This is a genomic window from Pseudomonas sp. NPDC096925 (assembly GCF_044762545.1).
Taxonomy (GTDB): Bacteria; Pseudomonadota; Gammaproteobacteria; order Pseudomonadales; family Pseudomonadaceae; genus Aquipseudomonas.
In genome coordinates this window covers 54747-166743 of sequence record NZ_JBIWEM010000009.1, presented here as the reverse complement: position 1 = coordinate 166743, position 111997 = coordinate 54747, and the positions used below count along the sequence as shown (strand labels likewise).

109 protein-coding genes (2 of these 109 only partly in view) are annotated in these 111997 nt (G+C 62.2%); 64 read left to right on the top strand and 45 right to left on the bottom strand.

Annotation, left to right across the window (positions count from 1 at the left end; genetic code table 11):
- The 4 genes from ACIQYU_RS22815 to prlC all read right to left on the bottom strand — a co-directional run.
- Positions 1 to 842, bottom strand: the 5' portion of a protein-coding gene (locus ACIQYU_RS22815) for a PA0069 family radical SAM protein (RefSeq protein ID WP_207831474.1). The gene continues 217 nt to the left of window position 1, outside the view; only the first 842 of its 1059 coding nucleotides appear in the window; the start codon lies at positions 840 to 842; the stop codon falls past the left edge of the window.
- Positions 843 to 919: 77 nt separating this feature from the next.
- On the bottom strand, positions 920 to 2914 hold the full coding sequence (locus tag ACIQYU_RS22810; RefSeq protein WP_233693991.1) for a M3 family metallopeptidase: 1995 nt from the start codon (positions 2912 to 2914) through the stop codon (positions 920 to 922).
- A gap of 124 nt (positions 2915 to 3038) precedes the next feature.
- Complete coding sequence (locus ACIQYU_RS22805; protein WP_233693992.1) at positions 3039 to 3320, bottom strand: YheV family putative zinc ribbon protein; 282 nt, start codon at positions 3318 to 3320, stop codon at positions 3039 to 3041.
- On the bottom strand, positions 3317 to 5404 hold the full coding sequence (prlC, locus tag ACIQYU_RS22800; RefSeq protein WP_402802345.1) for an oligopeptidase A: 2088 nt from the start codon (positions 5402 to 5404) through the stop codon (positions 3317 to 3319). Before prlC ends, ACIQYU_RS22805 begins: the two co-directional genes overlap by 4 nt.
- A gap of 66 nt (positions 5405 to 5470) precedes the next feature.
- Between prlC and ACIQYU_RS22795 the strand changes: the two genes are divergently transcribed.
- Positions 5471 to 6019: a gamma carbonic anhydrase family protein gene (locus tag ACIQYU_RS22795; protein WP_233688227.1), complete on the top strand. Its 549-nt coding sequence runs from the start codon at positions 5471 to 5473 to the stop codon at positions 6017 to 6019.
- Between the two features lie 121 nt (positions 6020 to 6140).
- Positions 6141 to 6791: an HAD family hydrolase gene (locus ACIQYU_RS22790; protein WP_063912326.1), complete on the top strand. Its 651-nt coding sequence runs from the start codon at positions 6141 to 6143 to the stop codon at positions 6789 to 6791.
- A gap of 52 nt (positions 6792 to 6843) precedes the next feature.
- On the opposite strand, the gene ACIQYU_RS22785 is transcribed toward ACIQYU_RS22790, so the two are convergent.
- Positions 6844 to 7917, bottom strand: a complete 1074-nt coding sequence (locus tag ACIQYU_RS22785) for an aminopeptidase (protein ID WP_402802341.1) — start codon at positions 7915 to 7917, stop codon at positions 6844 to 6846.
- 85 nt (positions 7918 to 8002) lie between these two features.
- On the opposite strand from ACIQYU_RS22785, the gene ACIQYU_RS22780 reads away from it, so the two are divergent.
- Entirely contained in the window at positions 8003 to 8416 is a 414-nt protein-coding gene (locus tag ACIQYU_RS22780) for a hypothetical protein (protein ID WP_063912324.1), read from the top strand.
- 54 nt (positions 8417 to 8470) lie between these two features.
- Entirely contained in the window at positions 8471 to 8884 is a 414-nt protein-coding gene (locus tag ACIQYU_RS22775) for a hypothetical protein (protein WP_063912323.1), read from the top strand.
- Between the two features lie 34 nt (positions 8885 to 8918).
- On the opposite strand, the gene ACIQYU_RS22770 is transcribed toward ACIQYU_RS22775, so the two are convergent.
- Positions 8919 to 9152, bottom strand: coding sequence for a DUF1161 domain-containing protein (locus ACIQYU_RS22770; protein ID WP_207831459.1), 234 nt, complete (start codon positions 9150 to 9152; stop codon positions 8919 to 8921).
- 194 nt (positions 9153 to 9346) lie between these two features.
- Here ACIQYU_RS22770 and ACIQYU_RS22765 point away from each other — a divergent pair, with 194 nt between their 5' ends.
- Complete coding sequence (locus ACIQYU_RS22765; protein WP_233693996.1) at positions 9347 to 10351, top strand: LLM class flavin-dependent oxidoreductase; 1005 nt, start codon at positions 9347 to 9349, stop codon at positions 10349 to 10351.
- 99 nt (positions 10352 to 10450) lie between these two features.
- Here ACIQYU_RS22765 and ACIQYU_RS22760 read toward each other — a convergent pair whose 3' ends face one another.
- Together ACIQYU_RS22760 and ACIQYU_RS22755 are read right to left on the bottom strand one after the other, a co-directional pair.
- Positions 10451 to 10672, bottom strand: a complete 222-nt coding sequence (locus tag ACIQYU_RS22760; protein WP_003261041.1) for a DUF1161 domain-containing protein — start codon at positions 10670 to 10672, stop codon at positions 10451 to 10453.
- Positions 10673 to 10773: 101 nt separating this feature from the next.
- Complete coding sequence (locus tag ACIQYU_RS22755) at positions 10774 to 10989, bottom strand: dodecin (protein WP_013970282.1); 216 nt, start codon at positions 10987 to 10989, stop codon at positions 10774 to 10776.
- Positions 10990 to 11139: 150 nt separating this feature from the next.
- Between ACIQYU_RS22755 and ACIQYU_RS22750 the strand changes: the two genes are divergently transcribed.
- On the top strand, positions 11140 to 11463 hold the full coding sequence (locus ACIQYU_RS22750) for a YqjD family protein (RefSeq protein WP_063912320.1): 324 nt from the start codon (positions 11140 to 11142) through the stop codon (positions 11461 to 11463).
- Position 11464: 1 nt separating this feature from the next.
- Here the strand turns inward: ACIQYU_RS22750 and ACIQYU_RS22745 are convergent, their stop codons facing one another.
- Entirely contained in the window at positions 11465 to 12361 is an 897-nt protein-coding gene (locus ACIQYU_RS22745; RefSeq protein WP_063912319.1) for a LysR family transcriptional regulator, read from the bottom strand.
- 110 nt (positions 12362 to 12471) lie between these two features.
- On the opposite strand from ACIQYU_RS22745, the gene trpB reads away from it, so the two are divergent.
- Entirely contained in the window at positions 12472 to 13689 is a 1218-nt protein-coding gene (gene trpB / locus ACIQYU_RS22740; RefSeq protein WP_015268451.1) for a tryptophan synthase subunit beta, read from the top strand.
- Positions 13686 to 14495, top strand: coding sequence for a tryptophan synthase subunit alpha (gene trpA, locus ACIQYU_RS22735; protein ID WP_233688225.1), 810 nt, complete (start codon positions 13686 to 13688; stop codon positions 14493 to 14495). The genes trpB and trpA overlap by 4 nt, the downstream gene beginning before the upstream one ends.
- A gap of 120 nt (positions 14496 to 14615) precedes the next feature.
- On the opposite strand, the gene ACIQYU_RS22730 is transcribed toward trpA, so the two are convergent.
- Entirely contained in the window at positions 14616 to 14948 is a 333-nt protein-coding gene (locus ACIQYU_RS22730) for a DOPA 4,5-dioxygenase family protein (RefSeq protein ID WP_207831453.1), read from the bottom strand.
- 52 nt (positions 14949 to 15000) lie between these two features.
- On the opposite strand from ACIQYU_RS22730, the gene ACIQYU_RS22725 reads away from it, so the two are divergent.
- Positions 15001 to 15618 carry an NAD(P)-dependent oxidoreductase gene (locus ACIQYU_RS22725; protein ID WP_402802330.1) on the top strand — a complete coding sequence of 206 codons (618 nt, stop codon included), beginning with the start codon at positions 15001 to 15003 and terminating at the stop codon, positions 15616 to 15618.
- A gap of 37 nt (positions 15619 to 15655) precedes the next feature.
- Here the strand turns inward: ACIQYU_RS22725 and ACIQYU_RS22720 are convergent, their stop codons facing one another.
- Positions 15656 to 16555 (bottom strand): choline sulfate utilization transcriptional regulator, encoded by a 900-nt coding sequence (locus ACIQYU_RS22720; RefSeq protein WP_233688223.1) that lies wholly within the window; start codon positions 16553 to 16555, stop codon positions 15656 to 15658.
- Between the two features lie 108 nt (positions 16556 to 16663).
- Here ACIQYU_RS22720 and betC point away from each other — a divergent pair, with 108 nt between their 5' ends.
- The 3 genes from betC (at position 16664) to ACIQYU_RS22705 (ending at position 20820) form a co-directional block, all read left to right on the top strand.
- Positions 16664 to 18181, top strand: coding sequence for a choline-sulfatase (gene betC, locus ACIQYU_RS22715; protein ID WP_233688222.1), 1518 nt, complete (start codon positions 16664 to 16666; stop codon positions 18179 to 18181).
- Positions 18182 to 18195: 14 nt separating this feature from the next.
- Entirely contained in the window at positions 18196 to 19125 is a 930-nt protein-coding gene (gene choX, locus ACIQYU_RS22710; RefSeq protein WP_207831444.1) for a choline ABC transporter substrate-binding protein, read from the top strand.
- Between the two features lie 129 nt (positions 19126 to 19254).
- Complete coding sequence (locus tag ACIQYU_RS22705; RefSeq protein ID WP_402802326.1) at positions 19255 to 20820, top strand: SulP family inorganic anion transporter; 1566 nt, start codon at positions 19255 to 19257, stop codon at positions 20818 to 20820.
- A 114-nt stretch (positions 20821 to 20934) separates the two neighbouring features.
- Here the strand turns inward: ACIQYU_RS22705 and aroE are convergent, their stop codons facing one another.
- A complete protein-coding gene (aroE, locus tag ACIQYU_RS22700) occupies positions 20935 to 21759 on the bottom strand; it encodes a shikimate dehydrogenase (protein ID WP_015268442.1) in 825 nt (274 codons plus the stop codon).
- 25 nt (positions 21760 to 21784) lie between these two features.
- Positions 21785 to 22696 (bottom strand): oxygen-dependent coproporphyrinogen oxidase, encoded by a 912-nt coding sequence (hemF, locus tag ACIQYU_RS22695; RefSeq protein ID WP_014754944.1) that lies wholly within the window; start codon positions 22694 to 22696, stop codon positions 21785 to 21787.
- Between the two features lie 134 nt (positions 22697 to 22830).
- Here hemF and ACIQYU_RS22690 point away from each other — a divergent pair, with 134 nt between their 5' ends.
- The gene (locus ACIQYU_RS22690) at positions 22831 to 23808 is read left to right on the top strand and encodes an NADPH:quinone reductase (protein WP_233687628.1); all 978 of its coding nucleotides are present in this window, start codon (positions 22831 to 22833) and stop codon (positions 23806 to 23808) included.
- Positions 23809 to 24129: 321 nt separating this feature from the next.
- On the opposite strand, the gene ACIQYU_RS22685 is transcribed toward ACIQYU_RS22690, so the two are convergent.
- From ACIQYU_RS22685 to dprA, 3 genes are all read right to left on the bottom strand, one after another.
- Positions 24130 to 24435 (bottom strand): DUF3077 domain-containing protein, encoded by a 306-nt coding sequence (locus tag ACIQYU_RS22685; protein WP_233687627.1) that lies wholly within the window; start codon positions 24433 to 24435, stop codon positions 24130 to 24132.
- A gap of 443 nt (positions 24436 to 24878) precedes the next feature.
- Positions 24879 to 25436, bottom strand: coding sequence for an L-threonylcarbamoyladenylate synthase (locus ACIQYU_RS22680; protein ID WP_023660948.1), 558 nt, complete (start codon positions 25434 to 25436; stop codon positions 24879 to 24881).
- A gap of 42 nt (positions 25437 to 25478) precedes the next feature.
- Positions 25479 to 26576: a DNA-processing protein DprA gene (dprA, locus tag ACIQYU_RS22675; protein WP_402802318.1), complete on the bottom strand. Its 1098-nt coding sequence runs from the start codon at positions 26574 to 26576 to the stop codon at positions 25479 to 25481.
- 207 nt (positions 26577 to 26783) lie between these two features.
- Here dprA and def point away from each other — a divergent pair, with 207 nt between their 5' ends.
- Genes def through ACIQYU_RS22650 form a run of 5 tightly spaced genes read left to right on the top strand, consistent with a single transcriptional unit; the run spans position 26784 to position 31313 of the window.
- Positions 26784 to 27290, top strand: coding sequence for a peptide deformylase (gene def / locus ACIQYU_RS22670; RefSeq protein WP_051097836.1), 507 nt, complete (start codon positions 26784 to 26786; stop codon positions 27288 to 27290).
- 60 nt (positions 27291 to 27350) lie between these two features.
- On the top strand, positions 27351 to 28283 hold the full coding sequence (fmt, locus tag ACIQYU_RS22665) for a methionyl-tRNA formyltransferase (RefSeq protein WP_063912308.1): 933 nt from the start codon (positions 27351 to 27353) through the stop codon (positions 28281 to 28283).
- Positions 28280 to 29590 carry a 16S rRNA (cytosine(967)-C(5))-methyltransferase RsmB gene (gene rsmB / locus ACIQYU_RS22660; protein ID WP_233694001.1) on the top strand — a complete coding sequence of 437 codons (1311 nt, stop codon included), beginning with the start codon at positions 28280 to 28282 and terminating at the stop codon, positions 29588 to 29590. Before fmt ends, rsmB begins: the two co-directional genes overlap by 4 nt.
- Positions 29591 to 29613: 23 nt before the next feature.
- Entirely contained in the window at positions 29614 to 30987 is a 1374-nt protein-coding gene (trkA, locus tag ACIQYU_RS22655; protein WP_013970264.1) for a Trk system potassium transporter TrkA, read from the top strand.
- An 11-nt stretch (positions 30988 to 30998) separates the two neighbouring features.
- On the top strand, positions 30999 to 31313 hold the full coding sequence (locus ACIQYU_RS22650) for a tetratricopeptide repeat protein (protein WP_061550195.1): 315 nt from the start codon (positions 30999 to 31001) through the stop codon (positions 31311 to 31313).
- A gap of 98 nt (positions 31314 to 31411) precedes the next feature.
- On the opposite strand, the gene ACIQYU_RS22645 is transcribed toward ACIQYU_RS22650, so the two are convergent.
- Both ACIQYU_RS22645 and ACIQYU_RS22640 read right to left on the bottom strand, forming a co-directional pair.
- Complete coding sequence (locus tag ACIQYU_RS22645; RefSeq protein ID WP_063912307.1) at positions 31412 to 32299, bottom strand: lysophospholipid acyltransferase; 888 nt, start codon at positions 32297 to 32299, stop codon at positions 31412 to 31414.
- A gap of 41 nt (positions 32300 to 32340) precedes the next feature.
- On the bottom strand, positions 32341 to 32892 hold the full coding sequence (locus ACIQYU_RS22640) for a DNA-3-methyladenine glycosylase I (protein ID WP_233687625.1): 552 nt from the start codon (positions 32890 to 32892) through the stop codon (positions 32341 to 32343).
- A gap of 83 nt (positions 32893 to 32975) precedes the next feature.
- Here ACIQYU_RS22640 and glyQ point away from each other — a divergent pair, with 83 nt between their 5' ends.
- The 4 genes from glyQ to ACIQYU_RS22620 are packed head-to-tail and all read left to right on the top strand — an operon-like array spanning position 32976 to position 37334.
- Positions 32976 to 33923, top strand: coding sequence for a glycine--tRNA ligase subunit alpha (gene glyQ, locus ACIQYU_RS22635; protein WP_023377955.1), 948 nt, complete (start codon positions 32976 to 32978; stop codon positions 33921 to 33923).
- A complete protein-coding gene (gene glyS, locus ACIQYU_RS22630) occupies positions 33920 to 35971 on the top strand; it encodes a glycine--tRNA ligase subunit beta (RefSeq protein ID WP_063912305.1) in 2052 nt (683 codons plus the stop codon). The genes glyQ and glyS overlap by 4 nt, the downstream gene beginning before the upstream one ends.
- A gap of 3 nt (positions 35972 to 35974) precedes the next feature.
- Positions 35975 to 36502: a D-glycero-beta-D-manno-heptose 1,7-bisphosphate 7-phosphatase gene (gene gmhB / locus ACIQYU_RS22625; RefSeq protein ID WP_085601056.1), complete on the top strand. Its 528-nt coding sequence runs from the start codon at positions 35975 to 35977 to the stop codon at positions 36500 to 36502.
- Positions 36503 to 36548: 46 nt separating this feature from the next.
- Positions 36549 to 37334, top strand: coding sequence for a 1-acyl-sn-glycerol-3-phosphate acyltransferase (locus tag ACIQYU_RS22620; RefSeq protein WP_207831427.1), 786 nt, complete (start codon positions 36549 to 36551; stop codon positions 37332 to 37334).
- Between the two features lie 364 nt (positions 37335 to 37698).
- On the opposite strand, the gene ACIQYU_RS22615 is transcribed toward ACIQYU_RS22620, so the two are convergent.
- Complete coding sequence (locus ACIQYU_RS22615; RefSeq protein WP_233687624.1) at positions 37699 to 39318, bottom strand: MFS transporter; 1620 nt, start codon at positions 39316 to 39318, stop codon at positions 37699 to 37701.
- Between the two features lie 99 nt (positions 39319 to 39417).
- On the bottom strand, positions 39418 to 41064 hold the full coding sequence (locus ACIQYU_RS22610) for a GMC family oxidoreductase (RefSeq protein WP_233687623.1): 1647 nt from the start codon (positions 41062 to 41064) through the stop codon (positions 39418 to 39420).
- Between the two features lie 221 nt (positions 41065 to 41285).
- On the opposite strand from ACIQYU_RS22610, the gene ACIQYU_RS22605 reads away from it, so the two are divergent.
- A complete protein-coding gene (locus ACIQYU_RS22605) occupies positions 41286 to 42173 on the top strand; it encodes a LysR family transcriptional regulator (RefSeq protein WP_063912301.1) in 888 nt (295 codons plus the stop codon).
- On the opposite strand, the gene ACIQYU_RS22600 is transcribed toward ACIQYU_RS22605, so the two are convergent.
- From ACIQYU_RS22600 to ACIQYU_RS22590, 3 genes are read right to left on the bottom strand one after another with little or no spacing between them, the layout of a single operon-like run.
- Entirely contained in the window at positions 42162 to 42980 is an 819-nt protein-coding gene (locus tag ACIQYU_RS22600; protein ID WP_207831422.1) for a sulfite exporter TauE/SafE family protein, read from the bottom strand. The genes ACIQYU_RS22605 and ACIQYU_RS22600 overlap by 12 nt on opposite strands.
- Entirely contained in the window at positions 42977 to 44245 is a 1269-nt protein-coding gene (locus ACIQYU_RS22595) for an FAD/NAD(P)-binding oxidoreductase (protein ID WP_233687622.1), read from the bottom strand. Before ACIQYU_RS22595 ends, ACIQYU_RS22600 begins: the two co-directional genes overlap by 4 nt.
- 39 nt (positions 44246 to 44284) lie before the next feature.
- Positions 44285 to 45169, bottom strand: a complete 885-nt coding sequence (locus ACIQYU_RS22590; protein ID WP_063912298.1) for an MBL fold metallo-hydrolase — start codon at positions 45167 to 45169, stop codon at positions 44285 to 44287.
- A gap of 222 nt (positions 45170 to 45391) precedes the next feature.
- On the opposite strand from ACIQYU_RS22590, the gene ACIQYU_RS22585 reads away from it, so the two are divergent.
- A complete protein-coding gene (locus ACIQYU_RS22585) occupies positions 45392 to 46684 on the top strand; it encodes a sigma-54-dependent Fis family transcriptional regulator (RefSeq protein ID WP_233687621.1) in 1293 nt (430 codons plus the stop codon).
- 229 nt (positions 46685 to 46913) lie between these two features.
- On the top strand, positions 46914 to 47321 hold the full coding sequence (locus ACIQYU_RS22580) for an RcnB family protein (RefSeq protein ID WP_207831414.1): 408 nt from the start codon (positions 46914 to 46916) through the stop codon (positions 47319 to 47321).
- A 62-nt stretch (positions 47322 to 47383) separates the two neighbouring features.
- Here ACIQYU_RS22580 and gyrB read toward each other — a convergent pair whose 3' ends face one another.
- The 4 genes from gyrB to dnaA are packed head-to-tail and all read right to left on the bottom strand — an operon-like array spanning position 47384 to position 53609.
- Entirely contained in the window at positions 47384 to 49804 is a 2421-nt protein-coding gene (gene gyrB, locus ACIQYU_RS22575) for a DNA topoisomerase (ATP-hydrolyzing) subunit B (RefSeq protein WP_063912295.1), read from the bottom strand.
- Between the two features lie 4 nt (positions 49805 to 49808).
- The gene (recF, locus tag ACIQYU_RS22570) at positions 49809 to 50912 is read right to left on the bottom strand and encodes a DNA replication/repair protein RecF (RefSeq protein WP_402802296.1); all 1104 of its coding nucleotides are present in this window, start codon (positions 50910 to 50912) and stop codon (positions 49809 to 49811) included.
- Positions 50913 to 50926: 14 nt separating this feature from the next.
- Entirely contained in the window at positions 50927 to 52030 is a 1104-nt protein-coding gene (gene dnaN, locus ACIQYU_RS22565) for a DNA polymerase III subunit beta (protein WP_003260019.1), read from the bottom strand.
- A 40-nt stretch (positions 52031 to 52070) separates the two neighbouring features.
- Entirely contained in the window at positions 52071 to 53609 is a 1539-nt protein-coding gene (gene dnaA / locus ACIQYU_RS22560) for a chromosomal replication initiator protein DnaA (protein WP_207831412.1), read from the bottom strand.
- A gap of 168 nt (positions 53610 to 53777) precedes the next feature.
- On the opposite strand from dnaA, the gene ACIQYU_RS22555 reads away from it, so the two are divergent.
- From ACIQYU_RS22555 to glmS, 22 genes are all read left to right on the top strand, one after another.
- Positions 53778 to 54119: a hypothetical protein gene (locus ACIQYU_RS22555; protein ID WP_233694006.1), complete on the top strand. Its 342-nt coding sequence runs from the start codon at positions 53778 to 53780 to the stop codon at positions 54117 to 54119.
- An 85-nt stretch (positions 54120 to 54204) separates the two neighbouring features.
- Positions 54205 to 54339 carry a 50S ribosomal protein L34 gene (gene rpmH / locus ACIQYU_RS22550; protein ID WP_003253163.1) on the top strand — a complete coding sequence of 45 codons (135 nt, stop codon included), beginning with the start codon at positions 54205 to 54207 and terminating at the stop codon, positions 54337 to 54339.
- A gap of 13 nt (positions 54340 to 54352) precedes the next feature.
- The gene (rnpA, locus tag ACIQYU_RS22545; RefSeq protein ID WP_082888282.1) at positions 54353 to 54757 is read left to right on the top strand and encodes a ribonuclease P protein component; all 405 of its coding nucleotides are present in this window, start codon (positions 54353 to 54355) and stop codon (positions 54755 to 54757) included.
- The gene (gene yidD, locus ACIQYU_RS22540) at positions 54750 to 54995 is read left to right on the top strand and encodes a membrane protein insertion efficiency factor YidD (RefSeq protein ID WP_015268406.1); all 246 of its coding nucleotides are present in this window, start codon (positions 54750 to 54752) and stop codon (positions 54993 to 54995) included. Before rnpA ends, yidD begins: the two co-directional genes overlap by 8 nt.
- A 2-nt stretch (positions 54996 to 54997) precedes the next feature.
- Positions 54998 to 56680 (top strand): membrane protein insertase YidC, encoded by a 1683-nt coding sequence (gene yidC / locus ACIQYU_RS22535; protein ID WP_207831407.1) that lies wholly within the window; start codon positions 54998 to 55000, stop codon positions 56678 to 56680.
- 87 nt (positions 56681 to 56767) lie between these two features.
- Positions 56768 to 58138, top strand: coding sequence for a tRNA uridine-5-carboxymethylaminomethyl(34) synthesis GTPase MnmE (gene mnmE / locus ACIQYU_RS22530; protein ID WP_207831405.1), 1371 nt, complete (start codon positions 56768 to 56770; stop codon positions 58136 to 58138).
- Between the two features lie 570 nt (positions 58139 to 58708).
- A complete protein-coding gene (gene mnmG, locus ACIQYU_RS22525; RefSeq protein WP_207831403.1) occupies positions 58709 to 60601 on the top strand; it encodes a tRNA uridine-5-carboxymethylaminomethyl(34) synthesis enzyme MnmG in 1893 nt (630 codons plus the stop codon).
- Positions 60598 to 61248 carry a 16S rRNA (guanine(527)-N(7))-methyltransferase RsmG gene (gene rsmG, locus ACIQYU_RS22520; RefSeq protein WP_003260025.1) on the top strand — a complete coding sequence of 217 codons (651 nt, stop codon included), beginning with the start codon at positions 60598 to 60600 and terminating at the stop codon, positions 61246 to 61248. The genes mnmG and rsmG overlap by 4 nt, the downstream gene beginning before the upstream one ends.
- A gap of 18 nt (positions 61249 to 61266) precedes the next feature.
- On the top strand, positions 61267 to 62058 hold the full coding sequence (locus tag ACIQYU_RS22515) for a ParA family protein (RefSeq protein WP_012274913.1): 792 nt from the start codon (positions 61267 to 61269) through the stop codon (positions 62056 to 62058).
- A 9-nt stretch (positions 62059 to 62067) separates the two neighbouring features.
- Positions 62068 to 62940, top strand: a complete 873-nt coding sequence (locus tag ACIQYU_RS22510) for a ParB/RepB/Spo0J family partition protein (protein WP_207831401.1) — start codon at positions 62068 to 62070, stop codon at positions 62938 to 62940.
- A 148-nt stretch (positions 62941 to 63088) separates the two neighbouring features.
- Positions 63089 to 63496, top strand: a complete 408-nt coding sequence (locus ACIQYU_RS22505) for a F0F1 ATP synthase subunit I (RefSeq protein ID WP_008092225.1) — start codon at positions 63089 to 63091, stop codon at positions 63494 to 63496.
- Between the two features lie 16 nt (positions 63497 to 63512).
- On the top strand, positions 63513 to 64382 hold the full coding sequence (atpB, locus tag ACIQYU_RS22500) for a F0F1 ATP synthase subunit A (protein ID WP_023383137.1): 870 nt from the start codon (positions 63513 to 63515) through the stop codon (positions 64380 to 64382).
- A 144-nt stretch (positions 64383 to 64526) separates the two neighbouring features.
- Positions 64527 to 64784 carry a F0F1 ATP synthase subunit C gene (gene atpE, locus ACIQYU_RS22495; protein WP_003097235.1) on the top strand — a complete coding sequence of 86 codons (258 nt, stop codon included), beginning with the start codon at positions 64527 to 64529 and terminating at the stop codon, positions 64782 to 64784.
- Positions 64785 to 64841: 57 nt separating this feature from the next.
- Positions 64842 to 65312, top strand: coding sequence for a F0F1 ATP synthase subunit B (locus tag ACIQYU_RS22490; RefSeq protein WP_023383136.1), 471 nt, complete (start codon positions 64842 to 64844; stop codon positions 65310 to 65312).
- Between the two features lie 12 nt (positions 65313 to 65324).
- Positions 65325 to 65861 carry a F0F1 ATP synthase subunit delta gene (locus tag ACIQYU_RS22485; protein WP_043214190.1) on the top strand — a complete coding sequence of 179 codons (537 nt, stop codon included), beginning with the start codon at positions 65325 to 65327 and terminating at the stop codon, positions 65859 to 65861.
- Between the two features lie 21 nt (positions 65862 to 65882).
- Positions 65883 to 67427 carry a F0F1 ATP synthase subunit alpha gene (atpA, locus tag ACIQYU_RS22480; RefSeq protein WP_402802290.1) on the top strand — a complete coding sequence of 515 codons (1545 nt, stop codon included), beginning with the start codon at positions 65883 to 65885 and terminating at the stop codon, positions 67425 to 67427.
- 48 nt (positions 67428 to 67475) lie between these two features.
- Positions 67476 to 68336, top strand: coding sequence for a F0F1 ATP synthase subunit gamma (gene atpG, locus ACIQYU_RS22475; RefSeq protein ID WP_023383133.1), 861 nt, complete (start codon positions 67476 to 67478; stop codon positions 68334 to 68336).
- A gap of 27 nt (positions 68337 to 68363) precedes the next feature.
- Positions 68364 to 69740 (top strand): F0F1 ATP synthase subunit beta, encoded by a 1377-nt coding sequence (atpD, locus tag ACIQYU_RS22470; RefSeq protein WP_023383132.1) that lies wholly within the window; start codon positions 68364 to 68366, stop codon positions 69738 to 69740.
- A gap of 44 nt (positions 69741 to 69784) precedes the next feature.
- Positions 69785 to 70210, top strand: a complete 426-nt coding sequence (locus ACIQYU_RS22465; RefSeq protein ID WP_023383131.1) for a F0F1 ATP synthase subunit epsilon — start codon at positions 69785 to 69787, stop codon at positions 70208 to 70210.
- A gap of 114 nt (positions 70211 to 70324) precedes the next feature.
- Positions 70325 to 71692 carry a bifunctional UDP-N-acetylglucosamine diphosphorylase/glucosamine-1-phosphate N-acetyltransferase GlmU gene (glmU, locus tag ACIQYU_RS22460; RefSeq protein ID WP_207831400.1) on the top strand — a complete coding sequence of 456 codons (1368 nt, stop codon included), beginning with the start codon at positions 70325 to 70327 and terminating at the stop codon, positions 71690 to 71692.
- 258 nt (positions 71693 to 71950) lie between these two features.
- Positions 71951 to 72727, top strand: coding sequence for a DeoR/GlpR family DNA-binding transcription regulator (locus ACIQYU_RS22455; RefSeq protein ID WP_207831397.1), 777 nt, complete (start codon positions 71951 to 71953; stop codon positions 72725 to 72727).
- A 3-nt stretch (positions 72728 to 72730) separates the two neighbouring features.
- On the top strand, positions 72731 to 74566 hold the full coding sequence (gene glmS, locus ACIQYU_RS22450; RefSeq protein ID WP_402802283.1) for a glutamine--fructose-6-phosphate transaminase (isomerizing): 1836 nt from the start codon (positions 72731 to 72733) through the stop codon (positions 74564 to 74566).
- Positions 74567 to 74690: 124 nt separating this feature from the next.
- On the opposite strand, the gene lpdA is transcribed toward glmS, so the two are convergent.
- On the bottom strand, positions 74691 to 76091 hold the full coding sequence (gene lpdA / locus ACIQYU_RS22445; RefSeq protein WP_402802280.1) for a dihydrolipoyl dehydrogenase: 1401 nt from the start codon (positions 76089 to 76091) through the stop codon (positions 74691 to 74693).
- A gap of 207 nt (positions 76092 to 76298) precedes the next feature.
- On the opposite strand from lpdA, the gene cfaB reads away from it, so the two are divergent.
- On the top strand, positions 76299 to 77483 hold the full coding sequence (gene cfaB / locus ACIQYU_RS22440; RefSeq protein ID WP_207831391.1) for a C17 cyclopropane fatty acid synthase CfaB: 1185 nt from the start codon (positions 76299 to 76301) through the stop codon (positions 77481 to 77483).
- A gap of 141 nt (positions 77484 to 77624) precedes the next feature.
- On the opposite strand, the gene cls is transcribed toward cfaB, so the two are convergent.
- Positions 77625 to 79064, bottom strand: a complete 1440-nt coding sequence (gene cls / locus ACIQYU_RS22435) for a cardiolipin synthase (RefSeq protein WP_233687615.1) — start codon at positions 79062 to 79064, stop codon at positions 77625 to 77627.
- A gap of 132 nt (positions 79065 to 79196) precedes the next feature.
- Between cls and ACIQYU_RS22430 the strand changes: the two genes are divergently transcribed.
- Entirely contained in the window at positions 79197 to 79724 is a 528-nt protein-coding gene (locus tag ACIQYU_RS22430) for a DUF3617 domain-containing protein (RefSeq protein ID WP_015272374.1), read from the top strand.
- Here the strand turns inward: ACIQYU_RS22430 and folE2 are convergent.
- A complete protein-coding gene (gene folE2, locus ACIQYU_RS22425; protein ID WP_233687614.1) occupies positions 79708 to 80613 on the bottom strand; it encodes a GTP cyclohydrolase FolE2 in 906 nt (301 codons plus the stop codon). The two genes, ACIQYU_RS22430 and folE2, sit on opposite strands and share 17 nt — an antisense overlap.
- 123 nt (positions 80614 to 80736) lie before the next feature.
- On the opposite strand from folE2, the gene zigA reads away from it, so the two are divergent.
- Genes zigA through ACIQYU_RS22410 form a run of 3 tightly spaced genes read left to right on the top strand, consistent with a single transcriptional unit; the run spans position 80737 to position 83579 of the window.
- Complete coding sequence (gene zigA, locus ACIQYU_RS22420) at positions 80737 to 81945, top strand: zinc metallochaperone GTPase ZigA (protein ID WP_233687613.1); 1209 nt, start codon at positions 80737 to 80739, stop codon at positions 81943 to 81945.
- Entirely contained in the window at positions 81942 to 82568 is a 627-nt protein-coding gene (locus ACIQYU_RS22415; protein WP_233687612.1) for a DUF1826 domain-containing protein, read from the top strand. Before zigA ends, ACIQYU_RS22415 begins: the two co-directional genes overlap by 4 nt.
- Before the next feature lie 39 nt (positions 82569 to 82607).
- Complete coding sequence (locus ACIQYU_RS22410) at positions 82608 to 83579, top strand: CobW family GTP-binding protein (protein WP_402802273.1); 972 nt, start codon at positions 82608 to 82610, stop codon at positions 83577 to 83579.
- On the opposite strand, the gene ACIQYU_RS22405 is transcribed toward ACIQYU_RS22410, so the two are convergent.
- Complete coding sequence (locus ACIQYU_RS22405) at positions 83580 to 83972, bottom strand: DUF3301 domain-containing protein (RefSeq protein ID WP_013974846.1); 393 nt, start codon at positions 83970 to 83972, stop codon at positions 83580 to 83582.
- A 120-nt stretch (positions 83973 to 84092) separates the two neighbouring features.
- Here ACIQYU_RS22405 and pdxY point away from each other — a divergent pair, with 120 nt between their 5' ends.
- On the top strand, positions 84093 to 84965 hold the full coding sequence (gene pdxY, locus ACIQYU_RS22400; protein ID WP_402802270.1) for a pyridoxal kinase PdxY: 873 nt from the start codon (positions 84093 to 84095) through the stop codon (positions 84963 to 84965).
- On the opposite strand, the gene ACIQYU_RS22395 is transcribed toward pdxY, so the two are convergent.
- Positions 84962 to 85447, bottom strand: coding sequence for an acyl-CoA thioesterase (locus tag ACIQYU_RS22395; protein WP_009683536.1), 486 nt, complete (start codon positions 85445 to 85447; stop codon positions 84962 to 84964). The two genes, pdxY and ACIQYU_RS22395, sit on opposite strands and share 4 nt — an antisense overlap.
- A gap of 344 nt (positions 85448 to 85791) precedes the next feature.
- Here ACIQYU_RS22395 and ACIQYU_RS22390 point away from each other — a divergent pair, with 344 nt between their 5' ends.
- A complete protein-coding gene (locus tag ACIQYU_RS22390; protein WP_063912277.1) occupies positions 85792 to 87552 on the top strand; it encodes a cation:proton antiporter in 1761 nt (586 codons plus the stop codon).
- 249 nt (positions 87553 to 87801) lie between these two features.
- Here the strand turns inward: ACIQYU_RS22390 and ACIQYU_RS22385 are convergent, their stop codons facing one another.
- From ACIQYU_RS22385 to zwf, 5 genes are all read right to left on the bottom strand, one after another.
- Positions 87802 to 88209, bottom strand: a complete 408-nt coding sequence (locus tag ACIQYU_RS22385; protein WP_013974843.1) for an SMI1/KNR4 family protein — start codon at positions 88207 to 88209, stop codon at positions 87802 to 87804.
- Positions 88210 to 88321: 112 nt separating this feature from the next.
- On the bottom strand, positions 88322 to 89176 hold the full coding sequence (locus ACIQYU_RS22380; protein WP_207831376.1) for a Tim44 domain-containing protein: 855 nt from the start codon (positions 89174 to 89176) through the stop codon (positions 88322 to 88324).
- Between the two features lie 287 nt (positions 89177 to 89463).
- Positions 89464 to 91650, bottom strand: a complete 2187-nt coding sequence (gene uvrD / locus ACIQYU_RS22375; RefSeq protein WP_233687611.1) for a DNA helicase II — start codon at positions 91648 to 91650, stop codon at positions 89464 to 89466.
- Between the two features lie 129 nt (positions 91651 to 91779).
- The gene (locus ACIQYU_RS22370) at positions 91780 to 92094 is read right to left on the bottom strand and encodes a hypothetical protein (protein WP_063912274.1); all 315 of its coding nucleotides are present in this window, start codon (positions 92092 to 92094) and stop codon (positions 91780 to 91782) included.
- 88 nt (positions 92095 to 92182) lie between these two features.
- Complete coding sequence (gene zwf, locus ACIQYU_RS22365) at positions 92183 to 93625, bottom strand: glucose-6-phosphate dehydrogenase (RefSeq protein ID WP_233687610.1); 1443 nt, start codon at positions 93623 to 93625, stop codon at positions 92183 to 92185.
- A 103-nt stretch (positions 93626 to 93728) separates the two neighbouring features.
- Between zwf and hexR the strand changes: the two genes are divergently transcribed.
- Positions 93729 to 94595, top strand: a complete 867-nt coding sequence (gene hexR, locus ACIQYU_RS22360; protein ID WP_011536461.1) for a transcriptional regulator HexR — start codon at positions 93729 to 93731, stop codon at positions 94593 to 94595.
- Between the two features lie 214 nt (positions 94596 to 94809).
- Positions 94810 to 95028, top strand: a complete 219-nt coding sequence (locus tag ACIQYU_RS22355; RefSeq protein WP_082888281.1) for a PA3496 family putative envelope integrity protein — start codon at positions 94810 to 94812, stop codon at positions 95026 to 95028.
- Here ACIQYU_RS22355 and ACIQYU_RS22350 read toward each other — a convergent pair.
- A complete protein-coding gene (locus ACIQYU_RS22350; protein WP_272493160.1) occupies positions 94970 to 95932 on the bottom strand; it encodes a LysR family transcriptional regulator in 963 nt (320 codons plus the stop codon). The two genes, ACIQYU_RS22355 and ACIQYU_RS22350, sit on opposite strands and share 59 nt — an antisense overlap.
- Positions 95933 to 96121: 189 nt before the next feature.
- Here ACIQYU_RS22350 and ACIQYU_RS22345 point away from each other — a divergent pair, with 189 nt between their 5' ends.
- The 4 genes from ACIQYU_RS22345 (at position 96122) to ACIQYU_RS22330 (ending at position 101175) form a co-directional block, all read left to right on the top strand.
- Positions 96122 to 97537, top strand: coding sequence for an acetyl-CoA carboxylase biotin carboxylase subunit (locus tag ACIQYU_RS22345; protein WP_016712746.1), 1416 nt, complete (start codon positions 96122 to 96124; stop codon positions 97535 to 97537).
- An 11-nt stretch (positions 97538 to 97548) separates the two neighbouring features.
- Positions 97549 to 99357 (top strand): sodium-extruding oxaloacetate decarboxylase subunit alpha, encoded by a 1809-nt coding sequence (gene oadA / locus ACIQYU_RS22340; RefSeq protein WP_063912271.1) that lies wholly within the window; start codon positions 97549 to 97551, stop codon positions 99355 to 99357.
- Positions 99358 to 99574: 217 nt separating this feature from the next.
- Positions 99575 to 100900, top strand: coding sequence for a type II toxin-antitoxin system HipA family toxin (locus ACIQYU_RS22335; protein ID WP_233687609.1), 1326 nt, complete (start codon positions 99575 to 99577; stop codon positions 100898 to 100900).
- Positions 100897 to 101175 (top strand): helix-turn-helix transcriptional regulator, encoded by a 279-nt coding sequence (locus ACIQYU_RS22330; protein WP_063912269.1) that lies wholly within the window; start codon positions 100897 to 100899, stop codon positions 101173 to 101175. Before ACIQYU_RS22335 ends, ACIQYU_RS22330 begins: the two co-directional genes overlap by 4 nt.
- Positions 101176 to 101216: 41 nt before the next feature.
- On the opposite strand, the gene ACIQYU_RS22325 is transcribed toward ACIQYU_RS22330, so the two are convergent.
- From ACIQYU_RS22325 to ACIQYU_RS22315, 3 genes are read right to left on the bottom strand one after another with little or no spacing between them, the layout of a single operon-like run.
- The gene (locus ACIQYU_RS22325; RefSeq protein WP_233687608.1) at positions 101217 to 101897 is read right to left on the bottom strand and encodes a GNAT family N-acetyltransferase; all 681 of its coding nucleotides are present in this window, start codon (positions 101895 to 101897) and stop codon (positions 101217 to 101219) included.
- A gap of 7 nt (positions 101898 to 101904) precedes the next feature.
- Positions 101905 to 102351, bottom strand: a complete 447-nt coding sequence (locus tag ACIQYU_RS22320) for a GNAT family N-acetyltransferase (protein WP_241106102.1) — start codon at positions 102349 to 102351, stop codon at positions 101905 to 101907.
- An 11-nt stretch (positions 102352 to 102362) separates the two neighbouring features.
- On the bottom strand, positions 102363 to 102992 hold the full coding sequence (locus ACIQYU_RS22315) for an FMN-binding negative transcriptional regulator (protein WP_207831363.1): 630 nt from the start codon (positions 102990 to 102992) through the stop codon (positions 102363 to 102365).
- A 90-nt stretch (positions 102993 to 103082) separates the two neighbouring features.
- On the opposite strand from ACIQYU_RS22315, the gene ACIQYU_RS22310 reads away from it, so the two are divergent.
- Positions 103083 to 104636, top strand: a complete 1554-nt coding sequence (locus ACIQYU_RS22310) for a PLP-dependent aminotransferase family protein (RefSeq protein ID WP_207831361.1) — start codon at positions 103083 to 103085, stop codon at positions 104634 to 104636.
- Positions 104637 to 104716: 80 nt separating this feature from the next.
- Here ACIQYU_RS22310 and ACIQYU_RS22305 read toward each other — a convergent pair whose 3' ends face one another.
- The 4 genes from ACIQYU_RS22305 to aspA all read right to left on the bottom strand — a co-directional run bounded on the left by ACIQYU_RS22305 (position 104717) and on the right by aspA (position 109684).
- On the bottom strand, positions 104717 to 105820 hold the full coding sequence (locus ACIQYU_RS22305) for a polyamine ABC transporter substrate-binding protein (RefSeq protein ID WP_063912264.1): 1104 nt from the start codon (positions 105818 to 105820) through the stop codon (positions 104717 to 104719).
- Positions 105820 to 106863, bottom strand: a complete 1044-nt coding sequence (locus ACIQYU_RS22300; RefSeq protein ID WP_063912263.1) for a histone deacetylase family protein — start codon at positions 106861 to 106863, stop codon at positions 105820 to 105822. Before ACIQYU_RS22300 ends, ACIQYU_RS22305 begins: the two co-directional genes overlap by 1 nt.
- Before the next feature lie 225 nt (positions 106864 to 107088).
- A complete protein-coding gene (locus ACIQYU_RS22295; protein WP_207831356.1) occupies positions 107089 to 108081 on the bottom strand; it encodes an AraC family transcriptional regulator in 993 nt (330 codons plus the stop codon).
- A 178-nt stretch (positions 108082 to 108259) separates the two neighbouring features.
- On the bottom strand, positions 108260 to 109684 hold the full coding sequence (gene aspA, locus ACIQYU_RS22290; protein ID WP_003260072.1) for an aspartate ammonia-lyase: 1425 nt from the start codon (positions 109682 to 109684) through the stop codon (positions 108260 to 108262).
- Positions 109685 to 109866: 182 nt separating this feature from the next.
- Here aspA and ACIQYU_RS22285 point away from each other — a divergent pair, with 182 nt between their 5' ends.
- From ACIQYU_RS22285 to ACIQYU_RS22275, 3 genes are all read left to right on the top strand, one after another.
- Positions 109867 to 110799: a LysR substrate-binding domain-containing protein gene (locus ACIQYU_RS22285; protein WP_161797629.1), complete on the top strand. Its 933-nt coding sequence runs from the start codon at positions 109867 to 109869 to the stop codon at positions 110797 to 110799.
- A gap of 171 nt (positions 110800 to 110970) precedes the next feature.
- Positions 110971 to 111462: a 5-(carboxyamino)imidazole ribonucleotide mutase gene (gene purE / locus ACIQYU_RS22280; RefSeq protein WP_003253304.1), complete on the top strand. Its 492-nt coding sequence runs from the start codon at positions 110971 to 110973 to the stop codon at positions 111460 to 111462.
- A 10-nt stretch (positions 111463 to 111472) separates the two neighbouring features.
- Positions 111473 to 111997: the 5' portion of a 5-(carboxyamino)imidazole ribonucleotide synthase gene (locus ACIQYU_RS22275; RefSeq protein ID WP_063912261.1), read on the top strand. Its footprint extends 558 nt past the window's final position; 525 of the gene's 1083 nt are visible here — the first part of the coding sequence; the start codon lies at positions 111473 to 111475; its stop codon lies off the right edge, out of view.

Below are 111997 nucleotides of genomic sequence, written 5' to 3'. Positions count from 1 at the left end.
CGCTGCGGGTAATGGTCCTGCAGCCATTGCTCGAACAACGGCGCCACCTCCAGCGGCAGGCGCAACATCATGTAGGCCGCGCTCTGCGCGCCAGCCTCCCTGGCCGCCTCCAGCAGGCGCTCCAGTTCACTGTCGTTGATCATTGGAATCATCGGCGAACACAACACGCCCACTGGCACCCCCGCCTCGCGCAACACGCGGATCGCTCGCAAGCGCGCCTTGGGTGACGCCGCGCGCGGTTCCAGCACCCGTTTCAGGTCATCGTCCAGTGTGGTCAGGCTGATCATCACCCGCGCCAGGCGCTGGCGGGCCATCTCGGCCAGCAGGTCAAGGTCGCGCAATACCAGCGAACCCTTGGTGACGATGGTCACCGGGTGGCGAAAACGCAGCAGCACTTCGAGCAGGCGCCGGGTCAGCAGTTGCTCCCGCTCGATCGGCTGGTACGGGTCGGTATTGGAGCCCAGGTTGATCGGTGCGCACACGTAACCCGGTTTGCTCAGTTGTTGCGCGAGCACCTCGGCGGCATTGGTCTTGGCTATCAGCTTGGTCTCGAAATCCAGGCCGGGGGAAAGGTCCCAGTAGGCGTGGGAAGGGCGGGCATAGCAGTAAATGCAACCATGCTCGCAGCCACGGTAAGGGTTGATGGAGCGGTCGAAGGGCAGGTCGGGCGAAGTGTTGCGGCTGATCACCGACTTGGCCGTCTCGACTCGCACCTCGGTGCCCTGGGTTTGCGGCACCTCCTGGCACCAGCCATCATCCTCCGCCACCGAATGGCTGGGGGCAAAGCGATTGTGCGGATTATGTGCCGTGCCACGGCCCTTTTGCGGTGCTGGAGGAATCATGGCCCACCCCGTATACTGTATTCATATACAGTATCGTGCGCGCCATAATCTTTCCAGCACCTCCGGTCAGCGTCCCCTCACTTCAGGCCATGCCAACGCAGGTAGGGCAGCTGGCTCGGCTGCCGGCCAAGGAACAGCTCGATGCCTTCACGCAACGGGCGCGATGCCCCCGGGGCAAGCAATGTCTCCTGCAGCGCCCGGCCTGTGGCCCGATCCAGCAGGCCTTGGGCCTCGAAGCGGGTGAACAGGTCAAAGGCGTGCACATCCGACCACAGATAGGCGTAATAGCCGGCATCATAGCCGTTCACCAGATGGTCGAAGGCGTGCGCCGGGTGCTCGAAATCGGCAAGGGGCCAGTAGCCAGAATGCTCACGGGCATCGCTCAGGCGCTGTTCGAGGGACCGGCCATCGTTCGGCGTACCATGCAGGTCCAGGTCGAACAGCGCCAGGCTCAGATCGCGCGCGGTTTCCTCCACGCCTTGCTGCCGCAAGCGGCGCAGGCACTCATCGACCCGCGCCCGGTCAAGCTGGCTGCCATCGTGCTGGTGCGACGAGATCGCCACCAGGTAATCAGCGTCCCAGACCCAGCGCTCGAACAGCTTGCCGAACAGCTCCACGCCATCGGTCCCGAGTTCGGTGACGTTGGACATCACGTGGTTGGTCGTGCGCACCAGCAAGTGGTGCAAGGCATGGCCAAACTCGTGGAACAGCTTGCGCAGTGACAAATGGCCCAGCAACGGCTGGCTACCCGGCAGCGCTGCTGGCACGTCGCTGTAGACCACCACCGAGGCCGCCTGGTAGATCCCCTCGGCATCGACCCGGCGGTTGCGAATGTAGGTGGTGAACACCGAGTCAGGCTGCTTGCCGGCATGCTGTACGGCGTCCAGGTAGAAGAAGCCGATCAAGGCGTTGTCCTGCCACACCTCGAACGGTTGCACGCTGTCATCCCAGGTTGCCAGCGGCCTGGCCTGCAGCGTCACGTCAAACAGCTTTTCCGCCAGTTGCTGCAATGCGCTGACCACAGCATTCAGCGGGAAGTATTCGCGCAAGGCTTCGGTGGACAGCACCGTGCGCGACGAAGCCTGCAGGTAGGCAATGTCCCAGGGTTGAATATTCCCCAGCCCCTTGGCTGCGGCCTGGCGCTGCATGTCTGCGCGCCACTGCAGCATGGCCGGCCGCACATGCTCGGCCAGGTCATGAAGAAAGCCGCGCACATGGGTAACCGAACCCGCGCTCTTCACATGCAGGCTCTGCTCCAGATGGCTGGCAAAGCCGAGCAGGTGAGCCTTTTCTTCCAGCAGCCTCGCCAGTTGCTCCAGGAGCGAGCGATTGTCCTGCTGCAGGCCAAGGCCGACGCCTCGTGTGTTGTAAGCCCGGTACACGCGCTCACGCAGCTGCCGGTTGTCAGCATGTTTGAGCACGGCATAGGTGGTCACGCTTTCGCACGCAATCAACCAGCCTGGCTCTCCCGCCTCCTGTGCCCTTGTAGCCAGCTCATCACGGATGCGTTGAGGTATACCGCTCAGTTCGGATTCATCCGTGACGCTCAGCCCTGGCCTGTTGATGTTGCTGCGAAACGCCTCCCGCGCAGCGCTAATCTGTTTCAGGAGCTCGGCCAGGCGTACCTTGCCTGCAGGGGCGAGCGATGCACCACTGGCGCTGAACTTGTCCAGATGCCAGCGCAATGTGGCGCGTTTCTGGGCATCCAGCTGCTTGCCGATGTCGCTGTTGGCCAAGCGCTCATACAGGGCCTGCAGTGCAGCGTTGGTGAATTTCTGGTCGAACCGCTCCGTGGTCTTGGCAAAGAAGTCGATAATGGCCGCGGCCCAGGCTTCATCCCGGTCAACCAATGGCGAGGCGGCATACAACACCGCCAACAGCTGGCTATCCAGCCCGTCAACCGCCAGCACCATGTCATCCCAGGTTGGCATGGCCTGCTGATCGAGGAGGATGCGTTCGATGCCTTGCTCGTGCGCCAACAGCACGTGTTCAAAGGCGACTTGCATGTTTTCGATGGTGATCGCCGGATAATCGACGGGGATATGGCTATTTTGCAGAAGTGGGTTGTCCATGGCGCAACACCTTGCTCGTAGAAAAGAGCAGGCGAGCTTGCATGGCCAGCGTACAGCAGGTGGCCTGACTATCTACCACCTGGGCATACCGGCCCGGGCACGGCGCCCGGGCGGCACGAAGGCTTTATTCAGCCGGTTTCTTCAGCTTCGGGTTGGGGAAGAACTGCACCGTCTGTACCTTGGCCGGCGCGGCTTTCGGTTGCAGATGGTTGACCCGGGTGCCGAGTTCCTTCGGCACCGACAAGCCCTGCTCGTTGAGGGTGTCGGTAAAGCCGCAGGCCACGCACTCGCGGTGTGGTACGCCGTCTTCGTTCCACATCATCAACTTGTCGGTCTCGCTGCACGCCGGGCATACCGCCCCGGCAATGAAGCGTTTCTTGGTCTTGTTCACGGCTACCTCGCTCATGCTGCAGCGTCCTCGCTCAGGCCACTGTGGCGCAGCAAGGCATCGATGGAAGGCTCACGGCCACGGAAGTCGACAAACAGCTCCATCGGCTCGCGAGAGCCACCGCGTGCCAGTATCGCCTCGCGGAAGGCGCGACCGGTCTCGGCGTTCAGCACGCCTTCTTCCTCGAAGCGCGAGAAGGCGTCAGCCGACAGCACCTCGGCCCATTTGTAGCTGTAGTAGCCCGCCGCGTAACCACCCGCGAAGATGTGCGCAAAGCTGTTGGGGAAGCGGTTGTACGCCGGTGGGCGCATGACCGACACCTCGTCGCGTACGCCTTCGAGCACCTGCAGCACGCTGCGGCCGTCACCATGGGTGGCATGCAGCTCGAAGTCGAACAGCGAGAACTCCAGCTGACGCACCATCATCATGCCCGACTGGAAGTTCTTCGCCGCCAGCATCTTGTCCAGCAGGTCCTGGGGCAGGGGTGCACCGGTTTCGTAGTGGGCGGAGATCAGTGCCAGGCCTTCCGGCTCCCAGCACCAGTTTTCCATGAACTGGCTCGGCAGTTCGACCGCGTCCCAGGCCACGCCGTTGATGCCGGATACGCCGGCATGCTCGATGCGGGTCAGCATGTGGTGCAGGCCATGGCCGAACTCATGGAACAAGGTGGTGACCTCATCGTGGGTCAACAGCGCCGGCTTGCCAGGGGCGGCCGGGGTGAAGTTGCACACCAGGTTGGCCACCGGGCTCTGCAGCTGGCCAGCGGCGGTGCGGCGACGGTCACGCGCACCATCCATCCAGGCGCCGCCACGCTTGTTGGCGCGGGCATAGAGATCGAAGAAGAAGCGGCCGACGTGCTGGCCGTTTTCCTTGATCTCGAACAGGCGAACGTCCGGGTGCCAACTGTCGAAGCCCTTGAGTTCGGCGATTTCGATGCCGTACAGGCGCTGCACGATGCTGAACAGGCCGCCCAATACCTTGTCGATCGGGAAGTAGGCGCGCAGGGCTTCCTGCGAAACACTGTAACGCTGCTCGCGCAGCTTCTCGCCGAAGTAGCCGGCGTCCCAGCTGGCCAGCTCAGGGCAGCCCTGCTCAGCGGCGTAGGCCTTGAGCTGCTCCAGGTCCTGGGCGGCGAACGGCTTGGAACGCTTGGCCAGGTCACGCAGGAAGCTCAGCACTTGGTCGCTGGACTCGGCCATCTTGGTGGCCAGGCTCAGCTCGGCGTAGTTCTTGTAGCCCAGCAGTTCGGCCAGCTCCTGGCGCAGGCCAAGGATTTCCTGCATCACCGGGCCGTTGTCGAACTGGCCAGAATTCGGGCCCTGATCCGAAGCACGGGTGCAGTAGGCGGCGTACAACTCTTCGCGCAGGGCACGGTCGCTGGCGTAGGTCATTACCGCGTAGTAGCTGGGGAATTCCAGGGTGATCAGCCAGCCGTCGAGGCCCTTGGCCTGGGCGGCGGCGGCCATCTGCGCCTTGGCCGAATCGGTCAGGCCGGCCAGCGCGGCTTCGTCGGTAACGTGCTTGGTCCAGGCCTGGGTGGCGTCGAGCAGCTGGTTGGAGAAACGGCTGCCCAGCTCGCTGAGCTTGCTCTGCACTTCGGCGTAGCGCTGCTGTTTATCAGCAGGCAGGTCGATACCCGACAGGCGGAAGTCACGCAGGGCATGCTCGAGGATAGTCTTTTGCGCCACGTCGAAGCCGGCGGCCTCCGGGCTATCGATCAGCGCCTGGTAGGCTTCGAACAGCGCACGGTTCTGGCCCAGTTCGGTAGAGTAGGCGCTCAGCGCCGGCAGGCACGACTCGTAGGCTTCGCGCAGTTCCGCGCTGTTGCACACCGCATTGAGGTGGCTGACCGGGCTCCAGGCGGCGCCCAGGCGGTCGTTCAGTTCGTCCATGGCCAGCACCAGACCGGCCCAGGTCGGGTTCTTGCCCTGCTTTTCGAGGATCTCGGCAATGGCTTTACGGTTGTCGGCCAGGATCGCTTCGATCGCCGGCAACACGTGTTCGGCACGGATTTGCGAGAAGGGCGGCAGATCGTAGGACTGCAGAAGCGGGTTGTTCGCACTCACGGTTTGGATACCTTGGCAGAAGAAACACTGCCCCATCTTAATTACAATCGACGCCGACCGCAGCAGGCAGCCTGCCTATCGGCACAGATGAGAGACGCTATCATGGCCATCCGAAGCTTCCAGCAACACACTCCGAAAGTTGGGCCCAGGGCCTTCGTCGACCGGTCGGCGGTAGTGCTGGGCGACGTGGAAATCGGTGAAGACAGCTCGGTCTGGCCGTTGACCGTGGTACGCGGCGACATGCACCGCATCCGCATCGGCGCTCGCACCAGCGTGCAGGACGGCAGCGTGCTGCACATCACCCACGCAGGTCCCTTCAACCCGGACGGTTTCCCGCTGATCATCGGCGACGAAGTGACCATCGGCCACAAGGTCATGCTGCATGGCTGCACCCTGGGCAACCGCATCCTGGTCGGCATGGGCAGCACCATCATGGACGGCGCCATCGTCGAGGACGAAGTGATCATTGGCGCCGGTAGCCTGGTGCCGCCAGGCAAACGTCTGGTCAGTGGCTACCTGTACATGGGCAGCCCGGTGAAACAGGCCCGGCTGCTGAACGACCAGGAACACGCATTCTTCGCCTACAGCGCCAGCAACTACGTGAAGCTCAAGGACCAGCACCTGGCCGAAGGCTACGACCAACCTGAATGACCGCATTCGCGGGTAAACCCGCTCCCACAGGTACGGCGCCGGCCTCAGGCCCTGTGATATCCCTGTGGGAGCGGGTTTACCCGCGAAGAAGACCACGCAGCACTCAAGTGGAACTCAGTAAATGCACCAGCAAAACATCCTGTTCGACCTCGACGGCACCCTGACCGACCCTCGCCTGGGCATCACCCGCTCGATCCAGTACGCACTGGCCAAACTGGGCATCGACGAGCCGGACCTCACCCGCCTCGAGCACTTCATCGGCCCACCCCTGCTGCAGGCCTTCATGCAGTTCTACAGCTTCGACGAAGCCAAGGCCTGGGATGCGGTGAACTTCTATAGGGAACGCTTCAGCGTCACCGGCCTGTACGAAAACCTGGTGTTCGACGGTGTACCGGAGCTGCTCGAGGCCCTGAACGGCCAGGGCCGCACGCTGTACATCGCCACCTCCAAGCCGTGGGAGTTCGCCCGTGAAATCGCCCGGCACTTCGCCTTTGACCACCACTTCAAGGTGATCTACGGCAGTGAGCTGGACGGCACGCGCACCAACAAGGTCGAGCTGATTCGCCATCTGCTTGATGAAGAAGGGCTGGACCCGGCGCAGACCCTGATGATCGGCGACCGCAAGCATGACCTGATCGGTGCGCGCAGCAATGGGTTGCAGGCAGTGGCGGTGGGGTATGGGTTTGGTAGCCAGGAGGAGTTGATGGCGGAAGAACCGGCATTCCACTTTGCTACCTTGGCCGAGATGCATCAGGCATTTCTCAAGGCTTGATGGCCATTGGGGCTGCCTTGCCGGCGATGGGCCGCAACGCGGCCCCAAAATCTCACCGGCTAACCATCAACCGCCGCAACGCCGCCTTCCGCTCTTCAATCGGCAACCGCCCCAACTGCTCCACCCTCTGATAAAACCGTGCCCAATCCCCACCCACTTCGCGGAACACCGCCGCAAACGCCGGCACCCACTGGTCATACAGCCCGAACGGCAACAACTTGGCATTGTTCATCGGCCCATCCATCCAGGCGTCATAACGCTTGTCGCCACCCCACTGGCCATCCCGCAGCTGCCGGTATTCACGCCGCAAGCGCTCAAACTCCGCCTGCTTGGCCGCCCGCTTCTGCACATCATCCAGAGGCCCGGCATATATCGCCTGCAGCCGCTCGCGGCTGGCCAGCACCAAGCGGGTGAACTGCTCACGCTGCTGCCCCTGCTTCCCCCCAACCGCAGCAAGCCCACGCGCCATGCGCCATTGCCGCGTGCCTTCCTGCTCGACGAAGGAGGCAAACGACTCGTTGAACTCGGTATCGTCCTGCACATAGAAGCGCTGGTGGGCGAGCTCATGGAAGATCAGCGTGGCCAGGCGCTCTTCGCTCCAGCCCACCATCGACGACAGGATCGGGTCGTCGAACCAGCCCAGGGTCGAATAGGCCTCCACGCCACCCACGTATGCATCCATGCCTTCCTGGCGCATCAACGCCGCCGCCCCACGCGCCGCGCCTTGCTGGTAATAGCCGCGATAGGCCACACACCCCGCGATCGGGAAACAGTGAGTCACCGGCTGCAACGACAGCTCGGGGGTGGCGAACACATTCCACACCACGTAGGGCCGGCCAATGTCGGCATATACCCGGTAGCTGCGGTTGTCCGGCAGCTTCAGCTGCTGGCTGGCAAATACCCGTGCCTGACTGGCATGTTCCAGGCGCGCGCGCAGTTGCGCGGAGGTGGCCGGGTCGGCCACTACCTGCTCCACCGGCTGCCGTGCACGCAGCAACTGCCACTGGCCCTCGGCCAACTGCCCATAGTAGGCGGCGCTGCTGCAACCGTTCAGCAGGAGCACCGCCAGCAGCGGAACCAAACGGGTGAAAAGAAGGTCGAGTGGCCCAGGACCTGAGCGCTGCATAAGAATAAGTCGAAGCATCCGGGACTGTCTGACTCGCTCAAGGCCGATTCACTCCAAGACTATCTCGCCAAGGGGGCGTTTCGCCATGCGTGCACTATTGGTCATCGGCTCACTGCTGCTGATATCCGCCTGTTCGACCTTGCCAGACCCAGACCCGAACCAGGCCTGGATCGACCTCACGCCCTACGACAACACCTCGCTGCACGCCGTGCAGGTAGATGAACGCGACTGGGCCGACAGCCGCTATTTCGAAGTACAGCCCGGCAGCCACGAGCTGACGGTGCGCTACCAGTTTCCGGTTACCCCCAGCAATATCGGCCCGGTCAAGGAGCCGTTGTGGCGTGATTGCCAGGTCAAGCTGACCTTCAAGGATTTCAGTGCCGGCCAGCGCTACCAGATGCAGGCTGGCAGCATCGGTTTCCGCCCCTGGATCAAACTCTACGACCATCAGCAGAAACTGGTTGGCCAGGGCTTGCCTGCAGGCTGCCAGCGCACCTGAACCGTACAAACGGCGCTATGCTTGTAGCGTGTAAACCGCAAGTGGAGACTTGCCATGCGCCAGCCCATGATGCTGATCGCCCTCAGTGCACTGGGGGCCTGCGCTAGCCCCTTGCCCCCCGTCGACCCCAAACAGGCTTGGGTCGACCTGTACACCATGACTCCCGGCAGGACGATCATGGCCGACCGCCTCGATGGCCAGCGCCTGGAGGATGGCCGTTACTTCCAGGTGACACCGGGCAAGCACGAACTGGTAGTGCGCTTCGATTATGAGATCTACGGGGGCGGCCCCATGACCCAACCCAGGGACCGTACCTGCTACCTGACCGTACGCTTTGACAACTTCCGGGCCGGTGAACGCTACCGCCTGGAGGCTCGGGCGCCGGTGATGGAGCCGCAGGTGCTGCTGTATGACGGCAGCCGCAAGGTAGTGGTGAACGAGCCTAGCGAGGTGTTCTGCATTCCGTGACCTGGGGCTGCCTTGCAGCCCCGGGCTCTAGAACTTACTGATCATTCTTCTGATAAATGATCTTCTTGGTTCCACCATCGCAGGTCCCGACGACCATGTTCTGGTCCTTGACCTCGCTGTTGGGCACGATTTCCAGGGTATAGGACGAAACCCCTTGGGCCTGGATCTTGGCCTCGATCTCGGCTTTGAGCTCCTCGCACGGCTTGACCGCCGCCAGCGCAGATGTGGCGACCAGGGAAGCCAACACGGCGAATGCTACGCGAATCATGAAACGGCTCCTGAAAGGGCAGCGTGCTGCCGACGCTGTTTAGACTACAGCAAACCGCTCTCATTGCACCGTTTCCCCAATAAGAGCCCAGCCGCCAACGGCAAGCTCATAATCGCAAGGCAAGCATTGAATCCATCGAATGTGCCCATACAGAGTTGAAAAGGCCTGTGGCCAAACACCTTTGCGGAGGCTCCATGACGCAGCTGCGTGACCTGAAGATTTCCACCCTCGACCTGGTACCGGTACGCGCCGACGCCGGCCCGGCGCAGTCGCTGCGCAACTCGCTGGACCTTGCGCAGCACGTCGAGCGCTTTGGCTACAACCGCTTCTGGGTGGCCGAGCACCACAACATGGACGGCATCGCCAGTTCGGCGACTGCGGTGCTGATCGGCTACCTGGCCGGTGGTACCTCGAGCATTCGCGTGGGCTCTGGCGGGGTCATGCTGCCCAACCATGCGCCGCTGGTGATCGCCGAGCAGTTCGGCACCCTGGCCAGCCTGTACCCGGGGCGCATCGACCTGGGCCTGGGCCGCGCGCCGGGTTCCGACCAGATGACCGCCTACGCCCTGCGCCGCGACCGCGCCGGCGGCCCGGATGACTTCCCGGACGATGTCGAGGAACTGTCACGCTACCTCGGCCCGCGTACTGATGACCAAAAAGTGATCGCAGTGCCAGGGCACGACACCGAGGTGCCGATGTGGCTGCTCGGCTCCAGCCTGTTCAGCGCCCAGCTGGCCGGCATGCGCGGCATGCCTTACGCCTTCGCCTCGCACTTTGCGCCGCGCTACATGCACGAGGCGATCCGCGTATACCGCAACCACTTCAAGCCCTCGACCACGCTGGACAAGCCGTATGTAATGCTGGGCATCCCCATGGTGGTGGCGCAAACCGATGAAAAGGCCGAGTACCTGGCCACTTCGGTGTACCAGCGCATCCTCGCGCTGATTCGCGGGCAGAGCCTGATGCAGAAGCCGCCGGTGGAAAGCATGGATGGGCTGTGGCTACCCCATGAGCGGGATGCGGTGGGCAGCTTCCTCGGCCTGGCGATGATCGGCAGCCCGCAGAAGGTGCGGGCCAAGGTGGAAGTGCTGCTGGAGCAGACCGGCGCCGATGAGCTGATCTTTACCTGTGATCTGTATGAGCATGCGGACCGGATCCGGTCCTATGAACTGATGGCGCAGGCTCTCAAGACTGCGTGACCTTCTTCGCGGGTAAACCCGCTCCCACAGGGGTATCACAGGGCCTGAGACCGGCACCGTACCTGTGGGAGCGGGTTTACCCGCGAAGAATCCAACCCGTTAACCGCGACGGTACACAATTTCCTTGGTACCAGCCTCGCAACTACCAATCACCTTGCCAGCCGGGTCGCCCTTGTCGACGATCTCCAGCTTGTAGCCGGTAACCCCCTTGGCATCCAGCTTCGCCGCAATCTCCGCCTTGAGCTCCTCGCACGGCTTGCCCGCTGCCAGTGCACCACCCGCCAGGGTCATAAGGCCCAGCGCCAGAATCAGTTTGTTCATCACTCGCTTTCCTTGTGCAGATGAAATCAGAAAGGGCGCCCGCCAAGGCGCCCCCTTCCTGAATACCCCATCATGCCGGGCTCATCCAGCCCGACGGTGTTTCAGCTGTTGGCAATACGGAAGCCGACCTTCAGCGTGACCTGGAAGTGCGCCGCCTTGTTGTCACGGATATGACCGCGGGTATCTATCACCTCGAACCACTCCAGGTGCTTGATGCTCTTGCCGGCTTCGGCCAGGGCATTGTTGATCGCCTCTTCGATGCTGGTGGTCGACGACCCCACCAGTTCGATCTTCTTGTAAGTGTGATGATCGGTCATGAGCGCTCTCCTTGGATAACGGTGAGATTCAGCCTAGCAGCGCAGGCCGGGTTTACCTGCGAGCTGTCACCGCTGGTGAAAGTTCGATCGCACTTTCGCTTCGCCAGGCAGTCGCAACTTCTACAGCCCACAACGCGAAGGAGAGTCAACATGCACCGCAATTCGCTGCGTAAAACGTCCCTGGAAAGCATGGAAGCCGAAATCGAGAGCCTTCTGAAGACCCTGGAGAACCTCAAGCATGATGCTTCCGAGGAATCCCAGAAGTCGGTGAAGGCCATCCGCAGCAACGCCGAAAGCGCCCTCCGCCATTCCCGTAGCCTGCTGAGCGATGCCTACGAAGAAGTGAAACACCGTACCCGCCAGACTGGCATCGCCACACGCGATTACGCTCAGGAACACCCCTACACCACGGCGGGCGTTGCTATTGGTGCACTGGGCCTGCTGGCAGCCTACCTGCTGTGCAAGCGCAACTAGACTAGGCGCCCTGCCGCGCCAGCTCCGCCCGTAACCACTGCGCCAGCTGCTCGGCGCGCCCGTCCGCGGCGCGCCGGGGCACCCACAATGCCAGCGCTGCAGGGGTTGGTGAAAAGCCCCACGGCGCACTCAAACGGCCCGCCCGCAGGTCATCGGCGACCAGCGGCTGCGGTGCAATCGCCACACCCAGCCCGGCCACGGCCGCTTCCAGCAGGTAATACAGGTGCTCGAAAGCCTGACCATAGTGGAGGGCCGCCGGCTCCAGCCCCTGCTCCAGCGCCCAGGTCGGCCAGGCCTGCGGGCGCGAGGTGGTGTGTAGCAAGGCCTCGCCCAGCAAGGCCTTGGCCGGCGCACCCTGCAAGCGCTCGAAGCCGGCGAAATGCGGGCTGAGCACCGGCCCGATGCGTTCCTCGGCCAGCACATGCACCTGCATGTCCGCCGGCCACGGTGGCTCGGCATATACCAGCAGCGCATCCAGCCCCGGCCGCCGCGGGTCGAGGTCGCCTTCGCCCGCCGACAGGTGCAGGCGCAGCTCTGGCAAGTCCGCCTGCAGCCGCCCCAACCGCGGGATGAACCAGCGCGCCAGCAGGCTGCCCGAGCAGCCCAGCACGAACGGCGCCTCGCTGACATCGTGGCTGAGCTCGGCACACACGCTGCGCAGCCGGTCGAAGGCTTCGCCACTGGCATCGCGCAGACGCACACCGGCATCTGTGAGTTTGATGCCGCGCCCGTCCTTGACGAACAGCGCTACGCCCAAGTGTTCCTCGAGCACCTTGATCTGCCGGCTGACGGCGCCATGGGTGACGTGCAGCGCTTCGGCCGCCTGGCTGACGCTATTGAGCCGTGCGGTGGCCTCAAAAGCCCGCAGGGCGTTGAGGGGAGGGAGGTCGTGGGCCATTTTACCTGTGAGTTTTTCTGACAAGTTTGCGCAATCTTATCGGTTTTCAGCCGGGCTTGCCGTGGTTAGAGTAAAGCCCATCACTCATTCATTACGCCCTGGAGCGCCCCATGACCCAGTCCCAATACCGCCCCGGCCCCGACGCCAACGGCCTGTTCGGCTCGTTCGGCGGCCGCTACGTGGCCGAAACCCTGATGCCACTGGTGCTGGACCTGGCCCGCGAATACGAAGCGGCCAAGGCGGACCCCAAGTTCCTCGAAGAGCTGGCCTACTTCCAGCGCGACTACATCGGCCGCCCCAACCCACTGTACTTCGCCGAGCGCCTGACCGAGCACTGCGGTGGCGCGAAGATCTTCTTCAAGCGTGAAGAGCTCAACCACACCGGCGCGCACAAGGTGAACAACTGCATCGGCCAGGTGCTGCTGGCCAAGCGCATGGGCAAGAAGCGCCTGATCGCCGAAACCGGCGCCGGCATGCACGGTGTGGCCACTGCCACCGTTGCCGCGCGCTTCGGCCTGCCTTGCGTGATCTACATGGGCGCCACCGACATCGAGCGCCAGCAGGCCAACGTGTTCCGCATGAAGCTCCTGGGCGCCGAGATCGTCCCGGTCACCGCCGGCACCGGCACCCTGAAGGACGCCATGAACGAAGCCCTGCGCGACTGGGTCACCAACGTCGAAGACACCTTCTACCTGATCGGCACCGTGGCCGGCCCGCACCCGTACCCGGCCATGGTCCGCGACTTCCAGTCGATCATCGGCAAGGAAACCCGCGCCCAGCTGCAGGAGAAGGAAGGCCGCCTGCCAGACAGCCTGGTTGCCTGCGTCGGTGGTGGCTCCAACGCCATGGGCCTGTTCCATGAGTTCCTCGAAGAGCCAAGCGTGCAGATCATCGGCGTCGAAGCCGGTGGCCACGGCGTGCACACCGACAAGCACGCCGCCAGCCTGAACGGCGGCGTGCCGGGCGTGCTGCACGGCAACCGCACCTACCTGCTGCAGGACGAAGACGGCCAGATCACCGACGCCCACTCGATTTCCGCCGGCCTGGACTACCCGGGCATCGGCCCGGAGCACGCCTACCTGCACGAAGTGAAGCGTGTCGAGTACGTCAGCATCACCGACGACGAAGCGCTGGATGCCTTCCACGCCACCTGCCGCCTGGAAGGCATCATCCCGGCCCTGGAAAGCTCCCACGCCCTGGCCGAGGCAATCAAGCGCGCACCGAAGCTGCCCAAGGACCACCTGATGGTCGTGTGCCTGTCGGGCCGCGGCGACAAAGACATGCAAACCGTCATGAACCACATGGCCGCCCAGGAGAAACAGGCATGAGCCGTCTTGAACAACGCTTCGCCGAGCTGAAGGCCGAAGGCCGCTCGGCACTGGTCACCTTCGTCACCGCGGGCGACCCGGGCTATGACGCCTCGCTGCAGATCCTCAAGGGCCTGCCGGCAGCCGGTGCCGACGTGATCGAACTCGGCATGCCGTTCACCGACCCGATGGCCGACGGCGTGGCCATCCAGCTGGCCACCCTGCGCGCCCTGGAGGCTGGCCAGACGCTGGCCAAGACCCTGCAGATGGTTCGCGAATTCCGTGTGGATAACCAGACCACACCGATCGTACTGATGGGCTACTACAACCCGATCCACCGCTTTGGCGTGGAAAAGTTCGTGGCCGAAGCCAAGCAAGCCGGCGTCGATGGCCTGATCATCGTCGACCTGCCGCCCGAGCATGATGCCGAGCTGGCGACCCCGGCCCAGGCCGCGGGTATCGACTTCATCCGCCTGACCACCCCGACCACCGACGACGCGCGCCTGCCGCGCGTGCTGGAGCGCAGCTCCGGGTTCGTCTACTACGTGTCGGTGGCCGGTGTGACCGGTGCTGGCTCGGCGACCACCGAGCACGTGACCGAAGCCATTGCCCGCCTGCGTCGGCATACCGACCTGCCGATCAGCGTTGGCTTTGGCATTCGTACGCCGGAGCAGGCTGCGGCCATTGCCCGCCTGTCGGACGGCGTGGTGGTGGGCTCGGCGCTGGTCGACAAGATTGCCCAGGCCAAAGATGCCGATCAGGCCGTGAACGATGTATTGAGCCTGTGCTCGGCACTGGCTGAAGGGGTGCGCGGCGCCCGCCGTTGAACCGCGTCGCCATCTTCGCGGGCACGCCCGCTCCCACAGGTCCTCCACAGTTTTCAGCATCTGTGTGGTCCCTGTGGGAGCGGGCGTGCCCGCGAAGAGGCCGGCACAGGCTATAGCGGCCTATCCCCCAAAAATCGACAGGTCCAAAGGCCGCACAGCCCCCATCCAGATCGCATGGTCCCGGTGGTCTGCCAGTTCATCCCCGGTCAGCGGGTGCATGAACACCACCAACCCCTTCCGATACAACGCCAACCAAGGCAACACCACCCCCACCACCTCCGGCCCGAACGCCAGTTGGCAGCTCCAGTCCGGGTGCGGCCCGACCGGTTGCTGGTGCATGCGCCCCATGGTCACGGGGAATAACCGCGAGGCCTCCTCGCACAGTTCGCGGGCCTGCTCCATGGTCGCTGCGTCATAGTAGACGTGGGCGTGGTAACCCTTGATTCTCTGCACGATAACTCCTGATTGTGGTCCAATCATCACCACCAGCAAGGGGAATGATGCCGTGAAAAACGCCGAAACCCCAGTGTTCAAACTGGTCCTGTTCGGGCCTGAAAGCAGCCTGGGTAATGCCCTGATGGTAGAGCTGCTGTCACGCCAGCACGAAGTCACCGCCGTGGTAGACGACCTGAACCGCCATGCGCCGCGCCCCGGCCTGCACTTCAAGATAGGCGGGCTGGGCGATGCCGACCAGGCGGAGCAGGGCGCGGCAGGCGGTTCGGCGGTCATTGCCCTGTTATCGACGCTGGCGCCGGGCGATCTGCCCGGGCAAGCCCGCATGAGCGAAGCGCTGGTGGCAGGGCTGAAGCGTACGACTATACGCCGGCTGTTGCTGGTGGGCGATTTCGATGTGCTGGATGAGCCAGGCAAATACAGCGAGGTAGAGCGGGAATGTGTGGATCAGGTGGTCGACGGGTTACAGCGCAGTGCGTTGCGCTGGACCCTGATTAATGCACCACACGAGGTCCCTGGGTTGGGGATGGAGCATTTTCGCAGCACCGAAGGTACGCTGGAGCCGGAGTTGGCTGAGCCGTTGCGGCGCCTGGCCAGGGTCGCGGCGGGGATGGTGGATATGCTGGAGCTGGATTTGCACCGGGGCGAGCATCTGAACTTCGTGGTCTAGATTGCCGGCGATGGGCCGCAAAGCGGCCCCGGGGATGTCACAGGCTGCGCTCGCGCTCCAGCCAATCCACAAACCGCTGGATCAACGCCCCACGCCGCTTGCGTGGCGGCAACACCGCGTAATACCCGCGCGCCGAACGCAAACTCCCCTCCAACGGCCGGCACAACAACCCTTGCTCCACCAACCCATCCACCAGGTGCCCCCAGCCAATCGCCACCCCTTGCCCGGCAATCGCCGCCTGGATCAGCAACGTATAATTATCGAACCGCAACTGCCCCGCCGGCGGCGGGCTGGCCACGCCAAACCCGCGGAACACCCCCGCCCAGTCAAACCAGCGGCTAGCCTGCTCGCCCTTCAAATGCAGCAAGGGAAATCGTTGCAAAGCCACGGCTGACAAGGGTTTGCCATGAATCAGCCGGGGGCTGCATACCGGGAAAACTTCCTCATCGAACAGCCAGCGACTCTCGCCCTGGTGAAAGCGCCCGTCGCCAAACAGCACCGCCACGTCGATGTCCGGGCGCAACATGCCCTGGCTGCGCTCACCGGTCACCAGGCTCACGTCCACTTGTGGATAAGCCTCGTGAAAACGCTGTAGCCGTGGCATCAGCCAGAACGCCGCAAAGGCGAAGTCGGTAGCCACCTGCAGCACTTCGCGCTGGCCACGCCCACTGACCTGGGCAATGCCGTCCTCCATGGCCTGCAAGCCCTGATGCACCTGTTCGAACAGCACCTGGCCAGCCTCGGTCAGTTCGATACCCCGGTAGATGCGGTCGAACAGGCGCGTGCCCAGCTGTGACTCCAGCCGTTTGACCTGCTGGCTCACCGCCGGCTGCGTGGTACCCAGCTCCAACGCCGCAGCGGTAAAACCACGCAGGCGTGCGGCGGCCTCGAACACGCGCAAGGTATCCAGCGACAGCTCGGCAAGGTGCTCAAACATAAGCTTGGCTAATCCCAGTCATTGCCCGCCATGGGCTTTACCCATGTTATCCACAGTCGCATCTTGATAGGCAAGCGGTTCGCATAACCCTCAACGATGGAAGCTACCATGACGCGCCCGAATATCCTGTTCATCATGGCCGACCAGATGGCAGCACCCTTGCTGCCGATCTACGCCCCTTCGCCGATCCAGATGCCGTACCTGAGCCGCCTTGCCGAACAGGCGGTGGTGTTCGACTCGGCCTACTGCAACAGCCCGTTGTGCGCGCCGTCGCGCTTCACCCTGGTCAGCGGCCAGCTGCCCAGCCGCATCGGCGCCTACGACAACGCCGCCGACTTCCCCGCCGACGTACCGACCTACGCCCATTACCTGCGCCGCCTGGGCTACCGCACCGCGCTGTCGGGCAAGATGCACTTCTGCGGCCCGGACCAGCTGCATGGCTACGAAGAACGCCTGACCAGCGACATCTACCCGGCCGACTACGGCTGGGCGGTGAACTGGGATGAGCCAGACGTGCGCCCTAGCTGGTACCACAACATGTCCTCGGTGCTGCAGGCCGGCCCGTGCGTACGCACCAACCAGCTGGATTTCGACGAGGAAGTGGTGTTCAAGGCGCGCCAGTACCTGTACGACCATGTGCGCGAAAACGATGGCCGGCCGTTCTGCCTGACCGTGTCGATGACCCACCCGCACGACCCGTACACCATCCCCAGGCGCTATTGGGATCGCTACGAGGGTGTGGATATCCCCATGCCCCGCGCCGAACCCGGCCAGGCAGAACTCGACCCGCACTCGCTGCGTCTGCTGAAGGTTTACGACCTGTGGGACAAGCCGCTGCCTGTGGACAAGGTCCGTGACGCCCGCCGTGCCTACTTCGGCGCCTGCAGCTACATCGACGACAACATCGGCCTGCTGCTGCAGACCCTGGAGGAATGCAACCTGGCCGAAGACACCCTGATCGTGTTCTCCGGTGACCACGGTGACATGCTTGGCGAGCGCGGCCTCTGGTACAAGATGCACTGGTTCGAGATGTCGGCACGGGTGCCGCTGCTGGTGCACGCGCCGAAGCGCTTCGTGCCAGCCCGGGTCAGCGCCTCGGTGTCGACCTGCGACCTGCTGCCGACCCTGGTCGAGCTGGCTGGCGGCGCTGTGGATAACCACCTGCACCTGGATGGCCGCTCACTGGTCGGCCACCTGCAAGGGCAGGGCGGCCATGACGAAGTGATCGGCGAGTACATGGCCGAAGGCACCGTCGGCCCGCTGATGATGATCCGCCGCGGGCCTTACAAGTTCGTGTACAGCGAAGACGACCCGTGCCTACTCTACGACCTGAGCCGCGACCCGCACGAGCGGGAGAACCTCACCGACAGCCCGGAGCACCAGGCGCTGCTGCAGGCATTTGTCGATGAAGCACAGCAGCGCTGGGATATCCCCAGCTTGCGCCAGCAGGTACTGACCAGCCAGCGGCGCCGCCGCCTGGTGGCCGAGGCGCTGGCCATCGGCAAGCTGAAAAGCTGGGACCACCAACCGCTGGTGGACGCCAGCCAACAGTACATGCGCAACCATATCGATCTCGACGACCTCGAGCGCAAGGCACGTTATCCACAGCCCGCCCCCCTGGATTGAGAAGAGAGGCCGCCATGCACAAGTTCTCCGCCGCCGTGTTCGCCCTGGCCCTGAGCCTGGGTACCGCCACGGCCCACGCCGCCGACAGCGACGCGCAATGCAGTACCGTGAAGATGGCCGACCCCGGCTGGAGCGATATCGCTTCCACCAACGCCGTGACCCGCCTGCTTCTGGAAAGCCTGGGTTACCAGGTAAAAATCGATAGCCTGGCCGTGCCGATCATCTACGGCGGCCTCAAGGATGGCCGGGTCGATGCCTTCCTCGGCAACTGGATGCCGGCGCAGCAGGGCTTTCATGACAAGTTCATCGCCAATGGCGATGTGCAGCAACTGGCGCGCAACCTGGAAGGAACCGAATTCACCCTGGCAGTGCCCGACTATGTGTGGAATGCCGGGGTGAAGGACTTCGCCGACCTGCAGAAACACGCCGATCAGTTCGACAAGAAGCTGTACGGGATTGGCTCCGGGGCACCCGCCAACCTGTCGTTGAAGGAAATCATCGACAAGAATGAGTTCAACCTTGGCCAGTGGAAGCTGGTGGAGTCCAGCGAGCAGGCGATGCTGGCGCAGGTCGACCGTGCGGTGAAGAAACAGCAGTTCATCACCTTCCTCGGCTGGACCCCGCACCCGATGAACGTAAAGCTGAAGATGCACTACCTGAGCGGCGGGGAGCAGTGGTTTGGCAGCAAGGGCGAGGTGTATACCCTGACCCGCAAGGGTTATCCACAAGCCTGCCCGAATGCGGCCAGGCTGCTAGGTAACCTGAAGTTCACGCTGGACATGGAAAACAGCATCATGGCCGAGGTTGTGGACAAGAAGATCAGCTTCGATGATGCGGCCAAGGCCTGGGTGAAGGCACATCCCGAGTTGCTGGAAGGGTGGCTGGCCGGGGTGACTACCAAGGCCGATGGCAATGCCCTGGAGGCTGTCAAAGCCAAACTGTAACCTGACAAGCAAACCTCTATCCCTGTGGGAGCGGGTTCACCCGCGAATGCGTCGGTAGATTCACTGCAGCATTCGCGGGTAAACCCGCTCCCACAGGGGACAGTGCAATTTCAGGATTGTGGATAACCCATGCATCGCCTCACTCACCTGCTGCCCTTCCTCACCTGGCTGCCCCGCCAATCGGGCCGTAGCCTGCGCCAGGACCTGCTGGTGGGCCTGAGCGGCGCAATCCTCGCCCTGCCGCAATCCATTGCCTACGCCCTGATCGCCGGCCTGCCCGCCGAATACGGCCTGTACGCCGCCATCGTGCCAGTGCTGATCGCCTGCCTGTGGGGCTCGTCCTGGCACCTGATCTGCGGCCCGACCGCTGCCATCTCCATCGTCCTCTATGCCAGCATCAGCCCGCTGGCCGTGGCCGGTAGCGCCGACTACGTCACCCTGGTGCTGCTGCTGACCTTCCTCGGCGGCATCTTCCAGTTGCTGCTGGGGCTTTTGCGCTTCGGTGCACTGGTCAATTTCGTCTCCCATTCCGTGGTGCTCGGCTTCACCTTGGGCGCCGCTGTCGTCATTGCCCTGGGCCAGCTGCCCAACCTGCTGGGCATGGACCTGCCCAGCCAGGCCACGGCGCTGAAGACCGTGCAGGACCTGGCCAGCCATGCCGGCGAGGCCGACCTGCCTTCCTTGATTCTGGGCCTGGCCACAGTAGCGATCGGCGTGGCCTTCAAAGTCTGGCGCCCACGCTGGCCCAGCCTGTTGATAAGTCTGATTTTGGTGAGCCTGCTGGCCTGGTTGCTGCCCGGGTTCTTTGGCCATGTGCCGCGTGTGCCGGCATTCACCGGGCAGCTGCCACCCTTCAGCCCGCTGCCCTTGCTGGATGTGGAACTGATCCTGCGCCTGCTGCCCAGCGCCGTGGCGGTGGGCATGCTCGGGCTGGTCACCAGTCTGTCGATCGCCCGCTCGTTGTCGGCACGTTCGGAGCAGTTGATCGACGCAGACCAGGAAATACGCGCACAGGGCCTGTCGAACATCGTCGGTGCGTTTTTCTCCGGTTACCTGTCTTCCGGCTCCTTCACCCGCTCCGGGCTGAGCTACGACGCCGGCGCCCGCTCGCCCATGGCCGGGGTATTCTCGGCGCTGTGGGTGGCGGTGTTCGCCGTTGCCGGGGCCGGGCTGATCGCGCACCTGCCAATTCCGGCCATGGCCGGCAGCATCCTGTTGATCTGCTGGGGATTGGTGGACCACCGGGGAATTCGCGCGCTGTTCCGGGTGAGCCGCTCGGAGTTTCTGGTAATGGCACTGACGGCGGCGGCGACCTTGTTGCTGGAATTGCAGACGGCGATCTATGCCGGGGTGCTGGCGTCGCTGTTCTTCTATCTGAAGCGAACGTCACGGCCACGGGTACAGCAGAGCCGTGAAGGTGATGCGGATGTATTGCGGGTGGGCGGTTCGATCTTCTTTGGTGCGGCGCATTACCTGCAGGTGCGCTTGCAGCGCTGCCAGGGGCCGCATGTGGTGATCGATGCGCGGCAGGTGAACTTCATCGATTACTCGGGTGTGGATATGTTGCACCGCGAGGCGCGGCGGTTGCGGCGGGCGGGGGGGAGTCTGACCCTGCATCGGGCCAGGCCGCAGGTGATCGAGGAATTGCAGAAGCTGGAAGGGGTGGAGATGTGTCCGATCCGGTTTGAGGAGTGATAGCTGAGATCCTGGGGCTGCTTTGCAGCCCATCGCGACACAAGGCCGCTCCCACAGATCCAATGTGGGAGCGGCCTTGTGTCGCGAAAGGGCCGCAAAGCGGCCCCGACAATCTCAGCCCCGAGCCAGCTGCCGGCGCAACTCTGCCAAAACCGGCGCCGTATCCGGCCGCACCCCACGCCAGATAAAGAAAGCCTCAGCCGCCTGCTCAGCCAGCATCCCCAGCCCATCCAGCACCTTGGCCGCCCCCAGCTTCTCTGCCCACTGGCAAAACGGCGTAGGCTCCTTGCCATACATCATGTCGTAGCAAACCGTGCGCCCGGCCTCGACCAGGCTGTCGGCAATCGGCGGCAACTCACCGGCCAGGCTCGCCGAAGTGGCATTGATGATCACATCCACCGGCTCTTGCAACCAGGCAAACCCGCTGGCCACCACCGGCCCCAGTTCATCGAACTCACGCGCCAGCTGCTCGGCCTTTTCCACGGTACGGTTGGCAATCACCAGTGACTGCGGCTTGTGCGCCAAGATCGGCTCCAGCACGCCACGCACCGCACCACCAGCACCCAGGATCAGAATGCGTTTGCCCGCCAGCTCGACCCCGGCATTCACCGTCAGGTCGCGCACCAGGCCAGCGCCATCAGTGTTGTCGCCCTGCAGGGTGCCGTCGGCCAGCTTGCTGAGTGTGTTCACCGCGCCAGCGCGCCGGGCACGCGGAGTCAGGCTGTCGCACAGGCGATAGGCCTCTTCCTTGAACGGCACGGTGACGTTGCCGCCGCGGCCTTGCTTGAAGAAGCCGCGTGCGCAGTCGCTGAACTCGTCCAGTGGCGCCAGCAGCGTGGCGTACTCCAGGTCCTGCCCGGTCTGTTCGGCGAACAGGCGATGGATCAGCGGCGACTTGCTGTGGCCGATGGGGTTACCAAAAACGACGTACTGGTCCATGACGGCTCCTAGGTTATCCACAGGCTTACTGACCGAGCCAGTCGCGGTCCTGCAGGAAGTATTCGGTCAGGCGCGCTTCTTCGCTGCCGGGCGCGGCCTTCCAGTCGTAGCCCCAGCGCACCTGCGGCGGCAACGACATGAGGATGGACTCGGTGCGGCCACCGGACTGCAGGCCGAACAGGGTGCCACGGTCATAGACCAGATTGAACTCCACATAGCGGCCACGGCGGTATTCCTGGAACTCGCGCTGCTGCGGCGTGTAGGGCGTGTCCTTGCGGCGCTGGACAATTGGCAGGTAGGCGTTGATGTAGGCATCGCCGATGGCGCGGATGAAGGCGAAGCAGGTGTCGAAGTCCCACTCGTTCAGGTCATCGAAGAACAGGCCACCAATGCCGCGTGGCTCGCCACGGTGCTTGAGGTGGAAGTAGCGGTCGCACCAGGCCTTGTAGCGCGGGTACACGTCGGCGCCGAACGGCGCGCAGGCCTGCTCGGCCACGCGGTGCCAGTGGATGCAGTCTTCTTCATTGCCGTAGTACGGGGTCAGGTCGAAGCCGCCGCCGAACCACCAGACAGCCTCTTCACCTTCCTTTTCGGCGATGAAGAAACGCACGTTGGCGTGGGAGGTGGGCACATGCGGGTTGTGCGGATGGATCACCAGCGACACGCCCAGGGCCTCGAAGCCACGGCCCGCCAGCTCGGGGCGGTGGGCACTGGCCGACGGCGGCAGGCCGGCGCCGAACACATGGGAGAAGTTGACCCCGCCTTTCTCGATCACCTTGCCGTCACCGATCACCCGCGTGCGGCCCCCGCCACCGGCTTCGCGCACCCAGGCGTCCTCGACGAAGCGGGCGCCGCCGTCTTCTGTTTCGAGGGCAGAGCAGATGCGATCTTGCAGGTCGAGCAGGTAGGCTTTCACGGCCTCGGTGCGGCTAGTCATCGGGTCACCAGGAACGGGCAGGGAAGAATTCGCCGCGTAGCATACCACCGCCAGCCCACGCGCCGCAGTTGACGGCGATCATGCAAAGGCGTCCGATAGAAGGCCTTTCCCGATCCCGACGACAGGAGTGCGAGATGGCCAAGCGTATCCAGTTCAGCCAGCATGGCGGCCCGGAAGTGCTGCAGTTTGTGGAATTCGAACCAGCCCCACCCGGGCCACAGCAGGTACGTGTGCGTAACCATGCGATCGGCCTGAACTTCATCGATACCTACTTCCGCAGCGGGCTGTATGCGCCGCCGTCCCTGCCTTCGGGGCTGGGCACTGAAGCGGCTGGCGTGGTCGAGGCCGTGGGCGAGGGCGTGACCCGGTTGAAAGTGGGTGACCGCGTGGCCCATGCCGGCGGCCCGCTGGGCGCGTACAGCGAAGTGCATACGCTGCCGGAAGCCAACCTGGTCAAGTTGCCCGACAACATCAGCTTCGAGCAGGCGGCGGCGGTGATGCTCAAGGGTTTGACCGTGCAGTACCTGCTGAAGCAGACCTATGAGGTGAAGGCGGGTGACGTGATCCTGTTCCACGCAGCAGCTGGCGGCGTGGGTTCGTTGGCGTGCCAGTGGGCCAAGGCCTTGGGCGCCAAGCTGATCGGGACCGTGAGTTCTGCCGAGAAGGCCGAGCGGGCCATGGCGCTAGGGGCGTGGGCGACCATCGACTACAGCCATGAGGACGTGGTCAAGCGGGTGCTGGAGCTGACCGACGGCAAGAAATGCCCGGTGGTGTATGACGGTGTGGGTGCCGATACCTGGCTGACCTCGCTGGACTGCCTGCAGCCTCGTGGGTTGATGGTGAGCTTTGGCAATGCCTCAGGCGCGGTGAGCGGGGTGAACCTGGGAATTCTGGCGCAGAAGGGTTCGCTGTATGTGACCCGGCCGACCCTGGCGAGCTATGCCAACAATGCCGAGAATACCCAGGCCATGGCCGATGACCTGTTTGCGATGATTGGTAGTGGGAAACTGGTAGTGGATATCCAGCAGCGGTATCCGCTGAGTGAGGCGGCCAAGGCGCAGGCAGAGCTGTCGGCGCGGCGGACTGTGGGGTCGACTGTTTTGTTGCCTTGATTGGTAGAGGGCCGAATTGAGGCGACCAGGTGCTTGCCTTGGTTTTTGTGGTGTTGCGGATATCGAGCGCCGCCCGCGCGGCGCATCGCGAGCAAGCTCGCTCCTACATTTGTTTCGGGCCAGGTATTCCTGAGGTAGGCGCGCGCGGCCCCTTGGCGTTCACCTCAATATCGTGTGGAACAAACAAGGCGGTCGCGCGCGCTGGCGCAGGCGTTACTGGCCTGAAACAGATGTAGGAGCGAGCTTGCTCGCGATGCGCCGCGCGGGCGGCGCTCGATCTCACAGGCGCTAAAAAACCTAAAGGCGGACACTTGTCAGCCCTCACACCTTCTTCTGCGACGGCGAATTCGACTCGATGCCATCGAGTATCGCCTCCACCACACCCTCTGCCATTTCAATCGCATGCAGGTTCGACCAGAACATGCCACGGCCTTCTTCGCGCATGTAATCCAGGGCTTTGTAGCCGGTCTCGTAGGCGCTGCGCAGGTACAGGGCCACGTGGACCAGAGCGTCCTCGGCGGAAATGTTCGGGTTTACGGTGAACAGCGGTTCATGGCCGGCATCGCATCGACCAAACGGGCGGGTAGAAGTACAGGGTAGGGATGGATCGGGGACTATCTTCTTCATCTTGAGATCTCGCTTCATGGCCGCGCCCATTCGTTACCACGCGAATAGGTGGCAGCTGTACGCGGGGTGGTAAACCGGGTGGGAGATCTCAAAACCCAGCAGGCACGAAGCCTCCCGCGCACAGCCGCCATGGACTGCCAAGATCACCCTAATCCCGGGTTACCACACCCGATCGCCAAGGTATTCAGCGATGGATGAAGCCTAGAGACACTGGTTCCCACTGAGAAGGTGATGGCAGGGGACGCGGCTCGTAGGATATTTCCCAATCCTCAAACCGGACAGCCATTCCGGACAAAATCAGAAAAATCTGGGGGGCTTGGCCCTGACCTGTGGGAGCGGGCATGCCCGCGAACACGGGCGCAGCCCGTGCCAGGCACCGCGTTGGATTCTTCGCGGGCTCGCCCGCTCCCACAGGAGGTCGCGACCAGGCCAGTGGATATGTATCAGCCTGGCCGAACGACTTCGCCAGTGGCCAGGTTGCGAATCACGCTCGGGTTCTTCCTTCCACCCAACGCCCCGCCCAGCACCAGATCCAGCTGCCCATGGAAGTACTGCTCCACCCGCAACCGGGTCTTCGCCGCCGGGCGCCCGCCCGGGTTGCACGAAGTGGAAATCAACGGCCCCACCAGCGCGCACAGCTCACGCACCACCGGATGGTCGCTGACCCGCAACGCCACGGTGTCATGCTCCCCGGTCACCCACTCGGGCAACAGGTCCTGGTGCGGCACCAGCCAGGTATTCGGCCCCGGCCAGGTGCTGCCCATGCGATCAATCCAGTCCTCGGGGAAATCCTCGAACAAAAAGTCGAACTGGCGGATGTTGTCGGCGACCAGGATCAGGCCTTTATCCACAGGCCGGGACTTCAGCGCCAGCAGGCGATACACCGCGTCCTCGTTCCACGGGTCGCAGCCCAGGCCCCAGACCGCTTCCGTCGGGTAGGCAATCACTGCGCCCGCCCGGATCTCACGTGCGGCTTGTTGCACACGAAAACTGCTCACCATTTCTGTTACTCCGCCTAAATACCTTGCTGGTGAGCAGTGTACTTAGCCCGTGCGGGCAAACCAACGCCCGGCTTCATTGCTGACCCGGCCTTCCAGTTCAAGCTCGGTCAGCTGTGCCAGCACATCGGCCAACGGCTGCTCGCTGCAGTGGGCCAGGCTTTCGCTGGTCTGCGGCGCGGCATGCAGCAGGGCAAGCAGGGGATGGTCGAATTTGTTCACAACCGCAGGCGGCAGGTTCTGCCAGCCCTGCAGGCTTTCCAGGATCTGTTCCACGCTCTCCACCAGCAGCGCACCGTCACGAATCAACTGGTGGCAGCCCTTGGCCCCGGGGTGGTGAATGGAGCCCGGTATGGCATACACCTCACGGCCTTGCTCGGCGGCCAGGCGTGCGGTGATCAGCGAACCACTGGCCAGGCTGGCCTCGACCACCAGCACGCCCAGCGACAGGCCACTGATGATGCGATTGCGCCGCGGGAAGTTGCCGGGCAGTGGCCCGGCATCCAGCGGGTACTCGGAAACCAGCGCGCCGCCATTGTCGATCATCGCTTGCGCAAGCGACTTGTGGCGCTGTGGATAAAGTTTTTGCAACCCCGTACCGAGCACGCCAATCGTGCCGCCACCCGCCTGCAGTGCGGCCCGATGAGCGGCACCGTCGATGCCCACGGCCAAGCCGCTGGTAATGGTGAAACCGGCCTGCGCCAGGTAACGGGAAAATGCCGCAGCGGTGTCGAGCGCCGGGGGTGAAGCACGTCTGCTGCCCACAATTGCCAGCTGTGGGCGCTCGAGCAAGGCCGGGTCGCCAGCGATGAAAAGCAGCGGTGGGGCATCGTCGATTTCCGCCAATAGTGGCGGGTAGCCAGGGTTGTCCCACATCAGTAAATGCTGGCCCGGGCGCTCTAGCCAGGCCATTGCGGCCAGTGCACCTTCACGTACTTCGGCACTGCGGCGGGCATCGATGGTGGCCTGTGGTATGCCCAATGCGCGCCAGGCGCCGGCCGGTGCGCACAGTGCCGACGAAGCACTGCCAAAGGCTTCCAGCAAGGTGTTAAAGCGACGCAATCCTGTTTCCGGCAGCCGGTGCAGGCGCAATCGCGCCTCCAGTTCGGCAGGCGGAAGAGGCGACAAATGGTAGCTCTGCATATGGATCATCCTTGATCGAAATAGGGCCATCGACGTGGCACAAGCTGTGGATAACTTTGTTGATAACGCTTTGACAACCTGTCCATCGAATGGGCTATAAGCAGCCCTTGGAAACCCTAGCCGAGCTTTGCCAGGTGCTGAAATCCCCGTTTCCCTTTATTATGTGTGCTCAGTTTTCAACCGAACGCACAGTGACTGCCTGACCTTATGGCCATCTTGAACATTCTCGAATTCCCGGACCCGCGCCTGCGCACCATCGCCAAACCGGTGACGGAGTTCGACGACGCCCTGCGTCAGCTGATCGACGACATGTTTGAAACCATGTACGAAGCCCCTGGCATCGGCCTGGCTGCCACCCAGGTCAACGTGCACAAGCAGGTCGTGGTCATGGACCTCAGTGAAGACCGCAGCGAGCCGCGGGTCTTCATCAACCCCACGGTCGAAGAGCTGACCCACGACATGGGCCAGTACCAGGAAGGCTGCCTGTCGGTACCTGGCTTCTACGAGAACGTCGACCGCCCGCTGCGTGTGCGGGTCAAGGCCCAGGACCGCGACGGCAAGCCGTACGAGCTGGAATGCGAAGGCCTGCTGGCGGTGTGCGTGCAGCACGAATTCGATCACCTCAACGGCAAGCTGTTCGTCGACTACCTGTCGCAACTCAAGCGCGACCGGATCAAGAAGAAGCTGGAAAAGCAGCACCGCCAGCAAGCCTGATCCCCACCTTCCAGAAGGCTTGCTCCGGCAAGCCTTTTTCTTTTTTGAAGCGAGAACTCCATGCGCATCGTCTTTGCAGGCACTCCAGAGTTTGCCGCCGAACACCTCAAGGCCTTGCTCGACAGCCCCTACGAGATCGTGGCCGTCTACACCCAGCCCGACCGCCCAGCCGGCCGCGGCCAAAAGCTGATGCCGAGCCCGGTCAAGCAACTGGCTGTGGCCCATGACATCCCGGTGTTCCAGCCGCCGACCCTGCGCAACGCCGAAGCCCAGGCCGAACTGGCCGCGCTGCAGCCGGACCTGATGGTGGTGGTCGCCTATGGCCTGATCCTGCCGCAAGTGGTGCTGGATATCCCGCGCCTGGGCTGCATCAACAGCCACGCCTCGCTGCTGCCACGCTGGCGCGGTGCCGCACCGATCCAGCGCGCCGTGGAAGCCGGCGACGCCGAGAGCGGTGTGACCGTGATGCGCATGGAAGCAGGCCTGGACACCGGCCCGATGCTGCTCAAGGTAGCCACCCCGATCAGCGCCGAAGACACCGGCGGCAGCCTGCACGACCGCCTCGCACAAATGGGCCCGCCGGCTGTAGTCCAGGCCATCGCCGGCCTGGCCGATGGTTCGCTGCACGGTGAAGTGCAGGACGATACCCTGGCCACCTATGCGCACAAGCTGAACAAGGACGAGGCGCGTATCGACTGGAGCCGCCCGGCCGTCGAACTGGAGCGCTTGATCCGTGCCTTCAACCCGTGGCCGGTGTGCCACAGCACCCTCGATGGCGAAAGCGTGAAAGTGCTGGCCGCCAACTTGTCCACAGCGGCAGGGGCCCCTGGCGAGATCCTCTCCGCCAGCAAGGACGGCCTGGTGGTCGCCTGCGGTGACCAGGCGCTGAGCCTGACCCGCCTGCAACTGCCTGGCGGCAAGGCGCTGAACTTCAGTGACCTGTTCAACAGCCGCCGCGAGAAATTCGCCAGCGGCAAGGTGCTGGGCCAATGAACCCTCGCCTCGCCGCCGCCCGTGCCCTTGCCGCTGTGCTCAGCGGCAAGGCCTCGCTGAACAGCTCGCTGCCGGCGCAACTGGACAAGGTCGATGAACGCGACCGCGGCCTGACCCAGGACCTGGCGTTCGGCACCGCGCGCTGGCAACCACGCCTCGACCTGCTGGCCGCGCAACTGCTGCAGAAGCCGTTCAAGGCCGCCGATGCCGATGTGCAGGCGCTGCTGCTGGTCGGCCTGTACCAGCTGTTCTACAGCCGTATCCCGGCCCACGCCGCCATCGGCGAAACCGTTGGCTGCGCCGACAAGCTGAAGAAACCATGGGCCAAGGGCCTGCTCAATGCCGTGCTGCGTCGCGCCCAACGCGAAGGCGAAGAGTTGCTGGCCGGCATGGAGCGCGACCCGGTGGTACGCACTGCCCACCCGCGCTGGCTACAGAAGTCGCTCAAAGCCTTCTGGCCGGAGCAATGGGAGGCCATCTGCGCCGCCAACAATGCCCACCCGCCGATGATCCTGCGGGTCAACCGCCGCCACCACAGTCGCGACGCCTACCTGGCACTGCTGGCCGAAGCGGGCGTTGGCGCCAGCGCCTGCCAGTACAGCCGTGACGGCATCGTGCTGGCCGAAGCCTGCGACGTGCGCGGCCTGCCAGGCTTTGCCGAAGGCTGGGTGAGCGTGCAGGACGAAGCCGCGCAGCTGTCCGCCGACCTGCTGGAACTGGCCCCCGGCCAGCGCGTGCTCGACGCCTGCTGTGCACCGGGCGGCAAGACCTGCCACCTGCTGGAAGCCGAAGCCGGCCTGGCCCACGTGGTGGCCATCGACCTCGAAGCCAAGCGCCTGACCCGTGTGCGCGAGAACCTCGACCGCCTGCGGCTGGACGCCGAGCTGATTGCCTGCGATGCCCGTGACACCGCCAGCTGGTGGGACGGCAAGCCGTTCCAGCGCATCCTCCTCGACGCACCATGCTCGGCCACTGGCGTGATCCGCCGCCACCCGGACATCAAGCTGACCCGTCAGGCCGACGACATCCCGGCCCTGGCCACGCTGCAAGGCGAGCTGCTCGATGCCCTGTGGCCGACCCTGGAAGTGGGCGGCATGCTGCTGTATGCCACCTGCTCCAGCCTGCCGACCGAGAACACCGAAGTGATCGACGCTTTCCTCGCCCGCACCCCGGGCGCCCGTGAGCTGGACCTGGCCACCGAAGCCGGCCTGCGCCAGCCCCACGGCCGCCAGTTGCTGGCCCAGGAGGGCGGCCACGACGGTTTCTACTATGCCAAGCTGATCAAGATCGCCGCCTCGCGCGGATAAGAACAAAAGGTAGGGAGTAGCGGATGAAGATCATCATCCTCGGCGCAGGCCAGGTAGGCGGTACGCTGGCTGAGCACCTGGCCAGCGAAGCCAACGACATCACCGTGGTCGACACTGATGGCGACCGCCTGCGCGACCTGGGCGACCGCCTGGACATTCGCACCGTGCAAGGCCGCGGCTCGCTGCCTACGGTGCTGCGCCAGGCCGGTGCCGACGACGCCGACATGCTGGTGGCAGTAACCAACAGTGACGAGACCAACATGGTCGCCTGCCAGGTGGCCTATTCGCTGTTCCACACCCCGACCAAGATCGCCCGGGTGCGCGAGTCGGCCTACCTGACCCGCGAAGAGCTGTTCGACAACGACCATATCCCGGTCGATGTGCTGATCAGCCCCGAGCAGGTAGTGACCAACTACATCAAGCGCCTGATCGAGCACCCGGGCTCGCTGCAGGTGATCGACTTCGCCGAAGGCAAGGCCCAGCTGGTGGCAGTGAAGGCGTACTACGGTGGCCCGCTGGTGGGCCAGCAACTTCGCCAGATCCGCGCGCACATGCCCAACGTCGACACCCGCGTGGCGGCCATCTTCCGCCGCGACCGTCCCATCACCCCGCGGGGCGACACGGTGATCGAAGCCGACGACGAAGTGTTCTTCATCGCCGCGAAGAAGGACATCCGCGCGGTGATGGGCGAGCTGCGCCGTATCGACGAAACCAACAAGCGCGTGGTCATCGCCGGTGGCGGGCAGATCGGCGAACGCCTGGCCGAGGCCATCGAAAGCCGTTACCAGGTGAAGATCATCGAGATGAGCCCGGCCCGTTGCCGACACCTCTCCGACACCCTGGAAAGCACCGTGGTGCTGCAGGGCAGCGCCTCGGACAAGGACCTGATGCTCGAGGAGAACATCGCCGACGCCGACATCTTCCTGGCCCTGACCAACGACGACGAAGCCAACATCATGTCGTCGCTGCTGGCCAAGCGCCTGGGTGCGCGCAAGGTGATGACCATCATCAACAACCCGGCCTATGTCGACCTGGTGCAGGGTGGTGACATCGACATTGCCATCAGCCCGCAGCTGGCGACCATCGGCACCCTGCTGGCGCACGTACGCCGTGGCGACATCGTCAGCGTGCACTCGCTGCGCCGCGGCGCGGCCGAGGCTATCGAAGCGGTGGCGCACGGCGATTCGAAATCGAGCAAGGTGGTCGGCAAGGCGATCGAAGACATCGCCCTGCCGCCAGGCACTACCATCGGCGCGATCATCCGTGATGAAGAGGTGATGATCGCCCACGATGACACCATGATCGAGTCGGGCGACCATGTGATCCTGTTCGTTGTGGATAAAAAGCATATTCGGGATGTGGAGAAGCTGTTCCACGTCGGCTTGAGTTTCTTCTAGGAGCACAGGGCATGCGCGAATCGCTGGAGAAAATGCTGGCCAAGGGTGTGGATAACCCGTTGCTGAGGTTCGGGCTGGGCAAGGCCTGGCTGGATGAAGGCAATGGCGCTGAAGCGGCGGTACACCTGGCGCGCTGCGTGGAACAGGACCCGAAGTACTCGGCGGCGTGGAAGCTGCTGGGCAAGGCGCATCAGCTGCAGGGTGACCTGGCGGCGGCGCGCAAGGCCTGGGAGGAGGGGATCGTCGCGGCGCAGGCCCATGGCGACAAGCAGGCCGAGAAAGAGATGACCGTGTTTCTGAAGAAACTCAACAAGACATCAGGTTGACGCGATCCCTGTGGGAGCGGGTTCACCCGCGAATGCGATGCTGGATTCACCGACGCATTCGCGGGTAAACCCGCTCCCACAGGGGGACAGTGAAACAATCAATACCAGCGTGGCTCGCCGGCCGGGCGCTTCTTGAAGCGCTTCATGCTCCACATGTACTGGCTGGGGTACTCGCGCACATAGCGCTCCACCACCTTGCTCATTGCCGCCGCCGACACCGTCACGTCGGTGCTGTACATCTCTTCCGGCGCCGCCTCCAGAAACACCTTGAAGCCCGAACCATCCGGCAGCCGCAGGGCATGCAGGAACACCCCCACCGCCTTGCCCCCGGCCAGCATGTTCGGCACGAACTTGCTGGTCAGCGCCTGGGTGCCCAGGAACGGTACGAACACCCCCGCCGACTCCGCCGGCTCCGGGTCGGCAGGAATACCCACCTGGCCACCACGGCGCACTTCCTTGATCACGCTGAGGATGCCTTCCTTGGTCGAAGGCGCCACGCGGTTGCCCATCTGCACGCGCTGCTCGCGCAGCAGGTCATCCACCGCCTTCAGCTTCGGCGGGCGGTAGAAAATGATCGGTTTGCACTGGTTGCAGTAGAAGTGGTTCAGCACCTCCCAGTTGCCCAGGTGGCTGGTGATACCGACCACACCCTTGCCCGAAGCCAGGGCCTGCTCCAGCACTTCCAGGCCGTGCACTTCCTTGACCAGCTCCAGCGAGCGCTGCGGCGGCCAGATCCAGGCACAGGCACTTTCGACGAAGGATTTACCGATATCCTTCAACGCGCGACCCACCAGTTGCTCGCGTTCGACCGGGTCCATCTCCGGGAAGCATTTGGCCAGGTTGATACGCACGACATTGCGCGAGCCGTTGGGGATCTTCCACATCAGCCAGCCGATACCGGCGCCGACGCGCTGCACAGCGCCCCAGGGCAGCTTGGCAAACAGACGCAGCACCCCGACCATCAGGGCGCCCTTGAACTTTTCCACAGGCGAATTCCTTATTTCAGCAAGGCGCGCATTGTAACCCCTCAACGCAACAAGGCGGCGTAGCGATCGCAATCGGTGGTGTGGTCCATGACCATGCCGGTGGCCTGCATGAAGGCATAGCAGATGGTCGGGCCAACGAAGGTGAAGCCGGCTTTCTGCAGGGCTTTGCTCATTGCCTTGGCTTCATCGGTAACTGCTGGCACCTCGCTGCGCCCCGTGAAGTGGTTGATCTTCGGCGCCCCACCAACAAACGACCACAGCCATTCGGCGGGGTTATCCACAGCCAGCCAGGCCTGCGCGTTACGCCTGGCAGCCTTGAGCTTGAGGCGGTTGCGGATGATACCGGCATCCTGCATCAGCTCCTCGATGCGTTCGTCGCTCATGACGGCGAGTTTCACCGGATCGAAGCCGTGCATCACCTCGCGATAACGCTCGCGTTTGCGCAATACGGTGATCCACGACAGCCCCGCCTGGAACCCTTCGAGCAAAAGCATCTCGAACAGCAACGCCGGGTCACGCTGTGGCGTTCCCCATTCCTGGTCATGGTAGGCCTGGTACAACGGATCGTCGGTACACCAAAAGCAGCGTGGCATAAGGCTCCAATGAGTAGAGGGCGAGGCGAATCAGGTTATACTCCCGCTCTTTACATCCGCATCCCCAGATACAGGTGAATTTCGTGAGCCAGCCTACGCCAGCCGTGCGTACCTTCCAAGACCTGATCCTCGCCCTGCAGAACTACTGGGCCGAGCAAGGTTGTGTGGTGCTTCAGCCCTACGATATGGAAGTAGGCGCCGGCACTTTCCACACCGCTACATTCCTGCGCGCCGTGGGTCCAGAAACCTGGAACGCCGCCTATGTGCAGCCTAGCCGTCGCCCTGCCGACGGGCGGTATGGCGAAAACCCCAACCGCCTGCAGCACTACTACCAGTTCCAGGTGGTACTCAAGCCCAACCCGGCCAACTTCCAGGAGCTGTACCTCGGCTCGCTGAAAGCCATCGGCCTGGACCCGCTGGTCCACGACATTCGCTTCGTCGAAGACAACTGGGAATCGCCGACCCTCGGCGCCTGGGGCCTGGGTTGGGAAATCTGGCTCAACGGCATGGAAGTCACCCAGTTCACCTACTTCCAGCAGGTAGGCGGCATCGAGTGCTACCCGGTCACCGGTGAAATCACCTACGGCCTCGAGCGCCTGGCCATGTACATCCAGGGCGTCGACTCGGTGTACGACCTGGTGTGGGCCGACGGCCCGTTCGGCAAGGTCACCTACGGTGACGTGTTCCACCAGAACGAAGTGGAGCAGTCGACCTACAACTTCGAACACGCCAACGTCGAGAAGCTGTTCGAACTGTTCGACTTCTACGAAAGCGAAGCCAACCGCCTGATCAAGCTTGAGCTGCCGCTGCCGACTTATGAAATGGTCCTGAAGGCCTCGCACACCTTCAACCTGCTGGACGCCCGCCGCGCCATCTCGGTAACCGAGCGCCAGCGCTACATCCTGCGTGTACGTACCCTGGCCCGGGACGTGGCGCAAAGCTATCTGCAAGCCCGTGCACGCCTGGGCTTCCCGATGGCTACCCCTGAACTGCGTGACGAAGTGTTGGCTAAGCTGGAGGCTGCACAATGAGTGCTCAAGATTTCCTGGTAGAACTGGGCACCGAAGAGCTGCCGCCGAAGGCCCTCGCCAGCCTCGGCGAAGCTTTCCTGGCCGGTATCGAGAAAGGCCTGCAGGCCGCTGGCCTGAACTACACCGGCAAGCAGGTATACGCCGCGCCGCGTCGCCTGGCCGTGCTGATCCGCCAGCTGGACGTGCAGCAGCCTGACCGCAGCATCAACATCGACGGCCCGCCCCTGCAGGCTGCTTTCAAAGACGGCGAGCCGACCCAGGCTGCCTTGGGCTTTGCCAAGAAATGCGGTGTGGAGCTGTCGGAAATCGACCAGAGCGGCCCCAAGCTGCGCTTCTCCCAGCACATCCCGGGCAAGGCCACCGCTGGCCTGCTGCCGACCATCGTCGAAGATTCGCTCAACGACCTGCCGATCCCCAAGCGCATGCGCTGGGCGGCCAGCCGTGAAGAGTTCGTGCGCCCGACCCAATGGCTGGTGATGCTGCTGGGCGACCAGGTGGTCGACTGCACCATCCTGTCGCAGAAGGCCGGCCGTGAATCCCGTGGCCATCGCTTCCACCACCCGGAAAACGTGGTCATCACCACCCCGGCCAACTACGTCGAAGACCTGCGCAAAGCGTACGTGCTGGCCGACTTCGCCGAGCGCCGCGAGCTGATCAGCAAGCGTACCGCCGAGCTGGCCATGCAGCAGGAAGGCACAGCCATCGTGCCACCGGCGCTGCTGGACGAAGTGACCGCTCTGGTGGAGTGGCCAGTGCCGCTGGTGTGCTCGTTCGAGGAGCGTTTCCTCGAAGTGCCGCAGGAAGCCCTGATCACCACCATGCAGGACAACCAGAAGTACTTCTGCCTGCTGGACAGCGAAGGCAAGCTGCTGCCGCGCTTCATCACCGTGGCCAACGTCGAAAGCCGTGACCCGAAGCAGATCGTGCAAGGCAACGAGAAGGTCGTGCGCCCACGCCTGACCGATGCCGAGTTCTTCTTCAAGCAGGACAAGAAGCAGCCGCTGGAAACCTTCAACGAGCGCCTGAAGAACGTGGTGTTCCAGGCTCAGCTGGGCACCGTGTACGACAAGGCCGAGCGCGTTTCCCGGCTGGCCGCCTTCATCGCCCCGCTGATTGGCGGCGACGCCCAGCGCGCCGGCCGTGCCGGCCTGCTGTCGAAGTGCGACCTGGCCACCGAGATGGTCGGCGAATTCCCTGAGATGCAGGGTGTTGCCGGTTACTACTACGCGCTCAACGACGGTGAGCCGGAAGACGTGGCCCTGGCCCTGAACGAGCAGTACATGCCGCGCGGTGCTGGCGCCGAGCTGCCGCAGACCCTCACCGGTGCTGCCGTGGCCATCGCCGACAAGCTCGACACCCTGGTCGGCATCTTCGGCATCGGCATGCTGCCGACCGGCAGCAAGGACCCGTACGCCCTGCGCCGTGCTGCCCTGGGCGTGCTGCGTATCCTGATCGAGAAGCAGCTGGACCTGGACCTGACCGGCGCGGTCGAGTTCGCAGTCAAGCAGTTCGGCGCCAAGGTCAAGGCCGCCGGCCTGGCCGAGCAGGTACTGGAGTTCATTTTCGACCGCCTGCGTGCACGCTACGAAGACGAAGGCATCGACGTGGCCACCTACCTGTCGGTACGTGCCCTGCAGCCAGGTTCTGCCCTGGACTTCGACCAGCGTGTGCAGGCTGTACAAGCCTTCCGCAAGCTGCCGGAAGCCGAGGCCCTGGCGGCGGTGAACAAGCGCGTGTCGAACCTGCTGAGCAAGGCCGAAGGCGCCATCGCCGATCACGTCGAGCCGAAGTACTTCGACAATGCCAACGAGTTCTCCCTGTACTCGGCCATCCAGCAGGCCGACCAGGCCGTGCAACCGATGGCAGCTGCACGCCAGTACAGCGAATCGCTGGCCCGCCTGGCGGCCCTGCGTGACCCGGTCGACGCCTTCTTCGAGGCAGTGATGGTCAACGCCGAGGACGCCAAGGTACGCGCCAACCGTTATGCCCTGCTCAGCCGCCTGCGCGGCCTGTTCCTGGGCGTGGCCGACATTTCGCTGCTGGGGTAAGCCTTGAAACTGCTGATTCTCGACCGTGACGGAGTCATCAACCACGACTCCGACGCCTACATCAAGACGCTGGACGAGTGGGTGCCGATCCCTGGCTCGGTCGAAGCGATCGCGCAGTTGAGCAAGGCGGGCTGGACGGTGGCCGTTGCCACCAACCAGTCCGGCATTGCCCGTGGCTACTATGCGCTGGCAACCCTCGAGGCCATGCACGCGCGCCTGCGCGCGCTGGTGGCCGAGCAGGGTGGCGAGGTGGGCCACATCGTGTATTGCCCGCACGGGCCGGACGAAGGCTGCGATTGCCGCAAGCCCAAGCCTGGCATGCTGCGGGCGATCGCCGAGCATTACCAGGTCGGCCTGGAAGGCGTCTGGTTCGTTGGCGACAGCAAAGGTGACCTGGAGGCCGCCCTGGCCGTCGGTGCACAACCCGTGCTGGTGAAAACCGGCAAGGGCGAGCGGACCCTGGAAAAAGGCGTCCCGGAAACTACACTGATTTTCGACGATCTGGCAGCTATCGCCAGAGAACTAATTTAAACAGTGCGCCTTCGGGCGCATTTTTCTCAGGCGGGCATGCCCCGCAATGGTACAAGCCACTATGTCGATCCTGCAGGCGATCAGAATCTTTCTTTTTTACCTGCTGCTGGGCACCAGTTCGCTGCTGTGGTGCTCGCTGAGCTTCTTCGTCGCGCCGTTCCTGTCGTTCCCCAAGCGCTACAAGTTCATCAACGTGTACTGGTGCCGTTGCGCGTTGTTCCTGGTGCGCACCATCCTGGGTATCGACTACAAGGTCACTGGCGCCGAGAACGTGCCTGATGAGCCTTGCGTGATCCTGTCCAACCACCAGAGCACCTGGGAAACCTTCTTCCTTTCCCAGTACTTTTCGCCGCTGAGCCAGGTGCTCAAGCGCGAGTTGCTGTACGTGCCGTTCTTCGGTTGGGCCATGGCCATGCTGCGGCCGATCGCGATCAACCGTGACAACCCCAAGGAAGCCCTGCGCCAGGTAGCCAGCAAGGGTGATGAGTTGCTCAAGCAGAAGATCTGGGTGCTGATCTTCCCGGAAGGGACCCGTGTGCCGTTCGGCACCATGGGCAAGTTCTCCCGTGGCGGTACCGCGCTGGCGGTGAATGCCGGGCTGCCAGTGCTGCCGATTGCCCACAACGCCGGCAAGTTCTGGCCGAAAACCGGTTGGGGCAAGCGCGCTGGCACCATCGAGGTGGTGATTGGCAAGCCGATGTACGCCAACGGCACCGGGCCACGGGCCATTGCCGAGCTCAACGACCGCGCCGCGGCGTGGAACGAAGCGACCCAGCGGGCCATGGGTTCGCTGCCGCCAGCAGAGGAAAAACCCCAGGAGCAGATGGCCTGACCATCTGTGGATAACTTGTGAACTGTTTTTGGATTAAATGCCTGAAGTGATAGCTAAGTGTTTGAATTAGCTGTTTATTTCTGTGTATGACATTTTTCTGAAAATCGTGCATAAGTTTTTTTGGGGCATAAGAAAACCGGCTTTTACAGCCGGTTTTTTTATGGGCTCGGTAGCAGGATTGCACCCTCTGTGGGAGAAGACTGTGGGAGCGGCCTTGCGTCGCGAAAGGGCCGCAAGGCGGCCCCGGCAATTCATGCATCACAGCTGAAATCCTGGGGCCGCTGGGCAGCCCAATCGCGACACAAGGCCGCTCCCACAACAAGCGCTTCAGCGCCTGAGCATTTGGTGCAGGCCTTGAGCTGCGTCAGATCTTGTCGATATCCACATCCTTGGTTTCTTTCAGGCAGAAGATCCCCACCACCAGGCTGACCCCGGTCACCAGCACCGGGTACCACAGCCCGTAGAAGATATCCCCGGTATACACCACCAGCGCGAACGACACCGTTGGCAGGAAGCCACCGAACCAGCCGTTGCCAATGTGGTAGGGCAGCGACATCGAGGTGTAGCGGATACGGGTCGGGAACAGCTCGACCATTACCGCCGCCAGCGGCCCATAGGTCATCGTCGCGATCAGGATCATCGCCACGATCAGCACCACCACCATCACCTGGTTGACCTGAGCAGGGTCGGCCTTGGCCGGGTAGCCGGCCTGTTCCACCGCCGCACGCATGGCCGCTTCGTCGAAGCCGTTGATGGTCTTGTCACCGATGTTCACCACCACATCGCTACCGGCCACATCCACCGAGCTATAGGGCAGGCCCTGCTTGACCAGGAAAGTCTTGACCTTGTCGCACGGGCTGTCGAAACGCGCCTTGCCCACCGGGTCGAACTGGAAGGTACAGCCTTGTGGGTCGGCAGTGACCACGATCGGCGCCTGGCGGCTGGCCGCGTCGATCTGTGGGTTGGCGTAGTGGCTCAGCGCCTTGAACAGCGGGAAGTACAGCAACGTGGCCAGCAGCAGGCCGAGCATCAGGATCGGCTTGCGGCCAATACGGTCGGACAACCAGCCGAAGAACACGAAGAACGGCGCACCAATGACCACGCTGATGATCAGCAAGGTATTGGCCTGTGCCGGGTCCATCTTCAGCATCTGGGTCATGAAGAACAGCACGTAGAACTGCGCCGTGTAGAAGGTCACGGCTTGCCCGGCGTTAATGCTGAACAAGGCGGTAAGCACCACTTTCAGGTTCGGCCAGGAGGTGAACGACTCACGGATCGGCGACTTGCTGACCTTGCCTTGGGCCTTCATTTTCACGAAGGCCGGCGACTCGTGCATGCTCATGCGGATCCAGGTGGAAATCGCCAGCAGCACGATCGACAGCAGGAACGGCAGGCGCCAGCCCCAGGTTTCGAACTGGTCACCACTGATATAGCGGCTGCCCAGCACCACTACCAGAGACAGCAGCAGGCCGAGGGTGGCGGTGGACTGAATGAAGCCCGTGTGGAAGCCGCGCTTGCCGGGCGGCGCATGCTCTGCCACATAGGTGGCCGCACCGCCGTACTCACCGCCCAGCGCCAGCCCCTGCAGCATGCGCAGGACCACCAGGATGATCGGTGCTGCGATGCCAATGCTGGCGTAGGTGGGCAACAGCCCCACCGCGAAGGTGGACAGGCCCATCAACACGATGGTGACCAGGAAGGTGTACTTGCGCCCGATCATGTCGCCCAGGCGGCCGAACACCAGCGCGCCGAACGGCCGCACCAGAAAGCCGGCGGCAAAGGCCATGAGGGCGAAGATGAAGGCGGTGGTATCGTTCACGCCAGCGAAGAACTGCTTGCTGATGACCGCTGCCAACGCACCATAGAGAAAAAAGTCATACCACTCGAAAACTGTCCCGAGGGATGACGCGAAAATGATCTTGCGTTCTTCACGGCCGCTGGCGCTGCTGGCCGCCGTACCCTGCTCTTGGATGTAATCCGACATCGTTGCTGTCCTCGGCCCGCAGGCCACAGTGATTATTCTTGTTGTTCCACTGTCGGCAGCTTCTGACCGCTAGCTGCCGGTACTGCACGCACCCCGGGGTCAGGGCGTCGGTATCGCGTCTTCGTTCAGATAGGTCTGGGTAGCAGCTCCTTTGAGAATCAGTTGCGCCGCCTTCTCGGCGATCATCAGGGTGGGTGAACAGGTATTGCCGGAGGTGATCTGCGGCATGATCGAGGCGTCAGCCACGCGCAGGCCGGGGATGCCGTGCACGCGCAACTGGTTATCCACAACGTCCAGTTCGCCATTGCCCATGCGACAGGTGCCGACCGGGTGAAAGATGGTGGTGCCGATCTTGCCGGCGGCTTCGAACAGCTCTTCCTCGGTTTGCAGGGCTGGGCCCGGCAGGTATTCCCTTGGGTCGAACGCAGCGAGGGCAGGGGCCTGGACGATGCGCCGGGTAAGGCGAATGGCATCGGCGGCGACGCGCAGGTCCTGGGGGTCGCTGAGGTAGTTGGGGTCGATCAGCGGCGTGCTGTTCATGTCGCTGCTGCGGATATCGATACGCCCGCGGCTGGCCGGGCGCAGGTTGCACACCGAAGCAGTAAAGGCCGGGAACCTGTGCAGTGGCTCGCCGAAGCGTTCAAGTGACAGCGGCTGCACGTGGTACTGCAGGTTGGCGGTGGCCTGCTCCGGGCTGGAACGCACGAACGCGCCCAGTTGGCTCGGCGCCATGGCCAGCGGGCCACTGCGGTCATAGAGGTAGCGCAGGCCCATGCCCATCTTGCCCCACAGGCTGTTGGCCATCTGGTTCAAGGTGCGGGTATTGCGGATCTGGTAGATCAGGCGCAGTTGCAGGTGATCCTGCAGGTTGCCGCCAACGCCTGGCATGTCGTGACGCACGCCAATGCCCAGGCTTTCCAGCAACTGCCGTGGGCCGATGCCGGAGCGCTGCAGAATACCGGGTGAGCCCACCGCACCCGCACAGAGGATGATCTCGCGACGCGCCGCAAACTCGTGCCAGGCACCTTGCCAGAACGCCTTCACCGCCCGTGCTCGGGTGTTGTTGAGCAGCACCTGGTCAACCTGGACGCTGGTCAGCACAGTGAGGTTGGGGCGGTCCTTGATCGGCCTCAGGAAGGCCTTGGAGGCGTTCCAGCGCACACCACCGCGCTGGTTGACCTGGAAATATCCACAACCCTGGTTGTCGCCGGTATTGAAGTCATCGACCTTGCCGATACCACTTTGTTCGGCGGCATCGCGGAAGGCATCGAGGATCGGCCAACTGTAACGCTGGCGCTCGACCCGCCATTCGCCTTCACCGCCGTGGTGCTCACTGGCGCCGGCAAAGTGGCTTTCGCTGGCCTTGAACAGTGGCAGGACATCCTTCCAGGCCCAGCCGTCGTTGCCTTGCTCGGCCCAACGGTCATAGTCGGCGGCCTGGCCGCGCATGTAGATCATGCCGTTGATCGAGGAGCAGCCACCCAGCACCTTGCCCCGTGGATAGCCCAGCGCACGACCGCCCAGGCCAGGCTGCGCCTCGGTCTTGAAGCACCAGTCGGTGCGCGGGTTGCCGATGCAATAGAGGTAACCGACGGGGATATGGATCCAGGGATAGTTGTCACGGCCACCCGCTTCCAGCAGCAGCACGCGGCAGGAAGGGTCGGCGGACAAACGATTGGCCAGCAGGCAACCGGCGGGACCGGCCCCTACGACCACGTAGTCGAAGACAGAATCGGCTGATGGCATGTGCAACCTCGGGCCTGATTATTATTCTTGTCCCGATCCATCTTAGTGAGTAATTTCGTGGAGGAAACACGAGATTTCGCGCAGCCGCTGTGCGTTTTAGCACAGGGGTAAGCCTGTACCGCCCTCTTCGCGGGCACGCCCGCTCCCACAGGGATCGCGTTACCTTGTGGGAGCGGGCGTGCCCGCGAAGAGGCCGCAACGAACTGCCAAAAAGGATCAGCATGTTCGACTGGAACGATCTGCGGTTTTTCCTCGAGTTGCAGCGCAGCGGCCGCTTGCTTACCGCCGCCAAGCGCCTCAACACCACCCACAGCACCGTGGCCCGGCACATCGAGAGCATCGAGCAAAGCCTGGGTACTGCGCTGTTCGTGCAGCATGCCCAGGGCTATGAACTGACCCCCTCGGGCCAGGCTCTGCTCAAGCACGCCGAGGCCATGGAAAACGTCGCCCTGCTGGCGCAGGAAGAAATCACCCAGGCCATCACGCCGCTGGGCAAGATTCGCCTGGGGGTGACCGAAGGCATCGGCATCATGTTCTTCACTCCGCGCATGAATGCGCTGTTCGACCGCTACCCCGGCCTGGAAGTGGAGCTGGTGGCGGTGCCGCGCTTCGTCAGCATCCTCAACCGCGAGGCAGAGATCAGCATCCACCTGGAACGGCCCAACGCCGACCTGCTGATCACCCGCAAGCTCACCGACTATCGCCTGGCCCTGTACGCCAGCCAGGCCTACCTGGACCGCGCGCCACCGCTGCGCAACCGCGAGGACCTGGCCCGGCACAGCTGGATCGGCTACGTCGACGACTTGCTGTTCAGCCAGGAACTGCTGTTTCTCAACAGCTTCTGCCGGGCCCCCAACGTGGTGTTTCGCAGCACCAGCGTAATCGCCCAGCAAACCGCCGCCCGCGCCGGGCTGGGCATTGCCGTACTGCCCAACTACATGGCCCGCCACGACCCGACGCTGGTGCGCGTGCTGCCTGGCGAAACCATCCAGCGTAGCTACTGGATCTGCACCCGCCGCGAACTGCACAAGTCGGTGCGCCTGCGGGTAGTGTGGGACTACCTGCTGGCGCTGTGTGCGGCAGAACAGGGCGAGCTGTTAGCCCAGTAGCGCCTTGCCGGCCAGCAGCAAGGCCGCAGCCCAACCGGCCACGGCAAACATCTGCTGCAAGCGCGGCCCGGCCAGCCTGGCCGCCAATGGCCGCGCCAGCAGCAGGCCGAGCACCGCGCCGCCGGCGAACGGGGCGCCAACCTGCCAGTGCATCACCCCTGCCAGGCTGGCGCTGACCACACTGCCGGTGGACACCAGGGCGATCACCGCCAGCGAGGTGGAGACGATGCTGGTCATGCGCAGGTTGGTGTAGCGGTTCAGGGCCGGGATGATGACAAAACCACCACCCACGCCCAGCAAGCCGGACAGCAGCCCGGACAATGCGCCGGTGAAGGCCAGGGCGCGCGCGCAGGGCAGGGTCCAGCGCAAACGGCCCTGCAGCGGGTTCAACACACAGGGTTCGATGTAGCGATGGGCGTCATTGCCTGCGCCGCGCAGTTCCTTGGCCGCCTTGCGCCAGATACGCACGCAGGCGTACACCAGCACCCCGGCGAACACCAACTGCAGTGGCGTGTTCGGCAGGCGGTGCGCCAGCATCAGCCCGAACGGCGCCGCTGCCACACCGATCAATGCGATGAACAGCGCCGCCCGGTAGCGCACCAGCCCCTGACGCAAGCCCAGCACAGCCCCCACCGCCGCTGCCATGCCTACGGCCAGCAGGCCGACCGGTGCCGCCTCGACCATCGACAGGCCCAGGCCGAACACCAGCAAAGGGACAGCGAGAATGCCACCGCCGGCACCGGTCAACGCCAGCACGGCACCGATGATCGCGCCCAGGCCCGCGCCTAATAATTGATGTTCGATCACTGCCCATCCTCGGCGACCAACTGCGGGCGCGCCAGCCACTCGCGGCCCTTGAGCATGCCTTTCCAGTACAAGGGCGGCAGCGCCTGTGCCTTGAGCAACCAGGCCAGACGCGTCGGTTTACGGCCATCCAGCAACCAGCTGGGGAAGCTCGGTGCCAGCTTGCCGCCATAGGTGAATTCGGCCAGGACGATCTTGCCGCGCTCGACGGTGAGCGGGCACGAGCCATAGCCATCGTATCGGGCCAGGGTGGGTAGCCTGCCCAGGGCCACCAGCACATTGTTGGCCACGACCGGCGCCTGCTTGCGGGCAGCGGCGGCGGTCTTGGCATTGCTGGTGTTGGCCACGTCCCCCAAGGCATGGACATTGGTGAAGTGGCGATGGCGCAGGGTGTGCGGATCGACATCGACCCAGCCGGCGCTGTCGGCCAATGGGCTTTCACGAATGAAGTCCGGTGCCACCTGCGGCGGTACCACGTGCAGCATGTCGAACGCCTCGATACGGGTTTCGCTGCTGCCATCGGCCAAGGTACGCGCGAAGGTGGCGCGCTTGTTCGGGCCATCCACGGCTACCAGGCGGTGGGAAAAATTGAGGTCCACAGCGTACTTCTCGATGTACTTCATCAAGGCGGGCACGTAGTCCGCCACACCGAACAACACCGCGCCGGCATTGAAGAAGCTGGCTTTTACGGCCCCCAGGTGACCGTGCCGCAGCCAGTGGTCGCAAGACAGGTACAGCGCCTTCTGCGGCGCGCCCGCGCACTTGATCGGCATGGGTGGCTGGCAGAACAGGGCGCGACCTTGCTTGAGCTTCTGCACCAGCTCCCAGGTATAGGGCGCCAGGTCGTAGCGGTAGTTGGAGGTGACGCCGTTGCGGCCCAAGGTCTCGCTGAGGCCATCAATGGCCGCCCAATCCAGCTTGAGGCCAGGGCAGACCACCAGCTGTTCATAACTGATGGCGCGGCCGCCTTCGAGGAGGACCAGTTGGCCCAGCGGGTCGAACCCCTGCACCCGTGCCTTTATCCAGCGCACACCCCGCGGGATGATCGAGGCCATGGTACGAGCAGTGCTGGGTGCCTTGAACACGCCGGCACCGACCATGGTCCAACCAGGCTGGTAGTAGTGCACCTCGGCGGGGTCGATCAAGGTCACATCCAGCGACGGGTCACGGCTGATCAGGCTGGAAGCAGTGGCGATGCCGGCGGCACCGGCACCGACGATGACCACTTTGTGGTGGTCGGTATTGGCAGGGGACAACAAGGCAGACATGGCGGTAAATCCTGGAAATCTGGTTATGGGGCAGGGCGGTCACAGCTTGTTCAGCGGAATCTTCAGGTAGCTCACACCGTTCTCTTCCGGCGCGGGGAACTGGCCGCTGCGCATGTTCACCTGCACCGAAGGCAGGATCAGCACGGGCATGTCGAGAGTCTTGTCGCGGGCTTCACGCATGGCGACGAAGCTGTCCTCATCGACACCCTGATGGATATGAATATTGCTGGCGCGCTGCTCGGCCACGGTGGTGACGTACTGCATGTCGCGGCCACCTGGCAGGTAGTCGTGGCACATGAACAGCCGGGTCTGGTCGGGGAAGGCCAGCAAGCGACGGATCGAGCGGTACAGGGTGCGAGCATCGGCCCCCGGGAAGTCACAGCGAGCAGTACCGTAATCGGGCATGAACAAGGTGTCGCCGACGAACACCGCGGTCTCGCCGGCGTCCTCGATCATGAAGCTCATGCACGCAGGCGTGTGCCCTGGGGTGTGCAGCGCGCGGGCATGCAGGTTGCCAATGCGGAAACCTTCCTCGTCTTCGAACAGCACATCGAACTGGCTGCCATCGCGGGCGAAGCCAGGCTCGGCATTGAACAAGGCGCCGAACACTTTCTGTACCTGGGTGATGTGGGCGCCGATGGCGGTATGGCCGCCGAGCTTTTCCTTCAAATAAGCCGCTGCCGAAAGGTGGTCGGCATGCACATGGGTTTCCAGCACCCACTGCACGCTGGCTTCAAGCTCGGCCACTCGCTGGATCAGGCGGTCGGCCGAGGCAGTGCAGGTGCGCCCGGACTTGGGGTCGTAATCCAGCACACTGTCAATCAATGCGCACTGGCGGGTTTCAAGGTCCATGACCAGGTAGCTGATGGTCGAGGTCGCCTGGTCGTAAAAGGCGTCCACGTGCAGGTTGTTGCCGATGATCATCACGTTCTCCAATTTATCCACCCGGCCTTGTACAGGCGCAGGCAGTGCCAGGAGGTTTATCAAGATGCATGCCAGGCATTTTCTCGCGAGCGGGCCAATGAAACCGGCCCGTTGCTGACAGTTGCCGATGACAGTGGCAGCGCGGCTGGCAGTCGACTGTCAGCCAATGGCAGTGTTTGGCAGTCCTTGTTACCCTGCGCCGGTCATCCAATCGGTGCCGTCATGCCTGAAGCCCATCCCCTCATCCTAGCCCTGGTTTCCTACCTTGAGCACGATGCCCTGCCAACCATCGTGCTGGATACCGACTACAACATCCTGGCCGCCAACGCTGCCTATCGCCGCCAGTTCGGTCGCCATGAGCAGGCGCCGCTGGGCGAAAAATGCCACAAGGTCTCGCACCACTATGCCGTACCTTGCGACCAGGCCGGCGAGCATTGCCCGATGCGCAAGGCATGGCACAGCAAGGTACCGGAGCGGGTGCTGCACATTCATCACACGCCACGCGGCCCCGAGCATGTGGATGTCGAGCTGCGGCCGATCCTGGATGAACAGGGCAGGGTGGTGGCCTTTGTCGAACGCCTGACCAGCATCACCCTCGCATCGGCGCAGCCCCAGGAGCAAGGGCTGGTCGGCCGGGCGCCAGCGTTCAAGGCGGCCCTGGCCAGCCTGCAGCGTGCGGCGCCGGCGCAGATCCCGGTGTTGCTGCAGGGTGAGTCGGGTACCGGCAAGGAACTGTTCGCCCGCGCGGTGCACATGGGCAGCCCAAGGGCCAACGGCCCGTTGGTGGTGGTCGACTGTACCGGCCTGACCGAGTCGTTGTTCGAGAGCGAGCTGTTCGGCTACGAGAAGGGCGCGTTCACTGGCGCCAACCAGCGCAAGATCGGCCTCGCCGAAGCGGCGCATGGCGGCACCCTGTTCCTCGATGAAATTGGCGAAGTACCGCTGGCGATGCAGGTGAAGCTGCTGCGCCTGATCGAGTCCGGCAGCTTCCGCCCGGTGGGTAGCCTGCGCACGGTGCATTCGGATTTTCGTCTTGTTTCAGCGACGCACAAACCCCTCCGGCAGATGGTGGCGGATGGTACCTTCCGCGAAGACCTGTATTACCGCATCAGCGGCTTCCCGATCCGCCTGCCGGCATTGCGCGAACGTGTGGAAGATTTACCCCTGCTAGCGCAGAGCCTGTTGCAACGCATGGCAGGCAAGCCGACGCCCAGGCTGAGCGACGATGCCTTGCAGCAGCTTGGCCTGCATCCATTCCCGGGCAACATTCGCGAGCTGCGCAACATTCTGGAAAGGGCACGCCTGTTTGCCGATGACGGGCTGATCCGGCCGGAGCATTTGCCGGAGGATATCGGACCGGCGGGGGCGATCAAGGCAGGTGGCCGGCGCAATCACCTGGGTGAACTGGCGCAGGCACTGGAACAGTTCAAGGGCTCGCGCAGTGAACTGGCCCGTCACCTTGGCCTGAGTGAGCGCACGCTGTATCGCCGGTTGAAGGAACTTGGCCTGAATTGACGCGTGGGCTGCGCCGGCCCTATCGCCGGCAAGCCGGCTCCCACAGGTACGTCACAGGACCTGAATACAGCACCACACCCGCTCCCATAGGGATGGCGCTTCACGGACCTTTACCGGACCTTTACCTCTGCACTGACATTAAGCGGGAAGGATTGTGGTCTGATCAGTTAACCGAACCTGGCAACCTGTCAGCTCCCGCCAGGCGTTAACATGCAGAGGACCGCATCAAATGAAAAAGACCCTAACCGTGATCTGCGCCGCGCTCATGCTCAGCGCCCCCTTGGCCAGCTTCGCGCAGCCGGGCCCACCTGATCGGCATGATGGCGGCCCTGCACACCAAGGCAACCCGCCCCATGGTCAGCCACAGCACCAAGGCCGCCATGACAATGGCCGCGGTCCCGCCTACCGCGACCCGAACTTCCGCCCACAACCGGGCATGCCGGTTCCGCATCAACAGTGGCATCGCGGTCATGTGGTTGACCCGCATTACCGTGGCGACCGTTACTGGGTGACCGACTGGAAAGCACGCCACCTGTATGCTCCACCCCGTGATCACCGCTGGTTGTATGTGAACGGGGACTATGTGCTGGTGGCTATTGCCAGTGGTGTGATCGTCAACGTCCTAAGCGGTTACTGATTTCTACAGGCACTAAAAAGCCCGCTTTCGCGGGCTTTTTAGTGCCTGTAGATCTACGCGAATCAGAAGTCCAGGTTCGACACCGACAACGCGTTGCTTTCAATGAAGTCACGACGCGGCTCGACTGCATCACCCATCAGGGTGTTGAAGATCTGGTCGGCAGCGATCGCATCCTCGATGGTGACCTTGAGCATACGGCGAACGGTCGGGTCCATGGTGGTTTCCCACAGCTGGTCCGGGTTCATCTCACCCAGCCCTTTGTATCGCTGAATCGTGTGTCGCTTGGTGGTCTCGTTCATCAGCCAATCCAGGCCTTCCTTGAACTCGACGATTGCCTTGCGGCGCTCACCGCGCTGCACGTAAGCACCTTCGCCCAACAAGCTGGAAAGCTTGGCACCAATGTTGACTACGGTACGGTAGTCATTGCTGCCGAAGAAGTCCCGGTTGAAGGTGACATAGCTGGCCAGGCCGTGGGAGGTAATTTCCACTTCTGGCAACCATACGTTGCGCTCTTTGTCTTCGCGCAGGCTGGCTTTGTAAACCAGGCCGGACTTCTGGCTGTTGTTCAGACGCTCCTGGAACTGGGCCAACCAGGCTTGCATCACAGCGTGGTCACCCAGCTGCTCCAGGCTCACCTCCGGCAGGTAGATGAAGTGCTCGGTCAGCTCTTCCGGGTACAAGCGCGACAGGCGCTTGAGGGTCTTCATGACGCTACGGAATTCATTCACCAGTGCTTCCAGCTGTACACCGGAAACCGCTGGCGCCGACTCGTCCAGGTGCAGGCTGGCATCTTCCAGGGCCGACTGGGTCATGTACTCTTCCATGGCCTCGTCGTCCTTGATGTACTGCTCCTGCTTGCCTTTCTTCACCTTGTACAGCGGTGGCTGGGCAATGTAGATGTAGCCACGCTCGACCAGTTCCGGCAGCTGACGGAAGAAGAAGGTCAGCAGCAGTGTACGGATGTGCGAACCGTCAACGTCAGCATCGGTCATGATGATGATGTTGTGATAACGCAGCTTGTCAATGTTGTACTCTTCGCGGCCGATACCACAGCCCAGCGCAGTGATCAGCGTGCCCACTTCCTGGGACGAGATCATCTTGTCGAAGCGCGCTTTCTCGACGTTGAGGATTTTACCCTTCAACGGCAGGATCGCCTGAGTACGACGGTTGCGGCCTTGCTTCGCCGAGCCACCCGCGGAGTCACCCTCCACCAGGTACAGTTCGGAAAGGGCAGGGTCCTTTTCCTGGCAGTCCGCCAGTTTGCCTGGCAAGCCGGCGATATCCAGCGCACCTTTGCGGCGAGTCATCTCACGAGCTTTACGTGCCGCTTCACGGGCACGTGCCGCGTCGATCATCTTGCCAACGACGGCCTTGGCCTCGTTCGGGTTTTCCAGCAGGAAGTCGGCGAAGTACTTGTTCATCTCCTGTTCCACGGCGGTTTTCACCTCCGAGGAGACCAGCTTGTCTTTGGTCTGCGAGCTGAACTTAGGGTCCGGTACCTTCACCGAGATGATCGCGGTCAGGCCTTCACGGGCGTCGTCGCCAGTAGTCGCGACCTTGTTTTTCTTGGCCAGGCCTTCCTGTTCGATGTAGCTGTTCAGGCTACGGGTCAGCGAGGAACGGAAGCCCACCAGGTGAGTACCGCCGTCGCGCTGCGGAATGTTGTTGGTGAAGCACAGCAGGTTTTCGTTGAAGCTGTCGTTCCACTGTAGGGCGACTTCAACACCCACGCCATCGTCACGCTGGACGTTGAAGTGGAATACCTGGGAGTTGACCGGGGTCTTGTTGGTGTTCAGGTATTCGACGAATGCACGCAGGCCGCCTTCGTACTTGAAGAATTCTTCTTTACCACTGCGCTCATCCTTCAGCAGGATGCCAACGCCCGAGTTGAGGAACGACAGCTCGCGGATACGCTTGGCCAGGATGTCCCAGCTGAAGTGGATGTTCTTGAAGGTTTCAGCCGATGGCTTGAAGTGGATGTGGGTACCAGTGCTTTCGCTGTCACCGACAACCGCCATCGGCGCCTGTGGAACACCGTGAACATAGGTCTGTTCCCAGATCTTGCCGCTACGGCGAACGGTCAGTACCAGTTTCTCGGACAGGGCGTTCACAACAGAAACACCTACGCCGTGCAGACCACCGGATACCTTGTAGGAGTTGTCGTCGAACTTACCGCCAGCGTGCAGCACGGTCATGATGACCTCGGCTGCCGAAACGCCTTCTTCTTTATGCACGTCGACCGGAATGCCGCGACCGTTGTCGCGCACACTGATGGATTCGTCCGGGTGGATGATGACGGTGATGTCATCGCAGTGACCGGCGAGGGCTTCGTCGATCGAGTTGTCGACCACCTCGAAGACCATGTGGTGCAGGCCGCTGCCATCATCGGTGTCGCCAATGTACATGCCGGGGCGCTTGCGCACGGCATCCAAACCTTTCAGCACCTTGATGCTGGAGGAGTCGTACGTTTGATTTTCGCTCATGCATTCACTCCCGATGGTCGTGGGTCTGGGTGATACGGCCTTGTTCCACGTGGAACAAAGCAACTGGCGTTTCCGTCTGCCAGCCTTCCCTCAGTAATTCGTGATCTACACAGGTGATGAACACCTGGCAGCGTAATTCTTCAAGCAAGCGACACAGCGCGCGGCGATGCTGGTCGTCCAGCTCGGACGGCAAGTCATCCACGAGATAAATACAGTGACCGCGGCGAGCCTGACTAACGAGGTGGCCTTGGGCAATGCGCAATGCACACACCACCAGCTTTTGCTGACCACGCGACAGGATGTCGGCTGCGTTGTTGGCAGCCAGACGAAGACGCAGATCAGCACGCTGCGGACCGGCCTGGGTATGGCCCATCTGCTGATCGCGAAGGAGAGAGGAGGCGAGTACTTCTTGCAGTTCCCGGTCCTTGTCCCAGCCTCGGTAGTAGCTCAGGGTCAACCCGTCCAGCTCGACCAGTTCGCTCAGGGTTCGCTCGAAGACGGGCTTCAAGGCCTTGATGTAGTTGCGACGGTATTCATCTATTTCCGCGCTGGCCAGGCACAATTCCCGGTCCCAGGCGGCTTGCGAAGCTGGGTCAAGTGTACCATGCCGCAACCATGAGTTCCGCTGCCGCAGTGCCTTCTGCAGCCGTTGCCAGGCAGGCAGGAAACGAGGTTCCACGTGGAACACTCCCCAATCCAGGAACTGGCGGCGTATTTTCGGAGCACCTTCCAACAGGCGGAAACTGTCTGGGTTGATGAGCTGGAGCGGTAGCAACTCAGCCAGCTGCGCCGCGCTGCGCGCGTTCTGCCCATCGATGCGAATAGTGAACTCCCCTTGCCGCTCCCGGGATACACCCAGGTTGCTGCTGCCACCCTCGGCTAATTGCACTTCGCCGAACACGGTACAGACAGGCTGTTCGTACTGGATAACCGGGTTCAGGCGGGTGCTGCGGAATGAGCGCGCCAGCCCGAGCAAGTGCACGGCTTCAAGCACGCTGGTCTTGCCGCTGCCGTTGGCGCCGTAAAGGATGTTGATGCGGGGGGAGGGTGAGAGTGTCACCGGGTGCAAGTTGCGCACCGCGGTGACAATGATACGTCGAAGGGACATTTCGCCTGCTACGGTTACAGGCGCATCGGCATGACAACGTAGGAAGAATCGTCATTGCCGGCTTCCTGCAGCAGGGCACTGCTGTTGGAGTCGGACAGGATCAGACGAACTTGCTCGGTAGTCATCACGCCCAGCACGTCCAGCAGGTAGCTGACGTTGAAGCCGATTTCCAGCGAGCTACCTTCGTAGTCCACGCTGATTTCTTCTTCAGCTTCTTCCTGCTCGGGGTTGTTGGCCTGGATCTTCAGTTGGCCAGCAGCCAGTTGCAGGCGGATACCGCGGTACTTTTCATTGGAAAGAATCGCAGTACGGCTGAAGGCTTCACGCAGCGCCTGGCGGTCGCCGACCACCAGCTTGTCACCACCCTTGGGCAGTACACGCTCGTAGTCCGGGAACTTGCCGTCCACCAGCTTGGAGGTGAAGGTGAACTCACCGGTGGTGGCGCGGATGTGGTGCTGGCCCAGGACGATGCTCACCATGCCTTCCGGGTCGGTCAGCAGGCGCGCCAGTTCGAGGATACCTTTGCGTGGCACGATGACCTGATGGCGATCATCCTGCTCGATGGGCGCGCTCATGGAGCACAGCGCCAGGCGGTGGCCGTCGGTGGACACAGCACGCAGGGTGTTGCGGGAAACCTCCAGCAGCATACCGTTGAGGTAGTAGCGCACATCCTGCTGGGCCATGGCGAAACTGGTGCGCTCGATCAGGCGGCGCAGCTTGCTCTGTTCCAGGTTGCAGGTCAGCGAGCCCGGGCCTTCTTCCACGGTCGGGAAGTCATTGGCTGGCAGGGTCGACAGGGTAAAGCGGCTGCGACCGGCCTTGACCAACAGTTTCTGCTCGTCAACCTTGATATCGATCAGGGCATCGTTCGGCAGGCTTTTGCAAATGTCCATCAGCTTGCGCGCCGGGACAGTGATTTCGCCAGGCTCGGCCGGCTCTTCCAGTTGCACGCGGCCTACCAGCTCGACTTCCAGGTCGGTACCAGTCAACGACAGTTGCTGGCCTTGCACGACCAGCAATACGTTGGACAGGACCGGCAAGGTCTGACGGCGCTCGACGACACCGGCGACCAGTTGCAGGGGTTTCAACAGGGCTTCGCGTTGAATGGTGAAATGCATGGTCTAGTCCCTTGCCTTCAATTAGCTGCGCAGACGGCCATCAGGTCGTCAGCGTCCGCAGCAGGTTCTTGTAGTCCTCGCGGATGTCCGCGTCGGATTCCTTAAGTTCGTTGATCTTGCGGCAGGCATGCAGCACGGTCGTATGGTCGCGACCACCGAACATGTCGCCGATTTCCGGCAGACTGTGGTTGGTCAGCTCCTTGGACAGGGCCATGGCCACCTGACGTGGACGCGCCACGGAACGCGAACGACGCTTGGACAACAGATCGGAGATCTTGATCTTGTAGTACTCGGCGACGGTACGCTGAATGTTATCCACACTGACCAGCTTGTCTTGCAACGCCAGCAGGTCCTTGAGCGACTCACGGATCAGCTCGATGGTGATGTCGCGGCCCATGAAGTGCGAGTGAGCGATCACCCGCTTCAATGCACCTTCCAGTTCGCGGACGTTGGAACGGATACGCTGGGCAATGAAGAAGGCTGCGTCATGCGGAAGTTCGACCTTGGCCTGGTCGGCCTTCTTCATCAGGATCGCCACGCGAGTTTCCAGCTCTGGTGGCTCGACGGCCACCGTCAGGCCCCAACCAAAGCGCGACTTCAGGCGCTCTTCCAGGCCTTCGATCTCCTTGGGGTAGCGGTCAGAGGTAAGGATTACCTGCTGGCCGCCCTCGAGCAAGGCGTTGAAGGTGTGGAAAAACTCTTCCTGCGAGCGCTCTTTACGGGCGAAGAACTGGATATCGTCGATCAGCAACGCATCCACAGAACGGTAGAAGCGCTTGAATTCGTTGATGGCGTTGAGCTGCAGCGCCTTGACCATGTCCGCGACGAAGCGCTCCGAATGCAGGTACACGACCTTGGCGTTCGGGTTCTTCTTCAGCAGGTGGTTACCCACAGCATGCATGAGGTGGGTTTTACCCAGGCCCACACCACCATAAAGGAAGAGCGGGTTGTAGCCATGCTTGGGGTTGTCGGCCACCTGCCAGGCAGCCGCGCGCGCCAGCTGGTTCGACTTACCTTCGACGAAGGTGTCGAAGGTGAAGGTGCGGTTCAGGTAGCTGGTGTGCTTGAGCGCGCCTTCAACTTGCACGGTGCGCTGTTCTGTCCGGGCACTGCCGGCCGTCGCCGGAGCCGGCTCGGCCATGGCATCGAAGCTGTCACGCGAAGATGGCTCGGCCAGTTCATCGACCAGCACAGGCTCGGCCGCTGCCACGGCTACCGGTTCGACCACTGCCGGCACTGCCTTCTGTGTCTGGCTCTGCGCCTGGGTGTGCGCCAGCGAAGCGGCCACGGCGGCACTCACAGGTGCGTTGGGCGCCGCACGTGGTGCCGAGCTGCGGCGGCTGCCGATCAACAAGGAAAGGGCAGGCGCAATACCGCTGCCGTTTTCGCCCAACAGCTCGAGCAAGCGACCCAGGTACTTTTCATTGACCCAATCGAGAACGAAACGGTTAGGCGCATAGACGCGCAACTCGTCGCCTTCGGCTTCGACCTGTAGCGGACGGATCCAGGTGTTGAATTGCTGGGCAGGCAGTTCATCGCGCAGAAGCTCCACGCACTGCTGCCAAAGTTCCACTGACACGGATATCCCCTGAGTTTGAAAGCCGGATGAGGCAAAAACAAACCGCCATTGTACCGGTCGAGCGTTCAGTTATCCACATGTGGACACGCTAGGAACCATGACAAAACAGCCATTTATCGACCGAAACGGCTTCGCGGCGCTGTGAATAAGCCCTGTGGATAAGCGCCCATGAGCGCTATGCACAACCCTGGGGTCAGCCCTGTTGATAACTCAACTGTGGATAAGCGTCGTTTTCATCCACAGCTTTTGACCATGAAGGAAACAAGCGCAGCACCGGTTGAGAACACAGTTGTAAAACTCTGTACAGCGCGTATTTTATGGCCTCAAGAAGGTTATCCACAGAAGGTTATCCACTTAAGATTTATAGATTCTTCAGAAAAGCTTTTTATATGTCTCTTCTTTTTTTTCATGTTGTCCCCAATTCGTGTGTCCGATCAAGCACCCCGTGGTGATGGACAAGCACGCACCGTCCATCACGTGCTCTATATGGAAAGACTGGTTGGAAATTGACCTACGGGCTTGCTTTCTCTAGAATCGCCGGTCTCTTAAAAAGGGGGCCATCCCGGCCCGTCGTCGACAAACCAGGTAATACGCCATGAAACGTACTTTCCAACCAAGCACCATCAAGCGCGCGCGCACCCACGGCTTCCGTGCCCGTATGGCTACCAAGAACGGCCGCGCTGTTCTGTCGCGTCGTCGTGCCAAAGGCCGTAAGCGTCTGGCCATTTGATTTTTCGGCACAGGTGGTGAGTCAGGACTTCAGTCGGGAAAAGCGACTGCTTACACCCCGACATTTCAAAGCGGTCTTCGACTCCCCAACCGGCAAGGTTCCAGGGAAAAACCTGCTGATCCTTGCTCGCGAGAACGGCCTCGATCACCCACGCCTTGGCCTGGTGATCGGCAAGAAGAGCGTCAAGCTCGCCGTTCAACGCAACCGCCTCAAGCGCTTGATGCGCGATTCCTTTCGTCTGAACCAGCAATTGCTTGCCGGGTTGGACATCGTGATCGTCGCGCGCAAGGGATTGGGTGAGATAGAAAACCCGGAATTGCACCAACACTTTGGCAAACTCTGGAAACGCCTGGCGCGCAGCCGGCCCGCTCCAGCAGCGACTGCCAATTCCGCAGGGGTAGACAGTCAAGATGCGTAAACTGGCGCTCGTTCCGATCCAGTTTTACCGTTATGCCATTAGTCCTCTGATGGCCAATCACTGTCGTTTCTTCCCCAGTTGCTCCTGTTACGCTTATGAAGCCATCGAAAACCACGGCCTCTGGCGTGGTGGGTGGCTAGCCGTTCGTCGCCTGGGGCGTTGTCATCCGTGGAACGACGGCGGTTTCGATCCCGTTCCTCCCGCTCCTTCCTCCCGAACTTCTTCGATAGCCGAGTAATCATGGATATTAAACGCACGATCCTGATCGTCGCCCTGGCAATCGTGTCCTACGTCATGGTCCTCAAGTGGAACCAGGACTACGGCCAGGCTGCCCTGCCGACTCAGAATACTGCTGCCAGCACTGTTGCCCCGGGCTTGCCGGACGGCGTACCGGCCGGTAATGCCGGCGCCAGCGCCGATGTACCAAGTGCCAACGCCGAAACCAGCGCAGCCGAACTGGCGCCGGTCGCGGTCAGCAAGGACCTGATCCGGGTCAAGACCGATGTTCTGGAACTGGCTATCGATCCGGTCGGTGGTGACATCGTCCAGCTGAACCTGCCGCAGTACCCACGTCGCCAGGATCATCCGGACATTCCGTTCCAGCTGTTCGACAACGGTGGCGAACGTGTCTACCTGGCACAAAGCGGCCTGACCGGCACCAACGGTCCGGATGCCCGTCCTGCCGGTCGCCCGCTGTACGCTGCCGACAAGAAGGCTTACCAGTTGGCCGATGGCCAGCAGCAACTGGTGGTCGACCTGAAGTTCAGCGATAACGGCGTCAACTACATCAAGCGCTTCAGCTTCAAGCGCGGCGAGTACGACCTGACCGTCAGCTACCTGATCGACAACCAGAGCGGCCAGGCCTGGAGCGGCAACATGTTTGCCCAGCTCAAGCGTGACGCCAGCTCCGATCCGTCGTCGAGCACCGCCACCGGCACCGCTACCTACCTGGGCGCCGCCCTGTGGACAGCTTCCGAGCCTTACAAAAAGGTCTCGATGAAGGACATCGACAAAGGTAGTTTGAAAGAAAATGTGTCCGGCGGCTGGGTTGCCTGGTTGCAGCACTACTTCGTGACCGCCTGGATTCCGGCCAAGTCGGACAACAATGTTGTTCAGACCCGCAAGGACAGCCAGGGCAACTACATCATCGGCTACACCGGCCCGGCCATCAGCGTGCCTGCTGGCGGCAAGGTCGAAACCAGTGCCATGCTGTACGCCGGCCCGAAAATCCAGTCCAAGCTGAAAGAGTTGTCCCCAGGCCTGGAACTGACCGTCGACTACGGCTTCCTGTGGTTCATCGCCCAGCCGATCTTCTGGCTGCTGCAACATATCCACAGCCTGCTGGGTAACTGGGGCTGGTCGATCATCGTGCTGACCATGCTGATCAAAGGCCTGTTCTTCCCGCTGTCGGCTGCCAGCTACCGTTCGATGGCGCGCATGCGTGCCGTTGCGCCGAAGCTCGCTGCACTGAAGGAACGCTTCGGTGACGATCGCCAGAAGATGTCCCAGGCGATGATGGAGCTGTACAAGAAAGAGAAGATCAACCCGCTGGGCGGCTGCCTGCCGATCCTGGTGCAGATGCCGGTGTTCCTGGCCCTGTACTGGGTACTGCTGGAAAGCGTGGAAATGCGCCAGGCCCCATGGATGCTGTGGATTACCGACCTGTCGATCAAGGATCCGTTCTTCATCCTGCCGATCATCATGGGCGCCACCATGTTCATCCAGCAACGCCTGAACCCGACGCCGCCAGATCCGATGCAGGCCAAGGTGATGAAAATGATGCCGATCATCTTCACCTTCTTCTTCCTGTGGTTCCCGGCTGGTCTGGTGCTGTACTGGGTTGTGAACAACTGCCTGTCGATTGCACAGCAGTGGTACATCACCCGCAGCATCGAAGCAGCCAGCAAAAAAGCTGCTGCTTGACAGGCTGCTACGCTAGCCTGTGAATAAAAACGCCCCCTAGTGGGGCGTTTTTGCTATCTGTCGTTTTTGTCGTAGAGGCTTTCGAGCATGAACACTGTGCGTGAAACCATCGCCGCCATCGCCACTGCCCAGGGCCGCGGCGGTGTGGGTATTGTCAGGTTGTCCGGCCCTCTGGCTGCCCAGGCCGGCCAGTTGATCACCGGCCGTACGCTTACCCCGCGCCACGCCCATTACGGCCCGTTCCGCGACGAGGAAGGGCTGGTGCTGGACGAAGGGATTGCGCTGTTCTTCCCCGGGCCGAACTCGTTCACCGGCGAGGACGTGCTGGAACTGCAGGGCCACGGTGGCCCGGTGGTGCTGGATATGCTGCTGCAGCGCTGTGTACAAGTGGGTTGCCGGCTGGCCCGCCCGGGGGAGTTCAGCGAGCGTGCGTTCCTCAACGACAAGCTCGACCTGGCCCAGGCCGAAGCCATTGCCGACCTGATCGAGGCCAGTTCCAGCCAGGCCGCGCGCAATGCCCTGCGTTCGCTACAGGGGGAGTTCTCCAAGCGCGTGCATTTCCTGACCGAGGCGTTGATTGCGCTGCGCATCTACGTCGAGGCGGCGATCGACTTCCCTGAGGAAGAAATCGACTTCCTCGCCGATGGCCACGTGCTGGCGATGCTCGATACAGTGCGGGGAGATTTGTCCAGAGTACAGCGTGAAGCCGGGCAGGGGGCCTTGCTGCGTGATGGCATGACCGTGGTCATCGCCGGCCGGCCGAATGCAGGCAAGTCGAGCCTGCTGAACCAGCTGGCCGGGCGGGAAGCAGCCATCGTCACCGATATTGCCGGTACCACCCGGGACATCCTGCGCGAACATATCCACATCGACGGCATGCCGCTGCACGTGGTCGATACTGCCGGCCTGCGCGATACCGATGACCATGTGGAAAAGATCGGCGTGGAACGCGCGCTGAAGGCCATTGGCGAGGCAGACCGCGTGCTGTTGGTGGTGGACTCCACCGCGCCCGAGGCCAGCGACCCGTTTGCCCTGTGGCCGGAATTTCTCGACCAGCGGCCGGACCCGGGCAAGGTCACGCTGATTCGCAACAAGGCCGACTTGAGTGGTGAGCGGGTCGCGCTGGAACAGTGTGATGACGGCCATGTGACGATCACTCTCAGCGCCAAAGGGGATGACGCAGGGCTGCAGCTGCTGCGCGACCACCTGAAGGCCTGCATGGGTTATGAACAGACCGCTGAGAGTGGTTTCAGCGCCCGCCGGCGCCATCTGGATGCCCTGCGCCAGGCCAGCGAGCACCTGGAGCACGGCCGTGCACAACTGACCCTGGCTGGTGCGGGTGAACTGTTGGCGGAAGACCTGCGCCAGGCGCAGCAGGCCCTGGGGGAGATTACCGGGGCATTCAGCTCGGATGACCTGCTGGGGCGGATTTTCTCCAGCTTCTGCATCGGCAAGTAATCCACAGCCAGGCAAGGCCAAGCGCCGCTCCTTCGGGAGCGGCTTTTTTTTGCCTCAAATTTCACAGCTCCTACGGAAATCGCGCCGTACCTGAAGGCTGTGCAGAACCCTGTGGGAGCGGGTTCACCCGCGAAGAGGCCGGTGCAGGTTCACATTTTTTTCATTCGCCTACACCAATCTGCTCTCAGGAGCCCTGTGGAAAACTCGCATTGAGCTCCGTTGATAAGCAGGCTTTTTTGCTGAGGACAAACCCGCTTGTGGGTAAACAGCCATTTAATCCACAGGCTAAATCATGTTATCCATAGCCCTCATGGCACTCCAGCCACAGGGTTTAATTTTTCTCTATGCAGCATGGATAAAGGGCTGCATAACCTTATCCACAGACAGGCATGTGCATAAGAATAAACATAAAAACAAAGCTTTTTTAAATTTTTCCTCTTTGATTTCTGTTGTCTGCCATTCATCCACAGACTGGTCAAATTTTGCTCAGACGGTTTCTTTAAAGGGGCTGAAGTCCCTATACTTGTCCGCTTACCTTCTCTATTCGCAAAAACAGGCACGAGGTGCGTGGTGGATTTCCCTTCCCGTTTTGAAGTGATCGTCATCGGCGGCGGCCATGCCGGTACCGAGGCTGCGCTTGCGTCTGCACGCATGGGTGTGAAAACCCTGCTGCTGACCCATAACGTGGAAACCCTCGGTCACATGAGCTGCAACCCCGCCATCGGCGGTATTGGCAAAAGCCATCTGGTCAAAGAGATCGATGCCCTCGGCGGCGCCATGGCGCTGGCTACCGACAAGAGCGGCATCCAGTTCCGCGTTCTGAACAACCGCAAGGGCCCGGCCGTACGCGCCACCCGTGCACAGGCCGACCGCGCCATCTACAAGGCCGTGGTCCGTGAAATCCTGGAAAACCAGCCGAACCTGTGGATATTCCAGCAGTCCTGCGACGACCTGATCGTCGAGCAGGACCAGGTCAAAGGCGTGGTAACCCAGATGGGCCTGCGTTTCTTCGCCGAATCGGTGGTTCTGACCACCGGTACCTTCCTCGGCGGGCTTATCCACATTGGTCTGCAAAACCATTCCGGTGGTCGCGCCGGTGATCCACCTTCGATCGCCCTGGCCCACCGCATGCGTGAACTGCCGCTGCGCGTCGGCCGCCTGAAAACCGGTACCCCGCCACGCATCGACGGCCGTTCGGTGGACTTCTCGGTGATGACCGAGCAGCCAGGTGATACGCCTATCCCGGTCATGTCGTTCATGGGCAATGCGCAGATGCACCCGCGCCAGGTAAGCTGCTGGATTACCCACACCAACGCGCGCACCCACGAGATCATTGCCTCGAACCTCGACCGTTCGCCGATGTACTCGGGTGTGATCGAAGGTGTCGGCCCGCGCTACTGCCCGTCGATCGAAGACAAGATCCACCGCTTCGCCGACAAGGAAAGCCACCAGGTGTTCATCGAGCCGGAAGGCCTGACCACCCATGAGCTGTACCCCAACGGTATTTCCACTTCGCTGCCGTTCGACGTGCAGCTGGAACTGGTGCGTTCGATCCGCGGCATGGAAAACGCCCACATCGTGCGCCCGGGCTATGCCATCGAATACGACTATTTCGACCCGCGCGACCTCAAGTACAGCCTCGAAACCAAAGTCATCGGTGGCCTGTTCTTCGCCGGCCAGATCAACGGCACCACCGGTTACGAAGAAGCCGGCGCCCAGGGCTTGCTGGCCGGGACCAACGCTGCCCTGCGGGCGCAGGGCCGTGACAGCTGGTGCCCGCGCCGCGACGAGGCGTACATCGGCGTACTGGTCGACGACCTGATTACCCTGGGTACCCAGGAGCCGTACCGCATGTTCACTTCGCGTGCCGAGTACCGCCTGATCCTGCGCGAAGACAACGCCGACCTGCGCCTGACCGAAAAGGGCCGCGAACTCGGCCTGGTCGACGACCAGCGCTGGGCCGCTTTCTGCGCCAAGCGCGACGGCATCGAGCGCGAGGAACAGCGCCTGAAGTCGACCTGGGTACGCCCGAACACCGAGCAAGGCCAGGCCATTGTGGATAAGTTCGGCACCCCGCTCAGCCACGAGTACAGCCTGCTCAACCTGCTGGCACGTCCGGAAATCGACTACGCCGGGCTGATCGAGGCAACCGGTGGTGAAGCGATTGATCCACAGGTCGCCGAGCAGGTCGAGATCCGCACCAAGTACGCCGGTTACATCGACCGCCAGCAGGATGAAATCGCCCGCCTGCGTGCCAGCGAAGACACCCGTCTGCCTGTGGATATCGATTACTCGACGATTTCCGGCCTGTCCAAGGAAATCCAGGGCAAGCTGGGCCAGACCCGTCCGGAAACCCTGGGTCAGGCTTCGCGCATCCCGGGCGTGACCCCGGCGGCGATTTCCCTGTTGCTGATTCACTTGAAAAAACGCGGCGCTGGCCGCGAATTGGAGCAAAGCGCTTGAGTTCCCTGGTCACCCCGCAACACGCTGAAGAGTTGTCCACAGGTGCGCGCCAGCTCGGTGTCGAGCTGAGCGCCGAGCATCACGAAAAGCTGCTCGGCTATCTGGCCCTGTTGATCAAATGGAACAAAGCCTACAACCTCACCGCCGTGCGCGACCCTGACGAGATGGTGTCGCGCCACCTGCTCGACAGCCTCAGTGTCATGCCGTTTATCCACAGCGAGCGTGACAACTGGCTGGATGTCGGCAGTGGCGGTGGCATGCCCGGTATCCCGTTGGCTATCCTGCATCCGCACAAGCGCGTGACGGTGCTGGACGCCAATGGCAAGAAGACCCGCTTCCTGACCCAGGTGAAAATGGAGCTCAAGCTGGACAACCTCACGGTTATCCACAGCCGGGTCGAAGCCTTCCAGCCGGCACAACCGTTCAGCGGAATCATCTCTCGCGCCTTCAGCAGCATGGAGAACTTCACCAACTGGACCCGCCACCTGGGCGACACCGGGACGCAATGGCTTGCAATGAAGGGGCTGCATCCTGCCGATGAACTGGTAGCATTGCCCGCAGACTTCACAGTGGAAAGCGAGCAGGCCCTGACCGTTCCAGGTTGCCAGGGCCAGCGCCATCTGCTGATACTGCGCCGCAAGGCATGACTGGGAACACACGCAACAATGGCTAAGGTATTCGCAATCGCGAACCAGAAAGGTGGTGTGGGCAAGACAACCACCTGTATCAATCTCGCCGCCTCGCTGGCCGCGACCAAGCGTCGTGTGCTGCTGATCGACCTCGATCCGCAGGGCAACGCCACCATGGGCAGCGGTGTGGACAAGCACGAGCTCGAGCACTCGGTCTACGACCTGTTGATCGGGGAATGCGACCTGGCCCAGGCCATGCATTACTCCGAGCACGGTGGTTTCCAGTTGCTGCCGGCCAACCGTGACCTGACCGCCGCCGAAGTGGTGCTGCTGGAAATGCAGGTCAAGGAAAGCCGCCTGCGCAACGCCCTGGCGCCGATTCGCGAGAACTACGACTACATCCTCATCGACTGCCCGCCGTCGCTGTCGATGCTCACGCTAAACGCCCTGGTCGCCTCTGATGGCGTGATCATCCCGATGCAGTGCGAGTACTACGCACTGGAAGGTCTCAGCGACCTTGTGGATAACATCAAGCGTATCGCTGCCCGGTTGAACCCGGAGCTGAAGATCGAAGGCCTGCTGCGGACCATGTACGATCCGCGCCTGAGCCTGAACAACGATGTTTCTGCGCAGCTTAAGGAGCACTTTGGCCCGCAGCTGTACGACACGGTCATTCCGCGCAACATTCGCCTGGCCGAGGCCCCGAGCTTCGGCATGCCGGCCCTGGCCTACGACAAGCAATCGCGCGGCGCACTGGCTTATCTGGCCCTGGCTGGGGAACTGGTACGCCGTCAACGTCGTCAATCCCGCACTGCACAAACAACTTAAGGAATCCGTATGGCCGTCAAGAAACGGGGTCTCGGACGTGGGTTGGATGCACTGCTCAGTGGTCCTTCCGTCAGCGCGCTCGAAGAGCAGGCTGTGAAGATCGACCAGAAAGAACTGCAACACCTGCCGGTCGAGCTGATCCAGCGTGGCAAGTACCAGCCACGCCGGGACATGGACCCGCAGGCGCTGGAAGAGCTCGCGCACTCGATTCGCAACCATGGCGTGATGCAGCCGATCGTGGTGCGCCCGGTCGATGGCAACCGCTACGAGATCATCGCCGGTGAGCGCCGCTGGCGTGCCACCCAGCAGGCTGGCCTGGACAAGATCCCGGCCATGGTCCGCGAAGTGCCCGACGAAGCCGCCATCGCCATGGCGCTGATCGAGAACATCCAGCGCGAAGACCTCAACCCGCTGGAAGAAGCCCTGGCCCTGCAGCGCTTGCAGCAGGAGTTCGAGCTCACCCAGCAACAGGTGGCCGATGCCGTGGGCAAGTCGCGGGTAACCGTGGCCAACCTGCTGCGCCTGATCACCCTGCCCGATGCGATCAAGACCATGCTCGCCCATGGCGACCTGGAGATGGGCCACGCCCGTGCATTGCTTGGCCTGGAAGAACACCGTCAGGAGGAGGGGGCGCGTCATGTTGTCGCACGTGGCCTCACCGTGCGCCAAACCGAGGCACTGGTCCGTCAGTGGCTCAGCGACAAGCCTGATCCGGTCGAACCGAGCAAACCTGATCCGGATATCGCACGCCTTGAACAGCGGCTCGCAGAGCGTCTGGGCTCGGCCGTGCAGATCCGTCATGGCAACAAGGGCAAAGGCCAGTTGGTTATTCGCTACAACTCGCTTGACGAGTTGCAAGGCGTGCTTGCTCACATCCGTTGAAACAATTCCCGTTGTAGCGCGCAGTCGGAAATCACTACGAAGAGTTGAATAGGGGTTAATCCACCCCTATACTCTGCGCGCATTTTGTCGGCACAAATTATGCCAAGTCATAACTGACTTGTTGGTCGACTTCCGAGGAGCAGTTGTGATGGAAATCCGCACGCCAAACCGCCTGCCTTTCCATCGCTGGGCGGTTTTCCCGGTACTGCTGGCTCAATTCGTCGTACTGCTGCTGGCAACGTTGGTGTTGTGGCAGTGGAAAGGGGCGGTCAGTGGATATTCAGGCCTTTGCGGAGGTTTGATTGCCTGGCTACCCAATGTGTATTTCGCCTGGAAGGCTTTTCGCTTCAGCGGGGCCCGGGCGGCACAAGCCATCGTCAAGTCGTTCTACGCTGGCGAGGCAGGCAAGATGATTTTGACGGCAGTGCTTTTTGCACTGACCTTCGCAGGAGTGAAGCCACTGGCGCCGTTAGCAGTATTCGGCGTCTTCGTGTTGACCCTTTTGGTCAGCTGGTTCGCGCCCCTGCTGATGAATAAAAGACTTTCGAGACCTTAGGGCGTTTGAGGCAACCATGGCAGCAGAAACCGCTTCGGGCTATATCCAGCACCACTTGCAGAACCTGACCTACGGTCAACTACCAGACGGCAGCTGGGGCTTCGCCCATTCGGCTGCAGAAGCCAAGGCAATGGGCTTCTGGGCGTTCCACCTGGACACCCTGGGTTGGTCCGTCGCGCTGGGTCTGATCTTCCTGTTCATCTTCCGCATGGCGGCCAAGAAGGCGACTTCCGGCCAACCTGGCGGCCTGCAGAACTTCGTTGAAGTGCTGGTGGACTTCGTCAACGGCAGCGTGAAGGACTCCTTCCACGGCCGTAGCCCGGTAATCGCCCCGCTGGCGCTGACCATTTTCGTCTGGGTGTTCCTGATGAACGCCATCGACCTGGTACCGGTCGACTGGATTCCTCAGCTGGCCATCCTGATCTCCGGTGACCCGCACATTCCGTTCCGCGCCGTGTCGACCACCGACCCGAACGCGACCCTGGCCATGGCCTTCTGTGTGTTCGCCCTGATCATCTTCTACAGCATCAAGGTCAAGGGCCTGGGCGGCTTCATCGGTGAGCTGACCCTGCACCCGTTCGGCAGCAAGAACATCTTCGTGCAGATCCTGCTGATTCCGGTCAACTTCCTGCTGGAATTCGTCACCCTGATCGCCAAGCCGATCTCGCTGGCACTGCGTCTGTTCGGCAACATGTACGCCGGCGAGCTGGTGTTCATCCTGATCGCCGTGATGTTCGGCGCCGGCATCCTCTGGCTCAGCGGCCTGGGTGTGGTGCTGCAGTGGGCGTGGGCTGTGTTCCACATCCTGATCATCACCCTGCAAGCCTTCATCTTCATGATGCTTACCATCGTCTACCTGTCGATGGCTCACGAAGATAACCATTAAGACCGCCTGGCGTGTCTGATAGCCTTCCCCGCTCGTTTGGGGGGAGGGCTTAAAAAGTCCGCAAGGGCATGCTGTACCAAACGATTTGTTTTACCGCTTCAAACTAAAAACCTAACCAATACGACGTAAAAGTCGGGAGGAAAGATGGAAACTGTAGTTGGTCTGACCGCTATCGCTGTTGCTCTGCTGATCGGCCTGGGTGCTCTGGGTACCGCCATTGGTTTCGGCCTGCTGGGCGGCAAGTTCCTGGAAGGCGCTGCTCGTCAACCAGAAATGGTTCCGATGCTGCAGGTGAAAATGTTCATCGTTGCCGGTCTGCTCGACGCCGTAACCATGATCGGTGTTGGTATCGCTCTGTTCTTCACCTTCGCGAACCCCTTCGTTGGTCAGATCGCCGGCTAATCACTCGTTTCTACGAGTTGATTGATGTGATGGACAAAGACCGAGCGAGGTGTTGGCGTGAACATTAATGCAACCCTGATTGGCCAATCCGTTGCTTTTCTGATTTTTGTACTCTTCTGCATGAAGTATGTATGGCCTCCGGTCATCACTGCCCTGCAAGAGCGCCAAAAGAAGATTGCCGACGGCTTGGACGCTGCCAACCGCGCAGCTCGCGACCTGGAGCTGGCCCAAGAGAAAGCGGGTCAGCAACTGCGTGAAGCGAAGGCACAGGCAGCCGAAATCATTGAGCAAAGCAAGAAACGCGCTGCTCAGCTTGTCGAGGAAGCCCGTGAACAGGCTCGCGTCGAAGCTGACCGTGTGAAGGCTCAGGCTCAAGCCGAGATCGAACAGGAACTGAACAGCGTCAAAGACGCCCTGCGTGCCCAAGTGGGTGCCCTGGCTGTTGGCGGTGCTGAAAAGATCCTTGGCGCCACAATCGATCAAAACGCGCATGCGGAGCTGGTTAACAAACTGGCCGCTGAAATTTAAGCGAGGGCGATCATGGCAGAACTGACCACGTTGGCCCGACCTTACGCTAAGGCTGCCTTTGAGCATGCCCAGGCCCATCAGCAACTGGCCAATTGGTCAGCCATGCTCGGCCTGGCTGCTGCGGTGTCGGAAGACGACACCATGCAGCGCCTGCTCAAGGCCCCGCGACTGACAAGCGCAGAAAAGGCCGCCGCATTCATTGAAGTGTGCGGTGACAAGTTCGATGCACAGGCACAGAATTTCATTCATGTTGCCGCGGAAAACGACCGTCTCCTGCTCCTGCCGGAGATTGCCGCCCTGTTCGACCTGTACAAGGCCGAGCAAGAAAAATCCGTGGACGTGGAAGTCACCAGTGCTTTTGCGTTGAACCAAGAACAGCAAGACAAACTCGCCAAGGTTCTCAGTGCACGGCTCAGCCGGGAAGTGCGCCTGCACGCGTCGGAGGATGCCAGCCTGATCGGCGGCGTCGTCATCCGCGCCGGCGACCTGGTAATCGATGGCTCGGTTCGCGGCAAGATCGCGAAACTGGCCGAAGCATTGAAATCTTGAGTTTGAAGGGGCAGCAGAGCAATGCAGCAACTCAATCCTTCCGAAATTAGTGAAATCATCAAGGGTCGCATCGAGAAGCTCGATGTCGGCTCCCAAGCCCGTAACGAAGGTACCGTCGTAAGCGTTTCCGACGGTATCGTACGGATCCACGGTCTGGCCGACGCTATGTACGGCGAAATGATCGAGTTCCCGGGCGGCGTATACGGTATGGCACTGAACCTGGAGCAAGACTCCGTAGGTGCGGTGGTACTGGGTGCGTACACCTCCCTCGCCGAGGGCATGAGCGCCAAGTGCACCGGTCGCATCCTGGAAGTTCCGGTTGGCAAAGGCCTGCTGGGCCGCGTCGTCGACGCTCTGGGTAACCCGATCGATGGCAAAGGTCCTCTGGCCACCACCGAAACCGACGCGGTCGAAAAGGTCGCTCCGGGTGTTATCTGGCGTAAGTCGGTAGACCAGCCTGTACAGACTGGCTACAAGTCGGTTGACGCCATGATCCCGGTTGGCCGTGGCCAGCGCGAGCTGATCATCGGTGACCGTCAGATCGGTAAGACCGCCATGGCGGTCGACGCGATCATCAACCAGAAAAACAGCGGTATCTTCTGCGTATACGTGGCCGTAGGCCAGAAGCAGTCGACCATCGCCAACGTTGTGCGCAAGCTGGAAGAAGCCGGCGCCCTGGCCAACACCATCGTTGTTGCCGCCAGCGCCTCGGAATCGGCCGCGCTGCAGTTCCTGGCTCCTTACGCCGGCTGCACCATGGGCGAATACTTCCGTGACCGCGGTGAAGACGCCCTGATCGTTTACGATGACCTGTCCAAGCAGGCCGTTGCCTACCGTCAGATTTCCCTGCTGCTGCGCCGTCCGCCAGGACGTGAAGCGTACCCAGGTGACGTGTTCTATCTCCACTCCCGTCTGCTGGAGCGTGCATCGCGCGTTTCGGAAGAGTACGTCGAGAAGTTCACCAACGGCGCAGTCACTGGCAAGACCGGTTCCCTGACCGCCCTGCCGATCATCGAAACCCAGGCTGGCGACGTTTCCGCGTTCGTTCCGACCAACGTGATTTCCATCACCGACGGTCAGATCTTCCTGGAATCGGCCATGTTCATCTCGTGCATCCGCCCTGCAGTTAACGCCGGTGTTTCGGTATCCCGCGTAGGTGGTGCCGCTCAGACCAAGATCATCAAGAAGCTGTCCGGTGGTATCCGTACCGCTCTGGCTCAGTACCGTGAACTGGCTGCATTCGCCCAGTTCGCTTCCGATCTGGACGAAGCGACCCGCAAGCAGCTGGAGCATGGTCAGCGCGTTACCGAGCTGATGAAGCAGAAGCAGTACGCGCCGATGTCCATCGCGGACATGGCTCTGTCGCTGTACGCCGCTGAGCGTGGTTTCCTGACTGACGTGGAAGTCAACAAGGTCGGTAGCTTCGAGCAAGCACTGATCGCCTACTTCAACCGTGATCACGCCGAACTGATGGCGAAGATCAACGTGAAGGGTGACTTCAACGACGAAATCGACGCTGGCATGAAAGCCGGTATCGAGAAGTTCAAGGCCACCCAGACCTGGTAAGCCGCAGCGGGGGCTGCGGCCCCCGCTTGCTAACCTGATAGGTGATACATGGCAGGCGCAAAAGAGATTCGCAGTAAGATTGCGAGCATCAAAAGCACGCAAAAGATTACCAGCGCCATGGAGAAAGTGGCGGTCAGCAAGATGCGCAAGGCACAACTGCGCATGGCTGCTAGCCGTCCTTACGCGGAGCGTATCCGCCAGGTGATCGGTCATCTGGCCAACGCCAACCCGGAATACCGCCACCCGTTCATGATCGAGCGCCCTGTAAAGCGCGCCGGTTATATCGTGGTGAGCAGTGACCGTGGTCTGTGCGGTGGCTTGAACACCAACCTGTTCAAGGCCCTGGTCAAGGACATGAACGAAAACCGCGAACAGGGCGTGGAAATCGACCTGTGCGTGATCGGCAGCAAGGGTGCGACTTTCTTCCGCATCTTTGGCGGCAACGTCGTAGCCGCGATCAGCCACCTGGGCGAAGAGCCATCGATCAACGATCTGATCGGCTCCGTCAAAGTGATGCTGGACGCCTACCTGGACGGCCGTATCGATCGCCTCTCGGTGGTTTCGAACAAGTTCATCAACACCATGACCCAAAAACCGACGGTCGAGCAATTGGTACCGTTGGTGGCAACCCCGGATCAGGATCTCAAGCACCACTGGGACTACCTGTACGAACCCGACGCAAAAGAGCTGCTGGACGGCTTGATGGTGCGTTACGTGGAGTCGCAGGTGTACCAGGCGGTGGTCGAGAACAACGCTGCTGAACAAGCGGCCCGGATGATCGCCATGAAGAACGCCACAGACAACGCCGGTGATTTGATCAGCGAACTCCAGCTGATCTACAACAAGGCGCGTCAGGCTGCGATCACCCAGGAGATCTCGGAAATCGTCGGCGGCGCTGCCGCGGTTTAACGGTTCAAATATTCAGAGGATCCAGCTATGAGTAGCGGACGTATCGTTCAAATCATCGGCGCCGTCATCGACGTGGAATTCCCACGTGACGTCGTGCCGAGTGTTTACAACGCGCTGAAAGTACAAGGCGCGGAAACCACCCTGGAAGTTCAGCAGCAGCTGGGCGACGGCGTGGTTCGTACCATTGCGATGGGCTCGACCGAAGGCCTGAAGCGCGGTCTGGATGTCGTCGACACCGGCGCTGCCATTTCCGTTCCTGTTGGTAAGGCCACTCTGGGCCGTATCATGGACGTACTGGGCAACCCGATCGACGAAGCCGGCCCGATCGGCGAAGAAGAGCGTCGTGGTATCCACCAGAAGGCTCCTTCCTTCGCTGACCAGGCAGGCGGCAACGACCTGCTGGAAACCGGCATCAAGGTTATCGACCTGGTATGCCCGTTCGCCAAGGGTGGTAAGGTTGGTCTGTTCGGTGGTGCCGGCGTCGGCAAGACCGTTAACATGATGGAACTGATCCGTAACATCGCCATCGAGCACAGCGGTTACTCCGTGTTCGCCGGTGTGGGTGAGCGTACTCGTGAGGGTAACGACTTCTACCACGAGATGAAGGATTCCAACGTTCTCGACAAGGTAGCACTGGTCTACGGTCAGATGAACGAGCCACCAGGAAACCGTCTGCGCGTAGCGCTGACCGGCCTGACCATGGCCGAGAAGTTCCGTGACGAAGGTAACGACGTTCTGCTGTTCGTCGACAACATCTATCGTTACACCCTGGCCGGTACCGAAGTATCCGCACTGCTGGGCCGTATGCCTTCCGCAGTAGGTTATCAGCCGACCCTGGCCGAAGAGATGGGCGTTCTGCAAGAACGTATTACTTCGACCAAAGAAGGTTCGATCACCTCGATCCAGGCCGTATACGTACCTGCGGACGACCTGACCGACCCGTCGCCAGCCACCACCTTCGCCCACCTGGACGCCACCGTCGTTCTGTCCCGTGACATCGCCTCCCTGGGTATCTACCCGGCGGTCGACCCACTGGACTCGACTTCGCGCCAGCTGGACCCGAACGTGATCGGCAACGAGCACTACGAAACTGCTCGCCAGGTCCAGTATGTTCTGCAGCGCTACAAAGAGCTGAAAGACATCATCGCGATCCTGGGTATGGACGAACTGTCCGAAGCCGACAAGCAACTGGTAGCCCGCGCTCGTAAGATCCAGCGCTTCCTGTCGCAGCCGTTCTTCGTGGCCGAAGTCTTCACCGGTTCGCCAGGCAAGTACGTTTCCCTGAAAGACACCATCGCTGGCTTCAGCGGCATCCTCAAAGGTGACTACGACCACCTGCCAGAACAAGCGTTCTACATGGTCGGCAGCATCGACGAAGCGATCGAGAAAGCCAAGAAACTGTAATCCCGGCGCCCCGAAAGGGGCGCTAATCAGGTTGAGGCAAGCAGATGGCTATGACAGTCCATTGCGATATCGTCAGCGCGGAAGGAGAGATCTTCTCCGGCCTGGTCGAGATGGTAGTTGCGCACGGTAACCTGGGTGATCTTGGTATCGCTCCGGGCCACGCGCCGCTGATCACCAATCTCAAGCCTGGTCCGATCACGCTGACCAAGCAGGGTGGCGAGCGCGAGGTGTTCTACATCTCCGGTGGCTTCCTGGAAGTGCAGCCGAACATGGTCAAGGTACTCGCCGACACCGTGCAGCGTGCAGCCGACCTGGACGAAGCCTCCGCTCAGGATGCCGTCAAGGCAGCTGAGAAGGCCCTGCATGAGAAAGGCGCGGATTTCGACTACAGTGCCGCATCCGCACGTCTGGCCGAGGCCGCAGCCCAGCTGCGTACCGTCCAGCAGATCCGCAAGAAGTTCGGCGGTTAATTCCGCAAGCTTCATGTAGATTGAGAACAAGGGTAGCCATCGGCTACCCTTTTTCTTTTTTTGTAACCTATGAAACCGGTCATTTCACTGACCGCCCAGGATTGGTAGCCAGTAATGTCACTCGATATCGTTATTCTCGCCGCCGGCCAAGGCACCCGCATGCGCTCGGCGCTGCCCAAGGTGCTGCATCCGGTAGCCGGCAATTCCATGCTCGGCCATGTTATCCACAGCGCGCGCCAGTTGCAGCCGCAAGGTATTCACGTGGTCATTGGCCATGGTGCCGAGCTGGTTCGCGAGCGCCTTGCCGCTGACGACTTGAACTTCGTCATGCAGGACAAGCAGCTGGGTACCGGCCATGCGGTTGCCCAGGCATTGCCGGCGCTGACCGCCGACACCGTGCTGGTGCTGTACGGTGACGTGCCGTTGATCGAAGTAGAGACCCTGCAGCGTCTGCTGGCCAAGGCCAACGAGCAGCAGCTGGGCCTGCTCACGGTGACCCTCGACGACCCGACCGGCTATGGCCGCATCGTGCGCGACGAGCAGGGCAAGGTGACTGCCATCGTTGAGCACAAGGACGCCAACGATGCGCAGAAAGCGATCAAGGAAGGCAACACCGGTATTCTGGCCCTGCCAGCCGCGCGCCTGGCCGACTGGATGGGCCGCCTGTCGAATAACAACGCCCAGGGCGAGTATTACCTGACCGACGTCATCGCCATGGCTGTGGCCGATGGCCTGGTGGTGGCTACCGAACAGCCCCACGACCCGATGGAAGTGCAAGGCGCCAACGACCGTCGCCAGCTGTCCGAGCTGGAGCGCCACTACCAGTTGCGCGAAGGCCGTCGCCTGATGGCCCAGGGCGTGACCCTGCGCGACCCGGCGCGCTTCGATGTGCGCGGTGAAGTGACCGTTGGCCGTGACGTGCTGATCGACATCAACGTGATTCTCGAAGGCAAGGTGGTCATCGAGGACGATGTGCAGATCGGCCCTAACTGCGTGATCAAGAATACCACCCTGCGCAAAGGCGCAGTGGTCAAGGCCAACAGCCACCTCGAAGGCGCCGTGATGGGCGAGGGCAGCGATGCCGGCCCGTTCGCCCGCCTGCGCCCGGGCAGCGTGCTGGACGCCAAGGCCCATGTGGGTAACTTCGTCGAACTGAAAAACGCCCACCTGGGTGAGGGCGCCAAGGCCGGTCACCTGACTTACCTGGGCGATGCCGAAATCGGTGCGCGCACCAACATCGGCGCCGGCACCATCACCTGCAACTACGATGGCGCCAACAAGTTCAAGACCGTGATGGGCGAGGACGTGTTCATCGGCTCCAACAACTCGTTGGTAGCGCCTGTGGAAATCAAGGCTGGTGCGACCACTGCTGCCGGCTCGACCATCACCCAGAGCGTGGAGGCAGGCGACCTGGCGGTGGCTCGTGCGCGTCAACGCAACATCTCGGGTTGGAAGCGGCCGGAAAAGATCAAGAAGAGCTGAGTTATACACAGCTGTTTCGATCGAAAGCCGACTTATGTGAATAAGTCGGCTTTTTTATTGGCAGGTCGCACTCAATTGCAGTCCGGCGCAATCCCTGTGGGAGCGGGTTCACCCGCGAACACCGTGTCTCTTTCTTCGCGGGTAAACCCGCTCCCACAGGGCGCCAATTTGCCGTGACGATTTATCCACAGCTTGACGAATCGTTCATCTTAGGTTTTGATTGCCACCATTATCTTTCGAAACGAAACTTAAGCGCTCATGTCGAAACGAAACACCCCGCAGCGGCGGCACAACATCCTGGCTTTGCTCAGCGAGCAGGGCGAGGTGAGTGTGGACGCTTTGGCCAAGCGTTTCGCAACCTCGGAAGTCACCATCCGCAAGGACCTTGCTGCCCTCGAAACCAATGGCCTGTTGCTACGGCGCTACGGTGGCGCGGTCCCGGTGCCGCAAGAGCTGCTGGGTGAGCCCGCCCAGCCCGTGTCTTCCTATAAAAAGGCCATCGCCCGCGCCGCCGTCGCGCGTATCCGCGAGCATGCGCGCATCATCATCGACAGCGGCAGCACCACGGCAGCCATGATCCCCGAGCTGGGGCGCCAGCCTGGCCTGGTGGTGATGACCAATTCGATGAACGTGGCCCGCGCCATCTGCGAGCTCGAACACGAGCCGGTGCTGCTGATGACTGGTGGCACCTGGGACCCGCATTCCGAGTCGTTCCAGGGCCAGGTGGCCGAGCAGGTGTTGCGCTCCTACGATTTCGACCAGCTGTTCATCGGCGCTGACGGTATCGACCTCGGCCGCGGCACCACCACCTTCAACGAACTTCTCGGGCTGAGCCGGGTCATGGCCGAAGTCGCCCGTGAAGTGATCGTGATGGTCGAATCGGACAAGGTCGGGCGCAAGATCCCCAACCTCGAGCTGCCCTGGGGCAGCGTGCACACCCTTATTACTGACGAACGCCTGCCCGCAGCGGCACGCGAACAAATTCAAGCCCGCGGCATCAACCTGATCTGCGCCGCGATCAGCCAGGAGCAATAAACCATGTGTGGAATCGTTGGTGCCGTCGCCGAGCGCAACATCACAGCCATCTTGATCGAAGGCCTCAAGCGTCTTGAGTACCGTGGGTACGACAGCGCCGGCCTGGCCGTCCTCACCCAGAACGGTGAGCTGCAGCGCCGCCGCCGTATCGGCAAGGTCAGCGAGCTGCAAGCCGCTGTTACCGCCGAGCCACTGGCCGGCCAGCTGGGCATCGCCCACACCCGCTGGGCCACCCACGGTGCGCCGACCGAAGGTAACGCCCACCCGCACTTCTCGGGCAGTGATGTGGCCGTGGTGCACAACGGCATCATCGAGAACCACGAAGAACTGCGCGAAGAGCTGAAAGACCTTGGCTATGTCTTCACTTCGCAGACCGATACCGAAGTCATCGTTCACCTGATCCACCACACCCTGAAGAGCATCCCGGACCTGACCGATGCCCTGAAGGCTGCGGTGAAGCGCCTGCATGGCGCTTATGGCCTGGCGCTGATCAGCGCCAAGCAGCCCGACCGCCTGGTAGCCGCACGCAGCGGTAGCCCGCTGGTCATCGGCCTGGGCCTGGGCGAGCACTTCCTGGCTTCCGACCAGCTGGCCCTGCGCCAGGTCACCGACCGCTTCATGTACCTGGAAGAAGGCGACATCGCCGAGATCCGCCGTGACCAGGTCTCCATCTGGGATCAGGACGGGCACAAGGTCCAGCGTGAAACCGTGCAGTACCACGAAGGTGCTGAAGCCGCCGACAAGGGCGCCTACCGCCACTTCATGCTCAAGGAAATCCACGAGCAGCCAAGCGTGGTGCAGCGCACCCTGGAAGGCCGTCTGGGCAAGGACAACGTGATGGTCCAGGCTTTCGGCCCGAAGGCTGCCGAACTGTTCGCCAAGGTGCGCAACGTGCAGATCGTTGCCTGCGGCACCAGCTACCACGCCGGCATGGTCGCCCGTTACTGGCTGGAAAGCCTGGCCGGCATCCCGTGCCAGGTGGAAGTGGCCAGTGAGTTCCGTTACCGCAAAGTAGTGGTGCAGCCGGACACCCTGTTCGTCTCCATCTCGCAGTCTGGCGAAACTGCCGATACCCTGGCCGCGCTGCGCAACGCCAAGGAACTGGGCTTCCTCGGCAGCCTGGCGATTTGCAACGTCGGTATCAGCTCGCTGGTACGTGAGTCGGACCTGACCCTGCTGACCCTGGCCGGCCCGGAAATCGGTGTGGCATCGACCAAGGCCTTCACCACCCAGCTGGTATCGCTGATGCTGCTGACCCTGGCCCTGGGCCAGGTGCGCGGTACCCTGGAAGCTGGCGTCGAAGCCGAGCTGGTTGAAGAACTGCGCCGCCTGCCGGCCCGCCTGGGCGAAGCCCTGGCCATGGACGCCACCGTCGAGAAAATCGCCGAGCTGTTCGCCGACAAGCACCACACCCTGTTCCTCGGCCGTGGTGCGCAGTACCCGGTGGCGATGGAAGGTGCACTCAAGCTCAAGGAAATCTCCTACATCCACGCCGAAGCCTACCCGGCAGGCGAGCTGAAGCACGGCCCGCTGGCGCTGGTGGACAACGACATGCCGGTGGTTACCGTTGCGCCGAACAACGAGCTGCTGGAGAAGCTGAAGTCCAACCTGCAGGAAGTGCGTGCCCGTGGTGGCGAGCTGGTGGTGTTCGCCGACGAGCAGGCCGGGATGACCAATGGCGAAGGTACCCATGTGATCAAGGTGCCACACATTGCCGACGCCCTGGCGCCGATCCTGTACACCATCCCGCTGCAGCTGCTGTCGTACTACGTGGCCGTGCTCAAGGGCACCGACGTGGACCAGCCGCGTAACCTGGCCAAGTCGGTTACGGTCGAGTAAGCCAGAAGCCGGGGCGCTTCGCGCCCCATAGCGACACAAGGCCGCTCCTACAGGAAATCGCGTTCTCCTGTAGGAGCGGCCTTGTGTCGCGATGGGCTGCAATGCAGCCCACGGCTATCTCGCATCAGATCTGCATCGCCATCCCGTCCACATTCATCGCTGCCTGGCGCAAGGCCTCGGAGCGGGTGGGGTGGGGGTGGCAGGTGAGGGCGATGTCTTCCGCCGAGGCCGAGAACTCCATGGCCACGCAGAACTCACCAATCATCTCGCTGACACTTGGGCCCACCAGGTGCACACCCAGCACTTCATCGGTCTCGGCGTCGGCGATGACCTTGGCGAAGCCTTCGGTCTCGTGGTTGATCTTGGCGCGGCTGTTGGCCGTGAACGGGAACTTGCCGACTTTATAGGCACGCCCTTCGGCCTTGAGCTGCTCTTCGGTCTTGCCCACGGTGGCCAGCTCCGGGCGGGTGTAGATCACACCAGGGATAAGGTTGTAGTTGACCTCATGGGGCTTGCCGGCGATGCGTTCGATGCAGGCCACCGCTTCGTCTTCGGCTTTGTGCGCCAGCATCGGGCCGGAGGTGACGTCGCCAATCACCCAGATACCCGGCACGGAAGTGCGGTGGTGGTCATTGCCGAGCATGCCGCGCTTGTCGGTCTCCAGGCCTACGCTTTCCAGGTTCAGACCCTTTGTATAGGGGCGGCGGCCGATGGCGACCAGTACGTAGTCGGCCTGCAGCGTTTCTGCGGTGCCGCCGGCGGCTGGCTCCAGGGTCAGGCTCACGCCATCGGCGCTGGCGCTGGCCTGGGTCACCTTGCTGCCCAGCTTGAATACCATGCCTTGCTTGGCCAAGGCCTTCTGCAGGGTCCTGGCGGTTTCTTCATCGGTGCCCGGGCAGATGCGGTCGAGGTATTCGATGACCGTGACCTGGCTGCCCAGGCGACGCCATACCGAACCCAGCTCGAGGCCGATCACGCCGGCGCCGATGACGACCAGGTGCTTGGGTACCTGTGGCAGCGACAGCGCGCCGGTCGAGTCGATGATGCGCTGGTTGTCGATGGTCACGCCCGGCAGCGGGGTAGGCTCGGAGCCGGTGGCAATGACGATGTCCTTGGCCTGCAATGCGGTTTCGCTGCCGTCCTCAGCCTTGACCACGACCTTGCCGACACCATCCAGGCGGCCCCAGCCCTTGATCCAGTCGGCCTTGTTCTTGCGGAACAGGTACTCGATGCCCTTGGTCAGGCCGGTCACGCTCTCGTCCTTCTGTTTCATCATCTGGGCGAGGTTTAGGGTAGGTTTGACTTCGATACCGAGGTGGGCGAACTCGTCACCGCTGGCGGCTTCGTACAGCTCGGAAGCATGCAGCAACGCCTTGGAGGGCATGCAGCCCACGTTCAGGCAGGTGCCACCCAAGGTCGAGCGGCCCTCCACGCAGGCTACGCTCAGGCCCAGCTGGCCGGCACGGATGGCTGCGTTGTAGCCGCCAGGGCCACCGCCGATGATCACCACGTCATAGGATTTCATGGGTTCAACTCCAGGATGAAGAAGCGCAAGAGGGGCACAAGGTTAAGCTGAGATGCAAAAATTGTATACAATCTGCTGTATGGATAAGATCAGTCGGTTCTAGACCATGGTCTGGTTTAGAGGAAACATCCCACGAATGAACTACTCTGATCCGGCGACGTTCGAAATATAAGGCGTCGTGGCCAAATACGGACAGGAGGGTCGTTCATGCTTGCGCAACTTCCACCGGCACTGCAGAGCCTGCATCTGCCGCTGCGGCTGAAACTGTGGGACGGTAACCAGTTCGATCTGGGGCCTAGCCCGCAGGTCACCATCCTGGTCAAGGAGCCGCAGCTGATCAGCCAGTTGAGCCACCCGAGCATGGACCAGCTGGGCACGGCATTTGTCGAAGGCAAGCTGGAGCTGGAAGGCGACATTGGTGAAGCCATCCGCGTATGTGATGAGCTGAGCGAAGCGCTACTGACCGACGAGGACAACGTCCCACCGCAACGGCGGGCCCATGACAAGAGCACCGACGCTGAAGCCATTTCCTACCATTACGATGTTTCCAACGCGTTCTACCAGCTCTGGCTGGATCAGGACATGGCCTACTCCTGCGCCTACTTCCGCGAGCCGGACAACACGCTGGATCAGGCACAGCAGGACAAATTCGATCACCTGTGCCGCAAGCTGCGGCTGGACGCCGGTGACTACCTGCTCGACGTTGGTTGTGGCTGGGGTGGGCTGGCGCGTTTCGCTGCTCGCGAATATGGCGCCAAGGTGTTTGGTATCACCTTGAGCAAGGAGCAGCTCAAGCTCGGCCGCGAGCGGGTCAAGGCCGAGGGGCTGGCCGACAGGGTCGACCTGCAGATTCTCGACTACCGCGATCTGCCTCAGGATGGCCGCTTCGACAAGGTTGTCAGCGTTGGCATGTTCGAGCATGTCGGGCATGCCAACCTGGCGCTGTATAGCCAGAAACTGTTCGGAGCCGTGAGGGAAGGGGGCCTGGTGATGAACCACGGTATCACCGCCAAGCATGTGGATGGCCGCCCGGTCGGGCGTGGCGCTGGCGAGTTCATCGACCGCTACGTGTTCCCCCACGGCGAGCTGCCGCACCTGTCAATGATCAGCGCCAGCATCTGTGAAGCGGGGCTGGAGGTGGTGGACGTGGAAAGCCTGCGTTTGCACTACGCCAAGACTTTGCACCACTGGAGCGAGAACCTGGAGAACCAGTTGCACAAGGCCGCGGCGCTGGTGCCCGAGAAGACCTTGCGCATCTGGCGCCTGTACCTGGCCGGGTGTGCCTATGCCTTCCAGAAGGGCTGGATCAACCTGCACCAGATACTGGCCGTGAAGCCCTACGCCGATGGGCACCATGATCTACCCTGGACGCGTGAAGACTTGTATCGCTGAATTGCAACCAAGCACGCAAGCGCGACACCATACCCTGTGGGAGCGGGTTTACCCGCGAATGCGTCGGTACAGCCACTGACGTCTTCGCGGGTAAACCCGATCCCCCAAGGGCCGCGATACCTTGCGAGGTGCGCAGACGCATCACAGAATCGGCGAAATCAGCCGCGCAATCCGCATCCCCAGTTGCTGCAGCCGATGGGTATCGCGGCTGTCCTCTGCAGTAATTTCCCGTGCCTGTTCAAAGTCATTGATCAGCATGTTCTCGACCTGGTCGGCGAAGCCGCGGTCGACCGTCAGCAGGGTGATCTCGAAGTTCAGGCGGAACGAGCGGTTGTCCAGGTTGGCACTGCCGATCGCACTGACATCGTCATCCACCAGCACCACCTTCTGGTGCAGGAAGCCCGGTTGATAGCGGAACATGCGTACACCCGCACGTACCGCTTCGAAGGCGAACAGACTGGAGGCGGCATAGACGATGCGATGGTCTGGACGTGACGGGATCAGCACGCGCACATCGACCCCACGCAGTACCGCCAGGCGCAGGGCGGCAAACACCGCCTCGTCGGGGATGAAGTACGGGCTGGTGATCCACACGCGCCGGGTGGCTGAATGAATAGCCTCAAGAAAGAACAGCGAGCAGGTTTCCTGTGGGTCGGCCGGGCCGCTGGCCAAGGCTTGGCACAGCACGCCGTTGTCCGGGTAGGCGTCCGGCAGGATCAGCGGCGGTAGCTGGCGCGCGGCCCAATACCAGTCCTCGGCGAACGACTCCTGCAGGCAGGCCAGCACCGGCCCGCTGATCTGCACATGGGTGTCGCGCCAGGGTGAGAGCTGCGGGTCGCCACCAAGGTACTCATCGCCCACGTTATGCCCGCCGATGAAACCGAGCAGGCCATCCACCACCACGATCTTGCGGTGGTTGCGGAAGTTCACCTGGAAGCGGTTGAACCAGCCACGACGGGTAGCGAAGGCATGGATCTGTACACCACCGTCGCGCAGTAGCTGGCTGTAGCTGGCCGGCAAGGCATGGCTGCCGACGCGGTCGTACAGCACGAACACCTGCACCCCCTCGGCGGCTTTGCGCAGCAGCAGTTGCTGCAACGCCTTGCCCAGGCTGTCGTCATGGATGATGAAGAACTGCACCAGCACCACGGCGCGGGCTTTTTCGATGGCGGCGAAGATGGCATCGAATGTCGCCTTGCCATCGATCAGCAGCTTCACCTGGTTGTTGGCCAGGCAGGGCATGCGCCCGAGCTTGGGCATGGCGCGCAGGGCCGCATAGCTTTCCGACTCGCGGGCGGTGAGGGCTTCTTCTACCCAAGGCCGCCAGTTGAGGTTGGCCATGGCCACGTGCATTTCCTGGTTGGCCTGTCGCCGGGCCTTGATATAGGCGTAGAACGAGCGGGCACCGAAGATCAGGTAAGGGATCAGGGTGAGGTAGGGGATGAAGAACAACGGCATCGCCCAGGCGATTGCGCCCTGGGCAGTGCGCACGGTGAACAGTGCGTGCAGTGCGGCGACGATACCCAGCAGATGAACCAGGCCGAGTAGATAACCGAAGAAGTAGGGGCTGTGGTAGTCCATATGCATCCTGCTGGCCGAGTACACTTGAGTAACAGAACACGTTCCCGGTCCGTCTTGCAACCTGCGGGTGGATTTGGCGTCTAAGGCTCAGCCCGGCCCGCTTGGCCGGCTTTTTTCCAGGAGCGTTCGTCCATGAAGATTCGTCTGCCACTGTTGGCGTTGGCCCTAGGTGTGAGCAGCCCGCTGGTGCATGCCCAGATGCTGCAGCCAGGTTTGTGGGAGCTGACCACCAGCAACATGCAGGTCGATGGCAAGCCGTTACCCGACATGGAGTTCATGCTCGGCCAGTTGAAGAACCTGCCGCCGGAGCAGCGTGCGATGATGGAAGGGGTGCTGGCCAAACAGGGGGTGACTGTTGGGGGCAAGGGGGTGCGCTCGTGCCTGACGCCAGAACAGGTGGCAACCAACGATATCCCGCTGCAGGACCCGAAGTCAGGTTGTACCCAGAAGATCACCGACCGCACCGGCAATGTGTGGAAATTCCAGTTCAGTTGCCCCAAGGCACAGGGCAGTGGCCAGGCGACTTTCCTCAGTGACCGGGAGTTCACCACACAGGTCAATGGCACCTTCAACGCCTCGGGTGTTCAGCAGCAAGGCAGCATGAACACCCGTGCCGTGTGGCTGGGTAATGATTGCGGTTCGGTCAAGCCGCGCAGCTGACATCCCAATGCCACTGGCTGGTCGCGACAGCGTCGTGGGCATGCAGGCTTTCTGCATGTTCCACGCGCAGCTTGAAGGCCGTGCTCCACTCTATTTGCCGTAGCGCCTTGTGCAGGCGTCGTGCGGCGTCTTCGCAGAACATCAGGTTCTGGCCGTTGGCCAAGGCAAAGGCTTGCTCGTCTGCGCGCTTTACCGCGGTCTGTACCGCTGTCCCCAGGCTGGCTTCTATGCGGTCGATCAGCTCGGTGATTGGCAGTACCTGCTGATTGCTGCGCAGCCTTACCCGGATTTGTGCGCTACTGCGTTGGCTATGGGGCGTCGCTACGATGCCTTCGGCGCTGCCAAGCCACTGCAGCACTGCAGATTTTTCGACCTGCTCAGCGCCGAAATGCGCCTGGAACTGCTGCTGAATCAGCTGCCGTGCAAGTGCAGCCGAGCATGGGCAGGTCGACGAGTAAGGCACGGAAACGGATAGTTCCACGTGGAACATTTCGTTTTCCATCCTTGCGTCGACTGTTACCGCATAGCTTTTCCAACCATCCAGTGGGCTGACCAGGGCTGGCCTTTTCAGCAGATGGTCGAAGTGCAGGCGCAGATAAGCCGCAGAAGAAAGGCCTTCGTGGCTGCTCAGAAAGTGAGCCAGCAGTTGGTGCATGGCGAGCGGCGTCAGGGGCTGATGCTCCAGGGAAGCCAGGGCAAGGTAAAGCCGAGACATATGGATACCCCGTGAGCTGCCGTCTACCAGGCTTACACCGGCATCGATGGTTGCAGCCGCCGTGCGCCCTTCGAACTGCACAGGCAGGGCGATCCCGCACATACCCACCCAGTTCAACGGCAAGGCATATTCCTGGGATTGGGCGGCAATGTCGGGGAGCTTGAGCTGGTTCATTTGGCATTCCAAACAGAAGGGGAGCACGCGTCCGTCGAGAACGGGCTTGGCGAAATTGTATTGTTACTTTATAACATTGTGCAATGCATCGTTTCGAATGCGCTCGCCTGAAGAGGTTTCGCCATGTCCAACCGTCTCCCTGTCACCGTGCTGTCCGGCTTCCTTGGTGCCGGCAAGAGCACTTTGCTCAACCATGTGCTGCGTAACCGCGACAACCTGCGGGTCGCGGTCATCGTCAACGACATGAGCGAAATCAACATCGACGCCAGCGAGGTGCAGCGCAACGTCAGCCTCAACCGTGCCGAGGAGAAGCTGGTGGAGATGAGCAATGGCTGCATCTGCTGCACGCTGCGAGAAGACCTGCTCGAGGAAGTGGCACGGTTGGCCGAAGAAGGGCGTTTCGATTATTTGCTGATCGAGTCCACCGGGATCTCGGAGCCGCTGCCGGTGGCCGAGACCTTCACCTTTCGTGACGAACAGGGCCGCAGCCTGTCCGACATGGCGCGGCTGGACACCATGGTCACCGTGGTCGATGGCCTGAACTTCCTGCGTGATTACCAGGCAGCAGACAGTCTGGCCAGCCGTGGCGAAACCCTGGGTGAGGAGGACGAGCGCTCGATCAGTGACTTGTTGATCGAGCAGGTCGAGTTCGCCGATGTGCTGTTGCTGAGCAAGATCGACCTGATCAGCCAGCACGAGCGCGAAGAGCTCATTGCCATTCTGCGCAGCCTCAATGCCCGGGCGCAGATCGTGCCCATGGTCATGGGCCAGGTGCCGCTGGCGCGCATTCTCGATACCGGCCTGTTCGACTTCGACCAGGCTGCCCAGGCACCGGGCTGGCTGCAGGAGCTACGTGGCGAGCATGTGCCGGAGACCGAAGAGTACGGCATTGCCGCCACCACCTGGCAGGCCCGGCGTCCGCTTCATCCACAGCGCTTCTTCGATTTTATCCACACGCCCTGGAGCAATGGCCGACTGCTGCGTTCGAAAGGTTTTTTCTGGTTGGCCAGCAAGTACCAGGAGGCCGGAAGCTGGTCGCAGGCGGGCGGCATGATGCGCCATGGCCTGGCGGGCCGCTGGTGGCGTTTTGTGCCGCGCGAGCAGTGGCCACAGGATGTGGATAACACTGCAGCGATCATGAAAAACTGGGCTGCCGAGAGTGGTGACTGCCGCCAGGAACTGGTGTTCATCGGGCAGAACATCGACTTCGAAAAATTATCCACAGCACTTGATGCATGCCTGTTGACCGATCAGGAAATGGACTTGGGGCACATGGGCTGGTTGCGTCTGCCCGATCCGTTCGGCCCATGGCATGAGGAGGCGGCAGCATGAACCCCGCACGCAAGCCTGTGGATATCTTCCAGATGTTCGGCGAGACACCGCAGGTGCTGACCGAAGTACTGCAGGACGGCGTGAACCTGGCGGTATGGCGCCGGCGTTTGCCGCCGCAGCTGGAGGACTTTGCCACGCTGGTAGTCGGCCTTGGCCAGCCCTTGGCAGACCAGCGCGTCATCGATGTGGACGAGCAGCACATGCCGGTACTGACCGAGTTGTTGCGCGAAGCGGCGGACTTGCACGGCTACGAGGCATTCGTGGCCGATGTGACCTGGCTGGTGGCAGCTTATACCTGCCTGGTGGGTGCGCGGCGGGTCGGTTTGCGCCTGCGGGTACTGGCTGGCCCCATGTGCCCGCGCTTTCATGTGGATAACGTGCCGCTGCGTCTGCTCACCACCTATACCGGTCCGGGCAGCGAGTGGTTGCAAGAGCACAGGAGTCAACGCGGTGAGTTACACGCAGCCCTACCTTCTGTGGATAACATCCAGCACCTGCAAGCTGGTGATGTGGCGGTGCTCAAAGGTGAGAAGTGGCAGGGCAACGAAGGTGCGGGCCTGGTGCACCGTTCGCCCGCGGGCCAGCAGGGGCGCCTGTTGCTCAGCCTTGACTGGCTGGCATGACGGCGCATAGTGAGGCATCACTATTGCCCGAAGCCACCCATGCTGCAGAACATTCCCACCCACGTGATTGCCGGCCCGTTGGGGGCCGGCAAGACCACCCTGATCCGTCATCTGCTGGCCCAGCGCCCGGCCAATGAGCGCTGGGCTGTATTGATCAACGAATTCGGCCTGGTAGGCCTGGATGCCGCCTTGCTCAGCCGTGACGAAGACGGCATCGCCATCGGCGAGGTCGCAGGTGGCTGCCTGTGCTGCGTCAATGGCATGCCGTTCCAGGTGGGCCTGGGCCGGCTGCTGCGCAAATCCCGGCCTGACCGGTTGTTTATCGAGCCGTCCGGGCTGGGTCATCCCTTGCAGTTACTTGCTCAGTTACAACAGGCTCCTTGGGCTGGAGTGCTGACAATACAGCCATTGCTGATGGTCGTGGATGCGCAGTCGATGGTCCGCAACGAGCAGCTTCCGGAGGCTCAACAGCAGACGTTCGATGCTTCTGAAAGCATTGTTTTCAACAAATCAGAGGCTGTGAATGAAGATTATAAGTTGTTGATAAATAACAGATTATATGGAAAGAAAATATTCTGGACCGTCCAAGGGAAGCTGCCCTTTTCGGACCTTCCAACTATACCCAAGGGCATTGTCGACAGCTCGTTTGTGGATAACAGGATTGTCGACAATCCTGTAGATCCACCGGCAGCGCTATGGGCGGACCCCGGCCAGCCGATCTGTCTTGCCCAGCAGGGAGAGGGGGGTTGGAGCATCGGCTGGCGCTGGCACCCCGGGCAGCAGTTTTATCCACAGCGGCTGCAGGCGTTCCTGCGTGCCTGGCCGTGGCGACGCGCCAAAGGGGTTATCCACAGTGTGGAGGGTTGGCAATCATTCAATGGCCTGAATGGAGACATGCCCACCTGGCAGCCCAGCGACTGGCGCAGGGATACTCGCATCGAGCTGATTTTCGATCAGCCGCAATCGCAACCCGCGTTGCAAGCCGGGTTGAGCGAATGCCGCGTCAGCTGATCAGTTGCGCCAGCGGTTGTGCTCCTGGCGCCACTGCTGCATCTCGATGACATTGTCGGCGCGGGGCGGGGTCTTGATCTCGAACGGGTAGGGCGCCAGTTCGATCTGCACGCTGTGGGCGCCGAACTGGGTCACGGTACCGGGGTGGCGCTGCTCGCCGGTGACGGTGAATTCGAAGGCGTAGACGCGCGCCAGGCGCTTGCGGCCGTTGGCGTCACGGACAAAGGCGATACGCTTGAGTGCGACCGCATCGTCGAGCAGTTCGAGGTCGAGCTTGGCGCAATGCTGTTTGACCCGCTCCAGGGCTTTTTCGCGCAACCCGTGGTTGTGCCACAACCAGGCGCCTGCCGTGGCGACCAGCATCAGGACGAAGAGGTTTTCCAGGGTCAACATTTGCATATGCTCCAAACAGGTCGATCCAGCTTAACTGCGTCCCTGGCCTGTCGTACAGGTGGCAATCGAGTTCATACTGCGCTGCGCACAATCCCTGAAACAGCTTTGGAAACCTCCCGCATGAAACGTACCCCGCACCTGCTCGCCATCCAGTCCCATGTGGTGTTCGGCCACGCCGGCAACAGCGCCGCGGTGTTTCCCATGCAGCGTATCGGGGTCAATGTGTGGCCGCTCAATACCGTGCAGTTCTCCAATCACACACAGTATGGCCAGTGGGCGGGTGAAGTGCTTGCCCCGGCGCAAATTCCTGCGTTGGTGGAAGGCATTTCCAACATCGGCGAGCTGGGCCACTGCGACGCGGTGCTGTCCGGCTACCTGGGCAGTGCCGAACAAGGGCGGGCGATTCTGGCCGGCGTCGAGCGGATCAAGGCAGTAAACCCAAAGGCCTTGTACCTGTGCGACCCGGTCATGGGGCACCCGGAGAAGGGCTGCATCGTGCCAGCGGAAGTCAGCGAGTTCCTGCTCGACGAGGCGGCCGCCAGGGCTGACATCCTGTGCCCCAACCAGCTGGAGCTGGACAGCTTCTGTGGGCGCCGGGCGCAGTCGCTGGAGGACTGTGTGAACATGGCCCGTAGCCTGCTGCAGCGCGGGTCGCAGGTGGTGCTGGTCAAGCACCTGGCTTACCCCGGGCGTGCCGAGGACCAGTTCGAGATGCTGCTGGTGACTGCCGAGCACAGCTGGCACCTGCGTCGCCCGCTGCTGGCGTTCCCACGGCAGCCGGTGGGGGTGGGTGACCTGACCTCAGGCCTGTTCCTGGCCCGCGTGCTGCTCGGCGACAGCTGGGTGCAGGCGTTCGAGTTCACCGCTGCAGCCGTGCACGAAGTGCTGCTGGAAACCCAGGCCTGCGCCAGCTACGAGCTGCAACTGGTGCGGGCCCAGGACCGCATCGCGCACCCGCGGGTGCGCTTCGAGGCACAGCTGCTGGCGCTTTAAATGGCGTCGGTTTTCAGGTCCTGGTAGCGCTTTTCCAGTTCCTGGCGGATCTGCCGGCGCTGCTGGCCCTGCAGGAAGCGGCGCTTTTCTTCGCTGCTTTGCGGCTGGCGTGGCGGCACCGGCACCGGGCGACGGTTGTCGTCGACCGCGACCATGGTGAAGAAGCAGCTGTTGGAATGGCGTACCGAGCGCTCGCGGATGTTCTCGGTCACCACCTTGATGCCTACCTCCATCGAGGTGTTGCCGGTGTAGTTGACCGACGCCAGGAAGGTCACCAGTTCGCCCACGTGCACCGGCTCGCGGAAGATCACCTGGTCGACCGACAAGGTGACCACATAACTGCCGGCATAGCGGCTGGCGCACGCATAGGCCACTTCGTCGAGGTACTTGAGCAGGGTGCCGCCATGTACGTTGCCAGAAAAGTTGGCCATGTCCGGGGTCATCAGGACGGTCATGCTTAGCTGGGCGTTTCCAGGTTCCATAGTGTGCTCACGGTGAGGTTGCGCTGAATCGGGCGAATGGGGGGTATTATCTGCAGACACTTCTGTTCCCCTCTTTTGAATTTGCCTTCCTGATACGGGACGTTGGCTGACGCTCCATCGTCACGCCGATCATGCCATCAGCGGCGCTTTTCCAGCCGATCTGTTTCTGCATATTGCACCGCCTTTTTGCGGCGGGGTGCGATGTTAACCTGACTACGCCCATGCAACATGGGCCTTTCCTGCATTCAAAACAGTATGTACTTGCTGCTCGCTCAGGGTTGCCTTGGCAGAGGAGCGGTCTGCCCAGGCATCCAGCAACGGACGAGAAAAAGGAGTATCACGCCATGCATGCCATCAGCTTCATCCAGGACCTGGCTGTCATCATGCTGGTTGCCGGCGTGGTCACCGTTCTCTTTCACCGCCTCAAGCAACCCGTGGTGCTGGGCTACATCGTCGCCGGCTTCATCATCGGCCCGCACACCCCACCGTTCGGCCTGATCCACGACGAAGACACCATCAAGACCCTCGCCGAACTGGGGGTGATCTTCCTGATGTTCTGCCTGGGGCTCGAGTTCAGCCTGCGCAAGCTGTTCAAGGTAGGCGCCACGGCGTTCATCGCGGCGTTCCTGGAAATCGTGCTGATGATCTGGATCGGCTTCGAGATCGGCCGCTGGTTCGGCTGGAACACCATGGATTCGCTGTTCCTCGGTGCCATCCTGGCAATTTCCTCGACCACCATCATCGTCAAGGCGCTCAACGACCTGAAGATGAAGAACGAGCGTTTCGCCCAGCTTATCTTCGGCGTGCTGATCGTCGAGGACATCCTCGGCATCGGCATCATCGCTCTGCTGTCGGGCATCGCCGTCAGTGGCACGGTCAGCTCGGGCGAGGTGTTCTCCACTGTTGGCAAGCTGTCGCTGTTCATGATCGTCGCGCTGGTCATCGGCATCCTGCTGGTGCCGCGGCTGCTGGCCTACGTGGCCAAATTCGAAAGCAACGAGATGTTGCTGATTACCGTACTGGGCCTGTGCTTCGGCTTCTGCCTGCTGGTAGTGAAGCTGGAATACAGCATGGTGCTGGGTGCCTTCCTGATTGGCGCGATCATGGCCGAATCGCGCCAGCTGCTGAAGATCGAGAGCCTGATCGAACCGGTACGCGACCTGTTCAGCGCCATCTTCTTCGTCGCCATCGGCCTGATGATCGACCCCCAGGTGCTGATCGACTACGCCTGGCCGATCGTGGTCATTACCTTGGCGGTGGTGTTGGGCAAGATGCTGTCATGCGGCATGGGCGCGTTCATTGCCGGCAATGACGGGCGCACATCGCTGCGGGTGGGCATGGGGCTTTCGCAGATTGGCGAGTTTTCCTTCATCATTGCCGCGCTGGGCATGACTCTGCAGGTGACCAGCGACTTCCTCTACCCGGTGGCTGTGGCGGTATCGGCAATCACCACGCTGCTGACACCCTACCTGATCCGCGCCGCCGACCCGCTGTCGCTGAAGCTGGGCAAGGTAGTGCCCAGCCGTCTGGCGCGGGTGCTGTCGTTGTATGGCGAATGGTTGCGCAGCATCCAGCCGCAGGGCGAGAGCGCCATGCTGGCGGCGATGATCCGGCGCATCCTGTTGCAGGTGGGGGTGAACCTGGCGCTGGTGATCGCCATCTTCTTCAGTGGTGGCTACTTCGCCGGGCGTATCGGCAACTGGCTCAGTGAGTGGGTCAGCGATGCCAGCCAGCAGAAAGCGCTGATCTGGGGGGCGGCGTTGTTGCTGTCGCTGCCGTTCCTGATTGCTGCCTATCGCAAGCTCAAGGCGCTGTCGATGCTGTTGGCAGAGATGGGCGTCAAGCCCGAAATGGCCGGGCGGCATACCCAGCGTGTGCGCCGAGTGATTGCCGAGGTGATCCCGCTGTTGTCGCTACTGGTGATTTTCCTGCTGCTGTCGGCGCTGTCGGCAAGCATTCTGCCGACCAGCGAGTTGCTGCTGGTGATTGCCGTGGTGGCTGCGGTGGTGGTGGCCTTGCTGTGGCGCTGGTTTATCCGCGTGCATACGCGTATGCAGATTGCCTTGCTGGAGACGCTGGAGAACAGCCGCGAGAATACGCACTGAAGGGGGCATGCTTCCTGCGCAAGATTTCACCGTCGTCCGAGGGGATGGAGCGGTAGCGATGTCGCCAGGCGCAGAAAGCCTGGCGATTTTAACTACATTGATGGCACTGGGCCATAGATTTTCCTATTCCTGTGCCGGCCTCTTCGCGGGTAAACCCGCTCCCACAGCGACTGCACAGGTGTTGAACATTGTGCAGTCCCTGTGGGAGCGGGGAGGCCGGCACAGTCAGCATCAAATCAGAGGTTGGAATCAGCTCTCCAGCCAGACATCCCGCGCCCAGTGCCACACCGATTCCCAGCTGTCTTCGCCGACGATTTCCTCTTCGGCATCCCACAGCACCACGGTGCCGTCTTCTTCGACGCAGTAGTAGTTGTCGCCGTCCTGGCACAGCGGAATCAGGTCACGGGGTACGCCGGCATCCCAGGCATTGGCGGCGACGTCGGGCAGGTAGGTATGCGACTGTGGGTCGGTAACTGTCACTGGTTCCAGAGAGCCATACACCACGTCACTGACGGTCAGCAGGAACTCTTTGAACACGAACGGAATGTTGATGAACAGCTCTTCTTCGATCTCGACCAGCAAGTCCTCGTCAGGAAGCTCAAGGGGCACCGGCACTGGCTCGTTGGCTTCACGGAGTTGTTCGATCACTTCTTCCACGGTTCGCTTCCTCTGACCTAGATGACAACGCTGCGCGTTATACCCTAGTAGGCCACTCTGGCAAAAGCAAAACCCCGGGACAGGCCCGGGGTTTTTGTGCAGCACGCAGCGATTAGCCGTTTTGACGGATACCGGCCACCAGCCAAGGCTGGTTTTCGCCTTGGGCGCGGACCATGTGCCAGCTTTCGCTGAACACTTCGCCCTGGTCGAAGCGCGAGTTCTTCGACACGCCACGGAAGGTCAGGGTGGCGTCGGTACGGTCGGCGCGGTCGTCGACACCGTCCAGCTGCACATCGAGGTTGTCGATGTAGGTGGACTGGAAGCCATCACCCAGTTCAGCGCGCTCGCGCTTGAGGAACTCGAGCATCTGCGGGGTGACGAACTCGGCGATCTTGTCCATCTCGTTGGCGTCCCAGTGCTGCTGCAGCGCCTGGAAGTGGTTGCGGGCGGCAGCCAGGAAGTTCTGCTCGTTGAACCAGGCCGGGGCGTTGATCACCGGGGCGGCTGCGGCAGCAGGTGCGGCCGAACCACCGAAGATCGACGGCTGGGCAGGCTGGGCGTGAGCTTCACGGTGCATTGGTGCATGGCCCGGCATGGCCATTTGCGGCTGCTGCTGGCGACGGCGCGCGGCGATGAAGCGGAACACCAGGAAGGCGATCAGCGCCACGATCAGGAAGTCCATGATCTGGAAGCCTTCGAAACCGTCGCCCATGAACATGGAAGCCAGCAGGCCACCGGCGGCGAGGCCAGCCAGTGGGCCCAACCAGCGCGAAGCACCGCTGGCGGCCGGAGCTGCACGGCCAGGTGCGGTCGGCGCGGCGGCAGGCGTGGTTGGCGTGGCCTGGCGGGTCTGGTGAATAGGCGCGGAGCCCGAGCTCTTGCCGCCGCCAAAGCGCTTGGCGTTGGCGTCCAGGCTCAGCGTCAGGCCGACGCAGAGCGCCAGAGCGATGCTAAGAAAACGTTGCATAAGTGGGATATCCCCTGTTGTGGATTGCACGCGCGTCATGGTGCACAGGTTCCCGGGCACATGACCAGCGACATAATGTTTCGAGCTTTTGCCTGAATGTTACAAACCTGCCACGACCGGCCCTCTGAATGCTGGCGCAATACCTGTAGGAGCGGGCATGCCCGCGAACACCGGCGAAGCCGGTGCCATACACCGAGTTGTCGGCTTCGCGGGCATGCCCGCTCCCACAGGTATTGCGCAGGCTTCTAAAACTTTGGGCAAGCCTCAACCAGGGCCTGCGCAGGCTTTTAGATGGCCTCGAGCTTGGCGTACCCCAGCATCAACCATTTGCTGCCCTCGGCAAAATTCACCTGCACCCGCGCCTGGGCGCCGGAGCCCTCGAAGTTGAGGATCACACCTTCGCCGAACACCGCATGCTGCACACGCTGGCCCAGGTTGAACGCGGTCTGCGGAATGCTGGCATTGGCGAACAGGTTGCTGTTCGTGGCCGTCTTGGCCCCGCCGAACGGGCGGCTGACACTGTTGGACAGACGCACTTCCTGAATCAGGCCCGCCGGAATTTCGCGTACGAAACGTGACACCTTGTTGTAGGTTTCGCTGCCATACAGGCGACGCGTTTCGGCGTAGGTCATGACCAGCTGGCGCATGGCGCGGGTGATGCCCACATAAGCCAGGCGGCGTTCCTCTTCCAGGCGGCCGGGCTCTTCCAGGCTCATCTTGTGCGGGAACAGGCCTTCCTCCATGCCCACCAGGAACACATACGGGAACTCCAGGCCCTTGGCGCTGTGCAAGGTCATCAGCTGGACGCTGTCTTCGTGCTCGTCGGCCTGGGCATCACCTGCCTCGAGCGAGGCGTGGCCGAGGAACGCCGAGAGTGGCGAGAGGTCGGCGTCTTCGTCGGTGGACTCGAAGTTGCGCGCTGCGCTGACCAGTTCCTCAAGGTTTTCTACCCGTGCCTGGCCCTTTTCACCCTTTTCTTCCTGGTGATAGATGATCAGCCCGGACTGCTCGATGGTGGTCTGGGTCATGGTATGCAGTGGCATGTCCACGACCTTGGCAGCCAACCCCTCGATAAGCTCGATGAACGCACCCAGGGCACTGGCGGCGCGGCCTTTCAGGGCCTTGGCAGCGAGCAGCTGGCACATGGCCTCCCACATCGACAGCTGGCTGTGGCGGGCGTGCTCGCGGATGGCTTCGACGGTTTTCTCGCCAATGCCACGTGGCGGTACGTTGATCACCCGCTCCAGGGCGGCATCGTTGCCACGGCCTTCGATCAGGCGCAGGTAAGCCATGGCGTTCTTGATTTCGGCGCGCTCGAAGAAGCGCTGGCCACCGTAGATGCGGTAGGGGATGCGCTCGCGCAGCAGGGCTTCTTCCAGTACCCGTGACTGGGCGTTGGAACGGTACAGGATGGCGATCTCGTTGCGCGCATTGCCCTGCTTGACCAGGCTCTCGATGGTTTCCACCACGTAGCGCGCTTCGTCGTGCTCGTTGTAGGCCGCGTACAGGGTCAGCGGCTCTCCTTCGCCCATGTCGGTCCACAGCTCCTTGCCCAGGCGCCCGCTGTTGTTGGCGATCAGCGCGTTGGCTGCCTTGAGGATGCCGCCGGTGGAGCGGTAGTTCTGCTCCAGGCGGATCATTTCGGCGTCGGGGAAGTCGGCAGTGTACTGGTGGATGTTCTCGATCTTGGCGCCGCGCCAGCCGTAGATCGACTGGTCGTCATCGCCCACCGCCATCAGGCTGTCACCGCCGCGCGCCAGCAGGCGCAGCCAGGCGTACTGCACGGCGTTGGTATCCTGGAACTCGTCCACCAGCACGTGGCGGAAGCGCCGCTGGTAGTGCTCCAGCAGGCCCGGGTGGTCGCGCCACAGGTCAAGACCGCGCAGCAGCAACTCGGAGAAGTCGATGACCCCGGCGCGCTCGCAGGCCTGCTCGTACGCGGTATATACGTCGCGCATGGTCGACAGGAACAGGTCGCCCCCGGCCTGGATATGCTGCGGGCGCAGGCCTTCGTCCTTTTGCCCGTTGATGAACCACTGGGCCTGGCGTGCCGGCCATTTCTGCTCGTCCAGGCCCAGCTCGCGCATCACCCGCTTGATCAGGCGCTGCTGGTCGTCGCTGTCGAGGATCTGGAAGTTCTGCACCAGCCGTGCTTCCTGCCAGTGGGCCCGCAGCAGGCGATGGGCCAGGCCGTGGAAGGTGCCGACCCACATGCCCGCCGGGTTGATGCCCAGCAGTTGCTCGATCCGCTGGCGCATTTCTGCCGCGGCCTTGTTGGTGAAGGTCACCGACAGGATCGAGTGTGGCGATGCCTGCTCCACCTGGATCAGCCAGGCAATGCGGTGCACCAGCACGCGGGTTTTACCGGAACCGGCGCCAGCAAGCACCAGTTGACGCCCGAGCGTGGCCGCTACGGCCTGGCGTTGGGCATCGTTGAGGGAATTCAGCAGGAGGGAGAGGTCGTCTGTGTGCATCGGGCCATTCTAGGGCGCGGCAGGAAATGGGGCAAACTTCTACTGTATGAATATTCACCTGCCACATGCCCGTTCATCGAGCCGATGGCAGGTGCCAGGTCGCCGCTCGGCGACCTGGCCGTCAGCGGCTCAGTCGACCGTCTCTATGTTGCGTATTTCGCAGCGCTGCGAACCGTCGCCATGAATGATTTCCACGGTTTTCCAGGGCGTGCCGCCTGCACGTTCGAACACCACGGTTTTTTCCGTCACCACCTGCGGGGTGATTGCGCCGCTATCCTGCAGTTGAAGCTCCAGCACCTCCCAGCCGCCCTTGTGGCGCACCTTGGGTTCGACCAGCACCGGTTCGATGGCCGGGCAGCCGACCATAACGGTGCCGTGAACCCTGAAAACCTGCTCGCCGTTGGCGATGTCATTGATTGCAACGAGGTTGGCGATAGTAGCCATTGTCTGCTCCTGTCTCGGGTTGAAAGTAGCGCCAGTGCGCGGGGGCTACTTTCTGCCCTTTCACCTGCCACAGGAGCAGGGCAGTGCTTCAGCTATGCCAGTGCCTGCCATGCCTGGCGAGCAGGCTGTTGGCTTGCTCCGGCCCGTTGCTGCCTGCCGGGTACGGTCGCGGCGCCTGGAAGTGCTCTTCACAGCCCTTGATGATCGGGTCGATCCAGGCCCAGGCCGCTTCCACTTCATCGCGGCGCATGAACAGCGTCGAGTCGCCCTCCAGCACATCCAGCAGCAGCCGCTCGTAGGCTTCCCAGCGGCGGGTCTGGCTGAACACCTGGGCCAGGTTCAGGTCCAGGTCCACCGGCTCCAGGCGCATGCCTTTGCCCGGGCTCTTGGTCATCATGCGCAGGCTGATGCGTTCGTCCGGTTGCAGCTGGATCAGCAACTGGTTGACCTGGCCACCCTTGAACAGCTCGTGGGGCACTGGCTTGAACTGGATGACGATCTGCGATGAGCGCCGTGCCATGCGCTTGCCGGTGCGCAGGTAGAAGGGCACGCCCGCCCAGCGCCAATTGTCGATGTGCGCCTCGATGGCGATGAAGGTTTCGGTGTCGCTGTCGTTGTCGACGTCCTTTTCGAAGTAATAGGCCGGCACTTCCTGGCCGCCGATGTACCCGGCGCCATACTGGCCGCGTACGGTCTTGTCCTGAACGTCCTGGCCAGTGATGGGCTTGAGGGCCCGCAGGATCTTCACTTTTTCGTCACGCACCGCTTCGGCCTCGAACTGTGCGGGGGGCTCCATGGCCACCAGGCATAGCAGCTGTAGCAGGTGGTTCTGCAGCATGTCGCGGGTCGCCCCGGCGCGGTCGTAGTAGGCGCCGCGGTTCTCTACTCCCAGGGTCTCGCAAACGCTGATCTGCACGTGGTCGACCTGGTTGTTGCGCCATACCGGCTCCAGCAGCGCGTTGGCAAAGCGCAGGGCCATCAGGTTCTGCACGGTTTCCTTGCCCAGGTAGTGGTCGATGCGGAATACCTGGTTTTCCTCCAGCACTGCGCCAATCGCTTCGTTGATGGCGGTAGCCGATTCCAGCGAGTGGCCGATCGGCTTTTCCAGCACGATGCGCGCTTCGGCGTCGGCCAGGCCGGCGTTATGCAGGTGTTTGGCAATCGGCACGAACAGGTTGGGGGCGGTGGCCAGGTAGAAGATGCGCGTCAAGCCGCCGGGCTCGCCCAGGTAGCGTGCCAGGCGGCCGAAGTCGGCGCTTTGCGAAGCATCCATGGCGAAATAGTCGATCCGCGCGGAAAACCGCTGCCAGACCTCTTCTTCGAAATCGTTGCGGGCGATCTGTGCCCGGCAATGGCGTTCGGCGAGCTTGAGATAATCGTTACGTGGCAGGTTGCGGCGCGCCAGCGCGATGATCCGCACGGCAGGGTCAAGACGGGCCTCGCGAAACAGGTGGTAGAGCGCCGGAAGCAATTTGTGCAGGGCCAGATCGCCGGTGCCACCGAAGACCAGAATGTCGCAAGGAATAGTCAAACCACCACTCTCCACGTTCGTTTAACTGGGCGGGTTGGCGTCCATGTAGTATAACTACAAGAAAGCTACAACCCGGCCAGCCGATCATAACCGAGTCCAGCCCGTGAATCTGTTGCAACATATCGCCCAATCGCGCCACCTGCTGCGCAAATCGGAACTGAAAGTGGCCGACCACGTGCTACTCGACCCGGCTGCCGTCATGCACAGTTCCATGGCCGACCTGGCGCACAGCGTGGGTATCAGCGAACCGACCATCGTGCGTTTCTGCCGCGCGATCGGTTGTTCGGGCTTCCAGGACTTGAAGCTGAAGCTGGCGCAGAGCCTGGCCGCGGGGGCCAGTTTCGGTCAGTTCGCCATCCATGAAGACGATTCGGTCGCCGACTACAGCCTGAAGATCTTCGACACCACGCTGCATACCCTGATGGAAGTGCGCGAGCACCTCGACCCGCAAGCGCTGCAGCAGGCGGTGACCGCCATGGCCCAGGCGCAGCGTGTGGAGTTCTATGGCTTTGGTGCTTCCGGTGCGGTGGCGGCCGATGCCCAGCACAAGTTCTTCCGTCTGCTGCTCAGCGCGGCAGCCTATTCCGACCCGCACATGCAGGCGATGTCGGCGGTGACCCTGAAACCGGGCGATGTGGCAGTGTGCATTTCCCAGTCGGGCCGTTCCAAGGACTTGCTGATCACCGCCAACCTGGTCCGTGAGAGCGGTGCCAACCTGATTACCCTGTGCCCCAGCCAGACACCGCTGGCAGAGCTGTCGACGGTCAACCTGGCGATCGACGTGCATGAAGACACCGAAATCTATACCCCGCTGACCTCGCGTATCGCCCACCTGGTGGTGATCGACGTGCTGGCCATGGGCGTGGCCATGGCGCGCGGGCCGAGCCTGGTCAACCACCTGAAGAGCGTGAAGCGCAGCTTGCGCAGCCTGCGTTTGTCGCCCAAGTCGATCAAGGCTACCGACGACTGATTGTCGTTGCCTGTGCCGGCCCTTTCGCGGGTGAACCCGCTCCCACAGGTACTGCACCGTCCTTGAGGCTGGTGAGCACCTGTGGGAGCGGGTTTACCCGCGAAGAGGCCGGCACAGGTGCTATAAATTTCACTGTTTTGTCACCATTCCACAGCCAAACCGTAAACCATCAAGGCCAGTCTGAAACTCCCGCATCCTATCAGGGAGACAGGCAATGGCTCGTGACTTCGACGGTACGTACCAACCCAGCGCCAAGGCTCGCAAGCAGCAGGAAAAAGATCAGCGCCGCATGGAATACCGCCGCGCGATCGAAAGCTATTGCGACCAACGTCAACTACTCCGCGACCTGGTGGACTACCCCGAGTTGCAAGAGCTCACGGTCTGGCAGGTGTCGGCGGCAACTTCCCCGAAAAACGCTCAACCAGCGCGCTGATCAACGCACGTTCGCTGCGGATGAACGCCAGAAAGGCCAAGGCCACCGGCGACTGCCGTTTGGCCTTGGACTGCACCACGCACCAGCTGCGGTACAGCGGCAGTTCCTCCACCGGCAGCTCCTTCAGCACACCGGTGGCCAGCTCCAGGTTGACCGCATGGCGGGTCAGCAGGGCAATGCCCAGGCCGGCGATCACGCACTCGCGCTGGGCGTCGGCCGAGGCCACTTCCAGGGTCTGGGTGAAGTGCACGCGTTTGTCCTTGAAGTATTCCTCGCAAGCCTTGCGCGTGCCTGAACCTTGTTCGCGGACCAGCAGGGTATGAGGCTCCAGGTCCTGCAGGCGCAGCTGTTCCAGCTTGCACAGCGGGTGCTCGGGCGGCGCCACAGCGATGATCGGGTTGTTGAGGAACGGCAGGAACTCCAGCCCCATGTCCTGCGGCACCATGGACATGATGATGAGGTCGTCGCGATTGTCCGACAGGCGGCGGATGGCCTGGGCCCGGTTGACCACAGTCAGGGTCAGGTTGACCTCCGGGTGACGCTGCTTGAAGGCCGCGAACAGGTGTGGCACGAAGTACTTGGCACTGGACTCGATTGCCAGTTTCAACTGCCCCTGCAGTGAACCCTGCATGTCCGACAGCTGCATGTCCAGGCTCTCCAGGCGCCCGAAGATATCGCGACTGGCGCGTTGCAGGGCCTCGGCAGCTTCGGTCAGGTAGAGCTTCTTGCCCACGTACTCGAACAGAGGCTGGCCGATCAGTTCTTCGAGCTGGCGGATTTGTAGACTAACGGCGGGTTGCGTCAGCGCCATCTCTTCCGCCGCACGGCTGTACGAACGCAAATCGCACACCTCGTTGAAGATCTGCAATTGACGCAAAGTCATACGCATCAAGGACTTACGCATTTTAATCCGCCCTTCGGCAACACCTTGTTACCGCACTATAAGCTTTTACTAATACAGCCTCTAACAAATATTGATTTTTGTTTATCAACCTACAGCGCTAGGGTGAATGTGCGACTGGCCAGCAACGTCTGGTCACGCGCCGACCGGGAGAACCGGCTCGACTGTTCCTACGGCTTTGGGAAGACTCCAGTGATAAAAAAAATCCTGATCGCCAACCGAGGTGAAATTGCAGTTCGGATCGTGCGTGCTTGCGCCGAGATGGGCATTCGCTCGGTAGCGATCTATTCCGACGCCGACCGCCACGCCTTGCACGTCAAGCGCGCCGACGAAGCCCACAGCATTGGTGCCGAGCCGCTGGCCGGTTACCTGAACCCGCGCAAGCTGGTGAACCTGGCTGTGGAAACCGGCTGTGATGCCCTGCACCCGGGTTATGGTTTCCTGTCGGAAAACGCTGAACTGGCGGAGATCTGCGCCGAGCGCGGTATCAAGTTCATCGGCCCGGCCGCCGATGTCATTCGCCGCATGGGCGACAAGACAGAAGCGCGCCGCACCATGATCGCCGCCGGTGTGCCGGTAACCCCGGGCACCGAAGGCAACGTTGCCGATATTCACGAAGCCCTGAGCGAAGGTGACCGCATCGGTTACCCGGTCATGCTCAAGGCCACCTCGGGTGGTGGTGGCCGTGGTATTCGCCGTTGCAACAGCCGCGAAGAACTGGAACAGAACTTCCCCCGCGTCATCTCCGAGGCTACCAAGGCCTTTGGTTCCGCGGAAGTGTTCCTGGAAAAGTGCATCGTCAACCCCAAGCACATCGAGGCGCAGATCCTGGGTGACAGCTTTGGCAACGTCGTACACCTGTTCGAGCGCGACTGCTCGATCCAGCGCCGCAACCAGAAGCTCATCGAAATCGCCCCGAGCCCCCAGCTCACCCCTGAACAGCGCGCCTACATCGGCGACCTGGCGGTGCGTGCGGCCAAGGCGGTGAACTACGAGAACGCCGGTACCGTGGAGTTCCTGCTCGCCGATGGCGAGGTGTACTTCATGGAAATGAACACCCGGGTGCAGGTGGAGCACACCATCACCGAGGAAATCACCGGTATCGACATCGTCCGTGAGCAGATCCGCATTGCCTCGGGCCTGCCGCTGTCGGTCAAGCAGGAAGATATCCAGCACCGCGGTTACGCGCTGCAGTTCCGCATCAACGCCGAAGACCCGAAGAACAACTTCCTGCCCAGCTTCGGCAAGATCACCCGTTACTACGCCCCCGGTGGCCCTGGCGTGCGTACCGACACGGCGATCTACACCGGCTACACCATTCCGCCGTTCTACGACTCCATGTGCCTGAAACTGGTGGTGTGGGCGTTGACCTGGGAAGAAGCCATGGACCGCGGCCTGCGTGCCCTGGACGACATGCGCGTGCAAGGGGTGAAGACCACCGCCGCGTACTACCAGGAAATCCTGCGCAATCCGGAATTCCGTAGCGGCCAGTTCAACACCAGCTTCGTCGAAAGCCACCCGGAACTGACCAACTACTCGATCAAGCGCAAACCCGAAGAGCTGGCCTTGGCCATCGCCGCCGCCATCGCCGCCCACGCAGGCCTGTGAGGAACCCCATAATGTCCAAGAAAATTCACGTAACCGACACGATCCTGCGCGACGCCCACCAGTCCCTGCTGGCCACCCGCATGCGTACCGAAGACATGCTGCCGATCTGCGACAAGCTCGACAAAGTCGGCTACTGGTCGCTGGAAGTCTGGGGTGGCGCCACCTTCGACGCCTGCGTGCGCTTCCTCAAGGAAGACCCGTGGGAGCGCCTGCGCAAGCTGCGCGCGGCGCTGCCCAACACCCGCCTGCAAATGCTGCTGCGCGGCCAGAACCTGCTGGGCTACCGTCACTACAGCGACGACGTGGTCAAGGCCTTCGTCGCCAAGGCCGCGGTCAACGGTATCGATGTGTTCCGCATCTTCGACGCGATGAACGACGTGCGTAACCTGCGCGTGGCCATTGAAGCGGTCAAGGCCGCCGGCAAGCACGCCCAGGGTACCATCGCCTACACCACCAGCCCCGTGCACACCATCGACGCCTTTGTTAACCAGGCCAAGCAGATGGAAGCCATGGGTTGCGACTCGATCGCGATCAAGGACATGGCCGGCCTGCTGACCCCGTTCGCTACTGGCGAACTGGTCAAGGCACTGAAGGCCGAGCAGTCGCTGCCGGTGTTCATCCACTCCCATGACACTGCCGGCCTGGCCGCCATGTGCCAGCTCAAGGCTGTGGAAAACGGTGCCGATCACATCGACACCGCCATCTCCAGCTTCGCCTGGGGCACCAGCCACCCGGGTACCGAGTCGATGGTTGCCGCGCTCAAGGGCAGCGAATTCGACACCGGCCTGGACCTGGAGCTGCTGCAGGAAATCGGCCTGTACTTCTATGCCGTGCGCAAGAAGTACCACCAGTTCGAAAGCGAGTTCACCGCTGTGGACACCCGCGTGCAGGTCAACCAGGTGCCGGGCGGCATGATTTCCAACCTGGCCAACCAGCTCAAGGAGCAGGGCGCCCTCAACCGCATGAATGAAGTGCTGGCAGAGATCCCGCGCGTGCGTGAGGACCTCGGCTTCCCGCCGCTGGTGACCCCGACTTCGCAGATCGTCGGCACCCAGGCGTTCTTCAACGTGCTGGCCGGTGAGCGCTACAAGACCATCACCAACGAGGTGAAGCTGTACCTGCAAGGCGGTTACGGCAAGGCCCCGGGCGTGGTCAACGAGCAGCTGCGCCGTCAGGCGATCGGCAGCGAAGAAGTGATCGACGTACGCCCGGCCGACCTGCTGAAGCCGGAAATGGCCAAGCTGCGTGCCGACATCGGCGCCCTGGCCCGTTGCGAAGAAGACGTGCTGACCTTCGCCATGTTCCCGGACATTGGCCGCAAGTTCCTCGAAGAACGCGAAGCCGGCACCCTGACCCCTGAAGTCCTGCTGCCAATTCCTGAAGCCGGCGCAGTGGCGTCCCATAGCGGCGAAGGCGTACCGACCGAGTTCGTCATCGACGTGCACGGCGAAACCTACCGCGTCGACATCACCGGCGTGGGCGTGAAGGCTGAAGGCAAGCGCCACTTCTACCTGTCCATCGACGGCATGCCGGAAGAAGTGGTGTTCGAGCCGCTCAACGAATTCGTCGGCGGCGGCAGCAGCAAGCGCAAGCAGGCCAGCGCCCCGGGCCATGTCAGCACCACCATGCCAGGCAACATCGTCGATGTGCTGGTCAAGGAAGGCGACATGGTCAAGACCGGCCAGGCCGTGCTGATCACCGAAGCCATGAAGATGGAGACCGAAGTGCAGGCGGGTATCGCCGGCAAGGTCGTGGCCATCCACGTGGCCAAGGGCGACCGTGTGACACCGGGCGAAATCCTGATCGAGATCGAAGGCTGAGATAAGCCTTCATCTACAAGCGGTTAACCTCTGGGGAGCGGAATGCTCCCCTTTTTTTATGGAACGATATGCAATTTAATGCAGATTACAGGCGCAAAAAGCCGCCATATCTGCACTAAAATGCATAAACTGGGTGTGGTTCAGAAATACATCTGCACTATACTGCAGGCTGACGGCTGAGGCTGATCGAAGATATGCAGTAAATTGCAGGTGGCCAATGTACCGACTCACGCTCCAATTACATGACCAAGGTAAATGGCATGATGCTATTGCCATCGCCTTCGCCGAACCGGAAAGAAGCCTCTCCAGCCCTTGCGAGTTCGGATACACATCCAACTACGTCAAGGCCAATCTGCATGCTTACGACAGCCTGTTCAGCCTGGCGGCCAGTGCCAAGCTCCCGGTGGACTTTGGCTCTCATCGTCTACCGCATGCTCCTGCATTCCTTTACGACATAGCGCCTGCAGGGGCTGCGAAGCGTTTTCTGCTGAGGCATATCGGTCGTGAAAGACCGGCAGGCATGGGGGAAGACTTGTTTCTGCTAGGGCGCTCCACCCCAGCTCCGATTGGCAATATGCGCATCAGGGAGTCGGCTGAATTACTGGACCTTGCGGACCCCATCGGTTTTGCTCGCCAGGACGTCATCGTTCGCGATCAGCGTTTTCTGGAGTACGCCTACGAGCAGGGCGCGGCCATAGGTGGCGCGACAGGCGCCGGTGGAGAGGCGCCAAAGCTGCTGATGACCGAAGATGAAAACGGCCAGCTTTACCCGGACGCGGTGCTTGCGGATGAGGGGGCCTGTCGCCATTGGTTCATCAAGTTCGCCAGGCACCCGGCCTTGGCCGATGATCAGGAGATCCTGCGGGCCGAGTACCTCTATTACAGGGCGTTGCAGCAGCTTGGCATCGAGACGGTGGCCAGTGAACACATGGCGCTGGAAGAGGGAGCCAAGCCCAGCCTGTGGATGGAACGCTTCGACCGTCAGGTTACCGATCAGGGAGTACAGCGGTTTGCCGTGGAATCGATGTATTCCTTGTGTGGTGTAACCGAACCCGGTAGCCGGATGGGGCATTTGGAGGTGATCGAGACGCTCGTTGGCTTGTGGAAGATGGCCGGGCAGGGTAAAGAGGTGCCTGATCTGATCGCGGATTACCTGCGGCGCGACCTGATCAACAAGATCCTGGGTAACGCCGATAATCATGGACGCAATACAGCGATCATTCGTACCCGCGACACGGTGCGTCTTGCACCCATTTACGACTTGGCACCGATGGTGATGGATCAGGAGGGTGTAACCAGAACGACGAAGTGGCCCGCTTTGATCGAAAGAGCAGGCGAAATCGACTGGCACGCAGCCTGTGTTGCGCTGGCCGAATTCATCGATCCGGATGAGGCTTACCAGCGTCTGCGCCAGGAGGCCCGGCACCTATTGGCATTGCCCGATATCTTGTCCGGCCTTGGGCTCCCGGAGGCAGTGATGAATCACCCGGCGATTGCGCTGGGCAAGCTTGAGCGCCGGATGGCGGAGTGGGGGTTGGCATGACGGTTTCCATCGATGCCCGAGGTCTGATGATCGATGGCGTGCGCGAAGGTATTGCCGACGGCACAATCGAGTTGGGTACTGCTGTTCGCCGCCTGCGCGTAGAAGTAGCAAAGATGCAGCAGACCCAGTTTGCGCTGATGTGCAAGATTTCCGTGCGAACGCTCATTCAGATCGAGCAGGGGGACGGTAACCCCACGCTCAAATCGTTGAACGCAGTATTCAAACCGTTCGGTTTGCAGATGGGCGTCGTCAGGCGTGTGAGCCCGATCAGATAACCGGGCTTGCACCGATCGCGGGCCTGCCGGCCCGTGATCGGTTATGCCGATCCCCCCCTACGGCAGTCCTCAAGTGTCCGCACCTGGCCTTGAGGCCGCTGGTTCTCTTCACTCAACCAGCGCTCGAACGCGGCCGCCAGCGCCGGCCACTCATCATCGGTAATCGAATACCACGCCGTATCCCGATTGTGGTCCTTCACCACCAGGTGCTTGCGGAAAACTCCCTCGAACACAAAGCCAAACCGCTCCGCGGCGCGCCTGGAGCGGGCGTTGGCGTTGTTGCACTTCCACTCCAGCCGGCGGTTGCCCAGTTCGAAGGCCGCCTTGCCCAGCAGGTACACCGCCTCGGTGCTCTTGGGCGTGCGCTGCATGGCGGCGCCGAAGGCGACGTGGCCGATTTCGATGCGGCCGTGGTCGGGCACGATCGACATCAGGCTGAGGATGCCCTGGGCCTGGCCGCTGGGGCGGTCGATCACGGTGTAGAACAGCGGGTCGCGGCCGGCGGCGTTGCCTTCCAGCCAGCGATCGAAGGCGGCACGTTCGGCGAACGGGCCATAGGGCAGGTAGTCCCACAGCAGCGGGTCGGCAGCCGGGCCTTGCAGCGCCTCCCAGAGGTCGTCGCCATGGCGCGCCGGGTCGAGCTTTTCCAGGCGGATGAAGCGGCCGTCGATGGGCTCGGCCTTGGGTGCTGCAGCGGGTTTCCAGTTCAATGCGTCGGTCATGTTCGGCTTAGAACTCTTTGCGGAATTGAATGAAGCCCGAGCGCTCGGCAACCTGCTGGTACAGGCTGATGGCGGTGGCGTTGGTCTCGTGGGTCACCCAGTACACCTTGCTGCAGTTGTCGGCCTTGGCTCTGGCGTAGACGTGCTCGATCAGCTGGCGGCCAATTCCCAGGCCGCGCTGCGCGCTGTCCACGTACAGGTCCTGCAGATAGCAGGCGTTGCCGATGCTCCAGTTGGAACGATGGTAGATGAAGTTGACCATGCCCACCGCCTTGCCATCGACCCAGGCCAGGGCTGAATGGGTCGGTTCACTCGGGTCGAGCAGGCGTTGCCAGGTGCTGAGGCTGATCTCTTCGGCCAGTTCGGATTCATAAAAATGCAAGTAGGCCTGCCACAGGGCGTGCCAGGCAGCGTGATCTTCGGGGGTGACAGGACGCAGGGTAACGCTGGACATGGGCTGTTCCTTCAGAGTTGGCGCATATGCGCCGCGAGTTGGTTATCCAGGTAATCGGGGCTGGCGCTCAGGCCTTCACGCACGCCGGCAATGTCTTGCTCAGAGCGGTTCTGGCTGAGCTTGCGCGCGCCTTGCAGGCGAGCGATGGGCAGGCGGATGCCGACGATGGCGCGGAGCATGCCGTCGAGGTAGTCACGCGGGGCGTCGGTGACTTTCCACGGTTCGCTGCGGCCTTGTTCGTGGCGCTCGGTGAGGCGACTGACAATGGCCAGCAGAGGCTCGGCGTCGTGGATCACTTCTGCCGGGCCATAGGCGTGCACGGCCAGGTAGTTCCAGGTTGGCACCACCTTGGGGTTGTCGGCCTTGCTCGGGTAGTAGCCGGGGCTGACATAGGCATCGGCGCCGGGAAACACCAGCAGGGCTTCGCCACCTTGCTCCAGGTCGTGCCACTGGCGGTTGACCCGCGCCAGGTGGGCATAGACGGTGCCGAATTCGCCTTCGGCGATATCGACCAGCACCGGCAGGTGCGTGGCCAGCAGGCCTTGCTCGCCCTGGCTGACCAGGATGGCCAGTCGGGTGTCGAGCATGTGCTGGTGCAGACGCCCGAGGTCGTGTTCCTGATGGGGTTTGCTGTTGTACATGCTCGGTTTCCTTGTGCGATGGCGCCATCCTAGGCAGGCTATTGGTTCATAGTAAGATCCATTCAAAGCTGATTTCATAGGTCCAATGCCATGAGCGAGCGCCCCCTCGTATTGCCTTTCGACCCTGCCGGGATCGCCCTCGATCGCCGCCGCGGGCTCAGCCAGCAGTTGTACCAGGCGCTGCGTGCGCGGGTGCTGGACGGGCGCCTGAGCAGTGGCACGCGGCTGCCGGCCACCCGAGATCTGGCTGCCATGCTGGCGCTGTCACGCAACAGCGTGGTGCGGGCCTATGACCAGCTGTATGCGGAGGGCTACATCGAAAGCCGGGTAGGCGACGGCACCTATGTCAGCCAGCTACCGAAACTTTCCGCCGCAAAACTATCCACACAAGTATCCACAGGGTTATCCCGGCTGTTATCAACAGACTTATCCACATTTCCTTCCGAAAATACTGAGGATTTATCCAGCAGCCGACGTACCAGTGAGCCTTTGCTGCGCCTGAAAAGTAACCATTTGCCGCCGCCAAGAAGCGGTGCTCCGCGTGCTTTTCGCGTCGGTATTCCGGCGTTCGATCTGTTCCCGTTCGACGTCTGGGCCAAGCTGCAGGCGGGTTTCTGGCGCAACCCGGCTCCGGCGCAATTGGGCTATGGCGACCCGGCAGGAGAGCCGCTGCTGCGCGAACTGATCGCGGCCTACCTGCGTCGCTCGCGTGGACTGACTTGTACGGCTGAACAAATTGTGATCACCAGTGGTGCGCAGCAGGCCATCAGCCTTTGTGCACAGTTGCTGTTGCAGCCGGGCGACGGCGTGGCTGTGGAAAACCCGGGTTACCGCGCAGCTGGGCATGCCTTTGCGCTGGCCGGTGGCAGGTTGCATGGCGTGCCAGTGGACGAGGACGGCATGGACTGTCGCCGGCTCGGGCAGCTGGCGGATTGCCGGCTGGTCTATGTCACGCCGGCCCACCAGTACCCGACCGGGGTGACCATGAGCCTGGCGCGACGCCTGGAATTGCTGGCCTGGGCCGAGCGCAGCGATGGCTGGATCATCGAAGACGACTACGACGGCGAATACCGTTACAGCGGTGCGCCCTTGGCCCCGCTTGCTGCGCTCGACCGCCACGGGCGGGTGCTGTACGTCGGTACCTTCGGCAAGATCGCCTTTCCGGCGTTGCGCCTGGGCTACCTGGTATTGCCGGCGCAACTGGCGCAGGCGTTCAGCCAGGCCAGGGCGCTGGCGGTGCGGCATTCGGAGGTCAGTAGCCAGTGCGTGATGGCCGAGTTCATGGCCCGGGGGCACTTCCAGCGGCATATCCGGCGCATGCGCAAGGCGGCGTTGAGCCGGCGAAATGTGCTCAAGGCCGGCTGGCCTGTGGATATTCCGGGGTTGGGCGGCATGCCGGAAGTGGCGGCCGGGCTGCATGTGAAAGTCGATGTGGATAACTTTGCGCGGGAGCAGGAACTGGTGGCCAAGGCTGAAGCGGTGGGGGTGGAGGTGACGCCGCTGAGCAATTTCTGGCTGGCGGACAGCGAGGTACCTGTGGATAAAAGGGCAGGGCTGGTGCTGGGGTTTGCAGCGGTGCCGGAGGGGGAGATTGCCGAGGCGTTGATGAAATTGCGCAAGGCTTGGCGGCCTATTCGCGGGTAAACCCGCTCCCACAGGTACAGCGCTGGCCTTGAGTGTGGCGCAGATCCTGTGGGAGCGGGCGTGCCCGCGAAGCAGGCGACTCAGGTACCGGACTTGATCCGCGTCCAGGCCCGGGTCCGCGCCCGCTCTGCATCTCGCGCCAGGGGCTTGAGGGTATACAGCTTGGCCATCGCCTCCGCCGTCGGGTACAGGTTGGGGTTGTTGCGAATCGCCGGGCTCACCTTGTCGGTCGCATCCTTGTTCGGGTTCGGGTAGCCGACAAAGTCGCTGATCGGTGCAATTACCTCGGGCTGCAGCAGGTAGTTGATGAATGCATGGGCATCTTCCGGGTTGGCCGCGTTCTTCGGAATCGCCAGCATGTCGAACCAGATCGGCGCACCTTCCTTGGGCAGGCGCATGTCCACCACCACGCCATTCTTCGCATCGCGGGCGCGGTTGGCGGCCTGCGAGAAGCTGCCGCTGTAGCCCACAGCCACGCAGATATCGCCATTGGCGATGTCGGCCATGTATTTCGAGGAATGGAAGTAGGTGATGTGCGGGCGGATCTTCAGCATCAGCGCTTCGGCTTTCTTGTAATCAGCCGGCTTGTCGCTGTTCGGTGGCAGGCCCAGGTACTGCAATGCCAGTGGCAGAATCTCCGAGGGCGAGTCGAGCAGGGCCACGCCGCACTGCTTGAGCTTGGCGATGTTCTCTTCCTTGAAGATCAGATCCCAGCTGTCCACCGGGGCGTTGTCGCCGAGCGCAGCTTTGACCTTGGCCGGGTTGAAGCCGATCAGTACGGTGCCGTACATGTAGGGCACGGCAAACTTGTTGCCGGGGTCGTTGGCCTCGATCAGCTTCATCAGTGCCGGGTCCAGGTGCTGCCAGTTCGGCAGCTTGCTGCGGTCAAGCGGCTGGAACACCCCCGCTTCGATCTGCTTGGCGAGGAACACGTTGGACGGCACCACCACGTCATACCCGGAGTTGCCGGTCAGCAGCTTGGCTTCCAGCGCCTCGTTGGTGTCGAAGATGTCATACACCAGCTTCACCCCGCTGTCCTTCTTGAACTCGGTGAGGGTTTGCGGGGTGATGTAGTCGAACCAGTTGTACACCCGCAGGGTGCGCTGTTCGGCCTGGGCCTGCAGGGCACCGGTGAACAGGGTCGCGGCGATGAACGGGGCGAGCAGGCGCTTGAGTCGGACCATTATCGGGCTCCTGGCTGGGCGCGCTGGAAGCCTTCCAGCACATTGACTGCGTTGATACCGATTTCTTCCACAGCGTAGCCGCCTTCCATCACGAACAGGGTCGGCTTGCCGAGCCGGGCGATGCGCTTGCCCATTTCCAGGTAGTCCGGGCTGTCCAGCTTGAACTGTGAGATCGGGTCGTCCTTGAAGGTGTCGACGCCCAGGGAGATCACCAGCACGTCGGCGTCATAGGCGGCGATACGCTGGCAAGCGTCCTCCAGGGCGTCGCTCCAGGCGGCCCAGTCGCTGCCGGCCGGCAGTGGGTAGTTGATGTTGCAGCCTTGGCCGGCACCCTCGCCGGTTTCGTCGGCATAGCCGAGGAAGAACGGGAACTCGTCGCGCGGATCGCCGTGGATCGAGGCGAAGAACACATCGTTGCGGTTGTAGAAGATGTCCTGGGTGCCGTTGCCGTGATGGTAATCGACGTCGAGGATGGCGACCTTGCGCCGGCCCTGGTCGAGGAAGGCCTGGGCGGCGATGGCGGCGTTGTTCAGGTAGCAATAGCCGCCCATGACTTCGCCAGCCGCGTGGTGCCCTGGCGGGCGGCACAGGGCAAAGGCGGAATGTGCGCCTTGCTGAATCGCCGCCTGGGCGGTGAGGGCGACCTGGGCGGCACTGTAGGCGGCCTGCCAGGTGCCGGCGGTGATCGGTGCACCGGCATCGAAGCTGTAATAACCCAGTTCACCGTGCAGGCCGGTGGGTTTTACCTGGCGCAGGGTGCGTGCGGGCCAGGTGAACGGCAGCAGGTCGCCTTCCTGGCCCAGTGCGGCCCAGCGCGCCCAGGCGCCTTCGAAGAAGTTCAGGTAATCGGCGCTGTGGATGCGCAGCAAAGGGGCGCGGCCGAAGTCGGTGGGGCCCTGGATGTCGCCGAGGTTGCGCTTTTTGACCTGGTCGAGCACATGGTCGGCGCGTGACGGCATTTCGAAGCAGGGCATCAGCTTGCCGTCGATCAGCTCGCAGCGGCCGTGGTGCAGGCGGTGGTCATCGGAATAGATCGTCAGCATTGTTGTTCTCCGGTGGGTACTGGCGTGGGTCCATTTTCATGGGCGGGCCAGTGGGGGAGAACGACGCAAGTGGCCAAAAGGGGATCGATGTGGCCAAGCTCTTTGGCCAGGTTTTCCTGTACCGGCCTCTTCGCGGGCTTGCCCGCTCCCACAGGTACACCAGAATATTCAAGGGTTGTGGAGATCCTGTGGGAGCGGGCGAGCCCGCGAAGAGGCCGGTGCAGGTCAACCGCGAAAATGGCTGGGCGCGACACCACTCCAGCGCTGGAAGGCATGCCGGAAGCTGGCCGTCTCGCTGAACCCCAGGGACTCGGCAATCCGGTAGATCGGCATCTGCTCATCGGCCAGCAACTGCTTGGCCCGCTCGAACCTCAGTTCATCCAGCAGCTGTTGATAACTGCTGCCCAGCGCCTGCAAGTGCCGGCGCAGGGTGCGCGATGAGCAGTTCATCTGTCGCGCCAGCCCTTCCAGCCCGGGCGCTGCATCCAGTTGCTGCGCCAGCAGTTGGCGAATCCGCCCCAGCCAGGCCTGGCGGCCGGTGAACTCCAGGTTAAGGCGCCGGCAGCGTTCGCTCATGGCCTTGTGGGTAATCGGGTCGGCCAGTGGCAGTGGCGTGTCCAGCCAGCGCCGTTCGAAGGCAAAGGCATTGTCCTCGGCGTCGAAACGGACCGGGCCCTGGAATGCCCCGGCATAGAGCGCGTGGTAGCCAGGCCGCGGGTGCTCGAAGCGGGCGCCCAGCAGGGGCAACGGGCGACCGAGCAGGTCGTCGCAGATGACCTTCAGCGACACCAGGCAGAACTCGGCGTTGAAGGCGGTCAGCGCCGGGCTGTCGTGGTAATCGCTGGCGCTGAACCAGACGCGCTGGCCGTCGTCGAGCAAACGCAGCTTGAAGACTGTTCCCAGCAGTGCCGGATACTGCAGCGCCAGGCGCAAGGCGTCACCCAAAGTGGCACTGGAGAGCAGGGCGTAACCGAGCATGCCGTAGCACGACACATGCATGCGCCGGCCCAGTTCCAGGCCGATATCCTCGCGCCGGGCAACGGCGTTGGCGCACACCTGCAGTTCCTGCTGGGTGGTGATGCGCGCATCGGCATGGCCCAGGTCTGCCGGGCCGATGCCGCTGCCGGCCAGCAGCGCCGACGCCTCGCAGCCGTCTGCCTGGAAGACGTTGAGGATCAGCGAAACCGCGTTGAGGGTGGTGAGGTGGCTGTGCAGCATGCTGGGTAATCCCGTTGGGCTGGGACGCATTATCGAGCAAGTTGTGTGCCGATAGGGCTGCAAGGCAGCCGCAAAATCCTGCAGGCGAAAAAAAAGGCCCGAAGCATAGGCTCGGGCCTTGGAAAGGTTGAGAGGTGTCTAGTCCCTCGACCTGGTGAGACTGTTTACAGCGGCCTGGTTACGCCTTCAGCGGAACCAGACGGGGAGCGATCATGTTTTCCGGACGCAGGATGTCGTCGAGCATCGCGTCGTCCAGCAGTTTCTCTTCGCGCACCAGTTCCAGCACGCCGCGGCCGGTTTCCAGGGCAACGCGGGCGATACGGGTGGCGTTTTCGTAGCCGATGTACGGGTTCAGGGCGGTGACCAGGCCGATCGAGTGCTCGACCAGTTCACGGCAGCGCTGTTCGTTGGCGGTGATGCCGACGATGCAGTGCTCGCGCAGCATGTCCATGGCGCGTTGCAGCAGGCGGATCGAGTCGAAGATCTTGTAGGCGATCAGCGGCTCCATCACGTTCAACTGCAGCTGGCCACCTTCGGCGGCGACGGTCAGGGCCAGGTCGTTGCCCATGATGGCGAAGGCCACCTGGTTGACGGCTTCCGGGATAACCGGGTTGACCTTGCCTGGCATGATCGAGCTGCCTGGCTGACGCGCTGGCAGGTTGATCTCGTTGATGCCGGTGCGTGGGCCGCTGGACAGCAGGCGCAGGTCGTTGCAGATCTTCGACAGCTTGACGGCGGTACGCTTGAGCATGCCGGAGAACAGCACGAAGGCGCCCATGTCGGAGGTGGCTTCGATCAGGTCGGCAGCCGGTACCAGCGGCTGGCCGCTGATGGCAGCCAGGCGCTGCACGGCCAGGGCCTGGTAGCCAGGGTCGGCGTTGATGCCGGTGCCGATGGCGGTACCGCCCAGGTTGATTTCGGTCAGCAGTTCCGGGGCCAGCGAGCGCAGGCGCTGCAGGTCTTCGGTCATGGTGGTGGCGAAGGCGCGGAATTCCTGGCCCAGGGTCATCGGTACGGCGTCCTGCAGCTGGGTACGGCCCATCTTCAGTACGTGATCGAACTCTTTACCCTTGGCAGCGAAGGCCTGGATCAGGCTGTCGAGGCTGGCCAGCAGGGCGTCGTGGCCCAGCAGCAGGCCCAGGCGGATGGCCGTCGGGTAGGCGTCGTTGGTCGACTGCGCCATGTTCACGTCGTTGTTCGGGTGCAGGTACTGGTACTCACCCTTCTGGTGGCCCATGGCCTCCAGCGCGACGTTGGCGATGACTTCGTTGGCGTTCATGTTGGTAGAAGTACCAGCACCGCCCTGGATCATGTCCACCACGAACTGGTCGTGGTAATCGCCTTTGATCAGGCGGGCGCAGGCTGCGGTGATGGCAGCGTGCTTGGCATCGCTCAGGTGACCCAGCTCACGGTTGGCGTCAGCAGCAGCCTGCTTGACCATGGCCAGGGCCACGACCAGCTTCGGGTAGTGCGACAGCGGAACACCGGAGAGGTGGAAGTTGTTGGCAGCGCGCAGGGTCTGGATGCCGTAGTAGGCATCTGCAGGAACTTCAAGGGTGCCCAACAAGTCTTTTTCGACGCGGAACGATGCAGCGGAGGACATGATGTATATCATCTCGATTTTGACCCGGCACATGCCGGAATGGCGCCAATCCTAGGCCTGAAGGTGATTTTGCGGCCAATGCTGTTGCACGCTAACCTATGCACAAACGGCATAGTGTTTCATGTGACGCCAATTGACATTCGAGCGTGTTCCATTTTGGTGCACGCCAGGAGATGTGCTTCGTGAACCTTGAAAGCAAATGGCTGGAAGACTTCAGCGCGCTGGCCGCCACCCGCAGTTTTTCCCAGGCGGCAGAGCGGCGTTTCGTCACCCAACCGGCCTTCAGCCGACGTATTCGCAGCCTGGAAGCCGCCTTGGGCCTGCAGTTGGTGAACCGTTCCCGCACGCCGATCGAACTGACCGAGGCCGGCCAGCTGTTTCTCGTCACGGCGCGTACTGTTGTCGACCAGTTGAGCGAAATTCTCCGCCATTTGCATCATCTGGAAGGTGGCCAGGGCGAGGTGGTGCAGGTGGCCGCGGCACACTCCCTGGCATCGGGCTTTTTCCCACGTTGGGTGGCCCAGTTGCGCAACGACGGGTTGAACATCGCCACCCGCCTGGTTGCGACCAACGTCGGAGATGCCGTGCATGCATTGCGCGAAGGTGGCTGCGACCTGATGCTGGCCTTCTATGACCCGGATGCCGCCCTGCAGATGGATGCCGAAATCTTCCCGTCGCTGCACATGGGTACCACTGAAATGTTGCCGGTATGTGCCGTGGATGCCGACGGCAAGCCGTTGTTCGACCTGGAAGGCGAGGGTAGCGTGCCGCTGCTGGCCTATACCGCCGGCGCTTTCCTCGGTCGCTCGGTCAATTTGCTGCTGCGCCAGCGCAACCTGCGCTATACCACCGTCTATGAAACCGCCATGGCAGACAGCCTCAAGAGTATGGCGCTGGAAGGCATGGGCATCGCCTGGGTGCCGCGGCTGTCGATGCGCGGCGAACTGGAGCGGGGCGAACTGGCGATCTGTGGCGGTAGCCAGTGGCATGTGCCGCTGGAAATTCGCCTGTACCGCTGCGCACTGGTGCGCAAGGCCAATGTAAGGCTGTTGTGGCGCAAGCTCGAAGGGGCGGCAATGGTTGACCCGAAAGTCAGCCAAAGCCCCGAAAAATAAGGGGCGACAGTTGGTCGCCGGGGTGCCTTAAACGCACCACCTTACGGTATACTGCGCGGCCTTTCGACCGGATGCGTCCGGTCCTGATCAGCAAACAAGCCACGCCGGTCGTCCCGCGTGGCTTGTTGTTTTTTGACGCGCCCAAGGGCGCACAAGCGAAGAGGCTCGACGATGAGTGCACTGGTTGGCGTGATCATGGGCTCCAAGTCCGATTGGTCCACCCTTAGCCACACCGCCGATATGCTGGAAAAACTCGGCATTCCCTACGAAGTGAAGGTGGTTTCCGCCCACCGCACCCCGGATCTGCTGTTCCAGTATGCCGAGGAGGCTGAGGGCCGTGGCATCGAGGTGATCATCGCCGGTGCCGGTGGTGCAGCCCACCTGCCAGGCATGTGCGCCGCCAAGACCCACCTGCCGGTGCTGGGCGTGCCCGTGCAATCGTCGATGCTGTCGGGTGTCGATTCGCTGTTGTCGATCGTGCAGATGCCAGCCGGCGTACCGGTAGCCACCCTGGCCATCGGCCGTGCCGGTGCGGTCAACGCCGCGCTGCTGTCGGCCAGCATCCTCGGCGCCAAGTACCCGCAGTACCACGCGGCGCTCAAGCAGTTCCGCACGGAGCAGACCGACACCGTGCTGGACAACCCAGACCCGCGCCAGGCTTGAGGCTCAACCCATGAAGATCGGTGTAATCGGTGGCGGCCAGCTGGGCCGCATGCTGGCTCTGGCGGGTACCCCGCTGGGCATGAACTTCGCCTTCCTCGACCCGGCGCCGGACGCCTGCGCTGCGCCGCTGGGCGAGCACCTGCGTGCCGACTACGGCGACCAGGACCACCTGCGCCAGCTGGCTGACGAAGTCGACCTGGTCACCTTCGAGTTCGAAAGCGTCCCGGCCGAGACCGTGGCTTTCCTCTCGCAGTTCGTGCCGGTGTACCCCAGCGCCGAAGCGCTGCGCATCGCCCGTGACCGGCTGTTCGAGAAGAGCATGTTCCGCGACCTGGGTATTCCCACCCCGGCCTTCGCCGACATCCTCTCGCAGGCCGACCTGGACGCCGCGGTGGCCAGCATCGGCCTGCCGGCCGTGCTGAAAACCCGCACACTGGGTTACGACGGCAAGGGCCAGAAGGTGCTACGCACGCCTGAGGACGTGGTCGGTACCTTTGCCGAGCTGGGCAGCGTGCCGTGCCTGCTGGAAGGCTTC

Bases quoted from the DNA above. Each gene is read 5' to 3' on its own strand.
- yidC (WP_207831407.1), top strand. From the start codon at position 54,998: ATGGATATTAAACGCACGATCCTGATCGTCGCCCTGGCAATCGTGTCC.
- ACIQYU_RS22430 (WP_015272374.1), top strand. From the start codon at position 79,197: ATGAAGATTCGTCTGCCACTGTTGGCGTTGGCCCTAGGTGTGAGCAGC.
- ACIQYU_RS22305 (WP_063912264.1), bottom strand. From the start codon at position 105,820: ATGGTCCGACTCAAGCGCCTGCTCGCCCCGTTCATCGCCGCGACCCTG.
- uvrD (WP_233687611.1), bottom strand. From the start codon at position 91,650: ATGCACACAGACGACCTCTCCCTCCTGCTGAATTCCCTCAACGATGCC.
- ACIQYU_RS22355 (WP_082888281.1), top strand. From the start codon at position 94,810: ATGGCTCGTGACTTCGACGGTACGTACCAACCCAGCGCCAAGGCTCGC.
- ACIQYU_RS22615 (WP_233687624.1), bottom strand. From the start codon at position 39,318: ATGTCGGATTACATCCAAGAGCAGGGTACGGCGGCCAGCAGCGCCAGC.
- ACIQYU_RS22315 (WP_207831363.1), bottom strand. From the start codon at position 102,992: ATGTACAACAGCAAACCCCATCAGGAACACGACCTCGGGCGTCTGCAC.
- lpdA (WP_402802280.1), bottom strand. From the start codon at position 76,091: ATGAAATCCTATGACGTGGTGATCATCGGCGGTGGCCCTGGCGGCTAC.
- ACIQYU_RS22320 (WP_241106102.1), bottom strand. From the start codon at position 102,351: ATGTCCAGCGTTACCCTGCGTCCTGTCACCCCCGAAGATCACGCTGCC.
- ACIQYU_RS22595 (WP_233687622.1), bottom strand. From the start codon at position 44,245: ATGTCTGCCTTGTTGTCCCCTGCCAATACCGACCACCACAAAGTGGTC.
- atpE (WP_003097235.1), top strand. From the start codon at position 64,527: ATGGAAACTGTAGTTGGTCTGACCGCTATCGCTGTTGCTCTGCTGATC.
- ACIQYU_RS22650 (WP_061550195.1), top strand. From the start codon at position 30,999: ATGCGCGAATCGCTGGAGAAAATGCTGGCCAAGGGTGTGGATAACCCG.
- choX (WP_207831444.1), top strand. From the start codon at position 18,196: ATGCACAAGTTCTCCGCCGCCGTGTTCGCCCTGGCCCTGAGCCTGGGT.
- ACIQYU_RS22775 (WP_063912323.1), top strand. From the start codon at position 8,471: ATGCGCCAGCCCATGATGCTGATCGCCCTCAGTGCACTGGGGGCCTGC.
- cls (WP_233687615.1), bottom strand. From the start codon at position 79,064: ATGGACTACCACAGCCCCTACTTCTTCGGTTATCTACTCGGCCTGGTT.
- folE2 (WP_233687614.1), bottom strand. From the start codon at position 80,613: ATGAACCAGCTCAAGCTCCCCGACATTGCCGCCCAATCCCAGGAATAT.
- ACIQYU_RS22580 (WP_207831414.1), top strand. From the start codon at position 46,914: ATGAAAAAGACCCTAACCGTGATCTGCGCCGCGCTCATGCTCAGCGCC.
- ACIQYU_RS22810 (WP_233693991.1), bottom strand. From the start codon at position 2,914: ATGGACAACCCACTTCTGCAAAATAGCCATATCCCCGTCGATTATCCG.
- ACIQYU_RS22705 (WP_402802326.1), top strand. From the start codon at position 19,255: ATGCATCGCCTCACTCACCTGCTGCCCTTCCTCACCTGGCTGCCCCGC.
- purE (WP_003253304.1), top strand. From the start codon at position 110,971: ATGAGTGCACTGGTTGGCGTGATCATGGGCTCCAAGTCCGATTGGTCC.
- ACIQYU_RS22795 (WP_233688227.1), top strand. From the start codon at position 5,471: ATGGCCATCCGAAGCTTCCAGCAACACACTCCGAAAGTTGGGCCCAGG.
- ACIQYU_RS22785 (WP_402802341.1), bottom strand. From the start codon at position 7,917: ATGCAGCGCTCAGGTCCTGGGCCACTCGACCTTCTTTTCACCCGTTTG.
- ACIQYU_RS22605 (WP_063912301.1), top strand. From the start codon at position 41,286: ATGTTCGACTGGAACGATCTGCGGTTTTTCCTCGAGTTGCAGCGCAGC.
- prlC (WP_402802345.1), bottom strand. From the start codon at position 5,404: ATGGGGCAGTGTTTCTTCTGCCAAGGTATCCAAACCGTGAGTGCGAAC.
- ACIQYU_RS22745 (WP_063912319.1), bottom strand. From the start codon at position 12,361: ATGGCCCACGACCTCCCTCCCCTCAACGCCCTGCGGGCTTTTGAGGCC.
- atpA (WP_402802290.1), top strand. From the start codon at position 65,883: ATGCAGCAACTCAATCCTTCCGAAATTAGTGAAATCATCAAGGGTCGC.
- ACIQYU_RS22640 (WP_233687625.1), bottom strand. From the start codon at position 32,892: ATGCCACGCTGCTTTTGGTGTACCGACGATCCGTTGTACCAGGCCTAC.
- ACIQYU_RS22515 (WP_012274913.1), top strand. From the start codon at position 61,267: ATGGCTAAGGTATTCGCAATCGCGAACCAGAAAGGTGGTGTGGGCAAG.
- ACIQYU_RS22805 (WP_233693992.1), bottom strand. From the start codon at position 3,320: ATGAGCGAGGTAGCCGTGAACAAGACCAAGAAACGCTTCATTGCCGGG.
- ACIQYU_RS22680 (WP_023660948.1), bottom strand. From the start codon at position 25,436: ATGGTGAGCAGTTTTCGTGTGCAACAAGCCGCACGTGAGATCCGGGCG.
- ACIQYU_RS22455 (WP_207831397.1), top strand. From the start codon at position 71,951: ATGTCGAAACGAAACACCCCGCAGCGGCGGCACAACATCCTGGCTTTG.
- dprA (WP_402802318.1), bottom strand. From the start codon at position 26,576: ATGCAGAGCTACCATTTGTCGCCTCTTCCGCCTGCCGAACTGGAGGCG.
- hemF (WP_014754944.1), bottom strand. From the start codon at position 22,696: ATGACTAGCCGCACCGAGGCCGTGAAAGCCTACCTGCTCGACCTGCAA.
- mnmE (WP_207831405.1), top strand. From the start codon at position 56,768: ATGAACACTGTGCGTGAAACCATCGCCGCCATCGCCACTGCCCAGGGC.
- ACIQYU_RS22620 (WP_207831427.1), top strand. From the start codon at position 36,549: ATGGTACAAGCCACTATGTCGATCCTGCAGGCGATCAGAATCTTTCTT.
- ACIQYU_RS22350 (WP_272493160.1), bottom strand. From the start codon at position 95,932: ATGCGTAAGTCCTTGATGCGTATGACTTTGCGTCAATTGCAGATCTTC.
- ACIQYU_RS22770 (WP_207831459.1), bottom strand. From the start codon at position 9,152: ATGATTCGCGTAGCATTCGCCGTGTTGGCTTCCCTGGTCGCCACATCT.
- ACIQYU_RS22585 (WP_233687621.1), top strand. From the start codon at position 45,392: ATGCCTGAAGCCCATCCCCTCATCCTAGCCCTGGTTTCCTACCTTGAG.
- ACIQYU_RS22690 (WP_233687628.1), top strand. From the start codon at position 22,831: ATGGCCAAGCGTATCCAGTTCAGCCAGCATGGCGGCCCGGAAGTGCTG.
- dnaN (WP_003260019.1), bottom strand. From the start codon at position 52,030: ATGCATTTCACCATTCAACGCGAAGCCCTGTTGAAACCCCTGCAACTG.
- glyS (WP_063912305.1), top strand. From the start codon at position 33,920: ATGAGTGCTCAAGATTTCCTGGTAGAACTGGGCACCGAAGAGCTGCCG.
- ACIQYU_RS22685 (WP_233687627.1), bottom strand. From the start codon at position 24,435: ATGAAGAAGATAGTCCCCGATCCATCCCTACCCTGTACTTCTACCCGC.
- ACIQYU_RS22765 (WP_233693996.1), top strand. From the start codon at position 9,347: ATGACGCAGCTGCGTGACCTGAAGATTTCCACCCTCGACCTGGTACCG.
- ACIQYU_RS22590 (WP_063912298.1), bottom strand. From the start codon at position 45,169: ATGATCATCGGCAACAACCTGCACGTGGACGCCTTTTACGACCAGGCG.
- fmt (WP_063912308.1), top strand. From the start codon at position 27,351: ATGCGCATCGTCTTTGCAGGCACTCCAGAGTTTGCCGCCGAACACCTC.
- ACIQYU_RS22335 (WP_233687609.1), top strand. From the start codon at position 99,575: ATGTACCGACTCACGCTCCAATTACATGACCAAGGTAAATGGCATGAT.
- oadA (WP_063912271.1), top strand. From the start codon at position 97,549: ATGTCCAAGAAAATTCACGTAACCGACACGATCCTGCGCGACGCCCAC.
- ACIQYU_RS22465 (WP_023383131.1), top strand. From the start codon at position 69,785: ATGGCTATGACAGTCCATTGCGATATCGTCAGCGCGGAAGGAGAGATC.
- glmS (WP_402802283.1), top strand. From the start codon at position 72,731: ATGTGTGGAATCGTTGGTGCCGTCGCCGAGCGCAACATCACAGCCATC.
- ACIQYU_RS22510 (WP_207831401.1), top strand. From the start codon at position 62,068: ATGGCCGTCAAGAAACGGGGTCTCGGACGTGGGTTGGATGCACTGCTC.
- pdxY (WP_402802270.1), top strand. From the start codon at position 84,093: ATGAAACGTACCCCGCACCTGCTCGCCATCCAGTCCCATGTGGTGTTC.
- trkA (WP_013970264.1), top strand. From the start codon at position 29,614: ATGAAGATCATCATCCTCGGCGCAGGCCAGGTAGGCGGTACGCTGGCT.
- atpG (WP_023383133.1), top strand. From the start codon at position 67,476: ATGGCAGGCGCAAAAGAGATTCGCAGTAAGATTGCGAGCATCAAAAGC.
- aroE (WP_015268442.1), bottom strand. From the start codon at position 21,759: ATGGACCAGTACGTCGTTTTTGGTAACCCCATCGGCCACAGCAAGTCG.
- betC (WP_233688222.1), top strand. From the start codon at position 16,664: ATGACGCGCCCGAATATCCTGTTCATCATGGCCGACCAGATGGCAGCA.
- glmU (WP_207831400.1), top strand. From the start codon at position 70,325: ATGTCACTCGATATCGTTATTCTCGCCGCCGGCCAAGGCACCCGCATG.
- ACIQYU_RS22405 (WP_013974846.1), bottom strand. From the start codon at position 83,972: ATGTTGACCCTGGAAAACCTCTTCGTCCTGATGCTGGTCGCCACGGCA.
- ACIQYU_RS22485 (WP_043214190.1), top strand. From the start codon at position 65,325: ATGGCAGAACTGACCACGTTGGCCCGACCTTACGCTAAGGCTGCCTTT.
- ACIQYU_RS22555 (WP_233694006.1), top strand. From the start codon at position 53,778: ATGAGCGCTATGCACAACCCTGGGGTCAGCCCTGTTGATAACTCAACT.
- ACIQYU_RS22610 (WP_233687623.1), bottom strand. From the start codon at position 41,064: ATGCCATCAGCCGATTCTGTCTTCGACTACGTGGTCGTAGGGGCCGGT.
- ACIQYU_RS22295 (WP_207831356.1), bottom strand. From the start codon at position 108,081: ATGCTGCACAGCCACCTCACCACCCTCAACGCGGTTTCGCTGATCCTC.
- ACIQYU_RS22505 (WP_008092225.1), top strand. From the start codon at position 63,089: ATGGAAATCCGCACGCCAAACCGCCTGCCTTTCCATCGCTGGGCGGTT.
- gyrB (WP_063912295.1), bottom strand. From the start codon at position 49,804: ATGAGCGAAAATCAAACGTACGACTCCTCCAGCATCAAGGTGCTGAAA.
- ACIQYU_RS22755 (WP_013970282.1), bottom strand. From the start codon at position 10,989: ATGACCGATCATCACACTTACAAGAAGATCGAACTGGTGGGGTCGTCG.
- ACIQYU_RS22750 (WP_063912320.1), top strand. From the start codon at position 11,140: ATGCACCGCAATTCGCTGCGTAAAACGTCCCTGGAAAGCATGGAAGCC.
- zigA (WP_233687613.1), top strand. From the start codon at position 80,737: ATGTCCAACCGTCTCCCTGTCACCGTGCTGTCCGGCTTCCTTGGTGCC.
- cfaB (WP_207831391.1), top strand. From the start codon at position 76,299: ATGCTTGCGCAACTTCCACCGGCACTGCAGAGCCTGCATCTGCCGCTG.
- atpD (WP_023383132.1), top strand. From the start codon at position 68,364: ATGAGTAGCGGACGTATCGTTCAAATCATCGGCGCCGTCATCGACGTG.
- trpA (WP_233688225.1), top strand. From the start codon at position 13,686: ATGAGCCGTCTTGAACAACGCTTCGCCGAGCTGAAGGCCGAAGGCCGC.
- recF (WP_402802296.1), bottom strand. From the start codon at position 50,912: ATGTCCCTTCGACGTATCATTGTCACCGCGGTGCGCAACTTGCACCCG.
- ACIQYU_RS22780 (WP_063912324.1), top strand. From the start codon at position 8,003: ATGCGTGCACTATTGGTCATCGGCTCACTGCTGCTGATATCCGCCTGT.
- trpB (WP_015268451.1), top strand. From the start codon at position 12,472: ATGACCCAGTCCCAATACCGCCCCGGCCCCGACGCCAACGGCCTGTTC.
- ACIQYU_RS22325 (WP_233687608.1), bottom strand. From the start codon at position 101,897: ATGACCGACGCATTGAACTGGAAACCCGCTGCAGCACCCAAGGCCGAG.
- ACIQYU_RS22330 (WP_063912269.1), top strand. From the start codon at position 100,897: ATGACGGTTTCCATCGATGCCCGAGGTCTGATGATCGATGGCGTGCGC.
- ACIQYU_RS22395 (WP_009683536.1), bottom strand. From the start codon at position 85,447: ATGGAACCTGGAAACGCCCAGCTAAGCATGACCGTCCTGATGACCCCG.
- ACIQYU_RS22370 (WP_063912274.1), bottom strand. From the start codon at position 92,094: ATGGCTACTATCGCCAACCTCGTTGCAATCAATGACATCGCCAACGGC.
- ACIQYU_RS22760 (WP_003261041.1), bottom strand. From the start codon at position 10,672: ATGAACAAACTGATTCTGGCGCTGGGCCTTATGACCCTGGCGGGTGGT.
- yidD (WP_015268406.1), top strand. From the start codon at position 54,750: ATGCGTAAACTGGCGCTCGTTCCGATCCAGTTTTACCGTTATGCCATT.
- ACIQYU_RS22415 (WP_233687612.1), top strand. From the start codon at position 81,942: ATGAACCCCGCACGCAAGCCTGTGGATATCTTCCAGATGTTCGGCGAG.
- ACIQYU_RS22790 (WP_063912326.1), top strand. From the start codon at position 6,141: ATGCACCAGCAAAACATCCTGTTCGACCTCGACGGCACCCTGACCGAC.
- ACIQYU_RS22310 (WP_207831361.1), top strand. From the start codon at position 103,083: ATGAGCGAGCGCCCCCTCGTATTGCCTTTCGACCCTGCCGGGATCGCC.
- atpB (WP_023383137.1), top strand. From the start codon at position 63,513: ATGGCAGCAGAAACCGCTTCGGGCTATATCCAGCACCACTTGCAGAAC.
- aspA (WP_003260072.1), bottom strand. From the start codon at position 109,684: ATGTCCTCCGCTGCATCGTTCCGCGTCGAAAAAGACTTGTTGGGCACC.
- rpmH (WP_003253163.1), top strand. From the start codon at position 54,205: ATGAAACGTACTTTCCAACCAAGCACCATCAAGCGCGCGCGCACCCAC.
- rsmB (WP_233694001.1), top strand. From the start codon at position 28,280: ATGAACCCTCGCCTCGCCGCCGCCCGTGCCCTTGCCGCTGTGCTCAGC.
- ACIQYU_RS22380 (WP_207831376.1), bottom strand. From the start codon at position 89,176: ATGCAACGTTTTCTTAGCATCGCTCTGGCGCTCTGCGTCGGCCTGACG.
- ACIQYU_RS22720 (WP_233688223.1), bottom strand. From the start codon at position 16,555: ATGTTTGAGCACCTTGCCGAGCTGTCGCTGGATACCTTGCGCGTGTTC.
- def (WP_051097836.1), top strand. From the start codon at position 26,784: ATGGCCATCTTGAACATTCTCGAATTCCCGGACCCGCGCCTGCGCACC.
- ACIQYU_RS22390 (WP_063912277.1), top strand. From the start codon at position 85,792: ATGCATGCCATCAGCTTCATCCAGGACCTGGCTGTCATCATGCTGGTT.
- ACIQYU_RS22410 (WP_402802273.1), top strand. From the start codon at position 82,608: ATGCTGCAGAACATTCCCACCCACGTGATTGCCGGCCCGTTGGGGGCC.
- ACIQYU_RS22300 (WP_063912263.1), bottom strand. From the start codon at position 106,863: ATGCTGACGATCTATTCCGATGACCACCGCCTGCACCACGGCCGCTGC.